Below are 115,343 nucleotides of genomic sequence, written 5' to 3' on the forward strand. Positions count from 1 at the left end.
ACTACGATCCGAACCTGATTCCATGACCAAGACCCTATCCGCAGTCCTCGCCACCCTGCTGGCGCTTGCCGGCGTGTCCGCACCGGCCGCCGCGCAGCAGACGCAGCCGCTGGACCGCATCGCCGCCGTCGTCGACGAGGACGTGATCCTGCAGAGCGAACTGCAGCGCGCGATCAACAACATCAAGGCGCAGTACGCCGGCCGCGAGCACCAGCTGCCGCCGCAGGGCGTGCTTGAACGCCAGGTGCTCGAGCGCCTGGTGCTGGTCAAGCTGCAGGTGGCCCGCGCCGAGAGCAGCGGCATCCGGGTCAGCGGCGAGGAACTGAACCAGGCCATCGCCAGCATCGCCCAGCAGAACGGCACCAACGTGGACGGCCTGCGCCAGCGCCTGGCCCAGGACGGCATCGGCTTCGACGACTTCCGCAGTTCGGTACGCGAGGAAATCATCACCCAGCGCCTGCGCCAGAGCTTCGCGCAGAGCCGCATCAGCGTCAGCGAGGGCGAGGTGGACGCGGCCCTGGCGCAGCAGAACGCCGGCGGCATGCAGTACCACCTGGCGCACATCCTGGTGGCGCTGCCCGACGGCGCCAGCGCCGAGCAGATCGCCACCGGCCAGAGCAAGATCGACGGCATCAAGAACCTGATCGGCAAGGGCGAACTGGACTTCGCCGCCGCCGCGGTGCGCTATTCCGACAGCCCCAACGCGCTGGAAGGCGGCGACCTCGGCTGGCGCAGCCTGGACGAGATCCCCAACGCGTTCTCCGCGCAGATCAAGGCGATGAAGGCCGGCGACGTGATCGGCCCGATCCGCGGCCCCAGCGGCTTCCAGCTGCTGAAGCTGGTGGAAGTGCGCGACAGCGACAATGCCGCCGGCACCCATACCGTCACCGAGTACCACGCCCGCCACATCCTGGTGCGCGTGACCGACCAGGTGGACAACGCCGCGGCCAAGGCGAAGATCGAGACCCTGCGCGCGCGCATCGCCGGCGGCGCCGACTTCCAGACCGTGGCCAAGGAATCGTCCGACGACGCCAACAGCCGCGGCCAGGGCGGCGACCTGGGCTGGTTCCCGGCCGATGCGTTCGGCCCGGACTTCGGCCGCCAGGTCGAGAGCGTGCAGGACGGTGGCGTCACCGCGCCGTTCCGCACCGATGCCGGCTGGCACATCGTGCAGCGCGTGGCCACCCGCCAGACCGACGTGACCGACGACAACAAGCGCGCGCAGATCCGCGACCAGATCGGCCGCCGCAAGCTGGACGACGAGTACAACCGTTTCCTGCAGGAGCTGCGTGGCGACGCCTACGTCAGCTTCCGCACCGGCGACCGCGCCGAGGGCACCGCCGGGCCGGACGCCGGCGCGTCCGAACCGGCCAAGCCCTGATCCCATGGTTCCCCAGCTCGCTCTGGTCCCGGGCGAGCCTTCCGGGGTCGGCCCGGAACTCTGCGTCCGCCTGGCGCAGCAGCCGCGCGTTGATTGCCGGCTGCTGGCATTCGCCGACCCGGACACGCTGCGCGGCGCCGCCGCCGCGCTCGACCTGCCGCTGAACCTGCTGCCCGAGGACGCCGCCGCCACGGTGCCGGGCGACCTGCGCCTGCGCGCGGTGCGCAACGCCGCGCCGTCGCGCTTCGGCCAGCCCGACCCGGCCAACGCCCGTGCGGTGATCGACGCCCTGCTGGGCGCCGGCCAGGCCTGCCTGGCGGGCGAACTCGACGGCGTGGTCACCGGCCCGGTGCACAAGGCGGCGATCAACGACGGCGGCATCGCCTACAGCGGCACCACCGAACTGCTGGCCCAGCAGGCCGGGGTGGAGGTGGTGATGATGCTGGCCAACGCGCACATGCGCGTGGCCCTGGCCACCACCCACCTGCCGCTGCGCGAGGTAGCCGACGCCATCACCGCCGACCGCCTGCGCGCGGTGATCGCCACCACCCACGCCGCGCTGCGCCGCGACTTCGGCCTGGCGCGGCCGCGCATCGCCGTGCTCGGGCTGAATCCGCACGCCGGCGAGGATGGCCATCTTGGCCGCGAGGAACTGGACGTGGTCATCCCGCTGCTGCAACGGCTGCGCGGCGACGGCCTGGACCTGGCCGGGCCGCTGCCCGCCGACACCGCGTTCCTGCCAGCCAGGCTGCGCCGCTTCGACGCGGTGCTGGCGATGTACCACGACCAGGGCCTGCCGGTGCTCAAGTACAGCGGCTTCGAGCAGGCGGTGAACATCACCCTGGGGCTGCCCTACCCGCGCGTGGCCGTCGACCATGGCACCGCGCTCGACCTGGCGGGCAAGGGCACGGCCGATCCCTCCAGCCTGCAGGCCGCCACCGCGCTGTGTGCGCGGCTGGCCGCACACCGTAAAATCACCCGATGAATTCCTCCCACGCCCCGCGCGCCGGCGCCGGTTTCACCGCGCCGGCGAAGAAGCAGCTCGGCCAGCACTTCCTGGCCGACGCGCACTACGTCGAGAAGATCGTGCTGGCGGTCAACCCGCGGCCCGGCGACCGGCTGGTCGAGATCGGCCCCGGCCAGGGCGCCATCACCTTCCCGCTGCTGCGCCGGCATCCGCAGCTGACGGTGATCGAGTTCGACCGCGACCTGATCGCGCCGCTCACCGCCGCGGCCGCGCCGCTGGGCGAACTGACCATCGTCCACCGCGACGTGCTGCAGGTCGATTTCACCGAGCTGGCCGGCGGCGCGCCGATCCGGCTGGTCGGCAACCTGCCCTACAACATCTCCTCGCCGATCCTGTTCCATGCCCTGGAACACGCCGCGGCGATCAGCGACATGACCTTCATGCTGCAGAAGGAAGTGGTGGACCGCATGGCCGCCGCGCCCGGCAGCAAGGTCTATGGCCGCCTGAGCGTGATGCTGCAGGCCTGGTGCCAGGTCACCTCGCTGTTCGTGGTGCCGCCGGGCGCGTTCCGGCCGCCGCCGAAGGTGGACTCGGCGGTGGTGCGGCTGGTGCCGCGCGATCCGGCCACGGTCGGCATCGCCGATCCGGCGCACTTCGCCCGGCTGGTCAAGGCCGCCTTCGGCCAGCGCCGCAAGACCCTGCGCAACGCGCTGCACGGCCTCGTCGACGAGGCCGGTTTCGCTGCCGCCGGGGTGCGCAGCGACGCGCGCGCCGAGCAGCTGGACGTGGCCGAATTCATCGCCCTGGCCAACGCCACCGCTGCCTGACGTCCGCTCACACCGCTTTTGCTTACACTTGCCCGCATGGATGATTCCCGCCAGTACGCGATCGAGATCGAGGTGTCGCCTCGCTTCATCGACGAGCAGTCGGCGCCCGAGGACGGGCGCTACGCGTTCGCCTATACGATCCGCATCCACAACCGCGGCAGCGTGCCGGCGCGGCTGATCAGCCGCCACTGGCGCATCACCGACGGCAACGGCCGCACCGAGCACGTGGATGGCGACGGCGTGGTCGGCGAGCAGCCGCGGCTGCGCCCGGGCGAGGAATTCCGCTACACCTCCGGGGTCATGCTCGGCACCGAGCGCGGCACCATGCAGGGCCACTACGACATGCTGGCCGACGACGGCACCGAATTCGCCGCGCCGGTCGCGCCGTTCGTACTGTCCATTCCCAGGACCCTGCACTGATGGCGACTTGGGCGATCGGCGACCTGCAGGGCTGCTACGACGTCACCCAGCGGCTGCTGGAGAAGATCAACTTCGACCCAGCCGCCGACCGGCTGTGGTTCTGTGGCGACCTGGTCAACCGCGGCGGGCAGTCGCTGGAGACCCTGCGCCTGGTGCATTCGCTGCGCGAGCACAGCGTGGTGGTGCTGGGCAACCACGACCTGTCGCTGCTGGCCGTGGGCGCGCGCAGCGCCGAGGAGCAGCGCAAGGTCAACCCCGACCTGCAGCGCGTGGTGCTGGCCGAGGACCGCGACGTGCTGCTGGACTGGCTGCGCCAGCAGAAGCTGGTGCACGTGGACCGCGGCCTGGGCTGGATGATGTTCCATGCCGGGCTGGCGCCGAAGTGGACGGTGGCGATGGCCGAGCGGCATGCGCGCGAGGTCGAGCAGCAGCTGCACGGCAACGGCTACCGCAAGCTGCTGCGCAACATGTACGGCGACGGCCCCAGCTGGGCGCCGAACCTCACCGGCTACGACCGTTCGCGCGCGATCATCAACATCTTCACCCGCATGCGCTACTGCACGCCGCGCGCGCGCATCGGCATGGAAGACAAGGGCACGCCGGGCACGCAGCAGTTGGGCATGTACCCGTGGTTCGAAGTCCCGGGCCGGGTCGAGCGCGAACTGAAGATGGTCTGTGGCCACTGGTCGGCGCTGGGCCTGACCATCACCCAGGGCGTGCACGCCATCGACACCGGTGCGGTGTGGGGCGGCAAGCTCACCGCGCTGCAGCTGGACAGCGAGGAACTGCGCGTGGTCCAGGTCCCCGGCCGCGACGTGCCGGCGCCGGTACCCGGCGCGCATCCGCCACGGCGGCCACCGGCCGAGCGCCGGCCCGATGCCGGCGCCGAGGCGCAGGGTGAACGCCGCGAACGGCGCCGGCCACGCCGGCACCGGCCGCACGGCGGCGGCAACAATGGCAACAACAACAGCAGCAACGGCAACCCGACGGGCACGCCGGGCAACCACGGCGGCGCCACGCCCACGCCGTAAGCGCTCAGGCGCCGGGCTGCAGCACCTGGCAGGCCTCCAGGCAGTTGCCGTCGGCATCGTGGAAGCGGAAATACACCACGCCGTCGCCGCGCTCCAGTTCGCCGACACGCACGCCGCGGCGTTTCAACGTCGCGCAGGCCGCCGCCGCATCGGGCGTGGCGAAGATCGGAAACGCCCCCTGCGCGCGCGGATCCGGCGCCGGCCCGCCGGCCTGGCGCTGCCACAGGGTCAGGCTCGCGCCCTGCGCCAACGGCAGCACCGCCAGGCATTCGCCGGCATCCACGTACGTCGCCTGCAGGCCGAGTTTGGCGGCGTACCAGTCAGCGGCGGCCTGGTAATCGGCCACCGGCAGGACGAAGGTGTCGATCCGGTCGAACAGTGCGGTCATGCCCGTCTCCTGGGGTTGGAAGGTAGCTGCATCGGGTCGGCGGAACGGCATCGCTGGCACAACGGCGCAAACGACCGCGCTGCGACTACCCGGAAAGACCGGAGCGGGGCTCGCCCCGCTGGGCTTGTCCGGGGATGCCCCCTGCGGGGCACCCCGCGCCGCTACGCGGAACGCCGCAGGTAATGGGCGAAACGGAAGGCGAACGCATGCCGCGCATCGGCCGGATGCGGCTGGCTGTCCACTTCCCGCCACACGGCGGGGTCGACCTCGGGGAAATGGGTGTCGGCCGCGACCTCGGCATCCACCCAGGTCAGGTGCAGGTCGGTGGCCTGGTCGATCAGCAGCCGGTAGATTTCGCCGCCGCCGATCACGCACAGTTCGTCGGCAGCCTCCCCGGCGGCCATCTCCCGGGCCTGCTCCACCGACGCCACCGCGTGCATCCCGCGAACGGCACCTGCCCGCCACGGGTCAGCACCAGGTTGGTCCGGCCCGGCAGCGCGCGCCCGAGCGACTGCGCGGTCTTGCGCCCCATCAGGATCGGCTTGCCGAGGGTCAGCGCCTTGAAGTGCTTGAAGTCGTCGGGCAGGTGCCAGGGCATGGCGTTGTCGCGGCCGATCCCACGGTTGCGGTCCAGCGCGGCGATGAGCGACAGCTTCATCACACCGCCACCGGCGCCTTGATCGGCGGATGCGGGTCGTAGCCGTCGATGCGGATGTCGTCGTAGCTGAAGCCGAACAGGTCGGTCACTTCCGGGTTCAGCCACAGCGTCGGCAGCGCGCGGGGCGCGCGCGCGAGCTGTTCGCGGGCCTGTTCGAAATGGTTCGAATACAGGTGCGCGTCGCCCAGCGTGTGCACGAAATCGCCCACGCCCAGCCCGGTGGCCTGGGCCACCATGTGGGTCAGCAGCGCATAGCTGGCGATGTTGAACGGCACGCCCAGGAAGATGTCGCCGCTGCGCTGGTACAGCTGGCAGCTGAGCTTGCCGTCGGCCACGTAGAACTGGAACAGGGTGTGGCAGGGCATCAGCGCCATCTGCGGCAGCTCGCCCACGTTCCAGGCGCTGACCACCAGCCGCCGCGAGTCCGGGTTGCGCCGGATCTCGTCCAGCAGCCACTGCATCTGGTCGATCTGGCGGCCGTCGGCGGCGGCCCAGCTGCGCCACTGCCTGCCGTAGACCGGGCCGAGGTCGCCGTTGGCGTCGGCCCATTCGTCCCAGATGCCGACCTTGTTGTCCTTCAGGTAGGCGATGTTGGTGTCGCCCTTCAGGAACCACAGCAGCTCGTGGATGATCGAGCGCAGGTGCAGCTTCTTGGTGGTGACCAGCGGAAAGCCTTCGCCGAGGTTGAAGCGCATCTGCCAGCCGAACACGCTGCGGGTGCCGGTGCCGGTGCGGTCGGCCTTGTCGGTGCCGTGGTCAAGCACGTGCCGCAGCAGGTCCAGGTACTGCTTCATTCTTCGCCTCCGGCTAGTGACTTCATTCTTCGCCTCCGGCGAAAGGCTTCATTTTCCACCTCCGGCGCAGCGCTTCACGCCTTGTCCCCGGCCGGCACCGCCGGCTGCAGCGCAGGCGCACGCCGCGACATGGCCAGCAGCACCAGTCCGAGCACGATCAGCGGCAGGCTCAGCAGCTGGCCGCGGGTGAACCAGCCAAAGGCCAGGTAGACGCCGTTGTCGGGCATGCGCACGAACTCGACCAGGAAGCGGAAGCTGCCGTACATCAGCGCGAACAGGCCGGACACGGCGTAGCGCGGGCGCGGCTTCATCGAATACGCCCACAGCACCACGAACATCACCAGCCCTTCCAGCAGCGCTTCGTACAGCTGCGAGGGATGGCGCGCGTACTGGGTCAGCAGGCCGGCCGCATAGTCCTGGCGGATCTGCGCGGCCGACATCAGCTGCTCCATGGTCGGCAGACCGGCCGGCACGTCCTTGAGCGGCGCGTGCGGGAACACCACGCCCCAGCCGGCGTGGGTGAACTTGCCCCACAACTCGCCGCCGACGAAGTTGCCCAGCCGGCCGAAGCCCAGCCCCAGCGGCACCAGCGGCGCGACGAAATCGATGGTGTCGAAGTAATGCAGCGCGTGTTTGCGGGTCCACCACCAGCCGGCGGCCATGACCCCGAGCAGGCCGCCGTGGAAGCTCATCCCGCCCTCCCAGACGCGCAGCAGCAGCAGCGGGTTGTGCAGGAAATCGGCGGTGGCATAGAACAGCATGTAGCCGATGCGCCCGCCCAGCACCACGCCGAGCATGGCGTAGAACAGCAGGTCGGAAAACGCGTTCATGTCCACGCCCGGCAGGCGCCCGGCGCGGATGCGGATACGCCCCAGCCACCACGCGGCGGCGAAACCGAGCAGGTACATGATGCCGTACCAGTGCACCTTGATCGGCCCCAGGGAGAAGGCGATGGGGTCTATGTCGTGGAGATAGAGCATGCAGGCGGGTCCGGCGGACGAGTCCCTATTCTCGGGGCAGCGCCCGCGGGGCTCAACCGCCGCGTCACCCGAGCAGCCGCGGGCGGTCAGGCAACTCGTTGTCGCGCGGCGCGTCCGGATCGGCCGGAAAATGCTCGGCCAGCATTTCCGAGAGGGTTGCGATGGCCGCCAGTACCGCGGCCTCCAGGTCGCCTTCGCGCCGGCGGCGGCCGAAATCCTCGCAGACCTGGCGCCACCGCGCCGCGTCGATGCGCCCGTGCAGGCCACGGTCGGCCACGATCTCGACGGCGTGGTCGGCCAGCAGCAGGTAGAGCAGCACGCCATTGTTGTCGCGGGTGTCCCAGGTCCGCAGCAGCGCGAAGGCATGTTCGGCGCGTTCGCGCGGCGAGACCCCGCGCCACAATGCCGCCAGCGGCAGGTCGGACTCGACCGCGAACATCAGCTGGGCGGCGTGGCGGCGCTCGCCCTCGGCAATGGCGCGGGCGATGCGGTCCAGGCTGGCGGCGGGAAACCGCGCATGCGCCGACGGCGAAAAGACATGGCGCAACCAGCGCATCACCAGCTCCCCGAGGCGCCACCGCCTCCCGAACGCCCGCCGCCGGACCAGCCGCCACCGCCGAATCCGCCGCCACCGAAGCCACCGAAGCCACCGCCGCCAAAGCCGCCACTGCCAAAGCCGCCACCGCGGGCGAAGCCCCCGGGCGAGAGCCCACCCAGCGACAGGAAGAACGCCACCGCCGCGGCGACGCCGGCGCCGGCCAGCGACAGCAGCAGCCAGCCGGCACCCCCGGCCAGCAGCGCCGCCAGCAGGCCTTTGGCCGGCCGCGAGCGGCGCGCGAACAGCAGCCGCGCCAGCATCGAGGCGATGCCGCCGATGAACAGCGCGACGAAGAAGGTGGCGTCGCTGCCGCCGGGCTCACGGTTGCTGGCCACCGGCGCCGGCAGCGGCTCGCCGTCGATCAGCCGCACCAGCACCGCGGTGGCCTCGGCGATGCCGCCGGCATAGTCGCCGTTGCGGAAGCGCGGCACCAGGTATTCCTGGATCACCCGGTTGGCGATGGCGTCGGGAATCGCGCCCTCCAGGCCATAGCCCGGCTCGATGCGCACGCGGCGGTCGTCCCGGGCCACCACCAGCAGCACGCCGTCGTCCACGCCCTTGCGGCCGATGCCCCACTGCTCGAACACGCGGGTGGTGTACTGGGCGATGTCCTCCGGCCGGGTGCTGGGCACGATCAGGATCTGCAACTGGCTGCCCTTGCGCTGCTGCAGGGCCAGCGCCTGCTCCACCAGCGCCTGGCGCTGCGCCGCGTCCAGGGTGCCGGTGGTGTCGACCACCGGCGAGTCCAGCGGCGGGATCGGCGCCAGTTGCTGCGCCATGGCCGTGCCCGGCCCGGCCAGGCCGAGCAGGAACGCCAGCAGCAACAGGCGCAGCAGGCGGTTCATCGGCTCACTGCGCCGGCGCGGGTGCCGGCGGCGGGGTCTGCGGCTGCGGTTGCGGCCGGGTGCCGAAATCCACCGCCGGCGGCTGTGCGATCTGCGCTTCGTTGTCCACGCTGAAGTTCGGCTTGGCCTGGTAGCCGAACAGCTTGGCGGTGATCACCTGCGGGAACGAGCGGATGTAGGTGTTGTAGTCCTGCACCAGCTGGATATAGCGCCCGCGCGCCACGGTGATGCGGTTCTCGGTGCCTTCCAGCTGCGCCTGCAGGTCGCGGAAGTTCTGGTCGGACTTCAGCGTCGGGTAGTTCTCGCTGACCACCAGCAGCCGCGACAGCGCGCTGCCCAGTTCGCCCTGCGCCTGCTGGAACTGCTGCAGCGAGGCGGCATCGTCGGCGTTGACCTGGATCTGCCCGACCCGGGCGCGCGCATTGGTGACCTCGGTCAGCACCTGTCGCTCCTGCTGGGCATAGCCCTGCACGGTGTTGACCAGGTTGGGGATCAGGTCGGCGCGGCGCTTGTACTGGTTGAGCACCTCGGACCAGCCGGCCTTGACCGCCTCGTCCTTCTGCTGGATGGCGTTGTAACCGCAGCCGGAGATCGAGCCTGCCACGAGGGCAAGCAACACGAGGCGGAGGAAGGGGCGCATGGGCGGGTCCTGGTTGGCCGGAACCGCAAGCATGCCACCACTGCCGTGCAGCGTGTGCATACGACAGGGGCCGACGCGTGCCGGCCCCTGTGGGTAGCGCGCCGCCGGCACCCGGCCGGCGGCGGGCAACGGCTTACCAGTTGTCCGCGCCGGGGATGTGGTGCTGCCTGGCGTTGCGCCGCATCAGCAGGTTCAGCCACTCCACCATCACCGAGAAGCCCATCGCGGCATAGATGTAGGGCTTGGGCACGTGCAGGTCCAGGCCGTCGAGCACCAGCACCGCGCCGACCAGCAGGATGAACGCCAGCGCCAGCAGCTTGACGGTCGGGTTGGCGTCGATGAAACGGCCCAGCGGGTTGGCCGCCAGCAGCATCACCGCCACCGACAGCAGCACCGCGCAGACCATCACCGGGACGTGGTCGGCGATGCCAACGGCGGTGATCACCGAATCCAGCGAGAACACGATGTCGATGATCGCGATCTGCGCGATCACCGTGCCGAATGCGGCCGATGCCTTGGTGGTGGTCGGGTCCTGGTCCTCGCCGCCGCTGACCAGTTCGCGCACTTCCTTGATGCCCTTGTAGAGCAGGAACAGGCCGCCGACGATCAGCACCAGGTCGCGGATCGAGATGCCCATGCCGGCGACGGTGAACAGGTTGCTCTCCATGTGCGCCAGGTAGGCCAGCGACACCAGCAGCATGATGCGGGTGATGCAGGCCACGGCGATGCCGACCCGGCGTGCCAGCGGCCGGCGGTGCTCGGGCAGCCGGCCCACGGCGATGGAGATGAACACCAGGTTGTCGATGCCCAGCACGATTTCCAGCGCACTGAGCATGAACAGGGTGACCCATACGTTGGGGTCGGCAAGGAACTCAAAAGACATGCAGGCAATCCTTCAACAAAGACAATCCGCCGCGGTCGCGCGCGGCGGCGAGGTTCAGAAAATCCGGGGCACCAGGATCAGCCCCCAGCACAGCAGCACATTCATCATCATCACGAACACCGCTGCCGAGCCCATGTCCTTGGCGCGACCGGCCAGCACGTGGAACTCCGGGCCGTAGCGCTCGATCACCGCCTCGATGGCCGAATTGGCCAGCTCCATGGCCAGCACCAGCAGCAACGAGCCGACCAGCAGCACGCGCTCCACCGGGGTCTGCCCCAGCCACACCGCCACCGGGGCGAGCAGCACGAACAGGTACACCTCCAGCCGGAACGAGGATTCGTGCCGCCAGGCCGCGGTCAAACCCTGCCAGGACCAGACCGCCGCCTTGAGCACGCGCGCCGGGCCGCGCGGCAGGTTGCCCATTTCGTCAGCCATGCGCGCGGCCCTCGGTCGAGCCGGCGCGGGTGGCCGGGACGGGGCGGGAACGGGAAATATCCATGCAGGCGGCCGTGGCGATGAACAGCGCAGGATTCTGCCACACGCGCCCTGCCGGCGCCCTGTCGCCCGCTCGCACAGGCTCGCGGAGGCAGCCGTGCGCCGTCACGCCAGGGCGCCGGGGCCGCCACCGGCAGCGGCCGGGTCAGGGGGAGGCGGTGCCGTCCACGCCCTGCTCGGGCTGCGCGGCGTCGCGCGCGAAACGCACCGTCACCGTGGTGCCCCGCCCGGGCTCGCTCTGCAGCTCGATGCGCCAGCCGAAACGCTCGCACAGGCGATGCACGATCGGCATGCCCAGGCCGTGGCCCTGGCGCCGCTCCGGCTCGACCCGGAAGAACGGCTCGAAGATCCGCGCCAGCGCCTCGGGCGACATGCCGATGCCGGTGTCGCGCACCACCACCCGGTCGGCCTCCACGTAGGCATCGACGCGGCCGCGGTCGGTGTAGTTGCAGGCATTGCGCAGCAGGTTGCCGACCACCACGTGCAGGACCTGCGGCGGCACCCGCAGCGGGCTGGCGGCGGCGACATGGACTTCCAGTTCCACCGGCCGCCCGGCCAGGCTGCCTCGGGCATTGGCCGCCTCGTAGCGGACCACGTCGGCCACCTCGACCCACTCGGCCTGCGGCTCGATGTTGGCCTCGCGCGCCAGGATCAGCAGCGCGTCGATCAGCGCCTCCATGTCGCGGCCGGCGCGCTGGATGCGCTGCAGGCTGCGCTGCAGCCCCGGGCTCAGCTCCTGCGCGCCCAGCGCCATGTCGCTGGCCATGCGGATCACGGTCAGCGGCGTGCGCAGCTCGTGGCTGGCATCGCGGGTGAAATTACGCTCGCGCGCGACATGGTCGCCGATGCGCCCGGCCATGGTATGCAGGGCACCGGCCAGCTGCCGTACCTCGCCCTGCACGTCGGCCGGCAACCGCTCCGGCGCCAGTTCGCTCGCGTCCGGGTACAGCGGGTCCCACTGCGACACCCGCCGCGCCAGCCAGGTCACCGGCGACACCACCCGGTGCGAGACGTGGTAGGTCAACCACGATGCGCCATACACCGCCAGCAGGATCAGCAGCACCGGCACCACCCCGAACCAGAACGCCAGGTGCTGCGCCTGCGAGCGCAGGAACACCAGGTACAGGCGCCCGGCGGGCTTGTCGTCCACCAGCACCAGTTCGTCGGCGTCGCCGACCTCGTGGAAGCCCGGCGCCAGCCCGCGCAGGTCGGCGGGCAGGCTCAGCGGCGACTGCCCGGTCTCCAGCAGGTAGCCGCGGACATTGCTGGTGTTGGGCGGCGGCTGCACCGGCGAGGCCTGGTACAGCTCCCAGTAGTGCGCGGCCTCCTGCCTGAGCAGCGCGTTGACCAGGCCGAACTTGACCACCAGCAGCACCAGGTAGCCGCCCAGCAGCACCGCAAGGCCGGCCAGCAGTGCCTGCAGCATGAAAGCGGTCCTGATCTTGCGCGGCAACCCGTGCAGCATTGCGGTCCCGTGGTGGTCCAGTGCGGTTAGGGGAAGAGCACGCCGGCGCGGGCCGTGGTACGGCCCGCCCGGTCGCGATGGATCACGCTTCCCCGCATGCCTCAGCCCATCGGCTGGGCGATATCGGCAATACGGTAGCCCGCGCTCTGCACGGTATGCAGCAACGGCCGGTCGAACGGCTTGTCGATGATCTTGCGCAGGTTGTACAGGTGGCTGCGCAGGGTATCCGAGTCGGGCAGGCCGTTGCCCCAGATCTCGCGCTCGATTTCCTGGCGGGTCACCACCCGCGGCGATTCGCGCATCAGGATGGTCAGCAGGCGCAGGCCGATCGGCGACAACTGCAGCTCGGTGCCGGCGCGGGTGGCGCGCATGCTGACCGGGTCCAGCACCAGGTCGGCGACCTTGAGCACCTCGGCGCCCACCTGGCGGCGTTCGCGGCGGATCAGCGCGCGCAGGCGCGCTTCCAGTTCCTGGATGGCGAAAGGTTTGGTCAGGTAGTCGTCGGCGCCGAACCCCAGCCCGGTCAGCTTGTCGTCCAGGGTGTCGCGCGCGGTGAGCATCAGCACCGGGGTGGACTTGCGCGCCTCGTTGCGCAGGCGGCGGCACACCTCGATGCCGTCCAGCCGCGGCAGCATCAGGTCCAGCACCACCACGTCGTAGCTGTTTTCCGCCGCCAGCCGGTAGCCGTCCAGGCCATCGCAGGCATAGTCCACCTCGAATCCCTTGCTTTCCAGGTATTCGCCGATCATCTCGGAAATGTTGCGGTTGTCCTCGATGACAAGCACCAGTCCGGACGATTCCTTGGTCTGTCGCATGGAGCCTCCTCGTTCTTCAGCTTTGTGAAAGATGCCGTACCCCGAGTGGATCCCATGTGAAGAAACTAGGCCCTGTCGCCCGTGGTTCGCCGGACCGGTGCTGCACCTATGCTATGCGCGCCTTCCCACGGACCCGGACATGCCCGCCCCGCCCTTCACCGCCTATCTGTACCCGGTACTGCTGCTGGTCGCCAGCAACGTATTCATGACCATCGCCTGGTACGGCCATCTGAAGTACCGCTCGGCGCCGCTGCTGACGGTGATCCTGGTCAGCTGGGGCATCGCCTTTTTCGAGTATTGCCTGCAGGTGCCGGGCAACCGCCTGGGCGCGGCGGTCTATTCCGCGCCGCAGCTCAAGGGCATGCAGGAAGTGATCACGCTGGTGGTGTTCGCGGTGTTCTCCGCGGTCTACCTGGGGCAGCCGCTGAAATGGAACCATTGGGCGGCGTTCGCGCTGATCGTGGTCGCCGCGCTGCTGATGTTCAAGGAATGAGCCCGCGCGGCGGCGCCATGCCGCCGCACGGATGCCGCCGCCCCGGCGCTCAGTCCGCGGCCGGTGCCTTTTCAACCCAGGCGGCGAACACCTCGCCGATCCGGCGTTCGTCGACCGCCCGCCCCGCCTGCACGGCTTCGGCCTGGGTGAACAGCGGCACGATCATCGCCATGCCGTCGACCGGCGTCTTCAGCCGCGCGCCCGGCGCCTGGCCGAGGAAGCCGTCCCAGTGCCGGCGCACCCGCGCCCAGTAGCCGGCGGTGGCGTTCCAGTAGGCGCGGGCCGGGCTGAAATCCACGTCCGTGGTGCGCACGTAGTCGTTGAAACCGAACTCGCGCGCGATTTCGTGCTGCCCGCCATCGGCGTCGCGGCGTACCTTGGTGTTGAACTGTTCGTGGGTCCAGCCGTTGGGGGTCAAAGTGTGGCGGTTGACCATGGCCAGCGCGTTGTAGTCGCTGCGGCGGGTGTACTCGCGGCGTGGCAGGGGGCGCCAGCCCGGGTCGCTGGTCCAGCTGGGCACGCCGTTGTCGTAGCGCCAGCGACCGGTGCCGCAGTAGCGCGGCGCGTCGCTGACTTCGTAGACGCATTGGGTCCAGGCACCGCGGGTGAGGTCGGCGGGAAGCGCGCGCACCCGCCAGGTCTGGTCGGCGCTGAACTCGAAGCGCACCGGCGCTTCATAGGTCCAGTCCTGGCGCCAGTGCTTGGTGACGTGGCCGCTGGCCGGATCCACCAGCAGGTGCTGCAGCACGATGCGGGTGGGGGTGTCCTCGACCACGACCACCAGTTCGTTGCCGCCGCTGCGCATTGCCGGGGCGCGTGCGTAACCGGGCTGCAGCAGCACGGTTTCGTCGAAGGCGAAATCCACGGTGTACTCGCCCTGCATGCGCACGATGGTGTCGTGGTCGCGGACGGGGTCGGCGGGCGCGGCGACCGCGCCGGCACTGGCGGCGCAGGCCAGCAGCAGGCTGGCGCAATGCGGTTTCTTCATGGGTTCCTCGGGGCGGTGGGAAGGCCGTCCATGGCCGGGTGACGCTCCATCGGGGGAGGGAAGCAGCGGTTGGCGCCGCTCACCAGGCCAGCGACAGGCTGGCCGATACGGTGCGACCGGGGTTGCTGAAGCGGTCGCTCACGCGGCTGGAAGCGGCCAGGGTGCCGGCCAGGCTGGACCATTCGATGTAGCGGCGGTCGGCCAGGTTGAACACGCCGACCTGGGCGGTGGCGCCCGGCGCGAAGCGCCAGTGCGCCATCAGGTCGAGCACGCCGTAGCCGGCGGGACGGAACGCCTCGGCGCTGGCGACCCGGCCCTTGCGGCGGGCGAAGCTGCCGGCCAGCTCCATGCCCCAGTCGTCGCGGTCGTAGGCCAGCCCGAGGCTGCCGCGCAGCGGGTCCACCGTGTCCAGCGGCACGCCTTCGCTGAGGTTGCGCCCGCGCGACCAGGCCGCCGCGCCGCGCAGCGACCAGCCGGCCAGCCGCGCATCCAACGCGCCCAGCTCCAGCCCCGCCTTCAGTTCGGCGCCATGGATGCGCGCGTCGGCGATGTTCTGCGACTGGAACACCATCAGCCCCTGCGCGTTGGTGCCGACGTAGCGCTGCGATTCAATGAAGTCGCGGTAGTCGTTGTGGTAGCCGCCGAGGCTGGCCCACAGCGCCGGCCCCACGTAGCGCACGCCCAGTTCCAGGCCATGGCTGGTTTCCGGTTTCAGGTCCGGGTTGGGAATGGCGGTGTAACCGAACATGACGTTGGTGAAGCCCAGGTTGACGTCGTTGTACGGCGGCGAGCGGAAGCCGCGCGCGTAGCCGGCGAACAGCGACCAGCGCGGGTCCAGGCGCCAGACCATGCCCAGCTTCGGCGACACGCTGGTCTTGCGCAGCGACGCCAGCGCCACGCCGGGGTTGTCGCCGCTGAAGATCGCGTCGGCCTGCGGCTCGAGCCGGTAGTGGTCCACGCGCACGCCGGGCACCAGCGACAGGCGGCCGCCTGCCAGCCGCACCTCGTCCTGCAGGTACAGGCCCAGCTCGGTGGTGCGGGTGACCGGGAAGTCGCGCACCGGGAACGCGTCGGGCAGGATCGTGCTGCTGGTGCTGCCATTGGCCAGCACCTGGTAGCCGTCGCGCTTCTGCCGGATCCGGCTCCAGGTGCCGTCCAGGCCCCAGGTCAGCGCATGTTCGGCCGCGCCGGTGACCAGGCGTTTGTCGAACTGCGCCTGCGCGCCATGCACCCGCTCGTCGAAGTCGAACACGCGGTGGCGGCGGCTGCGGTTGGCGCGGTCTTCGTCGGTGACCTGGGTGGTCTCGCTGTCCTGGCGGTACAGCTGCCAGCGCAGGCTGTCGGCAAAGGCCGCGTCCAGCGCGTCCATTTCATGCGCGAGCGACACCCGCGCGCGGGTCTGCCTGTCGTGCGCCTTCATGCCGGTGGTGGTGACGTGGTCGATGGCCGACAGCACGTCGGTGTCGGTGACGTCCTCGTTGCCCTCCACGGTCAGGCGCAGGCGCTGGCCGTCATCGGGCGCATAGACCAGCTTGGACAGCACGCTGCGGCCGTCGCGCTGCTGCGGATTGGGTGCGGTGCGGGTGTTGTCGGCGCTGCGCACCCGGCCCTTGTTGCCGGTTTCCTGGCCCTGGCGGTGGTTGACGTTGACCATGCCGCTCCAGCGCGCGCCGCCGAAGGCGGTGGTCACCCCGCCGAGCAGGCCCTGCCAGTCGCCGTCGTAGCCCAGCTTCAGGCCGACGTAGGTGTCCTTGCCGTCGCCCAGGTAATCGGCCGGGTCCTTGGTGACGAAGGCGACCACGCCACCCAGCGCGTCGGAGCCGTACAGCGAACTGGCCGGGCCGCGCACGATTTCCACCCGCTTGAGCGTTTCCAGGTCGGTGAAGTCGCGGTTGGCGCTGGCGAAGCTGCCGATGGCGAAGCTGCGCGGCATGGCGATGCCGTCGGTCTGGATCAGCACGCGGTTGCCGTCCAGCCCGCGGATGCGGAAGCCGCCCAGGCCGAAGCGGGCCACGCTGCGGGTCACCGAGATGCCCGGTTCGTAGCGGACCAGGTCGGCGATGTCGTGGACGAGCTGCCGGTCCAGTTGTTCGCGTTCGATCACGTCGACCGTGGCGGCGACGTCGGCGACCGCGCGGCCGGTGCGGGTGGCGGTGACCTGGACGCGTTCCAGGTCGTGGGCATCGGCCGGCGCGGCTGTGGCCGGGTCGGCATGGGCGGGAAACAGCGTCGCCCACAGGGCGGCGCTCAAGGCGGCGGGACGGATCATGGGTACCTTGAATCGAACGGTTGACCCGCGGCGCAGCGGCCGGCCGCCCTGGCGGCCCGGCCGTGGCCGAGGGGGAGAGAAGATGCGATTCAGGCGGGCATGACGCGCAGCGGCGCGCCGGCTGGCGGCGAATGCGGCCGGAGTTACTTGGTGAGGATCAGCTTGTCGTTGCTGGTATGGCGCAGGCGGTAAACGCGGTCGCCATGGCGGATCAGGATCTCGCGCTGGCCCTTCAGCAGCGCGCCGCTGTCGATCGCGTCATCGACGGCCAGCGCTCGCGGGGCGGGGCGCTGCGGCAGGTGCAGGGTACGGGGACGGAGCAGGACAGGTTGGGCGAACATCGCGGCGGTTCCGTGGCGGGGACGGAATTGATGATAATGATTCTCATCCGCGATGCAAGAGGGGCGCGCCTTCCGCGCCCGGCCGCATTTCTCCCACGCCGGGCAGACGCCACGGCCCGCCCGGCGCGCGTCGCCCGGGTCAAGCGAAGGCGGCTTCCACCCTGCTCCACGCGTCGTCGCCGACACGCTCGAGCAGCTCCAGCGCGCGCAGGTTCTCCTCCAGCTGCGACACCCGGCTGGCGCCCAGGATCACGCTGGACACGCGCGGGTTGCGCAGGCACCAGGCGATGGCCAGCTGCGCCGGCGATTCGCCCAGCTCCGCGGCCACCGCGGTGAAGCGCCGCACCTTGTCCAGCCGCGCATCGGCCGGTTCGCCCAGCACCGCCGACTGCAGCCAGCCCAGCGACGGCTGCGCCAGCCGCGAACCGGCGGCGATGCCGTCGTTGTACTTGCCGGTCAGCAGGCCCGAGGCCAGCGGCGACCAGATGGTGGTGCCGAGCCCGGCGTCGGCGTACAGCGGCGCGTACTCCTGTTCCACCCGGGCGCGGTGCAGCAGGTTGTACTGCGGCTGTTCCATGGTCGGCGCGTGCAGGCCGTTGCCGCGGGCGAACGCCACCGCCTCGGCGATTTGCGCCGCCGACCACTCCGAGGTGCCCCAGTACAGCACCTTGCCCTGGCGGATCAGCACGTCCATCGCCTGCACCGTCTCGGCGATCGGCGCCTCCGGGTCGGGGCGGTGGCAGTAGTACAGGTCCAGGTAGTCCACCCGCAGCCGCTTGAGCGCGGCATGGCAGGCATCGTGCACGTGCTTGCGCGACAGCCCGCGCTGCAGCGGGTTGGGCGCCTCGACCGCGCCGAAGAACACCTTGCTGGACACGCAGTAGCCGTCGCGCGGCAGGCGCAGGTCGGCGATCACGTCGCCCATCACCTGCTCGGCGCGGCCCTGCGCGTAAACCTCGGCGTTGTCGAAGAAGTTGACCCCGTTGTCCCAGGCCGCGGCGATCAGGTTGCGGGCCTCGCCCCGGGCGATCTGGCTGCCGAAGGTGACCCAGGCCCCGAAGGACAGGGCGGAAAGCTGCAGGCCGGACGACCCGAGGCGGCGGTATTGCATGGCTGGCTCCTGGAACGCGGTGCGCGCCGGCGGCGCGGACAGCCGCCAGTGTAACCCCCGCCACCGTACCGATAGCGCCCCGGACCTTGCCGATGCCGGCCTGATCGCCGCCGTTGCCCCCGGCAGGCGTCGGGATTGTTGCCCGCCACTGGCCGCTGCTCTAGGCTTGCCGCTTTTGCGGGCTCGCCCGGGGAATACTCATGGTCGAAGGTTTGGGCAGGATCGGCTTCGGCCTGTTCGGTCTGGCGGTGCTGATCGGCATCACCTGGCTGTTTTCCAACAACAAGAAGGCAGTGGACTGGAAGCTGGTCGCCACCGGCATCAGCCTGCAGATCGCCTTCGCCGCGCTGGTGCTGCTGGTACCGGGCGGGCGCGACGTGTTCGACTGGCTGGGCCAGGGCTTCGTCAAGATCCTCAGCTACGTCAACGAAGGCTCCAGCTTCATTTTCGGCAGCCTGATGGACGTGCCCAAGTACGGCTTCATCTTCGCCTTCCAGGTGCTGCCGACCATCATTTTCTTCTCGGCGCTGATGGGCGTGCTCTACCACGTCGGGGTGATGCAGGCGGTGGTCAAGGTCATGGCCTGGGCGATCACCAAGGTGATGCGGGTGTCCGGCGCGGAAACCACCAGCGTCTGCGCCAGCGTGTTCATCGGCCAGACCGAGGCGCCGCTGACCGTGCGCCCCTACATCCCCAAGATGACCCAGTCCGAGCTGATCACGATGATGATCGGCGGCATGGCGCACATCGCCGGTGGCGTGCTGGCGGCCTACGTGGGCATGCTCGGCGGCGGCGACCCGGTGGCACAGGCGTTCTACGCCAAGCACCTGCTGGCGGCCTCGATCATGGCCGCGCCGGCCACGCTGGTGATCGCCAAGCTGCTGGTGCCCGAGACCGGCACCCCACTGACCCGCGGCACGGTGAAGATGGAAGTGGAGAAGACCTCGTCCAACATCATCGACGCCGCTGCCGCCGGCGCCGGCGACGGCCTCAAGCTGGCGCTGAACATCGGCGCCATGCTGCTGGCCTTCATCGCCCTGATCGCGCTGCTCAACGCGCCGCTGACCTGGCTGGGCGAAGTGACCGGGCTGGCCCAGGCCATCGGCAAGCCGACCAACCTGGCCACCATCTTCGGCTACGTGCTGGCGCCGATCGCATGGGTGATCGGCACGCCGTGGGCCGATGCCACCACCGTGGGTTCGCTGATCGGCCAGAAGGTGGTGATCAACGAATTCGTGGCCTACCTGCAGCTGTCGGAGATCATCAAGGGCAATGTCGCCGGGGTCACCCTCAGCGACGAAGGCCGCCTGATCGCCACCTACGCGCTGTGCGGCTTCGCCAACTTCAGTTCGATCGCCATCCAGATCGGCGGCATCGGCGGGCTGGCCCCGGACCGTCGCCACGACCTGGCCAAGTTCGGCCTGCGCGCGGTGCTGGGCGGCACCATCGCCACGCTGATGACGGCCACCATCGCCGGCGTGCTCAGCCACTTCGGCTGAGCACGCGCGCTCCCCCTTCGGCTCCCCCAAAGCCACCTGAAGAGAAATTGATTCCATGAAGTCTGTTGTTGTTGCCGGTTCCTTCAATGTCGACCACGTCTGGCGCTGCGATGCCCTGCCCGCGCCGGGGGCGACCATTGCCGGGCGCTACAGCACCGGTCCCGGCGGCAAGGGCTTCAACCAGGCGGTGGCCGCGCGCCGTGCCGGCGCCGGCATCACCTTCGTCTGCGCGCTGGGCGATGACGCCGGTGGCGCGCTGGCCCGGCAGCTGGCCGCGGCCGACGGCATCGTGCTGGCCGCCGAGGCCAGCGGCGAACCCACCGGCACCGCCGGCATCTACGTGGACAGCCGCGGCCGCAATTCGATCGTCATCGGCCCCGGCGCCAATGCCTCGCTGAGCACCGGCTTCATGGCCGCCAACGCCGGGCTGATCGGCGCTGCCGGGGTGCTGCTGGCGCAGCTGGAGTCGCCGGTGGAGTCGATCGAGGCGGCGCTGGCCATCGCCCGCGAGGCCGGCGTGCTGACCGTGCTCAACGCCGCCCCGGCCAACGCGCCGTCGAGCATCGGCCTGCTCAAGCTGGCCGACGTGCTGACCCCGAACGAAACCGAGTTCGCCGCCCTGCTCGGCCGCCATGTCGGCGAGCGGGTGGAGGCCGACGACGTGGCGGCGCTGGATGGCGCCAGCCTGCACGCGCTGTGCCGCAAGCTGTCCGGCAACACCGTGGTGGTCACCCTCGGCGCGGTCGGCGTGTTCGTCTCGCATGACGAGGAGCGCCTGCGCGGCGACAGCCAGCCCTACTACCGGGTGGCTGCCGAGCCGGCGCAGGTGGTCGATACCACCGGTGCCGGCGACGCCTTCAACGGCGCCCTGGCGGCCTCGCTGGCACAGGCCCCGGACGCGGCCTTCATCAAGCACGTGCGCTTCGCCAACCAGTACGCCGCCCGCTCCACCGAGAGCGAAGGCGCCGCCGCGGCGATGCCGCGGATGACCCCGGCCGACGCCGCCTGAGCCCGCGCACCGCCGCTGCGCTGGCCGCCCGCGGCGGCACGGCGGGGGCGGGGCACCGCCACCGGCAAACCGGATGAGCGCTGAAGTCACGCCCGCGCGACGGGCCGGCGCCGGCATCGGCGCCGCGCCGGGCACTACAATGCGCCGCATGCAGATCGGCCCCTACACCATCGCACCCAACGTGGTGCTCGCGCCCATGGCCGGCGTCACCGACAAACCGTTCCGGCAGCTGTGCAAGCGGCTCGGCGCGGGCCTGGCCGCCTCGGAGATGACCATCTCCGACCCGCGATTCTGGAATACCCGCAAGTCCATCCACCGCATGGACCATGCCGGCGAGCCGGCACCGATCAGCGTGCAGATCGCCGGCACCGAGCCGCGGCAGCTGGCCGAGGCGGCGCGCTACAACGTCGACCACGGCGCGCAGATCATCGACATCAACATGGGCTGCCCGGCCAAGAAGGTGTGCAATGCCTGGGCCGGCTCGGCGCTGATGCGCGACGAGGCGCTGGTGGCGCGCATCCTGGAGGCGGTGGTGGGTGCGGTGGACGTGCCGGTCACGCTGAAGATCCGCACCGGCTGGTGCGCGCAGGTGCGCAACGCGCCGGCCATCGCCCGCATCGCCCAGGACAGCGGCATCGCCGCGCTGGCGGTGCACGGCCGCACCCGCGACCAGCACTACACCGGCACCGCCGAGTACGACACCATCGCCGCGATCAAGGCCATGCTGGACATCCCGGTGCTGGCCAACGGCGACGTCGATTCCCCGCGCAAGGCCGCGCAGGTGCTGGCGCATACCGGCGCCGACGCGGTGATGGTCGGCCGCGCCGCGCAGGGCCGGCCGTGGATCTTCCGCGAGATCGCCCACTACCTGGCCACCGGCGAGGAGTTGCCGCCGCCGTCGCTGGAAGAGGTGCGCGACATCCTGCTCGGGCACCTGACCGACCTGCACGCGTTCTACGGCGAACCGCAGGGCGTGCGCATCGCCCGCAAGCACCTGGGCTGGTACGCGAAGGACCGGCCCGAACACACCGATGAACAGCGCGCGGCGTTCCGCGCCGTGGTCAACACCGCCGAGAGCGCCGACGCGCAGCTGCGGCTGACCCGCGACTACTTCGACGGGCTGATCGCCGCGCAGCCGCTGGCCGCGGCCTGACGGGCGATCCCCGTAGATGCGGGGCTTGCCCCGCATGCAACCAATCCCGCGGATGCGGTGGCTGGCCGCGCATGCAACCAATCCCGTAGATGCGGGGCTTGCCCCGCATGTGGCGTTCCCGGGAGCCTGCGTGCGGGGCAAGCCCCGCACCTACGGCCTCGATCCGCAACGGAGACCCTCGATCCCTGGCCTGTGCCCGGCACGGCCGCCAACCCGCGGGGCCGCGTTCCGGCAGGCCAAGCCGGAACGGAGCGCGGCCACCGGGCACAACAGAAAGGCCCGCCAGCAGAGCCGGCGGGCCTGGATCGGCGCGGGGGAGGAGCACGCCGGAAGGCTCAGGCGAAGACCTTGAAGCGGGCCTCGTCCTCCATGTAGCTCTTCTCGCCGATGGCGGCTTCGTGGGAGCCGAACGGCATCTGCGCGCGCAGCTGCCAGTTGCCGGCAATGCCCCATTCGCGGTGCACGGCCTCGTCCACCACCGGGTTGTAATGCTGCAGGCTGGCGCCGATGCCGGCCTCGGCCAGCGCCGTCCACACCGCGAACTGGGCGATGCCGTTGGCGTGTTCGGCCCACACCGGGAAGTTGTCGGCGTACAGCGGGAACTGGTCCTGCAGGCCGCGGGTCACGTCCACGTCATTGAAGAACAGCACGGTGCCGGCGCCGGCGGCGAAGCTGTCCAGCTTGCCCTCGGTGGCGGCGAACGCGGCGGCCGGCACGATCGGGCGCAGCGCGTCCTTGACCAGCTCCCAGAACTTCACGCTCTGCGCCCCGTGCAGGATCAGCGCGCGGGTCGGCTGCGAATTGAAGGCCGACGGCGCCTCGCGCACGGCGTGCTTGATCAGGTCGGTGACCTGGTCCTGGCCGATGGGCAGGGTGCGGCCGAGCGCGTACTGGGAACGGCGCTGCTTGTACAGGGCGATGGCTTGGCTGTTCATGGTGACTCCGGAAGGAAGGAAAGCCGGCAAGGCGGCCATTCGTGGAATGGGCGCCAGTGTAATTGCCAACAAATTCAGAACAAACACTATAAAAATCACAATTTGTTCTAAATTTGAAAATAAAGCCCTTTTCCGGAATCTCCCGCCTAGCCGCCCGTCACCTCCGCCGCCGGCATCACGCCCTCATCGTTCCATATACGGTGCCAGACCTGCGCCAGCCGCTGCTCCAGCACCGCGCGCCCACCGGCATCGCGATACACGGGCCGCAGCTGCCGCGGCGGGATCGCCTCCCAGCGCCCGCCCTGCCCGCGGGCCACGGCGAAGCTGAAGTTGTAGTCCGGCTCCAGGCCCATGCGCAGGTCGCTGAGCACCAGTTCGCCATCGCGCACCTGCGCGCGCATGAAACCGCGGTTGAACCAGTGCAGCCGCGCCACCGCCGGGATCGACTGCGCCTGGCGCAGCGCCTGCACATTGGACGGGTAACCGCTGAAGCGCATGGGCCCGTGGTCGGCCCACAGCGAGCGGTCGCCGACCACGTAGCCCTGCGGGGTCATCGCCACCACCCGCCACAGCAGCGTGTTGAACGGCATCGGTACCGAGAACCGCGGCGCGCCGGCCAGCCCCATCGCCGCCAGCGCGCGGTCGGCATCGCGCTCGACCAGATGCTTGGCCAGCAGCGACCAGCCCAGGTACCCGCAGCTGAGCACCAGCCCGGCGACCAGCGCGCGCTGCGCCAGCGGCCGCGCCCGCGCGAACCACGCCACCACGCAGGCCAGCGCCAGCCACACGGTATACAGCGGGTCGATGATGAACACGCTCGACCACATCGTCGGGTGCGGCATCAGCGGCCACCACAGCTGCGTGCCGTAGACGGTGAACGCGTCCAGCAGCGGATGGGTGACCAGCGCCAGCACCATCGCCCACCACCAGCGCGCGGGCGCCTGCGCCACCCGGCCATGGCCGAAGCGCCGGTACAGCCACCAGATCAGCGTGCCCAGCAGCGGCAGCACGAACAGCGAATGGCTGAAACTGCGGTGCACCGTCATCAGGCTCACCGGGTCGCGGGTGAAGGCGATGATCAGCAGCCCGTCGAGATCGGGCAGCGTGCCCAGCGCGGCACCGGCGAGCAGCGCCGCGCGGCGGTGGCCGGCCGGGGCGATGGCGGCGGCGATGGCGCCGCCGAGGACGATCTGGCTGAGGGAATCCATCGCCGCATTATGCCGGGCCCTGCCGTGGATGCAGGGCTTGCCCTGCAGGGCGCATCCGCGGCCGCCCCCGGTGCCGGGCGGGCCCGGCAGCTACCCCGGACGGTGGCGTGGCGGCCGCGCGCGCAGCCGCCACGCCGCCAGCGCAGCGTACAGCAGCGCCAGCAACAGCAGGTTGAGCAGTTCGCCGCCGACCTCGGGCACCCGCGCGCCCATCTGCTGGGTGCGCACGATGGCGTTGATGCCCGCGGTAGTCGGCAACAGCTTGGCCAGCGCCACCAGTGCCGCTGGCGACGCCACCGCCGGCCACGACAGGTTGGACAGGAAGAACAGCGGGATCGAAACCCCGGTGACGTACTGGAAGGCGCGCTCGCGGGTACTGAAGAAGCTGCCGACGAACAGACCGAACGCCACCGACGCCAGCGCGAACAGCAGCACCGCCAGCAACAGGCCGGGCACGTTGCCGCCACGCGGGTAGTCCTGCACCCAGGCGTTGAAGCCGGCGTAGTAGAGCAGCCCGGCCACCGCCACCAGGGTGAAGGCCGCGGCCATGCCCAGCAGCGCCGGCGCCGCCACCTGCAGGCGCTGCCCCGACTGCGCGCGACGGGTACCCAGCAGCACGCCGATGCCCAGCAGCAGGGTCTGGTGCACGATCAGCTCGGCCACGCCCGGCACCACGCTGCTGCCGTAGCCCTCGCGGGTGTTGTACAGCGGCCGCTGCACCAGTTCGAGCGGTGCCGCCAGCGGCGGCCCCATGAAGCCGGCCTGGCGCACCGCCTGGTCGCGGCCGAAGGCGCCGATGCCCTCGGCCAGCCCGCCCAGGATGGCGCTGGCGCGGCCCAGGTAGGCGCCATTGCCCAGCAACACCAGCTGGCCGCTGCCACCGCGCAGGATGTCGCGCTCCAGCCGCGCCGGGATCAGCACGATGCCGTCGACCTGGCCGGCTTCCAGCTGCGCGCGCGCCTGCGCCAGGTCGCGCGGCTGGGTCGCCACCCGCACCGCGCGCAGCGCGTCGACATGCCGGACCAGCGCGCGGCTGGTGGCGCTGCGGTCGGCGTCGACCACCGCCAGCGGCAGGTCGCTGGCGACCTGGTGACGGTAGGCCGCCGGGTAGAAGAACGAATACAACAGCACCGCGCCGATCATCACCGTGCGCGCGGCCGAGTCGGCGAACACCGCCTGCAGCGTCGCGCGGAAGCTGGCGGCGACCCGGCTCATGCCGGCACCGGCACCGGCGGCGCGGCGCGGCGCGCGGCCCGGGCCAGCAGCAGCGCACCACCGGCACCGGCCACCGCCGCCATCAGCGCCAGCACGCCCAGCGGACGCAGCGACACCGTCCACGGCGAGCCCATGAACAGCTGCTGCATCTGCAGCTGGACATACGCGGTGAGCGGCAGCAGCGCATTCCACACGCGGGTGAACAGCGGCGCCGCCACCACCGGGAAGGTGGCGCCGGAGAACGCCAGCGCGGTGCCGATGCTCAGCCCGACCAGCGACAGCCCGGTGCACATGTCGCGGGTGAGGGCGATGAACAGCAGCGCGAAGCAGCAGCACGCCAGGTAGAACAGCGGCTGGGCCAGCAACAGCAGCCACACGCTGCCGGCCACGCCGTCGCCACGCACGTAGGCCACGTACAGCACGCCGAAAGCGCCGTACAGCGAGAACACCGCCACGTAGGGCAGCAGCTTGCCGGCGATGGCGGCCCAAGGCCGCCGCCCCAGCCAGGTGGCCAGCAGGCCGTCGCGGCGCTCGCGGCCGAAGGCGCCGCCGGCCGCCAGTGCCGCGAGCAGCGACAGCACCGCCGGGAAGATCAGCGGCAGCAGGAACAGTTCGTAGCTGCGCGCCGGGTTGTACAGCACCGTGGCCTGCACCGTCACCGGCGCGGCGCGCAGGCGCGCCGGCCCGGCCTGCAGGCCGATCCGTTCCTTCAGCATGCGCGCGTTGTACGCGGCCACCGCGTCGGCGATGTCGCGCGCGGCCGATTGCCCGGTGGCCAGGTAGGTGGCGTTGTAGAACGCGTAGACCGGTGCCGGTTCGCCGCGCAGCGCGCGCCGGCTCATGTCGGCCGGCAGCAGCACGATGGCGAACACCTCCAGCGCGCGCAGCTGCGCCTGTGCCTGTTGCAGTGACGCCGGCTGGGCGACCAGCGCCACCCCGGGGCTGGCATCGATGGCGCGCGCCAGCGCGCGGCTGTCGGCGCTGCCGTCCAGGTCCACCAGCGCCACCGGCAGCTGGCGCAGCACCGCGCCGGAGAACAGCGCCATCATCAGCAGCATGAGCAGCAGCGGCACCAGCGTGACCAGTGCCAGTTCCCAGCGGTCCTCGCGCCAGTGGCGCAGTTCGCGCCGCAGCGACGCGGCGAACGCGGCGCCGCTGCCCGGCGTCAGCCCTGCGGCCATGCGAACAGCACGCTCATGCCCGGGCGGAACCCGTCGACCGGCTGCCGTGGACGCACCCGCACCTCGAAGCTGCGCACGTCGTAGCCGGATGACTGCCGGGTGCTGCGCCAGGTGGCGTAGTCGCCGGCCGGGCTGATGAAATAGACCTCGAACGCGGCGCTGCGCCCGCCCAGGGCCGGGATCGTGCCGTGCAGCACCGCCCCCGGCCTGAGCCCGTGCAGCTGGTCCTCGCGCAGGGTCAGCGCCACCCACATGTGGTCGATGTCGACCAGGGTGAACACCGGGTAGCCGGCCGGCACCAGTTCGCCGATGTCGGCCATGCGCTTGCTCACCTCGCCGGCCAGCGGCGCGTGGCCGCGGGTTTCCTGGCGCGCGGCGTCGACTTCGGCCTTGGCGCCTTCGGCCTGCCGCACCTGCGCCAGCGCGGCGGCCTTGTCCTGGCGGCGCGCGCCGGCCAGTGCCTGGTCGTACTGCGCCCGCGCCGCCCGCGCCAGCTCCTCCGCGCTGCGTGCCTGCGCCTGCGCCTCGTCGCGCTTCTGCCGGGTGACCACGCCCTCGTTGAACAGGGTGTCCAGCCGCCGGAACGTGGCCGTGGCCAGTTCGGCACCGGCCCGGGCACGCTGCCAGTTGGCCTCGGCGGCACGGATGTCCTCGCTGCGCGCGCCCTCCTCGGCCTTGTCCGCCATCGCCTGTGCGGCCGCGACCACCGCCGCGGCCTGGCGCTCTTTGGCCGCGACTTCCGGGCTGTCCAGCTCGAACAGCAGCTGCCCGGCCGCGACCCGCTGGCCCTCGCGCACGTGCAGCGCGTGCAGCCGCGCGGTCACCTTGGCGGCGACGTTGACGCTGTCGGCGTCGGCCATGCCCTGCACCTGGTCGGCCGGGGTACGCAGGCCAAGCCACAGCCCCAGCGCCACCAGCGCCAGCAACAACACGCCGGCGATGGCAAAAACGCGGCGCCGCCGCGGTCCCGTGTCGTGTCCCGCCGTCTGGCTCATTCCAGCACCTTGTCCGCCCGCCGGCGGTAGTCGTCGAACCGTTGCATCTGCCCGCTCACTTCCAGCAGCTGCGCCAGCGCCACATCGAACTGGTAGGCCGCCTGCGCCCGCTCCACCCGCGCCGCGCCCAGCGCCAGGCGCGCGTCGATCACGTCCAGCGAGGTCGCCTGCCCTTCGCGGAAGGACAGCTCCTGCAGGCGCAGGTTCTCCTCGGCCTGGGCGATGCTGCTGTCCAGCAGCCGGAACTGGCTGCGCGCGGTGTCCAGTTCGTTCCAGGCCTTGCCCACGCCCAGCCGCACCTGGTTCTCCGCCTCGCCCAGCCCGGCGCGCGCCTGTTCCAGCTGCGCGCGCGCGGCGCTGACCTGCAGCGGCCGCGCGCTCGGCGACAGGAAGGTGTAGCGCAGGCCGATGCCGAACGCCCAGTCGGCATCGGTGAGCAGGGCGTCGCGGCGGTGCAGGTCGTACTGGCCGAACAGGTAGACCTGTGGCTTGAGTCTGGCCTGCTGCACGCGCACGCCCTGTTCGGCCTGCTGGCCCAGCGCGCGCAGGCGCTCGAGCTGCGGATGGCGCTGCAGCGCGCTGCGCTCGAACGCCTCGCGGGGCTCCAGCGGCGCGTCGATCACGAACAGCGGCGAAGTGGTGCCGACGTTGCCGCCGCTGCGCAGCAGCGTGGCCAGCGCCTGCTGCAGGGTGGCCAGGTCGTTGCGCGCCTTCTGGTACTCACGCTCGGCCTTGTCGCGGGCGACGCTGGCCTGCAGGCGCTGGGCGCGGCTGGCGAAGCCTTCGCGTTCGAGCTTGAGCGCGTCGTCCAGGTGCCGCTGCAGGCCATCGCGGACCTCGCGCCGTACCTGCACCGCGCGTTCGGCCAGCTGCTGGCCGAAATAGGCCTGCACCAGCTGCAGCGCCAGTGACTGGCGCTGCGCCTCGCGCTCGGCCTCGGCCTGGGCGGTGGCTGCCTGCGCCGCCTGCTGCGCCGCCGGGATCAGCCCACCGCTGTACAGCGGCACGCTGGCGGTGACGATCGGGCGGGTGCGCCAGTCGCGCTCGGCGAAACGCAGCGGCGATTCGATGCCGAACGCCTCGGCCACCGGTGCCAGCGAACCCAGTGGCAGCTCCAGCGATTTCTGGAACTGCATGCGGCGTATGTCGCCGGTGATTTCCGGCAGCCGCAGGTAGCGGGTGGCGTCCTGCAGGTCCTGCTTGCCGCGCACCCCGGCGTCGGCCGCGGCCAGCGCGTCGGAGACCTGTTCCAGGCGCGCGCGCGCCTGTTCGAAGCTCAACGCCGGCGGCGCGTCGACGCTGGCGGCAGCGGTGCCGGTGGCGGCCAGCAGAAGCCAGGCCGCGAACAACACCGCCCTTGCCCGGGTCGTCGACTGCGTGTGTGCCACCGCGGATGCTCCTTTCCCCAGCCCGCGGCGAGCATAGCGCCGCCACCGTGAGGACGCAGCATGCAGGCCAGCTCAGGCGGCCCGCGCCTGTGGCGCGCGTGGCGGCAGCCACGCCAGGCTGCGCCCGGCAGGGTCGAGCAGGCGCAGGCTGCCGTCGTGATCCTCGGCCAGGGCGGTGAGGCTTTCGACCCAGTCGCCGTCGTTGGCATAGACCAGGCCATCGCGCTCGACCAGCGCGGCCCGGTGGATGTGGCCGCAGACGATGCCGTCCAGGCCACGGCGGCGCGCGTCGTCCAGCCCGGCCTGCACGAAACGCTCGATGTAGCGCTCGGCCGCGGCGCTGCGCCGCTTGAGGAACTCGGCCAGCGACCAGTAGCGCAGTCCGACCCGCTGGCGCAGCGCGTTGAGCAGGCGGTTGCCGGTGAGGATGCGGTAGTAGAGCCAGTCGCCCACGCCGTACTGCAGATGGCTGAGAACCAGACGCCAGCCGCCTTGGGTCGAGGGGGCGACCGCATCGCCGGCATCGGGCGATGCGATGGGGGAAGTCGCCGCACGCGCCGCGCGCGTCGGCATCGGCAGATGCCAGCGCGTCGCGCCGTCGTAGTCGTCGCCGTGCACCACCAGCAGGCGGCGGCCATCGGCGGTGACGTGGATGGCACGCCGCCGCACCTGCATCGCCGGCAGCATCAGCCCGCAGGTCCGGCGCAGCGGGGCGTCGTGGTTGCCGGGGATGTAGATGATCGCGGTGCCGGCGCGGCGCAGCCCGTGCAGCGCCTCGACCACGGCGTTGTGCGCCGCGTTCCAGCTGGCGCGCCGCTGCGCCAGCCACCACAGGTCGACGATGTCGCCGACCAGGTACAGGCGTTCGCAGCGCAGCGTGGACAGGAACCGCGCCAGCTCGGCCGCATGGCAATGGCGCGCGCCCAGGTGGGTGTCGGAGATGAACACCGCGCGCCGGTGCGGCAGCAGCGGGGTCGGCGCGCTCATGCCGGCACCCCGGCGTCGCGCAGGTAACGCCGGCGCTTGTGCGGGCGGATCGCCTGCAGGTCCACTTCGATCAGGCCGTCGATGGAATCGCTGAAGTCCGGGTCCACGCCGAACGCCAGGAAGCGCGCGCCGCCCGGCTCGCACAGATCGGTGTACTGGCGGTAGAGCGTGGGCACGCTGGTGCCCAGCGCAGCCAGGTTGGCCTTGAGCACCTCGAACGCGGCATCGGCATCCATGTCGCCGAAGCACGGCGGCGCGGCGAAGTACTGGAACGGCCGGGTCGACTCGACCAGGCCATGGCCGCCGCCGTAGTAGCGCTGGTAGTACGCGACCAGCTGTTCGCGCGCCTCGCGCGGCAACGCCGCGCTGATCGATACCGCGCCGAACAGGTAGCGCACGCCCGGCTGGCTGCGCAGGTAGGCGCCGATGCCCTGCCACAGGTAATCCAGGCTGCGGCTGCCCCAGTAGTCGGGCACCACGAAGCTGCGGCCCAGCTCCATGCCCTCGGCGATGCGCGGGATGGCATCGTCGGCATAGCGGAACAGCGCCGCGGTATAGAGCCCGGCCAGGCCGCTGCGCGCCAGCGCCTGGGCGCCGCGCATGATGCGGTAGGCGCCGGCGATGCGCTGCTGCGCCGCATCCCAGACCACGATGTGCTGGTACAGCAGGTCGAAGTCGTCCAGGTCGCGGCTGCGCCCGGTGCCCTCCCCGACCCGGCGGAAGGTCAGCTCGCGCAACCGCCCCAGTTCCAGCAGCAGCGGCGAGCCGGCGGCGCAGCGTGCCAGCCGGATCTGCTTGCCGTCGCCGGTCTGGCCGAGCAGGTCGGCGGCCTCGATCTCCGCCGCGACCCGCTCGGCGGCGATCGCCGCGGCCAGCGGTTCGGGCCCGTCGACGGCAGCGCCCGCCGGCGCGTCGTCGGCACCGAGCGCATACAGCGCGCGCCGTACCGCCTGCAGCTGCAGCGCCGGGTCCAGCGCGGGGTCCAGGTGCAGGGCCTGCCCCACCCTCAGCCGCAGCGGGCGCCCGCGGCGGGCGAACATCTCGCGCGCCAGCAGCGCGGTGCCGGCCGGCTTGAACAGCGCCGAGGCGCCGTAGAACAACGCCGAGTTGCGCGCCTGCACCCGCACCGGCAGCACCGGCGTGCCGGTGGCGTTGGCGAAGCGCACGAAGCCGCGGTTCCAGCGGCCGTCGCGGATGCCACGCAGCGACAGCCGCGACACTTCGCCGGCCGGGAACACGATCACGCACTGCTCGGCCGCCAGCGCCTGCTCCACCGCGCGCAGGCTGTCACGGCGCGCGCGGCCGCCGAGGATCCGTACCGACAGCAGCAGCTCGCGCAGCGGCTCCAGGTCGGCCAGCAGGTCGTTGGCGATGATGCGCACGTCGCGCCGCACCTGGCCCACCGCGTCCAGCAGCGCCAGCGCGTCGAGCGCGCCGGAGGGGTGGTTGGCGACCACCAGCAGCCGCCCGCGGGCGGGGATCCGTTCCAGCGCGCCACGGTCCAGCTGGTAGCGGCTGCCCAGGAAGTCCAGCGCGGCCTGGACAAAGGCGAAGCCGCGGCGCTCGCCGTTGTGGCGCAGGAACGCCTGCACCTGGTCCAGCCGCGACCAGCGCCCCACGCTGCGCAGCAGCGGCCGCGCCAAGTGCCCGCGCGGGCCATGGAACCACTCGGGATAGCGCTGCTGCAGGCGTTGCTCGATCTGGTGCATGGCGGTGGTCCGACGGCCCGGTTGGCCGGCAGCCTGCGCCCGCCAGGCGGCAGCGCGGTTGCGGTTTTGCGGCAGTTCGGTGACGCCCGGCCGCGGGCGGCGGGCTGGGTGAACCGGTTTATTAACCGGATGGCAACAACCGGCCCTGCACTATTCCCGGGGTGCCCCGGCCGTGTATCATGCGCGGCTATCTTTTCATCCGCATACAGGGATACAAGCTCATGTCCAGCTATCTCTTCACTTCCGAGTCGGTCTCCGAAGGCCATCCGGACAAGATCGCCGACCAGATTTCCGATGCGGTGCTGGACGCGATCCTGACCCAGGACAAGCGCGCCCGCGTCGCCTGCGAAACCCTGGTCAAGACCGGTGCGGCGATCGTCGCCGGCGAGGTCACCACCTCGGCCTGGGTCGACATCGAAGAGCTGACCCGCAACGTCATCAACGCGATCGGCTACGACAACTCCAACGTCGGCTTCGACGGCCACACCTGCGCCATCATCAACATGCTGGGCAAGCAGTCGCCGGACATCGCCGCCGGCGTCGACGGCACCGACAAGAAGGCCAAGAAGCCGGAAGAACAGGGCGCGGGCGACCAGGGCCTGATGTTCGGCTACGCCTGCAACGAAGCCCCGGAATTCATGCCGGCGCCGATCTACTACTCGCACCGCCTGGTCGAGCAGCAGGCCAAGGTCCGCAAGAAGAAGAACTCGCCGCTGCCGTGGCTGCGCCCGGACGCCAAGAGCCAGGTCACCCTGCGCTACGGCCAGGATGGCAAGATCGAGGGCGTGGACGCGGTGGTGCTGTCGACCCAGCATGACCCGGGCGTGAAGCAGAAGGACCTGATCGAGGCCGTGCGCGAGCACATCCTCAAGCCGGTCCTGCCGAAGGCGTGGCTGGACGCGCTGCCGAAGAACAAGGTGCACATCAACCCGACCGGCATCTTCGTGATCGGCGGCCCGGTGGGCGACTGCGGCCTGACCGGCCGCAAGATCATCGTCGACACCTACGGCGGCATGGCCCGCCACGGTGGCGGCGCGTTCTCCGGCAAGGATCCGTCCAAGGTCGACCGCTCGGCCGCCTACGCCGCCCGCTACGTGGCCAAGAACGTGGTCGCCGCCGGCCTGGCCGACAAGTGCGAAGTGCAGGTCTCCTACGCCATCGGCGTGGCCGAGCCGACCTCGATCTCGGTCACCACCTTCGGCACCGGCAAGATCGCCGACGCGCAGATCGAGAAGCTGATCCGCGCGCACTTCGACCTGCGCCCGTACGGCATCATCAAGATGCTCGATCTGATCCACCCGATGTACCAGCAGACCGCCGCCTACGGCCACTTCGGCCGCAAGCCGAAGGAATTCTCGTACGTCGACGGCGACGGCAAGACCCAGAACGCCACCGCGTTCTCCTGGGAGAAGACCGACCGCGCCGAAGCGCTGCGCAAGGCCGCCAAGCTCAAGTAAGCCCGGCCCGGCAAGCGTTGACCGGAAAGGCCGCCCGCAGGGGCGGCCTTTCCGTTTGCGGGCAGCGGCCGGGGGTGCATCCGGCCACCGCGCCGGGTTAGCCTGCGGCTCCCCCTTCGCGCCAATGCCCATGTCCGAGCCCACGTCCCACCAGTTGTCGATGACCGTGCTGATGACCCCGGACATGGCCAATTTCTCCGGCAAGGTGCATGGCGGCGCGGTACTGCGCCTGCTCGACCAGGTGGCCTACGCCTGCGCCAGCCGCTACGCCGGCAATTACGTGGTCACCCTGTCGGTGGACCAGGTGATGTTCCGCCAGCCGATCGCGGTGGGCGAGCTGGTCACCTTCCTCGCGTCGGTGAACTACACCGGCACCTCATCGATGGAAGTGGGCATCAAGGTGGTGGCCGAGGACATCCGCCAGGGCAGCGTGCGCCACGCCAACAGCTGCTTTTTCACCATGGTCGCGGTGGACGACGACGGCAGGCCCACGCCGGTGCCGCCGCTGCAGCCGGCGACCGGCGACGAAAAGCGCCGCTATGCCGCCGCGCAGATCCGCCGCCAGCTGCGCCAGGACATGGAGCAGCGCCACCGCGAGCTGCTCGGCAGCAGCGCCACCACGCCGGCACCGTAGCACCGCGGCGGCCGCGCCCACGGGCGGGCGCCGCCAACCGGAGCGCGGCGGGGCGTACGCCGCCTGCCGCTGCGGGTCAGCGGCCGCCGGCCGCGGCGATCACCTCGCGGGCCTGCTCGCGGACCGAACGCATCCCGGCATCCAGCTGCGCGGGGTCACGCTTCAGCAGCGGGTCCAGGTAGCGGGTGCGCAGCGCGGTCGCATCGTCCACCCGTTGCATGCGCTGCAGCAGCCGGTACAGGCGCGCGGCGGTTTCGATCGTGGGCGACGCCTCGGCGCCGAGTTTGCGCGCGCGCAGCTCCAATGCCGTCGCGTAGGCCGCGCGCGCCGGCTCCAGCCGGCCCAGGGCCAGCAGGATGTCGGCATTCAGGCTCCAGGTGCCGGCGATGATCGGGTGGTCCGGGGCGAGCGTGCGGCGCTGGCCCTCGAGGCAGCGCTGCGCATGCGGCAGCGCCTGCGCATGGCGCCCCTGCCGGTGCAGCAGGCTCGCCAGGCTGCCCTGCGCCAGCAGGGTATTGGGATGGTCCGGACCGCGGTGGCGCAGGTGCGAATCCAGCACCGCCTGCTGCACCCGCAGCGCCTGCGCCATGAATCCGGCGCGCGCGGCCGGGTCGTCGGCCAGCATGGCACGCTTGTTCAGCACGCCGACCAGGCCGGTCATCGGCGAGACGGCCTGGGCGCTGTCTTCGCCCTGTTGCTGGCGCCGGTAGTCGATGACCCGTTCGATCTCGGCCTGGACCCTGGCCAGCGCCGCGTCGTCGCCGGCCAGCGCGAAGCCGTTGGTCGCCACCAGGTAGCGCGCCGACACCGTGTCCGGATGGTCTTCGCCGTAACGCCGCGCCAGCACGTCGGCCACGTTGCGGGCCACGGCCTGCGACTGTTCGAACTGCTTCTGCTCGCGCAGCAGCTTGGCCTGCACCAATGCCACGTACAGCGTGTCGCGATGCGTCGCCCCCAGCGCACGCTGGTACAGCGGCAGCAGCGCTTCGACCTCCGGCCCGGCCTCGTCGCGCCGGCCGGCCTGGATCAACGCATCGATGCGGTAACGACGCAGGCGCAGCAGGCGCTCGTCGCTTTCCGGCAGCGCGCTGCCGACACCCGCGCGGATCGCGTCGTAGGCGGCGATGGCGTCGTCGAAGCGGCCCTGGATGATCATCAGGATGGCGCGCCCCAGTTCGGCCTCCAGCCGCTGCGGATCGCTCATCGGCCGTGCCGCGGTGGCGGCGTGCACCTGCGTGTACAGGCGCTGCGCCTCGTCCGCGCGCCCGAGGGTGACCAGCACCCCTGCCAGCGCCAGTTCCGTTGACAGCCGCTCCGGGCTGTCCGCTGCCAGCGCCTGCCGCTGCTCCAGCACCTGCCGCAACTGCGCCTCGGCGCTGACGTTGCTGCCGATGGCGTGCAGCACGCCGGCCAGCGATTGCCGCAACTCCGCCGCCAGCGCGGCGTCGTCGCTCACCTCGTTGCCGATCCGGTCCAGCGCGTGCGCCACCACGTAGGTCTCCAGCGCATCGCGGGCCAGATCGGTGGCGCCACGCGCGGCCGCGGCATCCACCAGCTGCAGCACCTGCGGCGAGGCCAGTTGCCCACCGGCGGCGGCGTCGGCCTTGAGCAGCATGTCCTTCTGCGCCGCGGCCAGCGAGCGCCCCATTGCCTGGATGTCGACGCTTTCCAGGGTGCCGCGCTGGAAATCGACGATCCGCTGCAGCTCCCGCCCGCGGCGTTCGGCCAGCGCCTGCTGCGCTTTGGCCTCGCGCAGGGCCAGCACCGAGGCCAGCAGCCCGCCCAGCACCGACACCAGCACCAGCGCCGCGGCGGCCAGCGGCCAGGCGTTGCGCCGCAGCAGGCGCCGCATGCGATACCCGCGTTCGCCGGCGCGGGCGCTGACCGGGCGGTGCTCCAGGTACCGGCGCAGGTCCTCGGCCAGCGCCGCGACCGAGGGGTAACGGCGGTCGGGCTCCTTGCGCAGCGCCTTGAGCACGATGGCGTCGATGTCGGCCGGCACCGCGCGCCCGCGCCGCCGTGGCGCACCGTCGGCGCGCAGCCGCCGGCTTGGCGGCGGCACGTCGGTATTGGCGATGGCGTTGTACAGGCCGGCCGGGTTGTCGATGTCGGCGAACGGCAGCTGCCCGCAGACCAGCTGGTACAGCACCGCGCCCAGCGAGTAGACGTCGGTGGCGGTGGTCAGCGGCTGGCAGGCGAGCTGCTCGGGGCTGGCATAAGCCAGGGTGAGGGCATGCTGGCCGGTACGCGTATCGCCGGCCGCCGCGCTGTCCTCGTCGATCAGGCGGGCGATGCCGAAGTCCAGCAAGCGCGGCTGGCCGCGCGCGTCGACCAGGATGTTGGCCGGCTTGAGATCACGGTGGATGACCAGGCAGCGGTGCGCCTCGGCCACCGCTTCGCAGATCCTGACGAACAGCGCGATGCGCTCGTCCAGCGGCAGCCGCGCGGCGTGGACGTCCACGCGCTCGCCCTCGACGTATTCCATGGCCAGGAACGGGCGGCCATCGGCGAGAATGCCGCCGTCGAGCAGGCGCGCGATGCCCGGGTGGTCCAGCCGCGCCAGCAGTTCACGCTCGCGGGCGAAGCGCGCGCGCAGTTCCTGCGACGCCTCGGCCACCGGGTTGAGCAGCTTCAGCGCGACCTTCTGCACGAAGCCGCCGTGGCTGCGTTCGGCCAGGTACACCACGCCCATGCCGCCGGCGCCCAGGCGCTGCAGCAGGCGGTATTCGCGGCTGGCGTCGGCCGATGCCTCCTGGCCGCTGAGGTCCTGCCCCGGGTCGGGCGGCGGCAGCCCCGGCGAACGGCACGACACCACCAGCGTCTGGTCGGCCTCCATGCCGGCGAGCAGCGCCCGCACCTCCTCGGCCAGCGCTGCATCGCCGGCCGCCTCGCGTTCGATCAGCGCCTCGCGGGCGCTGCCCTGCAGGTCCAGCGCCTGCAGCACGATCTGCTTGACCCGGTGGTAACGCGTCGCGTCGCCACTGCTCCCCTCGCCTTCGCGCATCGTCCCCATTCCCCGTTCACCTCCCCGTGCGACGGATCCCCTCAGCCGGTATTCTGCACCCCCTGCGATACCCCGTTCACGCAGGCCACCAGCGCGCGCAGCAGCGCGTCGTCCTCGCGGCCACTGTGACGCCAACGTTGCAGCAGGTCCACCTGCAGGGTGCTGATCGGGTCGATGTAGGGGTTGCGCAGGCGGATGGACAACGCCAGCCGCGGATCGTGCGCCAGCAGTTCCTGCTGCCCGCCCAGGCGCTTGACCCAATGCCCGGTCAGCGCCAGTTCTTCGCGGATCACCGGGAAGAAGCGGTCATGCAGCGGCCCGGCCAGGCGCGAGAACTGCTCGGCGATGTGGATGTCGCCCTTGCTCAGCACCATCGCCATGTCGTCGAGGAAGGTGGCGAAGAACGGCCAGTCGTGCGCCATCTCGCGCAGCCGCTCCTCGTGCCCGGCGTCGGCGGCCGCCTGCAGGCCGCTGCCGACGCCGAACCAGCCGGGAATCACCGCCCGCGCCTGGCTCCAGGCGAACACCCACGGGATCGCGCGCAGGTTGGACAGCGCCGCGTCCTGGCCGAGCCGGCGCGACGGCCGCGAGCCCAGGGTCATGCGCTCGATCACGTCGATCGGGGTGGCGGTGCGGAAGTACGCCATGAACTGCGCATCGCCGACCAGATCGCGGTAGCGGCGCGCACTCGCGGCCGCGACGATGTCCATCACCGGCGTCCACTGCGCTTCGCGCGGTTCGGCCGGGCGTGGCCGCAGGCTCGCGCGCAGCACCGCGCCGGCCGCCTGCTCCAGCGAGCGCAGCGCCAGCGCACGGATGCCGTACTTGCGGTGGATCACCTCGCCCTGCTCGGTCACCCGCAGGCGGCCGTCGATGCTGCCCGGCGGCGAGGCGTCGACCGCGTGCGTGGTCTTGGTGCCGCCGCGGCTGATCGAACCGCCGCGGCCGTGGAAGAAGGTCAGGCGCACGCCATGCGCGGCCGCCACCGCCAACAGCTCCACCTGCGCCTGCTGCAGGCCCCAGCGCGAGGCGGCGATGCCGCCGTCCTTGCCGCTGTCCGAGTAGCCGAGCATCACCATCTGCACGTCGCCGCGCGCGGCCAGGTGCGCGCGGTACACCGGGTCGCCCAGCAGGTCGCCCAGGGTCGCGGTGCCATGGCGCAGGTCGTCGACCGTCTCGAACAGCGGCGCGATGTCCAGCGGCACCGCGCCGCGGTCGTCGACCAGGCCGCCGCGGCGCGCCAGCGCCAGCACCGCGAGCACGTCGCCGCGGTCGTGGGCCATGGAGATGATGTAGCTGCCCAGCGCGTCGGCGCCGTGCCGGGCGCGCGCGTCGGCCAGCGCCGCGAACACCTTGTCCAGCCGCTGCCCGGCCTCGTCGTCGCCGCGCGGCAACACCGCCTCGCCGGCGGCATAGGGCGACAGCAGCCGCGCCCGCACCGCGGCGTCCAGTGCCTCGAATGCCGCCTGCCCGCCCAGCACCTCGGCCAGCGCGCGCGCGTGCACGCTCGATTCCTGGCGCACGTCCAGCCGCGCCAGGTGGAAGCCGAAGGTGCGCACCCGCCACAGCAGGCGCCGCACCGAGAACCAGCCGGCGTGGCGGCCCTTGTTCGCATCCAGGCTGTCGAGGATCAGCTGGATGTCGTCGATCAGTTCATCCGGCGATGCATAGCCGCCCACGGCGTCGTCGAGCGTGGCCTGCAGGCGCGCGCGCATGCGGTCGTTGAGCAGGCGGTAGGGCATGTCGGCGTGGCGCGGGCGCGACTGCACCTGCGGCAGCAGCGCGCGGTACGCGTCCACCCGCGCACGCACCGCCTCGCTCACCCCGACCAGCTCGGTGGACTGGCTGAGCAGGCTGGCGAGCTTGAGCAGGTCCTTCTGGTAAAGCTCCAGGACCGCGGCGCGCTGCGCATCCAGCGTGGCGGCGATGGTGGTCGCGTCGACGTTGGGATTGCCGTCCATGTCGCCGCCCACCCAGGTACCGAAGCGCACCAGCCGCGGCAGCGGCAGGCTGCGGCCCCAGGTGGCGAGCAGCGCCTGTTCCAGCGATTCGTAGAACACCGGCATCACCCGGTACAGCACCCGGGTGAGGTAGAAGCCGACGTGCTCGCGTTCGTCCTCGACGCTGGGCCGCACCGGCGAGGAATCGGCGGTCTGCCACGAGGCGGTCAGCGCCATGCGCAGGCGCGCGGTGTCGGCGGCCTGTTCGCCCGGGGTGCGCTGGCCGTCGAGGTTGTCCACCAGGCTGGCCACCATCAGCTGCTCTTTTTCCAGCAGCGCGCGGCGCACCGCTTCGGTGGGGTGGGCGGTGAACACCGGTTCGATGTCGATGCGCGGCAACCACTGCGCCAGCTCTTCCAGGGTCACGCCCTGCGCCTTGAGCTGCTGCAGGGCGTCCTGCAGGCCTTCGGGCTGCGGACGCTTGGTGCCGGCGCGCTGGTAATCGCGGCGGCGGCGGATGCGGTGCACGCGCTCGGCGATGTTCACCACCTGGAAATAGGTGCTGAAGGCGCGTACCAGCGCCTCGGCCTGGCGCGGCGTGCGCCCGGCCAGCTGCGCGCTGAGCGTGGCCAGCGGTGCCTGGCTCTCGCGGCGCGCGATCGCGGCGGTGCGCACGTCCTCCACCTCATCGAGGAACGCGGGCGAGACCTGTTCGGAAAGGAGGTCGCCGACCATCGCGCCGAGGCGACGGACGTCGTCGCGCAGGGGCAGGTCGGGGGTGGCGAAGACGACGCTGCTGCGGTACTCGTTCATCCAGGAACCGGAACCTCGGAAGCGGGAACGGTCCCAAGCCTAACTGAAAAAACCCACGCTTTTTGCAGTGCATCAATGGCGAAAATGGTTGCATCTGCATGTTGTCCGGCGGCTGTCGCGGCGGACATCCAGCAGGCACCGCGAGCGTCCGGCCAGGGACAGCAGATGACGTGCGCCACGACCCAGCCGCAAGCAGGAACGCACCGCTGCAGGCGCCACCGTCGGCGGAACAGTGCCGCGCGCCAGCGGCGCGGGCGCGGCGCAGGGCAAGCCGGGAGCAGGCCCATGCAGCACGCCGCGGGACATGCGGCGACCCCGCGCATCGCGGGCGGGTACCGGCCAGCTGCCGGCACGCCACGCTGGGCCGCGGAAACCGCCCCCGGGCAAAGGGGTGCGCGAAGGCGCGGCATCCCGCCCCACGGCCCGGACCGCGGCCGTGGGGCGTGTGCGCCAGGCGCGGGCGCGTGCCGGCCTGCGCCCGCGCTTAGCGCTTGCCGCCCTTGGCCGGGGCCGCCAGCCAGCGGTCCAGCCAGTCCTCGCTCTCGGCCAGCATGGTCATGATCGACTCGCGCGCACGGTAGGCGTGCGATTCGTTGGGCAGCATCACCAGCCGCGCGTTGCCGCCCAGGCCCTTGACCGCGGCGAACATGCGTTCGCTCTGCATCGGGAAGGTGCCGGAGTTGTTGTCGTCCACGCCATGGATGAACAGGATCGCGTCCTTGATGTCGCCGGCGTAATTGAACGGCGACATCTTCAGGTAGGTGTCCTGCGCCTGCCAGTAGTTGCGCTCCTCGGCCTGGAAACCGAACGGGGTCAGCGTGCGGTTGTAGGCGCCCGAGCGGGCGATGCCGGCCTTGAACAGGCGCGTGTGCGCGAGCAGGTTGGCGGTCATGAACGCACCATAGGAGTGGCCGCCGACGGCGATCCGGTCGCGGTCGGCCACGCCGCGGCGCACCACCTCGTCCACCGCCGCCTGCGCACTGGCCACCAGCTGCTGCACGTAGGTGTCGTTGGGCTCGGCATCGCCCTCGCCGACGATCGGCATGGTCGGGTTGTTGAGCACCACGTAGCCCTTGGCCAGGAACGCCTGCGGGCCCCAGTAGCTGATCGCGTTGAACCGGTGCGGGGAACCGGTGACCTGGCTGGCGTCGCCAGCGGATTTGAACTCGGCCGGGTAGGCCCACATCAGCAGCGGGCGCGGGCCGTCCTTCTTCGGGTCGTAGCCGGGCGGCAGCAGCAGGTCGGCGGTGAGCGCGACGCCGTCGTTGCGGGTGTAGCGGATCTGCTCCTTCTTCACCCCGCGCAGCTGCGGCAGCGGGTGCGCGTTGCGGGTCAGCGCGACCGGCGCGGCATCGCTGCCGAGGGCGCGGCTGTACAGGTTGGACGGTTCGTCGTTGGACTCGCGGCTGAACAGCACCCGCGGCGCATCGCCGTCGATCACCGCCACCGGCGCCTCGTAGTACGGCGCCTGCGAATGGAACAGGCGTTCGGCCTTGCCGCTGTCCAGGTCGATGCGGTCCAGGAACGGGCGGTCGCCCTGCGCCGAGGCACCGTCGCCGACGCGATAGTAGCCGCGGCCATCGGCGGTGAACTGCAGGCGCGCGCGGCCGCTGTCGTCGGGCTGCAGCAGCGGCTCGCCCGGGTCGGCATAGCGGTCGTCGCCGGAGCGTTCGGACAGCAGCTGCGGCGCCTGTTGCGGCTGGTCCGGGGCGATCTTCCACTCGCGGACCTGGCGCGTCTTCCACCAGTACTCGCTGAGCAGGGCGACGTCGCCACGCCCCCAGGTGATGCCGGCATAGCGCGCGGCCAGCCGCGCCAGCGTCACCGGCGGCCGGTCGAACGGCGCGGCCTGCACCAGCACCGCGTCGCGGATCGCCGCGTCGCGCGCCGGGTCGCCGCCGTCCTGCGCCTCGGCCCAGACCAGGGTGGCCGGGGCGTCGGCGCGCCAGGCGATCGAGCGCACCCCGGTCGGCACCGCGTCGTTGCCGGTCGGCAGGCCTTCGACCAGCGGCAGCTTCGCCACCGTGTGCGCGACCCGGCCCTGCGCGTCCAGCACCTCGATGCGCCGCGGGAAACTGCCGACCGGCACCGCATAGGAGAACGGCCGCTCCACCCGCTGGCTGAGCAGGTAGTTGCCGTCGGGCGACGACGACAGCCCCAGGTACAGCCCCGGCATGCCCAGCGGGCGGCTTTCGCCGTTGATCGCCACCCGCACCGGCTGCGCCTGCAGGTAGTACTCGAACAGGCGCGCGTCGTGTTCGTTCTTCAGCAGGTCCTGGTAGGTGCGCACCGAGCGCACGCCCCGGCCCGCCTCGGTCTGCTGCACCGCCGGTCCGCTCGGGATGCCGTCGCCCACCGGCGCGGCGCCCTGCCCGGCCGGGCGCTGCATCACCAGCAGCGCGTTACCGCCCGGCAGCCACGCATAGCCGTTGCCGACCACCGAGTTCAGCCGCTCGGCCACGCGCCGTGCGCTGCCCGCGGCCACGTCCACCAGCCACAGCTCGTTGCTGCCGCTGGCCGGGTCCACCTGGTTGAACGCCAGGTACTTCTGGTCCGGCGACCAGGCCAGCGAGGCCACCGACAGCGGCTGCGGCAGGCCGCTGATCTGGCGCTGCGCGCCGTCGGCGGTGGAGATCAGCCACAGCTGGCTGCCGAACGAGAAGCGGCTGTCGGAAAAGGTCTTCGGGTTGATCCGCAGGCCGGCCAGCTTCAGCTCCGGCTGCGCCACCTGGGCGATGGACGGCAGCGGCGGGGTCTGCAGCATGGCCGCCAGGTCGCGGCGCGGCGACAGCCGCAGGCTCGGCGCGCGCGGGGCGTCCACCACCGCCTGCAGCGCCGCCGACGGCAGGCGGTAGCCGGTGGCATCACTGGCGGCGGTGCTGGCGGCCGGGGCGGCCGCCAGCAGCGGCGGCACGGCCAGCAGCAGGCCGGCGCACAGCACCAGCGCCGCGGACGCGCGGCGGCTGCGGCGGGAAGCGAACATCGTCATGGCAATCCTCTCTGGGCGGTTTCAACCGCACACGTTAACAATCCCCGGCCGCCGGCTCCCCTGCCTTTGGTTGGTCAGGGTCCCCGCGCGATATAATCGGCGCCCCCGTCCGAGGGGCGCTGCGACCGCCGTGTGGAGTCCCCCGCAAGGGCCGGACCGGCACGGCGGCCAGGCTCGGACGGCATGGCATGCAACAACGGCGCCCGGCGAACGCGAGCCTGCTCGCACCACACCGGAGCCTTACATGAACGCTGTTGCAAAGACCTTCTCCCAGGAAGGCGACTACAAGGTCGCCGACATCTCGCTGGCCGACTGGGGCCGCAAGGAAATCGACATCGCCGAGCACGAGATGCCCGGGCTGATGGCGATCCGCCGCAAGCATGCCGCCGCGCAGCCGCTCAAGGGCGTGCGCGTGACCGGCTCGCTGCACATGACCATCCAGACCGCGGTGCTGATCGAAACGCTGAAGGACATCGGCGGCGACGTGCGCTGGGCCTCGTGCAACATCTTCTCCACCCAGGACCAGGCTGCCGCCGCCATCGCCGCCACCGGCACCCCGGTGTTCGCGTGGAAGGGCGAGACCCTGGAGGAGTACTGGGACTGCACCCTGGAAGCGCTGACCTTCAAGGCCGCCGACGGCACCCTGCTGGGGCCGGAGCTGGTGGTCGACGATGGCGGCGACGTCACCCTGCTGATCCACAAGGGCTACGAGCTGGAGAACGGCAGCGACTGGGTGAACACCCCGTCCGGCTCGCACGAGGAACAGGTCATCAAGAACCTGCTCAAGCGCGTGCACGCCGAGCGCCCGGGCTACTGGACCCGCGTGGTCAAGGACTGGAAGGGCGTCTCCGAGGAGACCACCACCGGCGTGCACCGCCTGTACCAGCTGGCCGAAGCCGGCACCCTGCTGGTCCCGGCGATCAACGTCAACGACTCGGTCACCAAGAGCAAGTTCGACAACCTGTACGGCTGCCGCGAGTCGCTGGCCGACGGCCTGAAGCGCGCGATGGACGTGATGCTGGCCGGCAAGGTCGCGGTGGTCTGCGGCTATGGCGACGTCGGCAAGGGCTCGGCGCACTCGCTGCGTGCCTACGGCGCGCGCGTGATCGTCACCGAGATCGATCCGATCTGCGCGCTGCAGGCGGCGATGGAGGGCTTCGAGGTCAACACCCTGGAGTCCACCCTGGGCCGCGCCGACATCTACGTGACCACCACCGGCAACAAGGACATCATCCGCATCGAACACCTGAGCGCGATGAAGGACCAGGCCATCGTCTGCAACATCGGCCACTTCGACAACGAGATCCAGGTCGACGCGCTGAACGGCTACGCCGGGGTGAAGAAGATCAACATCAAGCCGCAGGTGGACAAGTACGTGTTCCCGAACGGCAACGCGATCTTCCTGCTGGCCGAGGGCCGCCTGGTGAACCTGGGCTGCGCCACCGGCCACCCGAGCTTCGTGATGTCCAACAGCTTCGCCAACCAGACCCTGGCGCAGATCGACCTGTGGGCCAACAGGGACAGCTACAAGGCCGACGTCTACCGCCTGCCGAAGAAGCTGGACGAGGAAGTCGCGCGCCTGCACCTGGAGAAGATCGGCGTCAAGCTGACCACCCTGACCCAGGAACAGGCCGACTACCTGGGCGTGCCGGTCGACGGCCCGTTCAAGCCGGAGCACTACCGCTACTGACCGGTGCGCCGGTCATGGCGGGGAGCACCACGACGGGCGCCGCGAGGCGCCCGTCGTGCTTGCGCCGGACGTCAGGGACCCCGGCCTTGTTCTCGCCGGCCACGCACGCTTGCTACGCTGCGCGACCCGATCCCGACGCCGCGCACCGACATGACGATGAAATCAATGCTTCCCGCCATCGCGGCACTGCTGATGGCGGCGCTGCCGGGCATCCCGCGCGCACAGCCGGCGCCCCCACCGCATGACAGCTTCGTCATCCAGTCGCAGCGGCTGCAGGAGGCGCGCACCATCAACGTCTACCGGCCGCCCGCCGACGCGGCGGTGGCGCATCCGGTGCTGTACATGCCCGACGGCGGCGTCGCCGAGGATTTCCCGCACGTGGCCGCCACGGTCGATGCCGGCATCCGCGCCGGCCGGATCGCGCCGCTGCTGGTGGTCGGCATCGAGAACACCCAGCGCCGCCGCGACATGACCGGTCCGACCCAGGTCGACGGCGACCGCCGCATCGCGCCGGTGGTCGGCGGCTCGGCCGCGTTCCGCGCGTTCATCGCCGAGGAACTGGTGCCCGAGATCGACCGCCGCTACCGCACCACCGGCGCGCGCGGCATCATCGGCGAGTCGCTGGCCGGGCTGTTCATCGTCGAAACCCTGTTCGAGCAGCCGGCGCTGTTCGACACCTGGATCGCCTTCAGCCCCAGCCTGTGGTGGAACGACGCGGCGCTCACCCGCAGCGCCGACGCGCGGCTGCAGCGCATGCCCGGACTGCAGGGCCGGATGCTGCTGGCCTGGGGTGACGAGGACAACATCGGTCCGCACGCGCAGGCCCTCTCGGACACGGTAAGGCGCGCCGGCCCGGCGCACCTGCAATGGCAGGCGCTGCCACGCCCTGACCTGCGCCACGACACGATCTATACCGCGCTGGAGGCGATGGCGATCGAACGCATGTACCCCGCCACCCCCGGCACCGGCGAGGGCAAGCGCTGAGCCTTCGCCGGATGCGACCATGCCCAGGGCCGCAACCGCGGCCGGGGTCGATGTCCGGCAGCGAATCCAGCTCCGCCCCTGGCTTGTCCTGACTTCGGTTTACCCATGTCTCTTTCGATCCACGAAATACCGCCGGCCGACGCGCCGCTGGCGCTGCTCCTGCTGGCCGACCCCTCGGAACGCAAGGTACGCGCCTACCTGCCGGGCGCACGCTGCTTCGCCGCCCGCATGGACGGCGCCATCGCCGGCATCTGCGCGGTCGTGCCGCTCGCGCAGGGCAGCCACGAGCTGATGAACATCGCCGTCGATCCGGCACGCCAGCAGCGCGGCATCGGCACGCGGTTGCTGGCCCACGTGATCGACACGTACCGGCGCGAAGGCGCGCAGCGGCTTGAAGTCGGCACCGGCACCTTCGGCTACCCGCTCGCGTTCTACCAGCGGCAAGGCTTCCGCGTGTTCCAGGTGGACCGCGACTTCTTCCTGCGCAACTACGACGAAGCAATCGTCGAGGACGGCATCCAGCATCGCGACATGCTGCGCCTGGCGCTCGACTATCGCCCGGCGTACTGAGCGCGCTCAGCGCCAGTTCGCGTTCGCCTCCCAGAACTCGACCGCACGCCGGTACGCCTCGCGGTCGATGGGCACGCCCGAGCCGCCCTCTTCCACGCCCAGCGCGTTGCGCATCATGGTGATCGGCGCCATCGGGATTTCCGCTGGCTCGGCGGTGTACAGGCAGCCGACCACGCCCCAGTCGGCGTCGATCGGCGCGCCTTCCTTGGCCAGCTGTTCGCGGCTGTAGAGGATGACGACCAGGTACTCGGCCACCGGCGGCTCCACGCCCTCGAACCAGCGCACCAGCACCGGCAGTTCCTCGCGTGTGCGCGCCTCGTAGGCCGAGCGCAGCAGGTGGCGGTTGGCGTCGGTGACCGGCACCGTCAGGCAGCGGGTGGAGGTCCAGTTGCGGTGCACGTGCAGCTTGCAGAACGGCGCGTAACCGTCGAGCACCTGCAGCGGCGGATGCGCGTTGAGATGGCGCTCGAACTGCTCGGGCGTGCAGTCGCGGATCGTGTTCGGGCGCGGCGTGCGCGGGAACAGGCGGGTACGGGCGAAGGGGGTGAGGAAGATCGACATGGCCGGGACGTTCGGAAAACCCGGCCATTGTCGGCCATCGCGCCACGGCCGCGCACGCCGGCGCACGCGCGGGTGCGGGTGCGGGATGCGCGGGCTGATCGACGCAGGGCGCACACACCCGCGAGCGCGGACGCCATCCCGATCAGGCCCCCGCGCGCCCGGGTTGCGACGGAAGGCGGCGGACGCCGTGATGGGCACTGGCGCCCGGCATGCCGGCGATCGGTGGGAGCCGGAGGACGCCGCGTTCCACCGTCCGCGCAGGCCATGGCAGGCAGCAACGTGGACCGAGCTGCGCGGGCGGCGTTCCCGGGCACGGCCCGCCCTTTGCCTGGCCGGGGTTGCCAGCACATTGGCGCACCGCGCGCGCCGGCCCGGTCGATGCCGTCCGCGATGACGGCGGGGGCCGCCTGCGCCGCCGATGACCGCGGCAATCCAGCCGGCTGCGCGTCGCCGCACGGCAGGAACGGGCTTCCGACAGGCCTCCGACCCCGGCCCGCGCATCGTCGCATTGCCGCCTTGCCACCGGACCACCGCCATGCGCAGCCACGCCGCTCCAGGCGACAGCAAGGTTCCCGAGGTCACCCTCGCCTTCTGGATCACCAAGATCCTCGCCACCATGCTGGGCGAGGTGGGCGGCGACGCGGTCACGATGTCGATGGGCCTGGGCTACCTGGCCGGCACCGAGCTGTTCGCCACGGTGTTCGCCATCGCCGTGGCCGCGCAGATCCGCACCAGCGGCTTCCGTCCCTGGCTGTACTGGGCGGCGATCATCGCCAGCACCACCGTGGGGACCACCCTGGCCGACTACCTGGACCGCTCGCTCGGCATTGGTTACGGCGGCGGCAGCAGCGTGCTGCTGGCACTGCTGCTGGGCACCCTGTTCTGCTGGCAGCGCAGTACCGGCAGCGTCTCGGTGGCCGACATCGGCTCGCGCCGCAGCGAGTTGTTCTACTGGCTGACCATCACTTTCTCGCAGACCCTGGGCACCGCGCTGGGCGACTGGGCGGCCGATACCCAGGGCCTGGGCTATGCCGGCGGCATGCTCCTGTTCGGCGGCCTGCTGGCGCTGGCCGCGGCGCTGCACCTGGCGACCCGCCTGCCCAGGACCCTGCTGTTCTGGGCCGCCTTCATCCTCACCCGGCCACTGGGCGCGGTGGTCGGCGACTTCCTCGACAAGCCGCCCGATCACGGAGGGCTGGCGCTGAGCCGCTATGCCGCCTCGCTGGTGCTGCTGATGGCGATCGTGGCCTGTATCGCGCTGTCGCCGCAGCGCGCCGCATGGCGGGCCCACTGAACCCACGCACGGGCGCCCGGTGACAACAGAAACAATTGCACATCCATCTTGATGGAGAGATATAATTCCGGCAAGACCCACTCACCGCCCCGCCATGACCGCGCTCAGCTTCGAGTTCTATCCGCCCAAGACCGATGACCAGCGCGCGCAGCTGGACCGCACCGCGAGCAGGCTCAAGGTGCATGCCCCCGAGTACGTGTCCTGCACCTTCGGCGCCGGCGGCTCGACCCTGAGCTATACCTCCGAGACGGTGCGCCACCTCAACCAGCACCATGGCCTGCAGGCGGCGCCGCACCTGTCCTGCGTGGGCGGCACCCGCGAGGAGATCCGCGAGCTGCTCAAGCTGTACCGCGCCATCGGCGTGCGCCGCATCGTCGCCCTGCGCGGCGACCTGCCCTCGGGCATGGGCTTTCCCGGCGACCTGCGCTACGCCTCGGAACTGATCGCGTTCATCCGCGCCGAGCACGGCGACGCGTTCCGCATCGAGGTCGGCGCCTATCCGGAAACCCACCCGCAGGCCAGCGACGCGCTGGCCGACCTGCGCCATTTCAAGGCCAAGATCGACGCCGGCGCCGATGCCGCCATCACCCAGTACTTCTACAACGCCGACGCGTACTTCCAGTTCGTCGATGCCACCCGCAGGCTGGGCGTGGACGTGCCGATCATTCCCGGGGTGATGCCGATCTCCAACTTCAGCCAGCTGCGGCGTTTCTCCGAGCAGTGCGGTGCGGAGATCCCGCGCTGGATCGCCAAGCGCATGCAGGCCTACGGCGACGATGTCGATTCGGTGCGCGCGTTCGGCGCCGACGTGGTGGCGGCGCTGTGCGAACGGCTGATCGCCGGCGGCGCGCCGGCGCTGCACTTCTACACGCTCAACCTGGCCAGGCCGACCAACGCGGTGCTGCAGCGGCTCGGCCGCGGCTGACCCGCCAGCGGCTGCACACCCCGTCACGCGTGGCCGGGTTAGGCTTGGCCGATGCGCGCGCTGCCACTCCTGCTGCTCCCTGCCGCCCTGTGGGCGGGCGCCACGCAGGCGCAGCAGGTCAACCGCTGCACCGACCCGCAGGGGCGCACGGTGTACGGCGACAGGCCGTGCGAGGTGATGGGCGCGCGCGCGCGGCTGCTGCCCGAGGCGCGGCCCGCCGGTGCCAGCGGCCTGTACCGCGACAGCTGCGCACGCCGGCTCAGCGAGGTGGTGGCGCAGATCCGCGCGGCGATGGACGCGCGCGACCCGAACCGCCTGTCCGGCATCTATGCCTGGGGCGGGCTGTCCAGCGCCGAGGCCACGCGGGTGATGGACCGCCTGGACGGCATCGTGCAGCGTCCGCTGGTCGACATCGCACCGGTGTTCCCGCGGGACCCGGAGCTGCTGCCGGAAGGCGAAGGCGGCGCGGCCGCCGCCGACGCCCCGCCCATGTTCGCCGAGGTGCCGGCGCGGCGCCCGCGGCCGGTCGCGCTGCGCCTGGAACAGACCCTCGCCGGCGGCACCACGCCTTCGCGCACGCTGCTGAAACTGCGCCGGCAGTACAACTGTTTCTGGATCAGCCTGTAACCGGCTGCGGCCACAGCGCGCGGATCGCGGCCACGCCCTGTGCGCCATGCCGGCGCGCGGTGCCGATGTCCGCGGCGGCCAGGCCGCCGATGGCGTAGATCGGCAGCGACACCTGCTCGCGCAGCTGCTCGAACGCGGCCCACCCCAGCGGCGTCGCCGCCGGATGGCTGGCGGTGGCCTGCACCGGGCCGAGCACGGCGAAATCGCAGCCCAGGCGCTGCGCGGCCTGCAGCTGCGCCAGGTCGTGGCAGGAGGCACCGACCAGGACGCTTTCCGGCAGCGGCCGTTGCTGCAGCTGCTGCAGCTGTTCGCTGCCCAGGTGCACGCCCACGCCCAGCTCCCGGGCCAGCACGATGTCGCGGTTGAGCAGCAGCTCGGCGTGGCGGCCGACGCGGTCCACCGCGTCGCGGGCCAGCGCCGCGCGGTCGCCGGCCTGCGGTGTGCGCAGCTGCAGCCGGCGGATGCCGGCGTCCACCGCGGCCTGCACGCCCTGCAGCCAGGCATCGCCGCCGGCCGAGGGCTCCGGCGTGACCAGGTAACGATCGGCCTGGCGCAGCGCGGCCACCACCGGCAGGTCCGCCGGCGGCATCGAGTAGCGCCCAAGCCGGTCGGGCGCCACCCAGGTGATGGCCTGCCCCTCGCGCCCGCGGGCGTTGCCCTTCCAGCGCTGCACCTGCCGCACTTCCAGGCGCAGGCGCTTGTCCGGGTAGAGCTGCGGCACGTCCATCAGCCAGTCGCCGACCTCGGCCTCGATGCCCAGCTCCTCGTGCAGTTCGCGCGCCAGCGCCTGCTCGGAGGTCTCGCCCGGCTCGCGCTTGCCGCCCGGGAATTCCCACAGCCCGGCCATGTCGCTGGTGCCGTTGCGGCGGTTGAGCAGGATGCGGCCACGCGCGTCGGTGATGACGGCGGCCACGACATGGATCGAGCGCAGGGAGGAAGTCATGCGCCGAGCATGCCGAAAACCCCGAGCCGGGCGCAATCGCCTGCCTGCGTGCAGTTCCGGCCTGGGCGCCCGTCGGGAAGGCCCCGTGCGGGGCGAGCCCCGCACCAGCGTTCCAGAGGTGTACGCCCCTATCGATTGACTGCCGGCGCCCATCGGGATCGCGCCTGCAGGCGGCTCCCTGGGTCGGCGACGCTACCGCGCGAAGCGCGACCGGCGACGCCGGCCCGAAAAGCGGGCCGCATGCGGGGACGGGTCAAGGTGCGAGGGAGAGCGTGGCCTGCCTATTCGGCACCGCAATGCAGGCCAGCCGGACGCCTGGTGCGCCGCCCTGATCCGGAGAAGAAGAAAAGAACGGGGCCATGCCTTGCGGCGCAACATGGAGCAACCGCGCGCAGCGATGGTGTGTCGCGGCCAATGGCCGGCATTGCGGGTATCCACCCGATGAGGAGCCCCCCTTGGTAAGGGGGGCGCGCCGAAGGCGCGGGGATCGGGGATAAGGACCGTGTACCCATGATCCGTGCAACGGATCATGGGTGTGTAGCCCGCTGCGCGGGCTACACCACGGTCAACTCAACTTTCAGTTGAGCTGACCGTGGCAGTGCTTGTACTTCTTGCCGCTGCCGCAGGGGCACGGATCGTTGCGCCCGACCTTGGGCTCGGCGAGCGCGGCCTGCACGTCGGCCGCTTCCTCGTCGGCGCTGTAGCCGCCGTTGTCCTGGTGCTGGAACTGCGACATCTGCAGGCGCGCTTCGGCCTGCTGGCGCTCCAGCGCCTCCATCGCCGCCACTTCCTCCTCGCTGCGGATGCGCACGCGCGAGAGCAGCTGGATCACCTCGCGCTTGACGTTCTCCAGCATCTCGGAGAACAGCTCGAAGGCTTCCTTCTTGTATTCCTGCTTGGGCTGCTTCTGCGCGTAACCGCGCAGGTAGATGCCCTGGCGCAGGTAGTCCATGCGCGCCAGGTGCTCCTTCCAGCTCTGGTCGAGCACGGTCAGCATCACGTGCTTCTCCAGCGCGCGCATGGTTTCGGCGCCGACCGCCGCTTCCTTCTGCTCGAAGTGCTGCTCGATGTGGGCGGCCACGGCCTGGGCGATGCCCTCGGCGTCCAGTTCCTCGTGCTGCCTGAACAGCCCCACCAGGTCCATCTGCACGCCCAGGTCCGACTCCAGCGTGGCCTGCAGGCCCGGCAGGTCCCACTGCTCGTCCACCGAATTCGGCGGCACGAAGCGGGCCACCAGGTCATAGATCACGTCGCCGCGGATGCCGTCGATGTTGTCCTTGACCGACTCGGCGTCGAGCAGCTCGTCGCGCTGGGCGTAGATCACCTTGCGCTGGTCGTTGTTGACGTCGTCGAAGTCCAGCAGGTTCTTGCGGATGTCGAAGTTGTGCGCCTCGACCTTGCGCTGCGCCTTCTCGATCTGGCGGCTGACCAGGCGGTCCTCGATGACGTCGTCTTCCTTCATGCCCATCAGGCGCATGGCCTTCTGCACCCAGTCGGACGCGAAGATGCGCATCAGGTTGTCTTCCAGCGACAGGTAGAAGCGCGAGGAACCCGGGTCGCCCTGGCGGCCGGAGCGGCCACGCAGCTGGTTGTCGATGCGGCGCGATTCATGCCGTTCGGTGCCGACGATGTGCAGGCCGCCGGCGGCCTTGACCGCGTCGTGGCGTTCCTGCCAGGCGGCCTTGACCGCGGCCTTCTGCTCGGCGCTGGCGTCCTCGCCCAGCTCCTGCAGCTCGGTCTCCAGCGAACCGCCGAGCACGATGTCGGTGCCGCGGCCGGCCATGTTGGTTGCGATGGTCACCGAGCCCGGGCGGCCGGCGTTGGCGACGATGGTCGCTTCGCGGTCGTGCTGCTTGGCGTTGAGCACTTCGTGCTTCACGCCCGCCTTGCGCAGGTGCTCGGACAGCATCTCCGAGGTTTCGATCGAGGTGGTGCCGACCAGCACCGGCTGGCCGCGCTTGGCGCATTCCTCGATGTCGGCCAGCACCGCGTTGAACTTGCCCTTGCGGTTGAGGAACACCTGGTCCGGGTGGTCCTTGCGGATGGTCGGCTTGTTGGTCGGGATCACCACCACTTCCAGGCCGTAGATGCTCTGGAATTCGTAGGCTTCGGTGTCGGCCGTACCGGTCATGCCGGACAGCTTCTTGTACATGCGGAACAGGTTCTGGAAGGTGATGCTGGCCAGCGTCTGGTTCTCGCGCTGCACCGGCACCCCTTCCTTGGCTTCCACCGCCTGGTGCAGGCCGTCGGACCAGCGGCGGCCGGCCAGGGTGCGGCCGGTGAACTCGTCGACGATCACCACCTCGCCGTCGCGCACGATGTAGTCCACGTCGCGCTGGTAGATCGCGTGCGCGCGCAGCGCGGCATTGAGGTGGTGGACCACCGTCAGGTTCTGCGCGGCGTACAGGCCGCCGTCGTTGTCGGCGTCGATGATGCCGGCCTGCCGCAGCAGTTCCTCGGCATGCTCCATGCCCGCTTCGGACAGGTGCACCTGCTTGCCCTTCTCGTCGACCCAGTAGTCGCCCTCGCCCTCTTCGGTCTCCTGCTTGACCAGCTGCGGCACCACGCGGTTGACGCGGATGTACAGCTCCGGCGAATCGTCGGCCGGGCCGGAGATGATCAGCGGGGTACGCGCTTCGTCGATCAGGATCGAGTCGACTTCGTCGACGATCGCGTAGTGCAGGCCGCGCTGGTAGCGGTCGGCGCGGGTCAGCGCCATGTTGTCGCGCAGGTAGTCGAAGCCGAACTCGTTGTTGGTGCCGTAGGTGATGTCGGCGGCGTAGGCCTCGCGCTTGTCGCCATGCGGCATGCCCGGGTAGACCACGCCCACGCTCAGCCCCAGCCAGTTGTACAGCTTGCCCATCTGCGCGGCGTCGCGGCGGGCCAGGTAGTCGTTGACGGTGACCACGTGCACGCCCTTGCCTTCCAGCGCGTTGAGGTAGACCGGCAGGGTGGCGACCAGGGTCTTGCCTTCACCGGTGCGCATTTCGGCGATCTTGCCCAGGTGCAGCACCATGCCGCCGATCAGCTGCACGTCGTAATGGCGCATGCCAAGCACCCGCAGCGAGGCCTCGCGACAGACCGCGAAGGCTTCCGGCAGCACCTTGTCCAGCGCTTCGCCGGCGGCGATGCGCTCGCGGAACTCGGGGTCTTGGCCTTCAGCTGGTCGTCGGAAAGCTTCTGGATTTCCGGCTCCAAGGCATTGATCTTGGCGACGATACGGTTGAGCTGGCGGAGCTGGCGCTCGTTGCGGCTGCCAAAAACGCGGGTAAGCAGGCTGTTGATCATTGAAGGAACCGGTTTGAATGGAATGCCGTGCGCGGACCCCACCCCAAGCGGGACCAGCCGGGCACAAACGAAACAGGGCGCAATGCGCCCTGTCGATGGCAACGCCTATTGTAGCTTGGGGCGGGCGCCTGGCGATTCAAGCGCCCGCAGGCGCCCCTCAGCCACGCCGGACGCGGCCCACCGGGGTGGTGCTGCCGTCGCCCAGGAACTTGCGCGGGTTGACCACGCGCCCGTCCTGCCACACCTCGAAGTGCACGTGCGCGCCGGTGGAACGCCCGGTGGAGCCGGCCTTGGCCACTTCCTGGCCGACCCGGACCAGATCGCCCTCGCGCACGCTCAGGCGCGAGTTGTGCGCGTACAGGGTCTTGTAGCCATTGCCGTGGTCGACCTCGACCACGTTGCCGTAGCCGCCCTTGACCCCGGAGAAGCTGACCACGCCCTCGGCCACCGCGGTCACCGGGTCGCCGACGCGGGCGTGGAAATCCATGCCCTTGTGGGTGGCGGCACCGCGGCCGAACGGATCGGCACGGGTGCCGAAGCCGGAGGTCACGTAGCTGTTGCGGATCGGCATGCGCGAAGGCACCGCGTTCTGCTCCAGCTGGTGGTCGAACAGCAGCGATTCGAGCACCGACAACTGCCTGCCTGAAGCAGCAAAGCGCTGCTCCAGCACCTGTAAGTCGCTGTTGACCGCGCTCAGCGGGATGTCCTGCGCCGGGCCGGCATCGCCGTCACCCAGGCCGGGCGTCTCGTTGAAATCGAACTCACCGTCCTCGAGCTTGCCCATCTGGGTCAGGCGCTCGCCCAGCGCGTTCAGGCGCGTGGCCTGGGCCTGCAGCTCGCCCAGCCGCGCCGCCAGCGCGTTGACCTGGGTCTGCGCGTCGGCCTGCACCTTGGCAAGTTCGCGCTCCTGGCGTTCGACCTGCGCGCGCAACGCCGCGTCACCGGCCGCGCCGACGCCCAGGGTGAGGCCCACGCCGACCAGGCAACCCAGGCCCATCACGCTGCCCAGCAGGGCCTTTGGCCTATCCTCGAAAAACACCTGCAGGCGCGCCAACGGCGTTTTTGCCTGCTGCCCCCGTGTTTTGATTACGATCTTTTTGAATGCCATCGAAGAATTCTTATGTCTGAGCCGAAATCCAGCGTTCGTTCCCGCAGCGCGCCCAAGCAGGCGCTGGAAGCGGTGATGGCGGACAAAACCGGGAACCCGTTGCGGCGAGCCCTGTGGCTCGATGCGCTGGACCGGCAGTTGCGCCCCCATCTGCCGCCTGCGCTGGGCAACCGTTGCCGGCTGGCCAATGTGGACGGCGAACACCTCGTTTTTCTCGTCGAATCGCCGGTCTGGCACGCCAAGGTCAGGCTTGCCGAAAACCAGTTGCTCGACGCGGCCCGATCCATCGGGCTGAAGGCCACCCGGGTGACCGTCAAGACTGCCACCGCGCCTGCACCCTCCCCGGTGCGAAACGACCAGCGCAGTACTCACGCAGTAACGGCCGCCACGCACAAAGGCCTGCGCGACGCCCTGGCTTGTCTGGCGGATGTGAAGGGCACCCGTTCCTGAATGCGGGTGGCGTTCCTCCACCGCAGGCGGGCATCCCGACGGACCCCCGCACCAAGCCGGCAGGAATCCTAGCCGCGACTTGCAGTGGAGGCGTTAGTGTTTTGTTAATTAATGGTTAAATTCAGGCCGGAATGGCGCCTGGATTCACATTTTGTCCACGCCCGTCGGCGTGCCGCCCATTCAGGCGTAGGCCACCGCCCCGTACACGATCGGGTCGGCGGCGGCCGGCGAATCGAAGCACGCCCACTCCCACGCACTGGCATCGGCCAGCAGGGCACGGACCAGCTTGTTGTTGAGCGCGTGGCCGGATTTGTAGCCTTCGTAGGCGCCCAGCACCGGCCCCCGGCCAGGTACAGGTCGCCGACCGCGTCGAGGATCTTGTGGCGCACGAACTCGTCGGCATAGCGCAGGCCGTCGTCGTTGAGCACGCGGAACTCGTCCAGCACGATGGCGTTGTCCATCGAGCCGCCCAGCCCCAGGTTGCGCTCGCGCATGTACTCCAGGTCGCGCATGAAGCCGAAGGTGCGCGCGCGGGAGATTTCCTTGATGTAGGCGGCGGTGGAGAAATCGATCTCCACCCGCGACTGCCGTGCCGGGATCATCGGGTGGTCGAACTGGATGGTGAAGCCCAGCCGGTAGCCCTCGTGCGGTTCGAAGCGGGCGATCTTGTCGCCGTCGCGCACTTCCACGGTCTTGAGGATGCGCAGGAAGCGCTTGGGCGCCGCCTGCTCGACGATGCCGGCCGACTGAAGCAGGAACACGAACGGGCCCGAGGAACCGTCCATGATCGGCAGCTCGGCCGAGGACAGCTCGACGATGGCATTGTCCACGCCCAGCCCGGCCATGGCCGACATCAGGTGCTCGACGGTCTGGATCTTGGCGCCTTCGCAGGTCAGGCCGGTGCACAGGGTCACTTCGGTGACCAGGTCGGCGCGCGCCGGCACTTCCACCACCGGGTCCAGGTCCACGCGGCGGAACACGATGCCGTGGTCGACCGGTGCCGGGCGCAGGGTCATGTAGACCTTGTCGCCGCTGTGCAGGCCGACGCCGGTGGCGCGGATCGTGTTCTTGAGGGTGCGCTGCTGGATCATCGGGGTACGTTCTGGAGGGACCGCCCGGAGCGCGGCCATAACCAAACAAGAATAACACGCATCAACATCCGTCCCTGGCGCGTGGCCGGCACGCCTCCTCCGGGGAGGCGAAGCTGCCGCCGGGCCGATCCTGGCCCGGCAGCAACGGACATGGATGCTGCCACCGGGGAGGACAACCCCGGCGTCCACGACAACTCACCGCCTGCCGGCCATGCCGCCCGCCGCAGGCGTCCCGTCGGGGACGCCCGGCGCTGGCGACCGGCCGGTCAGTCGGCCTGGCGGCGGAGGAACGCCGGGATGTCCAGGTAGTCGCTGGGCAGTTCCGCCGCGGCCGGTGCGGCCGCCGGGGCCGACGCGGCCACGGTGTCCGAACTCGGGCGACGCAGGCCCATGCCCAGCGAGCTGCCCACGGCCTTGGCCACGGCATCGGCCGGGCTTTCGTAGTCGCCGCCGAACTCGGCCTGGCCGGTGGTGGCATTGCGCACCAGCTTGATCGGTGCACGCTCGCCCGGGCGCTGCGCGCTCTTGGCCACGGCGCGGTTCAGGCCGGTGGCGACCACGGTCACCCGCACTTCGTCCTGCATGTCCGGGTCGAGCACGGTGCCGACCACCACGGTGGCGTCTTCCGAGGCGAAGCCGTCGATGGTGCGGCCGATCTCGTCGAACTCGCTCATGGTGAAGTCCGGGCCGGCGGTGATGTTGACCAGGATGCCGTTGGCGCCGGCCAGGTTCACGTCGTCCAGCAACGGGTTCTGGATGGCGGCCTCGGCGGCGGCCTGGGCGCGGTCGTCGCCGCGGGCGGTGCCGGTGCCCATCATCGCCAGGCCCATTTCCGACATCACGGTGCGCACGTCGGCGAAGTCGACGTTGATCAGGCCCGGGCGCACGATCAGGTCGGCGATGCCCTGCACCGCGCCCTGCAGCACGTCGTTGGCGGCGCGGAAGGCCTGCACCATGGTGGCGTTGCGGCCGAGCACGGTGATCAGCTTCTCGTTGGGGATGGTGATCAGCGAATCGACGTGCTGGCTCAGTTCCTCGATGCCCTTGAGCGCGACCTGCATGCGGCGGCGGCCCTCGAACGGGAACGGCTTGGTGACCACGGCCACGGTCAGGATGCCCATTTCCTTGGCCAGCTGCGCCACCACCGGCGCGGCGCCGGTGCCGGTGCCGCCGCCCATGCCGGCGGTGATGAACACCATGTCCGCGCCCTGCAGCGCGTCCATGATGCGCTCGCGGTCTTCCAGCGCGGCCTGGCGGCCGACTTCCGGGTTGGCGCCGGCGCCCAGGCCCTTGGTGACGTTGGTGCCGAGCTGCAGCTGCAGCTTGGCGCCGCAGTTCTTGATCGCCTGCGAATCGGTGTTGGCGGTGATGAACTCGACGCCGTCCACGCTGGAGTTGACCATGTGCGCCACGGCGTTGCCGCCGCCACCGCCCACGCCCACCACCTTGATCACCGCATTGGGTGCCATCTTCTCGATCAGTTCGAAATGTGCCATGTCCATGTCCTCGTTATAACCGCTTCCGTTGGCGTGGCCCCGCAGGCGTCCTGCCCTTGGTCACCGCGCCGCCATTGCGGCAGTTGTCGTTGGAATCCCGCGTGGCCTGCGCCATTGCGGGGTACCGCCCTGCTTCAATCACCGGCCAGCGGCCGGCGTTACCGCCCGTTCCGCGTCAGAACTCGCCGCGGAACCAGTTCTTCAATTTGTTGAACAGCGTGCCGGCGCGCCCGGTGGGCAGCGACGGACGCCGCGGGTGTTCGATCTGGCTGCCCATCAGCAGCAGGCCCACGCCGGTGGCGTGCACCGGGTTGCCGACCACCTCGCCCAGCCCGGTGACGTGCTGCGGGATGCCCACGCGCACCGGCATCTGCAGCATTTCCTCGGCCAGTTCGACCACCCCTTCCATCTTCGAGGCGCCGCCGGTGAGCACCATGCCGGCGCGCACCATTTCCTCGAAGCCCGAGCGGCGCAGTTCGGCCTGCACCATCTCGAAGATCTCCTCGTAACGGCCCTGCACCGCCTGCGCCAGCGAGGCGCGCGGCATGCGCCGCGGCGGGCGGTCGCCGACCGACGGCACCTGGATGCTCTCCTCGGCGGTGGCCAGCTGCGCCAGCGCGCAGGCGTAGCGCACCTTGATCTGCTCGGCCTCCGGGGTCGGCGTGCGCAGCATGTGCGCGATGTCGTTGGTGACGTGGTCGCCGGCGATCGGCAGCGAGGCGGTGTGGCAGATCGCGCCCTGCACGAACACCGCGATGTCGGTGGTGCCGGCGCCGATGTCCACCATCACCACGCCGAGCTCGCGCTCGTCGGCGGTCAGCACCGCCACGCTGGAGGCCAGCGAGGACAGCACAAGGTCGTCCACCTGCAGGCCGCAGCGCTGCACGCACTTGCTGATGTTGGCCGCGGCCGACTGCGCGCAGACCACCAGGTGCGCGTGCACCTCCAGGCGCACGCCGGTCATGCCGACCGGGTTGCGGATGCCTTCCTGCGAGTCGTCCAGCACGTACTCGCGGGGGATCGCATGCAGGATCTTCTGGTCGGCCGGGATCGCCACCGCCTTGGCCGCCTCCAGCACGCGGTCCAGGTCGCCCCAGGTCACCTCGCCCTCGCGGATCGGGGTGATGCCCTGCGAGTTGCGGCACTGCACATGGTTGCCGGAGATCGAGGCGTAGACCGAGCGGATCTCGCAACCGGCCATCAGTTCGGCCTCCTCGATCGCGCGCTGGATCGACTGCACCGTCGATTCGATGTCGACCACCACGCCGCGCTTGAGCCCGCGCGATTCGTGCGAACCGATGCCGATCACCTCGATCGGGCTGCCCGGCGAGTACTCGCCCACCAGCGCTACCACCTTGGAGGTGCCGATGTCGAGGCCGACGATCAGTGATTTGTCACCCTTGCGATTCATGTCCTGTCCTGCGTCTGCTTTGCTGCCGGCGGCGGAGTTCCCCAGCTCAGCGTGAAACCGTTGGTGTAGCGGAGGTCGGCGCGCACGATCGGCACCTGGGTGCGGGTGAACTGGGGCAGCACGCGCACGAAGCGGCCCAGCCGCGAGCGCGCATCGTCGCGGCCGACGATGACTTCGGTGCCGTTGTCCAGCGCCAGCGACCAGCTGCCGCGCGCGTCCATCGCCACCCGCCGCACGTCGATGCCCACCGGTGCGAACAGCGCGCGCGAGTCGTTGTAGAGCTCGACCACCTCGGCGGTCTTGCTGTCCGGGCCATCGAGCTCGGGCAACGGCGCGTTCTCCAGCCCGTGCGGGGTGGCGAACAGCCGCCCCTGCTCGGACAGCAGCCGGTCCTTGCCCCAGCGCGCGAACGGCTTGTGTTCGACCACGCTCACCTCGAGCACGTCGGGCCACTGCTTGCGCACCTGCGCGCTCTCCACCCAGGGCAGCCGCTCCACCGCGTGCTGCGCATCCTGCAGCTTGACCGCGAAGTAGCCGGCGCGGGCATACGGCAGCAGCGCCTTGCGCAGCTCCTCGCCGGGCACGCGCTTGAACTCGCCGTGCACGCGCAGCCGGGTCAACGGCCAGCGCTCGGCGCCGACCCAGCCGTTGAGCACCGCGACCACCGGCAACGCCACCAGGGCGATGGCCAGCAGCCAGGCGAGGATGCGCAGCAACGCGCTCATGCGCGCCCCCCGCCGGTCCTGGCGGTTCCGCGCGACGGCACCGCGCCGCGGCCGTTGCCGGCCGGAAGCGGGGTGCGCATCAGCGGAAGCAGGCAGGGCTTCATTCGTCCCGCGCCTCCTGGAAACCGCCGCTGGCGATCTGCTGGGCGACGTGGCCGATGTCGCCGGCGCCCATCATCAGCAGCAGGTCGCCGTCGCGCAGCACGTCCGGCAGCACCGACACCAGGTCATGGGCATGTCCGACCACCACCGGCTCGCTGCGGCCGCGGGCGCGGATGGCGCGGGCCAGCGACTTCGAATCGGCACCCGGGATCGGCGCCTCGCCGGCCGGGTAGACCTCGCTCAGCACCAGCGCGTCGACTTCCGACAGCACCGCGGCGAACGCGTCGAACTGGTCGCGGGTACGGCTGTAGCGGTGCGGCTGGAACGCCACCACCAGCCGCTGCGCGGGCCAGCCACCACGGGCGGCGGCGAACACCGCGGCCAGCTCGCGCGGGTGGTGGCCGTAATCGTCGATCAACCGCACCCGGGCGCCCTTGGCGGTGGTGACCACGCCCAGGTCGTTGAAGCGGCGGCCCACGCCCTCGAACTTCTCCAGCGCGGCGGCGATCGTTTCCGGCGCCACCCCCAGCTGCCAGCCGATGGCGGCGGCGGCCAGCGCGTTGAGCACGTTGTGGCGGCCCGGCAGCGCCAGCGTCACCGGCACGCTGCTGCCTTCGGGCAGGCGCAGGGTGAAGCGCATGCGCGCGCCGTCCTGCACCACGTCCTCGGCGCGCACGTCGGCGTTGCCGCTCATGCCGTAGGTCATGACATGGCGCGGGGTCTGCGTGGCCAGTGCGGCCACCTCCGGGTCGTCGATGCACAGCACCGCCAGCCCGTAGAACGGCAGCCGCTGCAGGAACTCGGCGAACGCCGCCTGCACCCGGGCGAAGTCGTTGCCGTAGTTCTCCAGGTGGTCGGCGTCGATGTTGGTGATCACCGCCACCAGCGGGTTCAGCCGCAGGAAGCTGCCGTCGCTCTCGTCGGCCTCGGCCACCAGCCATTGCCCGCCGCCGAGCTTGGCGTTGGCGCCGGCGGCCAGCAGCTGCCCGCCGATCACGAAGGTCGGGTCCAGCCCGCCTTCGCTGAGCACCGCGGCGGTCAGCGAGGTGGTGGTGGTCTTGCCGTGGGTGCCGGCCACGGCGATGCCGCGGCGGAAGCGCATCAGCTCGGCCAGCATCGCCGCGCGCGGCATGATCGGGATGCGCTGGCTGCGCGCCTCCATCAGTTCCGGGTTGTCTTCGCGGATGGCACTGGAGACCACCACGCAGTCGGTGCCGAGCACGTTGGCGGCGGAGTGTCCGCGCATCACCCGCGCGCCCAGCCGCGCCAGGCGGCGGGTGGCGGCGTTGTCGGCATTGTCCGAGCCGGAGACTTCATAGCCCAGGGTCAGCATCACCTCGGCGATGCCGCTCATGCCGGTGCCGCCGATGCCGACGAAATGCACCCGCGGGAACGCCCGGACCAGGTCGGTGGTGTCGTGGAGGCGGCGGATCATGCGCGGCCTCCGGCGAGGCGGGCGCGGGTGCGCGGTGCCGTGTTCATGCTGCTTCCTCGAGGATGATGTCGGCGATGCGTTCGGCCGCATCGGCCTTGGCCAGCGCACGCGCGGCCTGGGCCATCTGCATGCGTCGGGCGGGAGTGGCGGCGAGCGCGCGCAGCACGCCCTCCAGGTGGGTGGCCAGCACGTCGTCCTGCTTCAGCAGTTCGGCGGCGCCGCGCTCGACCAGGTATTCGGCGTTGCGGGTCTGGTGGTCGTCGACCGCCGCGGCGAACGGCACCAGCACGCTGCCGACGCCCACCGCGCACAGTTCGGCCAGGGTCGATGCGCCGGAACGGCACACCACCAGGTCGGCCCAGGCATAGGCCGCGGCCATGTCCTGGATGAAGGCATCGACGCGGCCGTCGACGCCGGCATCGCGGTAGGACCGGCGCGCCTCGTCGAGCAGCTTTTCGCCGCACTGATGCCAGACCTCGATGGCGACGCTGCCGGCCAGCGCGGCCAGCGCCCTGGGCACCGCGTTGTTGAGCGCGCGCGCGCCCTGGCTGCCGCCCAGCACCAGCACCCGCATCGGGCCGCTGCGGCCGGCCAGGCGCTGCTCCGGCGCCGGCAGCGCGGCGATCTCGGCGCGCACCGGGTTGCCGACCACCTCTTCGCCGCTGGCGAAGCTGCCGGGGAAGCCGGTCAGCAGGCGCCGCGCGAAGCGCGACAGGATGCGGTTGGTCATGCCCGGCGCGCGGTTCTGTTCGTGCACCAGCAACGGCAGCCCGTGCAGGCGCGCCGCCATGCCGCCGGGGCCGGAGGCGAAGCCGCCGAACGCCACCACCGCGCGCGGGTTGCGCTCGCGCAGGATGAAGCCGGCGGCGCGGATCGCGCGCAGCACCCGCAGCGGCGCCGCCAGCAGCGCCAGCTTGCCCTTGCCGCGCAGGCCGGAGATCGCCAGCGTGTCGATGGCGATGCCGTGCTGCGGCACCAGCCGGGTTTCCATCGCGCCCTCGGCGCCGAGCCAGGTCACCGGGATGCCGCGCCCGCGCAGCACCCGCGCCACGGCCAGCCCCGGGAAGATGTGCCCGCCGGTGCCACCGGCCATGATCAGCACCGGCCGCGGGGTGCCTTGCGCTGGCGTCGCCACATGCGGCTGCGAAGGATGCTGCGAGGGTTGCGTCATCACGCGATCCTCCCGAAGGTCGGTTCGACCCGCTGCTGCATGCGGCTGGTGCCGCGCGCGGCACCGGCCTGCATGGCCGCGGCGATCGCGCTGGCGGTGGCCGGCTCGGCCGGCTGCGCGGCGGCGTCCGCCGGCACGTCGGCCACGTCGGCGTCATCGCGCACTTCCTGGCGGCGCACCGCGCGGTTGTATTCCCACGACACGCGCAGCAGCACGCCGACCGCCACGCAGGTCATCATCACGCTGGAACCGCCGGAGGAGATCAGCGGCAGGGTCAGGCCCTTGGTCGGCAGCATGCCCAGGTTCACGCCGATCGACACGAAGGTCTGCAGGCCGATCCACAGGCCCACGCCGAAGGCGATGTAGCCGGAGAAGTGGCGGCGCATCTCGATGCAGCGCATGCCCAGCCAGAACGCACGGCCGACCAGCAGCGCGTACAGCGCGATGATCGTGCACACGCCGGCGAAGCCCAGCTCCTCGGCGATCACCGAGAAGATGAAGTCGGTATGCGACTCGGGCAGGTAGTTGAGCTTCTGGATGGACGCGCCCAGGCCCACCCCGGTCCATTCGCCGCGGCCGATCGCCATCAGCGCGTTGGACAGCTGGTAGCCCGAACCCAGCTGGTCTTCCCACGGGTCCATGAACGAGGTCACGCGGCGCATGCGGTACGGCTCGAAGATCACCAGCAGCACCAGCGCCGGCAGCATCAGCAGCACCGGCAGCACGATGCGCTTGAGCTGCGCGCCGCCCAGCACCAGCATGCAGGTGGTGATGCCCAGCAGCAGCATCGACGAACCGAAGTCCGGCTGCAGCAGCAGCAGCACCACCAGCACGCCGACCACGCCCACCGGCTTGAGCATCGCCTGCCAGGTGGCGTTGACCTCGTCGCGGAAGCGCACCAGGTAGCTGGACAGCCAGATGATGTACAGCACCTTGACCGCCTCGACCGTCTGGAACTTGGACACGCCCAGGTTGATCCAGCGGCGCGCGCCGTTGACGGTGCTGCCCAGGCCGGGCACGAACACCACCACCAGCAGCGCGAAGCAGCCCAGCAGCAGCAGGTGGTTGTACTTCTCGACGTCGCGCAGCTCCACCCGCATCGCCACCGCCGCCAGCGCCACGCCGATGCCGATGAACACCAGGTGCCGGGTCAGGTAGTAGAACGGGCTCTGGGTGAGCGCGATGGAGCTGGAGGCGACCATCACGATGCCCAGCGACGCCAGCGCCACGGCCGCGCCCAGCAGCCACTTGTCGTAGTGGCCGCCGATCGCTTCGAGCCGGGTTGCCTGGCGCGCGGTATCGTCCATCAGCGCACCTTCAGCGTCGCCAGGCCGATCAACACCAGCACCACCGAGATGATCCAGAAGCGCACGATCACCCGCGGCTCGGGCCAGCCCTTGAGTTCGAAGTGGTGGTGGATCGGCGCCATCCGGAACACGCGCTTGCCGGTCAGCTTGAAGCTGGCCACCTGGATCATCACCGACAGCGTCTCGATCACGAACACGCCACCCATCACCACCAGCACCAGCTCCTGGCGCACGATCACCGCGATGGTGCCCAGCACCGCGCCCAGCGCCAGCGCGCCGACGTCACCCATGAACACCATGGCCGGGTAGGTGTTGAACCACAGGAAACCGAGCCCGGCGCCGGCGATCGCCGCGCAGATGATGACCAGCTCGCCCGCCCCGGGGATCTGCGGGATCTGCAGGTAGCTGGAGAACACCGCATTGCCCGAGGCGTAGGCGAACACGCCCAGCGCGCAGGCGACCAGCACGGTCGGCATGATCGCCAGCCCGTCCAGGCCGTCGGTCAGGTTGACCGCGTTGGAGAAGCCGACGATCCAGAAGTAGGCGATGGCGACGAAGCTGATACCGGCCAGCGGCAGCGCGATGGCCTTGAACATCGGGATGTACAGGGTCAGCGCCGCCGGCACGTCGGCGGTATGGAACAGGAACAGGCCGGCGCCGAGGCCGAAGATCGACTGCAGCAGGTATTTCCAGCGCGACTTCAGGCCGTTGGGGTCGCGCCTGGCGATCTTGATCCAGTCGTCGTACCAGCCGATGGCGCCGAAACACAGCATCACCGCCATCACCAGCCACACGTAGCGGTTGCGCAGGTCGCCCCACAGCAGCACCGACAGCAGCACCGACAGCAGGATCAGGCCGCCGCCCATGGTCGGGGTACCGGCCTTGGAGAAGTGCGACTGCGGGCCGTCCTTGCGGATCGGCTGCCCGCCCTTGAGCTGCGCCAGGCGGCGGATCGCCGCCGGCCCCAGCCACAGCGACAGGCCGAGCGCGGTCAGCGCGGCGAGGATGCCGCGGAAGGTGAGGTAGTTGAACAACCGGAACAGGTCGTCCAGCTGCTGCAGCCAACGGGCCAGTTCAAGCAACATGCGGTGTGTCCTCGCCACGCTTGAGCAGCGCGGTCACGATCTTGTCCATGGCGCTGCCGCGCGAGCCCTTGACCAGGCACCGCACGCCAGCATGAAGGTCGGTTTCCAGCGCCGCGGCGAGCGCGGCGTGGCTGTCGAAATGGCGCCCGCCCTCGCCGAACGCGGCGGCGGCGGCGGCGCTCAGCGGCCCCAGCGCATACAGCCGCTTGAGCCCGGCTTCGCGCGCGCGGCGGCCGGCCTGCGCATGCAGCGCCTCGGCATCGGGGCCGAGCTCGCGCATGTCGCCCAGCACCAGCCAGGCCTCTTCCTTGCCCGCGGCCAGCGCGGCGATCGCCGCGGCCAGCGAACCCGGGTTGGCGTTGTAGCTGTCGTCGACCAGCACCGCGCCGCCGGGCAGCACATGCGCGACCTGGCGACCGGCCACCGGGCGCGCCTGCGCCAGGCCCTCGGCCACCCGCGGCAGGGCGATGCCGGCAGCCAGCGCCAGCGATGCGGCGGCCAGCGCATTGAGCACGTTGTGCCGGCCCGGCAGTTGCAGCGCCACCTCGGCCTCGCCCTGCGGCGCGTGCAGGCGGAAACGGGAACCGGCTTCGGCCAGCACGATGGCGCTGGCGGTGACGTCGGCGCTGGCTTCCAGGCCGAAGCGGAGCACGCGATGGGCGCCGGCACGCTCGGCGAAGAACGGGGCGAACGCGTCGTCGGCGTTGACCACGGCCACCCCGCCTTCGCGCAGGTCGTCGTAGACCGCCGCCTTGGTGTTGGCGATCTCCAGCAGGCTGCCCATGCGCTCCAGGTGCGCGGGCGCGACGTTGTTGACCAGCGCCACGTCCGGCGCGGCGATGGCGGTCAGGTAGGCGATGTCGCCCGGCTTGCCGGTGCCCATCTCGTAGATCGCGAAATCGGCGTCTTCCGGCGCGTCGATCACCGCCAGCGGCATGCCGATCTCGTTGTTGCGGTTGCCCGGGGTGGCGTAGACCTGGCGGCCCTCGACCATCGCCACGTGCTGCAGGATCGCCAGCAGCAGGGTCTTGACACTGGTCTTGCCGTTGCTGCCGGTGATGGCGAACACGCGGGTGGCGCGGTCGCGCTGCATCGCGGTGGCGATCCGGGCCAGCGCGCGTTCGGCGTCGGCGACCACCACCTGCGGCACGTCCAGCGGCAGCAGCCGCTCGACCAGCAGTGCGCTGGCGCCGTTGTCCACGGCGCTGGCGGCGAAATCGTGGCCGTCGAAGCGCTCGCCGCGCAGGGCCAGGTACAGGCTGCCCGGCGCCAGCGTGCGGCTGTCGTTGCCGATGGCGTCGATGCTCGCATCCTCGCCATGCAGTTCGCCGCCGGCCCAGTGCGCGATCAGCGACAACGGGGTGCGCTTCATCGGGCACGTCCCGCGGTCTGGCCGTCGTTGGAGCCGTGCGTGGCGCGCACGCCCTGGCGGCGGTTGGCCAGCGCGCGCGAGGCGACGTCGGTGTCGTCGAATGGATGCTTGATGCCTGCGATCTCCTGGTAGGGCTCGTGCCCCTTGCCGGCGACCAGCACGATGTCGCCGGGGCCGGCCTGGGCGATGGCCGCGCCGATGGCGCGCGCACGGTCGCGCTGTACGTGTATTTCGGTGGGCCGGCGCGCCGCTTCGGCGGGCGCGGCGAAGCCGGCCATGATGTCGGCGACGATGCCGTCGCCATCCTCGCCGCGCGGGTTGTCGTCGGTGACGAACACCACGTCGGCATGGGCCTGGGCGATGGCCGCCATCTGCGGACGCTTGCCGGTATCGCGCTCGCCACCGCAGCCGAACACGCACAGCAGGCGGCCGTCGAGGTGGCCGTGCAGGCTGCGCAGCGCCTGCTCCAGCGCGTCGGGGGTGTGCGCGTAATCGATGACCACGGTCGGCTCGCCCTGCCCGCCGAGGCGGTTCATGCGGCCGCGGATCGGCTGCAGCCGGCCGAGCACGCCGGCGATGGTCGCCGCCGGCTGGCCCAGCGCGTGCAGCGCGCCGGCCACCGCCAGCAGGTTGTCGACGTTGAAGCGGCCCAGCAGCGGCGAGCGCAGCGGGTGGCGCTCGCCGCCGATCACCAGGTCGAAGCCGATGCCCTGCCCGTCCAGCACCAGGGCCTCGGCACGGACCGTGGCGCCGGCCTGCCCGGTCGAGCTCACGCCGATGGCGCGCACGCCACTGGCGAGCGTGCCGACCAGTTCGCGGCCGAACGCGTCATCCAGGTTGATCACCGCCGCCTTCAGCCCGTCGCGGTGGAACAGCCGCGCCTTGGCCGCGCCGTAGGCGGCCATGTCGCCGTGGTAGTCCAGATGGTCGCGGGTGAGATTGGTGAACACCGCCACGTCGTAATGCACGGCATCGACGCGGCCCTGGTCCAGCGCATGCGAGCTGACTTCCATCGCCACCGCCTGCGCGCCCTGGTCGCGCAGCCGCGCCAGTACTTCATGCATCTGCAGCACCAGCGGCGTGGTGAAGCCGGTCGGCACCACGTCGCCATACAGGCCGACGCCGAGCGTGCCGATGCTGCCGCTGCGGATGCCCAGCAGGTGCCAGGCCTGCGACAGCAGCTGCACGGTCGAGGTCTTGCCGTTGGTGCCGGTCACGCCGACCATGGTCATCGCGCGCGAGGGGTGGCCGTGGAACTGGTCGGCCATCGCGCCCATGCGCCGGCGCAGGCCGGGCACGGCGATGGCATCGGCCGGTGCCGGCAGTTCCGCCGGCGCCGGCGGGTCGAACAGGATGGCGCTGGCGCCGGCGGCCCGGGCCTGCTCGACGAAGCCCAGCCCATGCGCGCCGAAACCGGCGATGGCGACGAAGGCATCGCCGGGGCGCACCTGGCGCGAGTCCAGCACCAGCCCGCCGATCTGCGGATCACGGGCCAGGGCCAGGTCGGGCAGCAGCTGCGAAAGCGGCATCGTGCGGCTCACTGGCGCACCTCCGGCGTGGCCGGCTGCGGCGCGGTGGCGGTGGGAATGGCGGCGTTGAACTCGGCGTCGATGTTGGGCTCGGCCGGGTCCTGCGGCACCGGCAGCATCGCCGGGTTGTGGAGCGGGTTGCCACCGACCTTGCCCGCGGCCTGTGCCGCCAGCCACGACTGGATGTCGTCCGGCGGCACGTCCATCAGCCGCAGGGTGCCCTCCATCACGTGGTGGAACACCGGCGCGGACACCAGGCCGCCGTACTGCAGCCTGCCGCGCGGGTCGTTGACCACGATCACCGCGGCGAAGCGCGGGTTGGTGGCCGGCACCACGCCGGCGAACAGCAGGTTGTAGTGGCCGCGTTCGTAGCCGTTGGGGCCGTTCTTGCGCGCGGTACCGGTCTTGCCGGCAACGTGGTAACCCAGGATCGCCGCCTGCTTGGCACCGCCCTGGGTCACCACCGTCTCCATCATCCGCACCACTTCCTGCGCGACCGCCGGTTCGATCACCTGGCGCGCTTCGTTGTGCTGGCCCTTGACGAAGGTCGGCTGGATCACGCGGCCGCCGTTGGCCAGCGCCGAGTAGGCCTGCGCGATCTGCAGCGGCGTCACCGACAGGCCGTAGCCGTAGGACATGGTGGTCTTGGTGGTGCCGTACCAGCCCGGGCTGCCCGGCGACGGCACCACGCCGGCCGATTCGCCCGGGAAGCCGCTGTGCGGCGCCACGCCGTAACCGAAGGCGCGCACCGCGTCGTAGAAGGTCTGGTCCGGCAGCCGCGCCACGATCTTGGCCGCGCCGATGTTGGAGCTGCGGGTGATCACCCCGGTGACGTTGAGCACGCCGTTGTTGCGCGGCACGTCGCGGATCGTATAGCGCCCCAGCGACAGATAGCCGGGGTTGGTGTCGATGATGGTGTCCGGGGTGACCACGCGGTGCTGCAGCGCGGTGGCGATGGTCAGCGGCTTCATCGTCGAACCCGGCTCGACCAGGTCGGTCACGGCGCGGTTGCGGCGCGCATCCGGGGTCGCCCCGCTGACCGAGTTCGGGTTGTAGGTCGGCAGGTTGGCCATGGCCAGGATCTCGCCGGTGGCCACGTCCATGATCACGATGGAACCGCCGGCGGCTTCATTGGCGGTCACCGCGTTGCGCAGCTCGCGCATGGCCAGGAACTGGATGCGCCGGTCGATGCTGAGGGTCAGGTCCTTGCCGGGCTCGGCGGCGCGCACCAGGTCGATGCTCTCCACGATCGCGCCCTTGCGGTCGCGGATCACCTTCTTGGCGCCAGGCTTGCCGCGCAGCCATTCGTCGAACGCCAGCTCCAGCCCTTCCTGGCCGTGGTCGTCGATGTTGGTGAAGCCCAGCACGTGGGCCATCGCCTCGCCCTGCGGGTAATAGCGGCGGAACTCGCGCTGCGCGAACACGCCGGGAATCTTCAGCGCGACGATCTGCTCGGCCACGTCCGGGTTCATGCGCCGGCGCAGGTACATGAACTCCTTGTCGGCCTTCTGCGTGAGCTTGGCGGTCAGCTCGTCCACCGGCAGCGACAGCGCCTGCGCCAGCTCGGGGATGCGCCCGGGCGCGCGCAGCAGCTCCTGCGGGTTGACCCAGATCGAGGCGACCGGGGTGGACACCGCCACCGGCTCGCCGTTGCGGTCGGTGATCATGCCGCGCGAGGTGGCGATGGGCACTTCGCGCAGGTAACGCGCTTCGCCCTGGCGCTGGTAGAAATCGCTGTTGACCAGCTGCACGTAGGCGGCGCGGCCGACCAGGGTCACCGCGCACAGGCCCAGGCCCGCGCCGACCATCAGCATGCGGCTGCGCAGGTTGAACTGGCTGCGGTTGCGGTTGCGGCGGGGGGCGTTCATCGCGCACCCCTGGCCGCCATGGACGGCGGGAATGCCGGTTCTGCAGGGGCACAAACCAGCCCTGCGCCACCCTGCGGGCGGCGTCGCCATGCGCAACGGGTGTCCTGGCGCGTGCTCATGGCCGCACCACCACGATGTCGCCGGCTTCCGGGAACTTCATGCCCAGGCGCCCGCGCGCCTCCTGGTCCACGCGGGTGGCCTGGGCCAGGGTGGCCTGCTCCAGCTGCAGGCGGCCGAATTCGATATTGAGTTCGTCGCGCGCGTGCTCCAGCCGCGACAGCTCCACGAACAGCTGGCGATGGCGGTGGCGCATGAACACCACGCCGATCGCCGAGGCGATCGTGCAGGCCAGCAGCACCACCAGCAGCAGCCGGCTCATGCGGCGCCTCCGGCGGTGGCCGGCGCGCGCTTTTCCGCCACCCGCAGCACCGCGCTGCGCGCGCGCGGGTTGGCCGCCAGCTCGTCGTCCCCGGCCTTGATGGCGCCGCCGACCAGGTCCAGGGTCGGCACGAACGCCTGCACTTCCGGCAGCCGGCGGTTGCTCGGCGGCGCCTTGGCGTGGCGGTTCATGAACTGCTTGACGATGCGGTCTTCCAGCGAATGGAAGCTGATCACCGCCAGCCGGCCACCGGGCTTGAGCCGCGCCAGCGCCGCGTCCAGCCCGGCCTCCAGGTCGGCCAGCTCGCGGTTGATGTGGATGCGGATGGCCTGGAAGCTGCGCGTGGCCGGGTGGATCTTGTCCTTGCCGCGCGGCATCACCGACGCGATCAGCTCGGCCAGTTCGGCGGTGCGCGAGAACGGCTGCCTGGCGCTGCGGTACTGGACGATGGCGCGGGCGATGCGGCGGCTCTGCCGCTCCTCGCCATAGGTCCACAGCACGTCGGCGATCTCGCGCTCCTCGGCGCGGTTGAGCCACTGCGCCGCGCTTTCGCCCGCGTCCGGGTCCATGCGCATGTCCAGAGGACCGTCCTTGCCGAAACTGAAACCGCGCTCGGCCACGTCCAGCTGCGGCGAAGACACGCCCAGGTCGAACAGCACGCCATCCAGGCCGGCGGCGGTCTCGCTCCAGCCCAGCAGGTCGGCGAAGCTGCCGCGATGGATCGCCACGCGCGGGTCCGGCGCGAAATCACGCTCGGCCACGGCGATGGCTTCCGGATCCTTGTCCATCACCAGCAGGCGGCCATGCGCGCCGAGCTGGCGCAGCACGCCGCCGGCGTGACCGCCACGGCCGAACGTGCCGTCCAGATAGGTACCGTCCTCGATCACCCTCAGGCCCTGCAGGACCTGGGTGTACAGCACCGGCAGGTGAGCCGCCGGCGGCTGCGACACCGGAGGGTGACCGGCCTGCGCTTGACCGCGCACCCGGGCACCCCGGCTCACAACTTCAGATCGAGCAGCCCATCGCCCAGATCCTCGTCAGACAACGTCTGCTGGATCAGTGCGCGATGCGCTTGCTCGCTCCATAGTTCGAATTTGTCGCCCATGCCCATCAGCACCGCCTTCTTCTCGATGCCGACCGCGTTGCGGTGGCTCGACGGCAGGCTGATGCGGCCATTGCCATCCAGTTCCAGATGGGCGGCCGAGCCGACAAGTTTCTGCTGCAGGGTGCGCACCACGCGCTGGGTGTTGGGCTTGGCCATCACGTCGTCGCGCACCCGCTCCCACTCCTGCTCGGCGTACAGCCACAGGCACCCGGCTTCGAACGGGTTGTAGGTCAGCACCAGGCGGTTGCCGCTGGCACGCGCGACCAGGTCGCGGTAGGCGGTGGGCACCGCCATGCGTCCCTTGTCGTCAACCGTGATGGCCGTCTCGCCTTGAAACACGCCGTCTCTACCTTCAGTGCCTGATGTCGCCTGGGCGGTCATTGAACCACGGAAAACCACAAAAAACCTGGTTTTCCCTCGGATGACCACCTTAGCAGCGGGCGAAGGCTTGTCAACAACTTTTAGCGGGCAAAATCGTCATTCGCATCAAGGGCTTGCGCCGATCTTTAGAGACTTGTTCAAACTTTATCCACAAGTTGCTGTTTCGTCTCAAATTTTGAGATTTCAAGGAAATTCAGGCGTGTGGAAGCCGCGTGAAAACGCCGCCCGGGCAGGTCCACCATTCAGCGCGCCGTGGCCGCGGCCCGCGCAGGCAGGCACACTGGCGTCATGTGCCTGGTCGCGCTCGCCTGGAAATCCCACCCCCGCTGGCGCCTGTTCATGGCAGGCAACCGCGACGAGTTCCACGCCCGCCCAACCGCGGCCCTGGCGCGCTGGCCGGCGCCGCACGAGGACGTGGTCGCCGGCCGCGACCTGCGCTCGGGCGGCACCTGGATGGGCATCGGCGGCAACGGCCGCGTGGCGGTGATCACCAATGTGCGCGACCCCGGCGCCGCCAGCGGCGGACCGTCGCGCGGCGCCCTGGTGGCCGACTACCTGGCCGGCGCCGGCCCCTCCGCGGCCGGGCAGGTCGAGCGGCTGGCGGCCCGGGCCGGCGACTACGCACCGTTCAACCTGCTGCTGGCCGACCCCGACGGCTGCCACTACCTGGGCAACCACCCGCCGGCACGGCAGGCCTTGGCACCGGGCGTGCACGGCATGTCCAACGGCGCGCTCGACGCGCCGTGGCCGAAAACCCGGCGCCTGGCGGCCGCGCTGGAGGACTGGCTGCGACGGGACGACCCGCCGCTGGACGACCTGTGGGCCGCGCTCGCCGACGAACGGCGCCCGGACGACGCCGAACTGCCGGCGACCGGCATCGCCCTGCCGCTGGAGCGCCTGCTGTCGGCCGCCTTCATCCGCGGCCAGGACTACGGCACCCGCGCCAGCACCGTGATCGCGATCGACCACGACGGCCACGGCTTCATCGCCGAACGCCGCTTCGGCCCGCAAGGCGTGTTCCTGGGCCACAGCCGGCTGGATATCGCGCCCTGACCACACCGCGGCACGCGTATCGCCCCACGCACCCGCCCCGATGCGAAGCGGGCAAACCATGCCTTCGAAGCAGCGCCCCACATCACGACCAGCGCCAGAATCAGGCCGCTTCAACACCTGCCCGACGCCACGCGAAGCGAGCAAAGCCATGCCACCGGAGCAGCAGCTCCACACCACGGCCAGCGCAGGAATCAAGCCGCTTCTACGCCTGCCCGACGCGACGCGAAGCGAGCAAAGCCATGCCACCGGAGCAGCAGCTCCAGACCACGACCAGCGCAAGGATCAGCCCGCTTCTACGCCGGCCGAACGCGATGCGAAGCGAGCAAAGCCATGCATCCGCAGCAACAACTCCGCACCACGACCAGCGCGAGGATCAGGCCGCTCTTACGCCGGCCGAACGCGATGCGAAGCGAGCAAAGCCATGCAACCGAAGCCACAGCCCCCTTTAGTAAAGGGGGCGCGCCGACAGGCGCGGGGTTGTGGAGGGCAAAGGGCCCGGGGCCCACAGTTTTGTACCGCCTCCGCGGTACAAAACTGTGGGGCTTTTCCCGCCCAGCAGGCGGGAAAAGCGGCGGAGCCGGCCTGTAAGCCGGGTTCTGTCGTGGACAGTCATTCTTCTAGGCGCCACGTCACCGTGACGCTCGAGCAACCTACCCGGACCCGACGCGGGCCACGCCATTAGGTCCCTATTTGGTCTTGCTCCAGGTGGGGTTTGCCGTGCCGGTCCGTTACCGGACTCGCGGTGCGCTCTTACCGCACCATTTCACCCTTACCGGCCTCCCGAAGGAGACGTAGGCGGTATCTTTCTGTTGCACTTTCCGTCGGCTCGCGCCGCCCAGGCGTTACCTGGCACCTTGCCCTGTGGAGCCCGGACTTTCCTCGGCGTTCCCGAAGGAACGACGCGACTGTCCGGCCGACTCCGCCGCGCGCATTGTACGTGCTGGCGGCAGCGCTGCGGGCATTACCGCGAAAGTCCGCCGGACAGACTTCAGGTCCCGGCATGCGCGGCCTGTCGCCGCGGCGACTGCCCCGGCCCCGGGCAGCAGGCGGCGCCCCACCCGCGCCCGGCCATGTCCGCGCCCGTGCCAGGGCGCGGCATCAACCGCCGTACAGCAGCTTGCGCGGCGCGCCGCTCAGTTCGGCGGCGAGCTTGGCCGCGGTGGACGGCGGCAGGTGTTCCTTGAGCCGGGCATGCAGCCGGCGGCCTTCGGCGATCTTCGCCGCTTCGTCGTCGGCCGCGCCCTGCACCATCACCACGAACTCGCCCTTGCGCTGGTTGTCGTCGGCGTCGACCGCCGCGCGCAGCTGCGCCAGGGTGCCGTCGAGCACGGTTTCGAACAGCTTGGTCAGTTCGCGCGCGACCACCGCCGGGCGTTCATCGCCGAACGCGGCGGCCATGTCGGCCAGCGATTCGGCGATGCGGTGCGAGGATTCGTAGAACACCAGGGTGCCGGTTTCACCGGCCAGGCGCTGCAGGCGTTCGCGCCGGGCCGCGGCCTTGGCCGGCAGGAAGCCCTCGAACACGAACCGGTCGCTGGGCAGGCCGGCCACGCTCAAGGCGGCGATCGCCGCGCAGGCGCCGGGCACCGGGCTGACCTTCACCCCGGCCGCACGCGCCGCGCGCACCAGGCGGAAGCCGGGGTCGCTGACCAGCGGGGTACCGGCGTCGCTCACCACCGCCATCGATTCACCGCCGAGCAGGCGCGCCACCACGCGCTCGGCCATCGCCTCCTCGTTGTGGTCGTGCAGCGCCACCAGCGGCCGGCTGATGCCGAAGTGCGAGAGCAGCTGACCGGTATGGCGCGTGTCCTCGGCGCAGATCGCGGCCACCGACCGCAGTACCTCCTGCGCGCGCGGACTCAGGTCGGCAAGGTTGCCGATCGGGGTGGCGACAACGTACAGGGTGGCGGGGGCGGCGGGCATCATCGGCTTTTCCATGGGCAAGGGTAGAATCCTACCGTGTCACCCACCCGGCGCCGCCGCGTGCCGTTGAACGGACCCCGAATGAACAAGCCCGCCGCACGGATCACCGCCCTGTCCCTGTCGCTGCTGCTGTTGGCCGCTTGCGCCACCACCGGCCCGGCACCGACCACCTCGCCGGGGCAGCAGGCCGCCATCGCCCTGCTCGAACAGGGCAAACCGCGCGAAGCCGCGCAGCAGCTGGAAGCCGAAGCCGCGCTGGTCCGCGGCGCCGCAAAGGCACAGTTGCTGGCCGATGCCGCCTTCGCCTGGCACGAGGCCAACGACGATGCGCGCGCGCGCATGCTGCTGCCGCAGGTGCAGGCGCGCCAGCTGAGCGGCGCCAGCCGCCAGCGCCATGCCCTGCTGGGGGCGGAACTGGCGTTGGCCGACAAGCAGCCGGCCGCCGCACTGCAGGCGCTGGGCACGCTGCAGCCCGACCTGTTGCCGGCGGCGCAGCAGGCGCGCTGGCACCTGGCCCGCGGCCAGGCACTGGAAGCCAATGGCGACGCCTTCGCCGCGGCCGCTGCCCGCGCCCGTGCCGGCGTGCTGCTGGCCGGTGCCGCGCGTACCGACAACCAGCGCGCCATCACCCGCCTGCTGGCGGGGCTGGACGACGCCACCCTGGCCAGCCGCAGCGCCGCGCTGGCGGCCGGCGACCCGCTCTACAACCATGCAGGGCGCGCGCTGATCGGCCGCGGCCTGCCGCTGCCGCGTCCGTTCGAGCGCGATGCCGCGTGGCAGCTGGATACCAGCAAGCGCCCGCCGGCCGACGCCGACGGCTATCGCCCGCCGTTGAAGATGGCGGTGCTGCTGCCGCTGTCCGGCACCCTGGCCACGGCCGCCGCGCCAGTGCGCGATGGCCTGCTGGCCGGTTACTACGGCGAGTACCGGCGCCGCCCGCAGGTCGATTTCATCGACACCCGCGGCACGCCGGCCGGCGCCATCGCCGCCTACGACAAGGCGGTGGCCGGCGGCGCCGATTTCGTGGTCGGCCCGCTCGGCCGCGACGAGGTCGACGCGCTGTTCGGCCGCGAGCCGCTGCAGGTGCCGCTGCTGGCGCTCAACCGTGGCAAGGACAGCCCGCCCGCGGGCAGCGCCGGTTTTTCGCTGGCACCGGAGGACGACGGCATCATGGCCGCCGAATACCTGTTGGCGCGCGAGCGCGGCAAGGTGCTGGTGATCGGCAGCAACGACGACAACGGCCGCCGCGCCACCGCCGCCTTCGGCGAGCGCTTTGCCGAGCGCGGCGGCAAGGTTGTCGCCAGCCTCACCGTCGGCGACGCCCCCGGCGACATCGGCGCGCGCCTGCGCCAGGCCGGCGCGGTGGACGCGGTGTTCCTGGCGGTCAAGGGCCCGCAGGCACGGGCGCTGGCACCGCAGCTGGCGCTGGCCGGCATCGGTGGCGCCACCCGCGTGGGCACCTCGCAGCTGGTGTCGGGCACCGGCAAGGCCGAGGAGGACATGGCGCTGGACGGCATCGCGTTCCCGAGCGAGGCATGGACGGTGCGTGGCGCGGCGGGCCTGCCCGCGGCCAGCGAGCTGGCCGCCACCCTGCCGACCGCGCGTGGTGCCGCCGCGCGCCTGTTCGCTTTCGGTTTCGACGCCTGGAAGATCTCCGCCTACCTGGAAAAGCTGGCCAACAGCACCCAGGGCGGCCTGGCCGGCGCCACCGGCACCCTGCACCTGGACGGCTTCGGCAACGTGCTGCGCACCCCGGCGTGGTCCACCTTCAGCGCCGGCCAGCCGGTGCCGATCGGTGATGGCCGCTGACCAGGCCGCACGCGGCGCCGCGGTGGAAGCCGCCGCGCGCCGCCACCTGGAGCAGGCCGGCCTGCGCTGGCTCGCCGGCAACGTCCGCTACCGCGGTGGCGAACTCGACCTGGTGATGGCGGACCCGGCCACCGGCGGCATCGTCTTCGTGGAAGTGCGCTACCGCCGCAGCCGCGCGTTCGGCGGCGGCGCCGCCTCGGTGGATGCCGGCAAGCGCCGGCGCCTGCTGCTGGCCGCACAGCTGTACCTGGGCGCGCACCCCGCCCACGCGCAGGCACCGTGCCGCTTCGACGTGGTCGAAGCCAGTGGCGAGCCGCCGCAGCTGCACTGGCTGCGCGACGCCTTCCGCGCCGACGACAGCTGATGCCCAGCGTGTTCACCCATGCCGCCGTGCCGCTGGCCCTGTACTGCGCCAGCCGGCGCGGCCACATCTCCGCGCGGCTGCTCTGCGTCGGCATCGTCGCCGCGGTGCTGCCCGACGCCGACGTGCTGGCGTTTGCCCTGCATATCCCTTATGCCGATGCCTTCGGCCATCGTGGCGCCAGCCATTCGGTGTTGTTCTGCGCGGTGCTGGCGGCGCTGGCGCTGGCCCTGCACCGGCCGCTGCGCGCGGGGCCGGCGCAGGCGGCGGGCTTCGTCTTCGCCTGCGCGCTGTCGCACCCGCTGCTCGACGCGCTCACTTCCGGCGGCCTCGGCGTCGCGCTGGGGTGGCCGTGGAACGACGCGCGGCTGTTCGCCCCGTGGCGGCCGATCCGCGTTTCGCCCTTCGCCAATGGCTTCTTCAGCGCACGCGGCCTGCAGACCGTGCTGTCCGAACTGCGCTGGGTGTGGCTGCCGCTGGCGCTGGCGGTGCTCGGCTGGCGCCTGATCCACTCCCGTTCCCCTGCCGGTTCCCGCACCCCATGACCGCCCTGCCCGCCGCATTCGACCAGACGCTCTCCGACCTGCTCGGCGCGCACTGGCGCACCGACCCCGCCGCCCTGGCCGCGCACGCGCAGGACAATTCCTGGCGGCACGCGCTGCCGCTGGGCGTGGCGCTGCCGGAGGACCGCGCCCAGGTGCAGGCCATCGTGCGGGCGTGCCGCGCGCACGGCGTGCCGCTGGTCGGGCGCGGCGCCGGCACCGGCACCACCGGCGCCGCGGTGCCGGTCGCAGGCGGCATCGTGCTGTCGTTCGCGCGCATGAACCGCATCCTCGCGCTGCGCCCCGGCGACCGCTGCGCGGTGGTCGAGCCAGGCGTGCTCAACGGCGAGCTGCAGCAGGCGCTGATGCCGCACGGCCTGTTCTGGCCGCCGGACCCGTCCAGCTTCGAGAGCTGCAGCATCGGCGGCAACCTCGCCACCAACGCCGGCGGCCCGCGCGCGGTGAAGTACGGCACCACCCGCGACAACGTGCTCGGGCTGGTGGCGGTGACCGGCGCCGGCGAACTGATCGAATGCGGCGGCCCGTGGACCAAGGACGCCACCGGCTACGACCTCACCCACCTGCTGGTCGGCAGCGAGGGCACGCTGGCGCTGATCGTCGAAGCCACGCTCAGGCTGGCGCCGCGGCCACGCGCGCAGGCCGGGCTGCGCGTGCTCTACCGCGACGCGTCCAGCGCCGCGGCGGCGGTGTCGCGGGTGATGGCACAGCCGGCCACCCCGACCACGCTGGAGTTCATGGACGCGCGCAGCCTGGAACTGCTGCGCGGCAACGGCGCGCAGGTGCCCGATGCCGGCGCGATGCTGCTGATCGACGCCGACGGCGATGACGACACCCTGCCCAACAGCCTGCACGCGCTGGCCCAGGCGGCCGAGGGCGAGGGCCTGCTGGCGCTGGACGTGGCGATGGACGGCAGCGCGCGTGAACGGCTGTGGGCGGCGCGGCGCGCATTGTCGCCGGCGCTGAAGAGCATCGCGCCGGGCAAGATCAACGAGGACGTGGTGGTGCCGGTCTCGCGCATCCCCGAACTGGTGGCCGGGGTGCAGGCACTGTCGGCGCGCTTCGCGCTGCCCATCGTCACCTTCGGCCATGCTGGCAACGGCAACCTGCACGTCAACATCCTCTACCACCCCGATGACCCCGGCGAGAACGCGCGCGCGCACGCCGCGCTGCCGGAGGTGTTCGCACTGGCGCTCGGGCTGGGGGGCACCCTGTCCGGCGAGCACGGCATCGGCCTGGCCAAGCGCGATTTCATGGCGCAGGCCTTCACCCCGGCCACGCTGGCGGCGATGCGCGCGATCAAGCAGGCGCTGGACCCGGACGGCATCCTCAATCCGGGCAAGGTACTGCCCCCCGCGTAGGCCCGTCGCCACCACCACGCGGCGCAATGGACCCTGGACATCGCCCGCGCAGTCCGCCGCGTGCCGGGCCGCGGCATGCAACGCCCACGACGTGGACGCCTGGCCGGCGCGGGTCCACGAAGAAGCGGTGTTCACCGCGCCCTGCGGTCGCCATTTACTCCCGGAAACCAGCGGCGTGCGGCGCGGCAAGGCGGCCATCCGCGCCAGCTGGAACACAGGGCTGGCGCGCATCCCGACCTATGCGTCCAGGCCGATGCGGCATCCGCCGGCGTCGATGCCCGGGGCATCGCCTGCACCTGCATGGCGTTGGAGTGAATGAGGTGCCGCACGTTTCAGGCGGACGGGTGATCCAGGGCGATGGCACCTGCCCGCCCGGCACACCCCGGCCCGTGCGCGCCGAGCGGCACCGCCGCGCACATGCCGGCGCGTCGCGCGACCTACGCCATGAAATGGCGATAGCCCGCGGCACGCTCGCCGCCGGCATCGCCCTCGCAGCGGACGCCGCGCCCCCGGCGATCACGCCGATGCGCGTCAACGGCAGCGCCAGTGTCGATGACAGCGCATGCAGTGCCTGGCGCCGTTCCGGCGCGGCGGTGAAGCACAGTTCGTAGTCGTCGCCGCCGCGCAGCGCGCAGTCGCGCGCGACATCGGTCCCCAGCGTGTCGCACAGGGCGGACGACAACGGCAGCGCATCGGCCTGCACCACCGCGGCCACGCCGCTGCGCGAGGCGATGTGGCCGAGGTCGGCGAGCAGGCCATCGGAGACGTCGGCCGCCGCATGCACCAGTCCACGCAGCGCCAGCCCCAGCGGCAGCCGCGGCATCGGCCGCTGCAGCCGCTGGCGCAGGCGTTCGCAATCGGCGTCGGTCGCGGCGACGCGCACGTCCAGCCGGCCCTGCTGCCACAGCCGCAGCGCGCCGGCGGCGTCGCCCGGATGACCGCTGATCCAGATGTCGTCGCCTACCCGCGCACCGTCACGGCGCAGTGCCTGCGCGGCCGGCAACTGCCCGATCGCAGTGATCGAGATCGACAATGGCCCGCGCGTGGTGTCGCCGCCGACCACGGCGATGCCGCTGGCATCGGCCAGTGCGAACAGCCCGTCGGCGAAGGCATCCAGCCAGTCGCCCTCGGCCTGCGGCAGGGACAGCGACAACGTGCACCAGGCCGGCGTGGCGCCCATCGCCGCCAGGTCGGACAGATTGGTCGCCAGCGCCTTCCAGCCGATGTCGGCCGGCGCGCTCTCGGCCGGGAAGTGCACGCCGGCATTGAGCGTGTCGGCGGTGACCGCCAGCTGCTGCCCCGGCGCCGGCTGCAGCAGCGCCGCGTCGTCGCCGATGCCCAGCACGATGTCGGCGCGCGCCCGGGTGCGGCGCGCGATGCGTTCGATCAGGGCGAACTCGTCAAGGCTCATGGGCAGGCATTCCTGGAACGAAAACGCCGGCGCCGCTGCGGCCGGCCCCGGCGTCGTGCTGGAAGCGGCCGGCGCACCCGGGCACCGGCAGCGGCGTTACTGGCCCGATTCGACCTTGCGCCATTCCACGGCGGCGCGGTCGAGCACGCCATTGACGTAGGTGTGGCCATGCTCGGAGCCGAAACGCTTGGCGGTCTCGATGGCCTCGTTGATCACCACCCGGTACGGCACGTCGACGCGGTGGCGCAGCTCGTAGGCGGCCACGCGCAGCACCGCGCGCTCGATCGCGTCGACCTCTTCGACCGGGCGGTCCACGAACGGCGCCAGCGCCTCGTCCAGCTCGCGGCGGTGGTCGAGCACCCCGCGCAGCAGGTTCTCGAAGTAGGCCAGGTCGGCCACTTCGTGGGCCTGCTCGTGGGCGAACTGGGCCAGCAGCGACTCGGCGTTGCCGCCGGAGATCTGCCACGCGTAGATCGCCTGCAGCGCACGCCGGCGCGCGCGCGAACGCAGCACCGGGTCGACGCCGTCGCGGCGGAAGGGCTTGCCGGCAGGCTTGCCGTGGTTCTTGTTGCTCATGGCAGCTGCTCCAGAAGATTGACCATTTCCAACGCCGCCAGTGCGGCTTCTTCGCCCTTGTTGCCGTGGCTGCCGCCGGCGCGGGCCTCGGCATCCTCCACCCGTTCGACCGCCAGCACGCCATTGAGTACCGGCACGCCGAAATCCAGCTGCGCGCGCATCAGCCCCTCGGCGCAGCGGTCGGCCACGTGCTCGTAGTGGCGGGTGTCGCCGCGGATCACGCAGCCCAGGGTGATGATGGCCGCATGCCGGCCGGCGGCGGCCAGGCGGGTGGCGACCAGCGGGATCTCCCAGGCGCCGGGCACGCGTACCACGTCGATGGCGTCCTCGCCGATGCCGTTGCCGGCCAGGCTCTGCCGCGCGCCGGCCACCAGCACGTCGGTGATGCGCGCGTTCCAGCGGCTGGCGATGATGACGAAACGGGCCGATCCGGCCGGGCGGAGGTCGCCTTCGTAGTGGCTCATGGGGCGGTGCGATGCAAAAGGTGGGTCAGTTTACCGTGTAGGTGCGGGGCGTGCCCCGCACACGACGGCCGCGGGGCGGGACCAGGCCGCCCCGCGGCGCTCAGGGCTGCAGGGTCTCGACGATCTCCAGGCCATACCCGGCCAGGCCGATCTGCCGGCGCGGGGTACCGAGCACGCGCAGCTTGCCCAGGCCCAGGTCGGCCAGGATCTGCGCGCCGGCACCGTTGCGGCGCCACTGGCCCACGTCCTTGTCCTTGCCGGCCGGGCGCACTTCCGGCTCGCGCCGCAGGCGCGCCAGCAGCGCGTCGGAATCGCGCGGCGCCGACAGCACCACCATCACCCCCTGGCCTTCGCCGGCGATGGCGCGCAGCGCGTCGGTGGCGGCCACGCCGAAATCGTCGCGGCGCCAGTGCAGCAGGTCGGCCAACGGGTTCTCGACCTGCACCCGCACCAGGGTCGGGGTGTCCTTGTGCGGCTGGCCCTTGACCAGCGCGAAATGCAGGTCGTGGGCGATGCGGTCGCGGTAGGTGACCAGGGTGAAGGCACCGAACTCGGTGTCGATCTCGCGCTCGTCCACGCGTTCGACGGTGTGCTCGGTGGCCAGGCGGTAGGCGATCAGGTCGGCGATCGAGCCCATCTTCAGCCCGTGCTCGCGCGCGAACACCTCCAGCTCGGGGCGCCGCGCCATGGTGCCGTCGGGGTTGAGGATTTCCACCAGCACGCCGGCCGGCTCCAGCCCGGCCAGCATCGCCAGGTCGACCCCGGCCTCGGTGTGGCCGGCGCGGGTCAGCACGCCGCCGGGCTGGGCGATCAGCGGGAAGATGTGGCCGGGCTGGTGCAGGTCCGACGGCCGCGCATCGGGCCTGACCGCGGTGCGGATGGTGTGGGCGCGGTCGGCGGCGGAGATGCCGGTGGTCACGCCCTCGGCGGCCTCGATGCTGACCGTGAAGTTGGTCTGGAACTGCGCGGTGTTGGCGCGCACCATCGGCGCCAGCCCGAGCTGGCCGGCGCGCTCGCGGGTCAGCGGCAGGCACACCAGGCCACGGCCGTGGGTGACCATGAAATTGATGTCCGACGGCTTGACCAGCTCGGCGGCCATGATCAGGTCGCCTTCGTTCTCGCGGTCCTCGTCGTCGACGATCACCACCATGCGGCCGGCGCGGATCTCTTCCAGCAGTTCGGGGACGGGGGCGAAGTTCATGCGCTGGCTCCCTGGCCTTGTGGATGCCCGCCGTCGGCCGGCATTCCGATCAGCTTTTCCACATAGCGCGCCACCAGGTCGATTTCCAGATTGACGGCGTCGCCGACGCCGGTGTGGGCGAAACGGGTATGGGCGACGGTGTGCGGAATCAGCGCCACCTCGAAACCGGCGTCGTCGGCCTCGTTGACGGTGAGGCTGACGCCATCGACGCAGATCGAGCCCTTCTTGGCGATGTACTTCAGCAGCGGTGCGGGTGCGGCGAAGCGCCAGCGCTGCGCGCGGGCGTCGTCATGGATCGACAGTACCGTGCCGATGCCATCGACGTGGCCGCTGACCAGGTGGCCGCCAAGGCGGTCGCTCGGGCGCATGGCGCGCTCCAGGTTCAACGCCGCGCCGACCGCGAGCCGGCCGAGCGTGGTCAGGCCCAGGGTCTCGGTGGAGGCATCGGCCTGGAACGCGCTGGCGTCGAATGCGATCACGGTCAGGCACACGCCGTTGACCGCGATGCTCTCGCCCAGCCGCACCTGCTCGAACGGCAGGCTGCCGACCTCGAAGGTGAAGCGGACGTCGCCGCCGACGGGCTCATGCGCGGCCAGGCGGCCGACGCCTTCGATGATGCCGGTGAACATCAGCGCACCCCCATGGCCAGCGGCCGGGAGAGCGGATGGAGGATGGAGAGGGTTTTCATGAACGTTTCCCGCGGTTGGAGAGCGAAAAACGCCGCAAGGCATACAGGCACACGCACGGCGGGGCCGCGCGCGGGCCGTCTTCTTTCATCCGGACTCTAGGCGGCACCGCATTCGCGGCATCGCCAACCGTCGGCTCCGGCATCGGACCGGATCTGCTGACCCTCGGCCGTGGAACCCGCATGGTGCGGATTCCCGCGAGCGGACTCGCGTGCCGGCCTCGGCGCTCGCGGGCTCGTGCGCGCTCCCCTCGGGGAACCGCGCACCTACCGCCGGTGGGGAATTACACCCCGCCCTGAAGACGTTCGTGGTTGCCGGCGAACCGGCCGGCGCATTGTACCAGCCCGCCCGCAGCGGACCTGTCCGGCAGATGGATGGCAGTGTTGCAGCGGCAGCGCACCCCCGTAGGTGCCGGGCTTGCCCGGCACGGCTTTCCGCGAACCGTGGCGGGAGCGTGCGGGGCGAGCCCCGCACCTACGGGATGGCGGGGTGCAGCAGCAGGTCCTTGCCGACCCTGTGCGGGGCGGGCTCCGCACCTACCTCCAGCGGCCGCGCACTTTCGCCCGCACGTGCGCTCCTGCACCTCGCGGCGACAGCGCGCCTCCGTAGGTGCCGGGCTTGCCCGGCACGGCTTTCCGCGAATCGTGGCGGAAGCGTGCGGGGCGAGCCCCGCACCTACGGGGTGGCGGGGTGCAGCGGCAGGTCCTTGCCGACCCTGTGCGGGGCGGGCTCCGCACCTACCTCCAGCGGCCGCACATCCTCGCCCGCACATGCACTCCTGCACGTTGCGGCGGCATCGCATCTCCGTAGGTGCCGGGCTTGCCCGGCACGGCTTTTAGCGAACCGTGGCGGGAGCGTGCGGGGCGAGCCCCGCACCTACGGGATGGCGGGGTGCAGCAGCAGGTCCTTGCCGACCCTGTGCGGGGTGAGCCCCGCACCTACCCCCAGCGGCCGCATGCCCTCGCCTGCACGTGCGCTCCTGCACGCTGCAGCGGCAGCCCAACTCCGTAGGTGCCGGGCTTGCCCGGCACGGCTTTCCGCGAACCGTGGCGGGAGCGTGCGGGGCAAGCCCCGCACCTACCGAGCGACGGGGCGCAGTGCGGGCTGATCCCGCACCTACGGGGTGGCGGGGTGCAGCAGCAGGCGCAGGTCCTTGCCGACCATGCGCAGGTCGCCCACCTGCAGCGGCCGTGCCTGCGCCATCGTGTCGATGCCCAGCCCGGCCAGCAACGGACGCGCGCCCTCGCCCATCAGCAACGGCGCCAGGTACAGCAGCAGCTCGTCGACCAGGCCCGCGCGCAGCAACGCCCCGCACAGGGTCGGGCCGGCTTCGACGTGGGCCTCGTTGATGCCGCGCGCGGCCAGCAGCGCCATGACCGCGGCCAGGTCGAAGCGGCCGTCGGCCAGCAACGGCGCGGCGGCGAACTCGGCGCCCTGCAGCGCCGGCGCCGGCAACGCCGGATCGTGCAGGTACAGCGTGGGCGCGCCGCCGTCACGTACCCGCGCGCAGGCCAGCGTGCGCAGCCGCGCGTCGAGCACCACCCGCAGCGGCGGCAGGAACTCGCCGGCCTCCGGGCGCGCGGTCAGCGCCGGGTCGTCGGCCAGCACCGTCGCCGCGCCGGTCAGGATCGCCCCGGCACGCGCACGCCAGCGCTGCACGTCGGCGCGTGCCGCCTCGCCGGTGATCCACTTGGATTCGCCGCCGGCCATGGCGGTGCGCCCGTCCAGGCTGGCGGCCAGCTTCACCCGCACCAGTGGCCGGCCGCGCTCGATGCGCGACAGGAAGCCACGGTTCAACGCGCGCGCCTGCCCGGCCATCAACCCGACCGCCACCTCGATCCCGGCCTGGCGCAACAGCGCGAAGCCGCCGCCATCGACATCCGGGAACGGATCGCCCATCGCCGCGACCACCCGCGCCACGCCCGCCTCGATCAGCGCCAGGGCGCACGGCGGCGTGCGCCCGTAGTGCGCACACGGCTCCAGGGTGACGTAGGCGGTGGCGCCGCGCGCGCGCGCGCCGGCCGCGCGCAGCGCGAACACCTCGGCATGCGGGCCGCCGGCACGCTGGTGGAAGCCCTCGCCGACGACCGCGTCGCCGTGGGCGATGACGCAGCCGACCATCGGATTGGGCCGGGTGGTCCATGCCCCGCGTTCGGCCAGGCGCAGCGCGCGCGCCATCATCTGGTGATCGGTGGCGGTGAACTCATGCATGGGAAACCTCATCGGAAACAGGTGGCGTACCGCCTCGGGGCGGCGCCGGATCGATCCGCATCACGGTGACCGCCAGTGGCCCGAGCTGCAGCCGGGTATGTGGTGCCCAGCCCAGTGCGTGGTACCACGGCACCATCGCCGCCTCGCAGTAAAGATACAGGCGCGGCACGCCCAGCTGCGCGGCCTGCGCCACGCAGTGCCGGACCAGCCGCGCGCCAACGCCGCGGCCACGCGCATCGGGCCGCACGTACAGCGACGCCAGCCACGGCGACCAGCCACGGATCTGCTCGTGGTCGTCATGCAGCAGGCTCACCGAGCCCAGCCAGCCGGCGTCGTCCTCGGCCACCCAGGTACAGGGAATGGTGTCGTCGCGCTGCATGCGCAGCTCGGCCTCGGCCTGTTCGACGGTCCACGCCGGCAGCAGCGTGCCGAAGGCCTGCACATGCGCCCGCGCCAACGCCGGCAGCCACCCGGGCCGCGCCTGCAGACCGACGATGCGCACCGGCGTCAGCGCGATGCCTTGCGCTCGCGGCGTGCGGCGGTGGCGGCGTCCAGCAGCGACAGCTGCTCGTCGCCGGCCGGGTGGTCGCGCTCGAGCTTCTCGATCTCGTCGCGGAAGTCGGCCACGTCCTCGAAGCTGCGGTAGACCGAGGCGAAGCGCACGTAGCCGACATGGTCGAGCTTGCGCAGTTCGTCCATCACGAACTCACCGACGCGGATCGACGGTACCTCGCGCTCGCCGCTCATGCGCAGCTGGTGCACCACCGCGCGCACCGCCGCCTCGATCCGCTCCTCCGCCACCGGCCGCTTCTGCAGCGCGCGGTCGAAGCCGACCCGCAGCTTGCGCGCATCGAACGCCTCGCGCCCGCCATCGCTCTTGACGATGACCGGCAGCTTCAGCTCGATGGTCTCCAGCGTGGAAAAGCGCTCGCCGCAGGCTTCGCAGCCGCGCCGGCGGCGGATGGTCGCCCCATCCTCGGAAACGCGCGAGTCGATCACGCGGGTATCGGTGTGCTGGCAGAAGGGACAGTGCATGGGCTGGAACCAGTGGAGAGGATCAGGACGCGAACACAGGTTACCCGCGATCCGGGCGCAGCGTCCGATGCGTCAACGTTCGCCGTTACCCTGAAACATCGAGTTCCGGTAGCGGGAAACCACCATCGCCACACTGGTGATCGGCTGCGCATTCACCGTCGCCGGCCGGTATCTGGCGCGCATCAGCAGGCGCTTGGTGACAACGTCATAGCCTTCGTCGGTCGCGCAGACCGGCACCACATCCAGTGCTTTTCCCGTGCTGTCCACCAGCACGGCGGTGACTACCAGGCCAGATTGCGGCGGCAACCCACGGGTCAGCGCCGGATTGGACTGGACGGCGAGCACCCGCGCCGCCTCGTGCGCCTGCGGAGAGGCCGGTTCGGGCTGCACAGGCCAGGCATCACCGAACACCTGGCCCAGGGTCCTGCCCGGCACGCGCTCCAGATCACCCTGCTTGCAGGTGATGGGGAGATCGCGGTTGGCATTGAGCGAATGATCCCGCCTCGATGTCAGCTCGGCCTCCTCCGCGCACGCCTGCAGCGACACCATGCAGAACAACAGGGCAAGACCACCACACAGCACTCGCTTCATTCTTCCTCCTGGAACGGCCAGCTTGCCGAAGACCCCATGGCGGGAACGTGCCATGGGGTGTCCTCACTGTCCCCTGTCAGCCGTAGACCGGGAACTGCCGGCACTGCAGGGTCACGTTCTCGCGCACGCCGGCGATGACGTTGTCGTCGTTCGGGTTGTCCAGCACGTCGGCGATCCAGTTGGCCAGCGCCACGCAGTCCGGCTCCTTGTAGCCGCGGGTGGTGATGGCCGGGGTACCCAGGCGCAGGCCCGAGGTGACGAACGGCGAACGCGGGTCGTTCGGCACCGAGTTCTTGTTGACGGTGATGTAGGCCTTGCCCAGCGCCGCTTCCGCGTCCTTGCCGGACACGTCCTTGCCGATCATGTCCACCAGCATCAGGTGGTTCTGGGTGCCGCCGGACACGATCTTGTAGCCGCGCGCGATCAGCGTTTCGGCCATCGCCTGGGCGTTCTTCACCACCTGCTGCTGGTAGGCCTTGAACGCCGGCTCCAGTGCTTCCTTGAAGGCCACCGCCTTGGCCGCGATGACGTGCATCAGCGGGCCGCCCTGGATGCCCGGGAACACGATCGACTGCAGCTTCTTCTCGATCTCCTCGCCGGCGCCCTTGGCGATGATGATGCCGCCGCGCGGGCCGCGCAGGGTCTTGTGGGTGGTCGAAGTGACCACGTGGGCGTGCTCGATCGGGTTCGGGTAGACGCCAGCGGCGACCAGGCCGGCCACGTGCGCCATGTCCACGAACAGGTAGGCGCCGACCTTGTCGGCGATGGCGCGGAAGCGCGCCCAGTCGACGATCTGCGAATAGGCCGAGAACCCGGCCACGACCATCTTCGGCTTGTGCTCCAGCGCCAACCGCTCGACTTCGTCGTAGTCGATCAGGCCCTGCTCGTTCACCCCGTACTGCACGGCATTGAACAGTTTGCCCGAAGCGTTGACCTTGGCGCCGTGGGTCAGGTGGCCACCGTGGGCCAGGCTCATGCCAAGGATGGTGTCGCCCGGCTGCAGCAGCGCGAAGTACACGGCCTGGTTGGCCTGCGAGCCGCTGTGCGGCTGCACGTTGGCATAGTCGGCGCCGAACAGCTGCTTGAGCCGGTCGATGGCCAGCTTCTCGGCGATGTCCACGTACTCGCAGCCGCCGTAGTAGCGCTTGCCCGGGTAACCCTCGGCATACTTGTTGGTCAGCTGGCTGCCCTGGGCTTCCATCACCATCGGGCTGGCGTAGTTCTCGCTGGCGATCAGCTCGACATGGTCTTCCTGGCGCTGGCATTCGGCGGCAATGGCCTTGGCCAACTCGGGGTCGTAGGACTCGATACGGGCGTCACGCGGGAACATCTCGGCTCCTGGGAGGGTGGGCGGGGAGAGCGCCGATTGTAGCGCTTCCCCGGCCCCGCACCGGCCGCCGCCCGCGCCGCGCCCGAAAAGCAAGGGCGCCCCGGGGGCGCCCTGCCGTCACGCGACCGCCGCCGGCTCAGTGGTTGAACACGATGTCGGCGATGATGCCGGTGGCGATGGCCACCATCAGCAGGTTGCCGCGGTCGTCGCGGATCCAGCGGTGGCCGTGCGGCGGCCGGCGCAGGTGGTAACGGTCGTAGTCGTTGACCACGTAGACCGGGCCGCCGTAGTAGTTGCTGTAGCGGTAGCCGCGCTCGAACCCGTAGGGGCGGTAGACCACGCGCGGCGGCGGGGCGTAGTAGCGGCGGTCGTTGTGGCGGGCGTCGCGGTAGCCCTCGCGGTAGCCGGCGTTGTAGTGGCGGCGGTCGTCGCGCCAGTCGCGGCGGTCCTCGCGCCACTCGCGGCGGTCATGGCCGTGGCCGCGGCCGCGGTCGTCCCAGCCGTGGCGGCCGCGATCGTGGTCGCGGTCGCCGGCGGCGAAGGCCGGGGCCGTGGCGCCGAAGGCCAGCAGGGTGGTCATCGCGGCGACTGCAAGTCGGTGCATCTTCATGGTGGCCCTCGCGGTGTTGATGGACGCATTCCATCATGCTCACGCGATCTGAACGGTTTCCGGCTGGAAACGGTTACCGATACCGCCATTCATGGTCCGGCCAGCCGTGCCGCGGCCGCCGGTGCGGGGCGGCTTCCCGCTATAATCGCCCATTCCCTTTTGCCTCGGGCTCGTCCGCCTTACGGACCGGGCGCGGGCGTGCGCTACGGAGACGTCATGTCCTCGCAATACATCTACACCATGAACCGCGTCAGCAAGGTGGTCCCGCCCAAGCGGCAGATCATCAAGGACATCTCGCTGTCGTTCTTCCCGGGCGCCAAGATCGGCCTGTTGGGCCTGAACGGCGCCGGCAAGTCCACCGTGCTCAAGATCATGGCCGGCGTGGACACCGATTTCGAGGGCGAGGCCCGCCCGCAGCCCGGCATCAAGGTCGGTTACCTGGCCCAGGAGCCGGAGCTGAACCCGGAGCACACCGTGCGCCAGGCCGTGGAAGAAGGCGTGGGCGACGTGCTGCAGGCGCAGGCCGCACTGGAAGCCGTGTACGCGGCCTACGCCGAGGAAGGCGCCGATTTCGACGCGCTGGCCAAGGAGCAGGAGCGCCTGGAGGCGATCCTCGCCGCCGGTGACGCGCACACCGTCGAACAGCAGCTGGACGTGGCCGCCGATGCGCTGCGGCTGCCGCCGTGGGACGCGGTGATCGGCAAGCTGTCCGGCGGCGAGAAGCGCCGCGTCGCGCTGTGCCGCCTGCTGCTGCAGAAGCCGGACATGCTGCTGCTCGACGAACCGACCAACCACCTGGACGCCGAGTCGGTGGAGTGGCTGGAGCAGTTCCTGCACCGCTACACCGGCACCGTGGTGGCCGTCACCCATGACCGCTACTTCCTGGACAACGCCGCCGAGTGGATCCTGGAACTGGACCGCGGCCGCGGCATCCCGTGGAAGGGCAACTACACCCAGTGGCTGGAGCAGAAGGAAGAGCGGCTCAAGCAGGAAGAGAACCAGGAAAAGGCCCGCCAGAAGGCGATTGCCAAGGAACTGGAGTGGTCGCGGCAGAACGCCAAGGGTGGCCGCTCCAAGGGCAAGGCGCGCCTGGCCCGCCTGGAAGAGCTGCAGTCGGTCGATTACCAGAAGCGCAACGAGACCAACGAGATCTTCATTCCGCCGGGCGAGCGCCTGGGCAATTCGGTGATGGAGTTCCGGAACGTCTCCAAGAAGTTCGGCGACCGCCTGCTGATCGACAACCTGTCGATGATCATCCCGCCGGGCGCCATCGTCGGCATCATCGGCCCCAACGGCGCCGGCAAGTCGACCCTGTTCAAGATGATCACCGGGCAGGAGAAGCCGGATTCGGGCGAGATCGTGATCGGCCCGACGGTGCAGCTGTCCTACGTGGACCAGAGCCGCGAGAAGCTGGAAGGCAACCACACCGTCTTCCAGGAAATCTCCGGCGGGCTGGACATCCTCAACATCAACGGCGTCGAGATCCAGTCGCGCGCCTACATCGGCCGCTTCAACTTCAAGGGCCAGGACCAGCAGAAGATGGTCGGCTCGCTGTCCGGTGGTGAACGCGGCCGCCTGCACATGGCCAAGACCCTGCTGCAGGGTGGCAACGTGCTGCTGCTCGACGAACCGTCCAACGACCTGGACATCGAAACCCTGCGCGCGCTGGAAGACGCGCTGCTGGAGTTCCCGGGCAACACGTTCGTCATTTCGCACGACCGCTGGTTCCTGGACCGCATCGCCACCCACATCATCGCCTTCGAGGGCGATTCGCACGTGGAGTTCTTCCAGGGCAACTACCGCGAGTATGAAGAGGACAAGAAGCGCCGCCTCGGCGACGACGCCGGTCCCAAGCGCCTGCGGTTCAAGGCACTGAAGTAGGCAGCACCCGGACGGCCGCAGCGATGCGGCCGTCCGCTTTCCAGCCCCCGCCCCGCCCGGACATGGGTGCCGGCCGGCACGGCGCGTGGCGACGCCCCCGTCATGGCCGCGACCGCAGGATGGGCGTGGCGGCCGCCCCCCGCGCTGCCCTTCACCCCAGGGGCAGCGCGTCCTCCCCACCCGGCAGCCCGGATTCCCCCATGCGCCTCCTCGACCGCCTGTTCAAGCTCCGCCAGCACGGCACCGACGTCCGCACCGAAGTGCTGGCCGGGCTGACCACCTTCCTGACGATGTCCTACATCGTGTTCGTCAATCCCGACATCCTCGGCACCACCGGCATGGACCCGGGCGCCGTGTTCGTGGCCACCTGCCTGGCCGCGGCGATCGGCTCGACGGTGATGGCGCTGGCGGCCAACTTCCCGGTCGGCATGGCGCCGGGCATGGGCCTGAACGCGTTCTTCGCCTTCACCGTGGTCGGCGCGGCCGGGCTGCCGTGGCAGCAGGCGCTGGCGGCGGTGTTCATTTCCGGGCTGGTGTTCCTGGTGCTGTCGCTGAGCGGCATCCGCGCGTGGCTGGTGGCCGGTATCCCCGCCTCGCTGCGCGCGTCCATCGTCGCCGGCATCGGCCTGTTCCTGGCGATCATCGCGCTGCAGAAATCCAATGTGATCGTCGCCAACCAGGACACCATGCTGGCGCTGGGCCCGCTGAACACCGTGCCGCCGCTGCTGGCGCTGGGCGGCTTCCTGCTGATCGCCGTGCTCGAGGCGCGGCGCGTGCGCGGCGCCATCCTGATCGGCATCCTCGCGGTCACCGCCGCCGGCTGGCTGGCCGGCGACGTGCAGTACCAGGGCCTGGTATCGCTGCCGCCGAGCCTGGCGCCGACCTTCCTGCAGCTGGACCTGCCCGGGCTGCTGCACCACGACGGCGGCGCGCCGCTGGCGGTGCTGCTGCAGGTGGTGCTGGTGTTCGTGCTGGTGGAGGTGTTCGACGCCACCGGCACGCTGTACGGCGTGGTTGGCCGCGCCGGCCTGCTCGACCTGGCCGATGGCAGGAAGCGCTTCGGCCGCGCGCTGCTGGCCGACAGCAGCGCGATCGTCGCCGGTTCGCTGCTGGGCACCAGTTCCACCACCGCCTTCGCCGAGAGCGCCTCCGGGGTGCAGGCCGGTGGCCGCACCGGGCTGACCGCGCTGGTGGTGGCGGCGCTGTTCTTGGCCGCGCTGCTGTTCTCGCCGCTGGCGGGCATGGTGCCGGCCTATGCGACCGCGCCGGCGCTGCTGTTCGTGGCCGGGCTGATGCTGCGCGAGCTGGTCAACGTCGAATGGGGCGACCTCACCGAATCGGTGCCGGCGGCACTGTGCGCGCTGGCCATGCCCTTCACCTACTCCATCGCCAACGGCCTGGCGTTCGGCTTCATCGCCTATGCCGTGCTCAAGGCCGGCACCGGCCGCTGGCGCGAGGCGCGGCCGGCGTTGTGGCTGGTGGCGGGGCTGTTCGTGCTGCGCTTCGCGCTGGAGTGAAACCGGCACCCGCCGGTTCGCGGCCAGCGCGGCGGCCGCTCACGACGCCAGCATCAGCATGAAGATGGCCATGGCCACGGCCACGGAACTCAGTACCGAGAACACGCCGTAGCCCAGCAGGGCGCGCCATATCGTCGACCAGGCCGGGCGCCCCTCGAAGAACTGCAGCAGCGAGTACACCGCGTAGGCGACGCCGGCCAGCCCCACCCATACCTGGGTACTCGGGATCCAGCGCTCGAACGGGATCAGCACGCTCCAGACCACGAAGACCTGCACCGTCAGCAGGGCGGTGATGACCAGCCACTCCGGATAGTTCAAGCGTCCATAGCGGCCGAACACCAGCCGCAGCACCCAGGCTTCGATCGGCAGCAGCGCCAGCGTGAAGGCGGCGAAATGCGCGTCGATCCAGCCGGCGACCGCCTTGCTCGCGGCGACGTACCGCGCCACCAGCGCCGCGGCACCCGGCTCGAGCCCCTGCGCCATGCCCGCGGGCGCATCCGTCTCCATCACCGTGCCGCCGGCGAACAGCCGGCTGAGCAGCACCACCGCCGCCGCGGTCACCATGACCAGCAGCAGCGGCTTGACGTGGTTGCCGCGGCGCCCGTCGATGTAGTCGCGCATCAACCTGCCCGGGCGCAGCATCAGTTCCCTGAGCGAATACAGGATGCCGCGGTCCATGTGCAGCACGCTGTGCTCCAGCTCGTGGCCGAGGAAATGCCAGTCGATGCGGTGGACCGGCGTGGGCTGGCCGCAGCCGGGGCAGAACTTCTGCTCCGGGCCGGTGACCGCGCGTGCGCAGTTGATGCAGTGGTCGTTGTCGTGCATCCCCATGCCCGCGCCTGTTGGAAGGGACGCATTCTAGCCAGAACGCAGCCGGCGGTTGGCGGGGCGGTCGCCTCAGCGCCAGCGCGGCTGCAACTGCCCGTCGGCGCCGAAACGGTAACGTCCCTCGGCCCAGCCGTCGCCGAACAGGGTCAGCATCTGCGCATAGTAGGCGGGCGCGTCGCTGCGCTGCCGGTCGGGGGTGGGCAGGCTGGCCTGCAGCGACTGCGCCAACCCGCGTTCGCCCTGCGCCAGCAGGTACGGCACCAGCGCGGCGCGGAACCCATAGCCGCCTTCGCCGCTGCCCACGCCGCTGCGGGTGTCGACCTTCTCCCACATCGGGGCGCCGTCGCGCAGCCGCCGCAGCGGTCCGGCCAGCGCCTGCAGCTGCGCCCGGAACAGGCGGTCGCGCGGCGACAGCAGGCCCGCCCACAGGTAGCAGCGGATGGCGTCGTAGCTGCCGTTGGCGCCCCGCACCGGGTCGGCCACGAAGGCGCCGTCGCGCCATGCCGCCCAGTCCGGGGCGAAGCCGTGCGGCGCGGTCTGCCGCAGCAGCTCCAGGGTATTGCCGGCCAGCGCGGACCATGGGCCGTCGCGGTCCACCGCGGCGAAGCGGCGCAGCAGCGGCAGTGGCAGGTAGCTGGGATTGACCCGGGTGGCGCCGTCCTCGACGAAGCCCTGCGGGCCTGGCAGCAGCATCGGCCCCAACCCGGGCAGGTCGACGATCTCGCTGGCGCGCACCTGCGCCAGCATGTCCTGGCCGATGCGCTGCAGCGCCGGGCGATGCCACAGCCGGCCGGCCTCGAGCAGCGCATAGGCCAGCCACAGGTCCGAATCGGCGGCGGGGTTGGCGTCGAGCACGCCCCAGCCGCCCTTGGCATCGCGTCCCCACAACCAGGCCGGCAGGCGCTTGCCCATGTCGCCGGCGGCAAGGTTGTCCACCGTCCACGCCAGGACCCGGTCGAACAGCGCCTGGTCGTTGTCCACCAGCGCGAAGAACAGCGCGTAGGACTGGCCTTCGGAGGTGGTGCGCAGGTCGTCCTGGCTGCGGTCGATCATGCGCCCGTCGGCGCTCAGGCTGCTGTCCACCAGCACCTGCCAGCGCGGCCAGCCGGTAGCCGCGGCGGCGGCCGGCACCAGGCCCAGCAACGGTGCGGCCGCAAGCGCCTGCAACAGCGCGCGGCGCGCGGGGTCAGCGGAGTTCGCCATAGGGCACCAGCGGTGTGACCGGCAGCGGCAGGTTGCCCTGCCAGGGCTTGAGGGTATAGCGCAGATACAGCTGGAACGTGTTCGGCGAGTAATCCTGGCTGCGCTGCACGGTGCCGGCGGCGCCCAGCACCAGGTGGTCGCCGAGCCGGCGCTCCAGCGCCAGGTACAGGCGGTGGCCGGTCCCGGTGCTGCTGGCATCGGCGCTGTACAGCCCGGCCGGGTCCAGGGTGAGCGGGCCATACAGCGGCTGCAGCTGGGCCAGCACCCGGTCGACCAGCGATGCTTCGGGGAAGCGGCTGATCGCGCGGGTGCGCGCACGCGAGACGCTCAGCGAGGCATCGACCCGCAGCGACCAGTCGTCGTTGCGCCAGGCCAGGCTCGCCGGCACGCTCAGCGACGCGTACTGCTGCGGGCTGTAATAGCCGCCCTGCCCCAGCGAATAGCCGCCCAGGTCGCGCGCATAGCGCCAGTACATGCCGGTCAGGCCGACATCCACCCGCAGGTCGGGGCGCTGCACCAGCTTGTGGTACCAGCCGGCCATCGCGCGCGCGCGGTCGTTGTCCATGACGTTGCGGCCGGTCAGGCGATGCCAGCTCCAGTTGGACCACATGCCGTTGCGACCGCCCTGGTCGTAGCCAAGGCTGAAGGTCACGCCGTTGGCGGTCACCCCGCCCCAGGCGACGCCGCTGCGCGGATCCACCGCGCCGGCCTGCGACAGCAGCGAGTTGGTCATCGGCCGCCGCGACAGCGTCGCGCCCCAGCCGAAGCGGCCAAGGTCGCCATTGACGGTGGCGCCGCCGAGCCAGTTGCCGACCACGTAGCCGGCGGGCGTGTGGCCGATGTCGAAACGCCAGCGGTCGTCGCGCGTGCGCCAGCCCAGGGCCAGGCCCGCACCGGAGTTCATGCGCTGGTGCAGGCGGGTGTCGCAGCCCGGTGCCTGCAGGCGGCTGCCGTCCGCACGCAGCAGGTACAGCTGGCAACTGCCGAAGTCCTGGTCGTGGAAACCATTGGCGTCGGTTTCGAAACGACGCGCGTCCAGCCGCACCTGTTCCAGCCGCGCCCAGCCCAGCCCGCCGGCGAACGGCGCGTCGAGGTGGACGATGCGGGTGTCGCGCGCGAGCCTGGAGATGCCCGGGGTGCCGTCGCTGCGGCGGCCCGCGTCCTGCATCAGCGTCAACGTCGGGTTCTGCTCCAGGTACAGGCTTTCCACGTCGCCGCGCAGGCTGCGCCGCAGCCAGTCGTCGCCGGCGGTCTCGCGGCTGGCGCGGGTCAGCGCGCGGTCGTCGCGCGGCTGTGCCTGCCCCGGCGCGATCAGGCCGTTGTCGGCCATCGCACGCGCATACATGTCCAGCGCCTGCTGCGGGTCGCGGCCGCGCAGCAGCCGCGCGGCATCGCGCCAGGACTGCGGGTCGGGGCCGTCGGCGGCCGCCAGCACCCCGCGCAGGACGTCCAGCGCCCGGGCGTCGTCGCCCAGCGCGGACCAGATCGCGGCGAGCTGCCGCTGCTGGCCGATGTCGCCGGGCGCCAGCACCGGCGGCGACGCCATGCGCGCGCGCGCGGCTGCCAGGTCGCCGCGGTCGATCAGTGCCTGCACGCTGCCCAGCTGCGCATCGGCGTTGCCGGGCTGGGCCTGCAGCACCTGCGCGTAAAGCTGCAGTGCCTGGCCGCTGTCGCCGCGCAGCCGCGCCCAGTCGGCCAGCATCAGCACGATGTCCGCGTCCTGCGGCAACTGCCGCAACAGCGCGACGGCCTCGTCCTCGCGACCGGCCGCGCGCAGTTCCCAGGCGCGTGCGGTGGCCTGCTGCCGGCGCAGGCGCGTGGCCAGCGCATGCATGTCGTCGTCCCACTGCGCGGCGGGCAGCGCGTCCAGCGCGGCCAGCGCCGCGGGGATGCGATCAGAACCAGACAGGTACAGCGCCTGCGCGTAACGTGCCGCCGGCGTGCTGCCGGCCCTGGCGGCCATGTCGGCGATCACCGCGTCGGCCTCGTCGACCGCACCGCCGGCGCGCAGCGCGTTGGCCTGCGAGTAGGCCAGCCACGGGTCGTCGGGCAGTTCGCGGCGCAGCTCGCGGCCCAGCACGATGGCCTCGGCCATGTCGCCCGCGGCCAGCGCACGCTCGCGCCGCTCGCGCAACCGCGACAGCTGCAGCGCACGCAGCTCATCGGCATACAGCGCGCGCTGGGTCGCCGGAAGGCTGGCGATGTAGGCCTCCATCCGTTGTGGATCGGTGCGACCGTAGAACTGCACCAGTTTGCGCACCACGTTGGCGTCGTTCGGCGCGATGCGCCGTGCGGCCTGCAGTTCGCGGCTGGCCGCGTCGTCGTCGCCGCGCGCCACCGCCACGTCCACCAGCCCGAGCTGGGCGTTGATCTCGCGCGGCTGCTGGCGGCGCGCCTGCGCGTACAGCGACTGCGCGCGATCGAGCTCGCCGGCTTCCAGCGCGGCATCGGCCTGCTCCATCACCAGCCAGTAGCGGGTGCTGGCGATCAGGTCGCGCCACTTGTCGCTGTTGCTGGTATCGGCCTGCAGCTGCTGCGCCTTCTGGAACTGCGCCAGCGCCGGTTCGCGCTGGCCCTGGCGCATCAGCGCCAGCCCCAGCCCGCCGTGGAAGTCGGCCTCGTCCGGGAAGCCGGCCAGGGCCTGGCGGAACGCGGCCTCGGCCTCCGCGTTGCGGCCGGCGTCGAGCAGCTGCGTGCCGCGCAGCCCGGCCAGCCAGGCCGGGTTGCCCACCCGCCTGCGCTGTTCGTCGTAGAGCGTGCGCGCCTCGTCGATGTTCGCCCAGCCGGGATAGCGGGCGATGAAGGATTGCAGCCGGCGTACGTTGCTGGCGTCGGCCTGGCGCGCGGACAGGTAATCCCATTCGGCGTCGGCGGCATAGGTGAGCGCTTCGGGGTTGTTGCCCATGCGCTGCAGCGCGGCCAGCGCCTCGCCGTCGTGACCGGCGGCGAACAGCAGCTGCGCCAGCGTCTGCAGCAGCGCGGTGTTGCCGGGATAGGCCTCGTCGAGCGCCGCCAGGCGGCGGATCGCCAGCGGCCGGCCGGCCGCCTCGGCGCCGCGCAGGCGCCAGTATTCCAGGCCCAGCTGCATGCCCGGCGGGTCATCGTTGAACAACCGGCGGTAGATCGCCAGCGCCTCGGCGTTGCGCCCGCCGGTGGCGAGCATGCGCGCCTCCTGCAACTGCGCCTGCAGGTCGCCGCGATACGCCGACCACAGGCGTTCGCCGGCCGCCAGCTCGCGGCTCCCCGCGCCCACCTGGCGCAGCCGCGCCAGGGTCGCGGTGGCGTCGTCGATCTTCTGCTGCGACAACTGCACTTCCAGGATCGCCAGCATCGTGGCGCGGTCATCCGGCGCCAGCAGGCGCAGCCGCGCCAGCGCGTCCTCGATCAGCCGCTGGCGCCCGGTGGCCTCGCCGATACGCACCTGCTGCAGCAGCCATTGCCGCTGCGAGGCCAGGCTGCCTCCCGGGGTGGGCGGCAGCGCCTGCGCGCCCGCCTGGCCGACCGCGGCCAGGCCGACCAGCAGCGCCAGCGGCAGCGGAAGCCGGCGGCTCATCCCTGGTCCGCCGCTTCCAGCCGGCGCCGCGACACCCAGCGCAGCGCGCGCCACAGCAGGAACGCCACCATCAGCACCACCACCGTGGCCAGCACCGCCAGCAGCACCGGATGGTCGGCCAGGTGGTACCAGAGCAGCAGCCACCAGGGCAGCGAGCCGACATAGTAATGCTCGCCGACGAACTGGCTGTGGATGCCGGAACTGCGCAGGATCGATACCGAACCGGCAATGGCCTCGCGCTTGCCGATGTCGCTGAGCGCGTCGTCGAGCAATGCGTAGTCCGCGTCCTTGCTGGCGGCCAGCGAGACGATGCTGCGCTGGGCGTGGTGCGGCGACTGCAGGCCGATGATGGCGGCGAACGGCGCGTCGGCGGTGACGCCGACACGGTTGATCGCCGCATCGCTGCCGCTGCTGCCCAGGCGCGCCTCGATCACCGCTTCCTGCGGCGAGCCCACCCGGCCATTGCGCAGCGTGGTGCGCTGGTTGTCGATCATCAGCGACAGCTGGTCGCTGCCGCGCAGTTCCTGCGGCAGTTCGCCCAGCATCAGCACGTCGGCGTCCAGCCGCGCGGCCTGCTTCCAGTCGTCGCTCACGCGCAGGCCATAGGCCGGATAGCCGCTCTGCACGCCCAGCCCGCCGACCAGGTTCAACAGCAGCCCGACCTGCGCCGGGTTGGCGCGCGGCGGCATCAGCACCACCGTCTCGGACAGGTCGGCCATGCGCGTGAACGGGAAGCCGCTGAGCGCGAACGCGGCCAGGTCCGGCAGGCCCATGTAGTGGTGGAAGCCGGAGAAATCGATGGTCGAATCCTCCTCGATCGCGGCCTGCAGGTTGGGCGGCAGCACCGTCTGGCAATGGTCGCGCTGGGCGCTGCCCATGACGCTGGCGAAGTTGAAATCGAAGCGCAGCTGGTTGCGGTCGCCGATCTTCAGCGCCGGGATCAGCAGCTTGCCGTCGCCGGCGCCGGCATCGCCGCTGAGCACCGGCAGCCGGATCTCCTCCAGGCCCTGCTTGCCGGACCGGCGGATCAGCGGGAAGCTGGAAATGAACTGGTCGTTGATGCCCACGCTCAGGCGCGACTCGTCGCTGCTGAACGGCGGCGTATAGCGGTAGCGCAGGTTGAGCGGGATGCCCTGGTTGCGCCAGATGAACAGGTCCGGCGGCAGGTTGAGGTTGAGCACGATCGGCTGCGGCGCGATGCCGCTGGCGCGCAACTGCTGCGGGTAGTCGAGCAGCTCGCCGAAGCGCACGGCGCGGTCGGTGCGCACCCAGTTCGGCGCATCGTAGGGCTTGCGCGGCGCCAGCGGCTTGACCTCGTCCACCTGCACGCGGGTCCCACGGAACAGCACGTTGCCGGCGGCGATGGCCGACACCGCGGTCTGCAGGTCCGCGTCATTGCGGCCCAGCACCAGCAGCAGCTTGCGCTGCGGGTCATCCGGCAGCGACCGCAGTTCGATCACCGGTCCCTGCACCGGCGCATGGTCGGCGATCACCGAAGGGAACCGGCCGTTCACCGCCATCACCACCGCGTGGCCCTGCGCCGGCAGCCGGTCGAAACTGACCGGGAACCGCGCCTGCCGCCACCAGCCGGCCATGCTGCCGAAGTACGACGCCATCAGCGCGGCCGCGCGCTGCTGCGCCACCGACGGCGACCCGGCGAACACCACCGGCAGTTCCAGCCGCGCGCTGTCGCGCGGATCGAAGAACGGCAGCGGGAAGTTGGCCAGGTCGTCCTGCATCGCCAGCGGCTGGCCGCCCAGGCGCAGGGTGCTGTTGCTGGACAGGTTGACCCACAGCGAGCTGTGGGTCGGCTCCTCGCAGATGTCGGTGTAGTGGCCGACGAACTCCAGCCGCACCTGGTTGAAGTCGGCGATCAACCGCGCGTCCAGTGGCACCTTGGCCTGCACCGGCCGGCCGAGCTGGTCGTTGCCGATCGGCACCACGTCCATCAGCGCGTCGTTGAGATAGACCCGCAGGTGCGACAGCGTCGGCAGCAGCGACGGCGACGGGGTGAAGGCCAGGTCGAGTTCGGCCGCGCGCACCAGGCGGTCGCGGCGCACCTGGAACTCGAAGGTGGTGGTGTTGCGGATGCCGGACAGCAGCGTGTCCTGGCGGCGGCCAAGCTGGGCCAGGGTGCTGGCGCGCTGCCACGGCCAGGTGGCGCCGGCCCAGGCCGGCCCCGTTGCGGCCGCCGCCGACGGCGGCGTGATCGCGGCGGCGCCGGGCGCTGGCGTGGCATCGGCGACCGGGGCGGCGGCCGCCGTTGCCGCCTGCGGCGCACTGGAACCATTGGCGACCGGCAGCGCCAACAGCGGCAGCAGCAACCAGCGCAGCGAAGTGGAAATGCTCATGGACGAAGCCCCGGGTCAGCGGCTGGGTCAGCCGGGTAGGAAGGAAGCGGACGTTGCGGCGCGAAACTGGCCACCCAGCGCATTGCGCGGCGGCTCCAGTGCATCGGCCGGTCGAGATCGATCGGCGCGAAATCGCCGATCCGGCGGTAGCCCTGCCAGCCGAGCTTGATCACGCTCCACAGGCTGCGCGGCAGGCTCATCGGCTGGTAGCCGGCGTGCCAGTCCAGCCAGGCATCGGCGCGGGCGAAGGTGCACTGCACGAACTCCACCCGCTGCGATTCGTCGTCGAACCGCAGCAGCAGGCCCAGGCGCGCGCCGACGCTGCGCTGGACCACCGCGGCGAACGCGAACTCGCGGCGGCCGCGGCCGAGTAGCAGGGTCACCGCGGTGCCGGCGGCGAGTTCCTGCGCGGGCGCGCGCGCCAGCTCCAGGCCGACACCGTCGTTGGAATAGTCGTGCATGACCCCGCGCAGGGTGCGCCCGTCGGGCAGGCGCAGCGCCATCGGCAGGCGCTGGCTGACGCGATGGGTACGGCGCACCTGCTGCACTTCGGCGGCCACCGCCAGGGCGCCGCCGACGATGAGCAGGTTGTACAGCACCCACAGCGAACTGACGATCACCGTGCCGCGCTCGTCGGCCGGGCCGTGCAGGAAGCGCCACACCGCGAACCCGAGCCCGGCGACGTTGAGCAGCGCCAGCACCAGGTAGGGCTGGGCCACCTTCCAGTCGAAGCGGTCGCCGGCCTGGGTGCCACCCTTCTCGGTGACGTTGAACTTGCCCTTGGCCGGGCTGAACAGCGCCACCGTGGTCGGCCGCGCGATGTACCAGGCCAGCACGGTCTCGTAGACCTCGCCCCAGAACGGCCGGCGCCACTGCCCCTGGATCCGCGAGTTGGTCAGGTTGGCGTGCGCCATGTGCGGCAGCACGAACAGCAGGATCGCCACCGCCGGCGCGTAGATGATGTAGACGTGCAGCAGCAGGAACGCCAGCGGTGCGGTCAGGAACACCAGCCGCGGGATGCCGGCCAGGAAGTGCAGCATCGCGTTGGCGTAGCAGAAGCGCTGGAACAGGCTCAGGCCCTTGCCCAGCAGCGGGTTGTCGATGCGGAAGATCTGCACCATGCCGCGCGCCCAGCGGATGCGCTGGTTGACGTGGGCGCCAAGGCTGTCGGTGGCCAGGCCCGCGGCCTGCGGAATGCGCAGGTAGGCCGAGTTCCAGCCGTTGCGGTGCAGGCGCAGCGCGGTGTGCGCATCCTCGGTGACGGTTTCGGTGGCGAAGCCGCCGATATCGTCGATCGCCGCGCGCCGCAGCACCGCGCACGAACCGCAGAAGAACGCCGCGTTCCACAGGTCGTTGCCGTCCTGCACCAGGCCGTAGAACAGCTCGCCCTCGTTGGGGTCGCGGCGGAACACACGCAGGTTGCGCTCGAACGGGTCCGGCGAGAAGAAGTGGTGCGGGGTCTGTACCAGCGCCAGCTTCGCATCGCGCAGGAACCAGCCGGTGGTGACCTGCAGGAACGAACGCACCGGCAGGTGGTCGCAGTCGAAGATCGCCACCAGCTCGCCGTCGAGCTGGGTCAGCGCATGGTTGAGGTTGCCGGCCTTGGCGTGGCGGTTGTCGCTGCGGGTGATGTAGTTGACCCCGGCCTGGGCGGCGAACGCGCGGAACTCCGGGCGCCTGCCGTCATCGAGCAGGTGGATGCGCAGCTTGTCCGCCGGCCAGTCCAGGCCCAGCGCCGCATTCACGGTGTGCCGCACCAGCGACAGTTCCTCGTTGTAGGTGGGGATCAGCACGTCCACGGTCGGCCAGTCGCGCGGATCGGCCGGCAGCGCCGAAGGCTTGCGCTGCAGCGGCCACGCCACCTGCACGTAGCCCAGCATCAGCACCAGCCACGAATAGGTCTCGGCCGCGAGCAGGACCACGCCGCAGGCCAGGTCGAAATCGTTGTTCCAGTTGAGCGTGGCGGTGTAGCGCCACCACAGGTAGCGGCACGACACGGTGATCGACAGCACCACCAGGATCAGCGTGGCGTAGCGCCCCGGCATGCGCCGCACCAGCAGCGCGATGCCCCACAGCAGCAGCACGAACACGAACTGCGCGAAATAGCTGAACGGCTGGGTGACGCACAGCAGCGCCAGGCCCAGCGTGGCCACGCCGACGCCGTACGTCAGCCACCGCCGCGTGCGCCTGGACAGCGCGCCCAGGGTCATGCGCGCGCGCTGCCACGCGGCGCTGTTCCAGACCCGTCGCGGCAGGCCACGCATCGTGTCCAGGTACCGCCGCCAGCCGCGGTCGGCGGCGCCGCGCAGGCCGGCGACATGGCGGCGCCGGGCCGCCGCCAGCCGGTGGCGGCGATGCGAGGTCTGCGGGGTGATGCGCACCAGCAGCAGCCAGCCGGCCTGGATCAGCATCCGCAGCGGGTCGCCGAAGCGCCAGCGGCGGTAGACCCGCAGCTGCGGGAAGGCATCGGGCAGGCGCGGCGCCAGTGCCTGCCACGCCGGCCCTTCCAGCCGCAGCAGCGCCCAGCCCATGGCCTGCAGCAGCCACAGCAGCCACAGCGTCGGCAGCGGCGCCCGCGCAGCCTCGCGCAGTTGCGGCCAGCGCAGGTAGCGCATGCGGCGCGGCCTCATGGCGTCCGTCCCGCGCGCGCGCGCAGGCGTCCGCGCTCGGCCAGGCACCACACCGCCAGGCTGGCGACATCGGCCACCGCCTGCGCGCCATCGGGGTCGGCGCCCAGGGGCCGCTTGCGTGCCAGCGCGGCCGCCACGTTGGCGTCCTCGTGCAGCGGTTGCGGCACCAGCGGCGGACCGCCGTCGATCCACAGCTGCATCAGATCGCGCTGCACCGCCAGCGCCGGGTCGTAGCGGTTGCACAGCAGCCGGCGCGCATCGTGTGCGCGCCGCTGCAGCAGCACGTGGCAGCCCGGGTCCACCGTCGCCAGCCGCAGCGGCAGCGCGCAGGCGGCGTGCTGATTGACCGTGTCGACGTGCGCTTGCAGCCGCTGCGGCAGGTCGAACAGGATCCAGTCGAACTGCGCGGCCAGCAGCGGCAGGCGCTCGGCCCAGAACCGCGGCGTACGCCGCAGCCGCTCCTCGATGGTGGCCACCTCGGCGTCGCTGGCGCACCCGTACGGCAGCAGCGCCAGCCCGGGCAGCGCTTCGAACGCCGCCTCGCGCCAGTCGCCATCGTCCAGCCAGGCCCGCGCCCAGCCGCGCGCCTCGGCGGCGGGCAGGCCCAGGTGCAGGCCGAGCAGATGGTCGGGGGTGCACTCGACCAGCAGCACGCGCTCGCCCTGCGCATGCAGGGCATGGCCGAGCGCGGCGATCATCGTCGTCACCCCGACGCCACCGCGCACGCCCTGCAGTGACAGCGTGGTACTCATCGCCGCGGCTCCGCCGCCAGCTCGGCGAACAACGGCCAGCGCGCAAGCGCCTGCGACCGCGCGCGCTGCGCGGAGAAGTCCAGGTACGGCAGCTCCGGCATCTGCAGGTGCGCGCGCAGCACGTCGATGTCGTCCAGTTCCGAGGTCAGGCCCGCCGGCAGCCGGTTGCTGGTCATGGCTTGTCCTCCGGATAAGGGGTCCACGTCGGGCTGCCCTTGAGCTGCAGCCACGGCTTGCCGTCGTACTCCATCACCTTGGCGCCTTCGTTCTCCGACACCGACGGGGTCGTCGGCAGCCCCTGCAGCAGGCCGTCCCAGTTGCGCTCGTCGGCGCTGGCCTGGGCGTTGAGCGCATAGATGCGCGCCACCAGTTCGGACAGCGCCAGGTAGCTGCTCGGGGCGGTGACGTGGCGCGGACCGGCCGCGGCCGGGATGCCCATGCCGACCAGCTTCACCCCCACCGGGACGTGGGTGATGGACGGGCTGGGGATTTCGCGCATGCCCGGGATCTGCATGCGGTCGCCGTGCAGCGCCGCACCGTGCTCGGGCACCACCACCACCATCGCGCGGCGTCCGTTCTTCTCCAGCGCGTCGATGAACCCCTGCAGGTCGCCCAGCACCATCTGCGCGCGCGCCTTGTAGTCGCTGGCCATCGCGCGCCCGTCGGCACCGACGATGCGGTTGCCGTCATGCAGCGAGATCGTGTTGTAGAACAGCGCCACCTGCGCGCTGGAGGCGGCCTGGCGCTGCTTGAGCCAGCCGCCCAGCACGTCGCCGTCACGGCGCAGCGGCGACTTGTCGAAGGCGATCAGCGCGCGCGGATATCCCTCGATCGGCAGCGGCGTGGCCGCCAGCCCGCCGTAGCGGGTGAGGTCGCCGATGAAATCGTCGAAGTGGCCGTCGTGGTTCATCGCCAGCTCGTTCTGGAACCCCAGCGCCTGCAGGTTGGCGAACAGCTGGCACTGCGCCGGTACCGGGTCGAACAGCGCGGTGTGCGAGGTCTGGCCGCAGCTGGCGCGCAGCAGGCGGATAGCCGCCGGGCCGCTGTAGGAGGTGGCCGAGTTGAACGCGTCGAACACCACGTCCATGCCGTCGAACAGCGGGTTCTGGCGCAGCCCCACTTCCTCCAGGTCGCTCCAGGCCAACGAGCAGATGTTGAGCACGATCACGTCGAAGGGGGTGCCGCCGTGGGCCGGCGGGAAGGCGGTCTTCAGCCCGGCCTGCTGCTGGTAGAAGCCGGCCAGGTAGGCGTCCAGGGTCTGGTTGTTGGCCGGGCCGCCGCGCGCGGCCGCACCGGCCCCGCCGGCGCCCTGCGCCGCGCCGGCATCGCCACCGCCGGCGGACTGCAGCCCGGCCGGCAGCGGCAGCGCCATCGCCGCCATGCCCAGCATCCCCAGCACGCTGAGCGTGGTGACCCGCAGCCACGGCTTGAGCAGCAGGTAGCCGCAGACCAGCAGCGCCAGCAGCGCGACCATCTGCCAGTTGATGAAGCGCCCCAGCAGCTCCAGCCAGTACGAGGCGGAGAAATCCAGCACGCCGGGCTGCGCCAGCAGGCGCTCGAACGGCGGCCACCAGGTGTCCTGGTAGTACAGCGCCACCGCCACCGGAACCGCGACCACGGTGCGCGCGATGCGCGCGCCGCGCCACGGCAGCGGCACCAGCAGCGCCGCCAGCAGCAGCAGGTTGGGCAGGATGTGCAGGTCCAGCGCGCCCATCCAGGCGAGGATCACCTTGGACAGGAAGTACAGGTTCCAGCCGCGCAGGTCCGGCCACGCGTGCGGCGTGGCGGTCGCGGCGGCGGCGGTGCGGGCCTCGCTCATGCCGGCCCCCGCGGCGCATCCTGGCGGCGGCGCTCGCCGACCCGCTTGAGGTAGCGCGGTGGCAGGCCGCGGCGCAGGCGCGCGCGCAGCGCGCGCAGGATCGTCCCGAGCATCACGCCCAGCGGAATCATCACCAGCGCACACGCGGCCACCAGGCTCCATACCTGTTGGTCGTTCATCCTTCCCCTCCCAGGCGGATCGGCCGCGGCGCCGTCCATGACGCCGCGGGTGCCGGCGGCACCGGCGGCGCCTGCAGCGGCGGCGGCGCGGCAAGCCCGCCGCCGGCCGCGCTCATGGCGGCGACGTCGTGCCCGGCCTGGCGCTCGTAGCCATCGAACAGTTCCCGCCAGGGCAGCCGGAACAGGTTGCCCAGCGCGCGCTCGATACCGTCGCCGCGGCAGGCGAACAGGAACAGCCACACCTGGCCGGCGTACATGCAGGCGAAATCGCCGCGGCGGCGCATCTGCAGCTGCTGCAGCGCATGCACCGGGCTCAGCCCGGCGACCGGCTGCAGCACCAGCACCGCGCTTTCCACCGCGCCACCGCCCTGCTCGAGCAGTTCGCCGGCCAGCTGCCGGAACTGCGCCGGGGTGACGATGCCACCAACGTCCGGCGGCCGGTGCAGGCGGATCAGCCGTTCCGGATCCTGCGGCAGGCGCCCCTGCCAGAGCTGGCCCTGGATCGTTTCCAGCAGGGTCAGGAAACGCGCCAGCGGCAGGTTGGCCGGCGCCACCAGGCTGGCGCCGGACTCCAGCAGCAGGCGTTCGTCGGCATAGCGCAGGCAGGGCTGCATCTCGCGCACCACCAGCTTCAGGCCGTTGCCGCGCTCGCTGCGCAGCTGGAACACGATGCGCGCCAAGGCATCGACATCGGCGTTCTCGGCGATCGCCAGCACCACCGTGGCCGCCTGCGCCTGCAGCGCCGCGGCGACCAGCGCCGACCAGTTCTCGAACAGGCGCCAGGCGGCGGAGAACGGCGGTGCGCCCTCCAGCGCGTCGGCCTGCGCCAGGTAGAGGAAGCGGTCGCCGCCTTCCTGCGCCAGCGCCGCCGCCATCGCGCCGTCGCCGGCGCCGAGCACGCCGAGCCGGAAGCCCTGCCAGCGGGCCTCGAAATCGCGATGCGCGAACACGCCCTCGGCGTTGCTCCAGTAGTGGACCAGGTATTGCAGCGCGCCGCGGTGCGGGTACAGCTGGGCAACGCCACTGCACAGCGGGTTGAGCGGCAGCAGGCGCGGCGCCAGCGTGGCCACCTCGCCATGGCACAGCAGCAGTACGCAGTGGCTGCCGGCGGCGGCCCAGTCGTGCAGTTGCCTGCACCAGCGCGCGAGGTGCGGGCCGTGCAGGCCCTCGAGCGCGATCGCCGGCACCTTCACCACGCACAGGGTACGGCGTGCGGCGGCGCAGCGCGCCAGCTCGGCCGGCAGTGCGCGGACCGCCGGCGCCAGGTCGGCCACCGCCGCTTCATGCAGGCGGATCCGCGCCGGCCCCTGGTGGACCGCCAGCGGCGCCACCATCGATGCGGGGGAGCGCCCGAGCGCGGCCACCACCGCCAGCGGCACGGCATCCGCGCCGGCCAGGACGCCGGCGGCGAACAGGTCGGCGTGGCCCGCATCGGCGCAGGCGATCCAGTACACCCCACCCGCGCGCAGATGGGTGAGTTCGTGCTGCAGACCGTCGATGGCGAGTGAAATCATCTTCAAATCGTTTCCCAGTCAGCGGCCAGTTTGCAGGTCGCCGCGCCGCGTCCCCCATCCCTCGCGGGAATCCTTGACCGTTGTCACATTAACCCCGTGCGGGCCGCCGGCTCAATGTCACTCGCTCACGGCCCGCCTCACGCGCACCGGCCGCGCATGCCCCCGCAGGGCCGCCGGGCCCCGCGCCGCTGCGGTTCTCAGGGCGCCGGGGCAGGCCGAACACCTGCCGCAGATAGGCCAGGTACCCCGGGTCGTCGCACATGCTTTTGCCCGGCGAATCGCTGAGCTTGGCCACCGGTTGACCGTTGCAGCGGACCATCTTGATGACGATGTTCAGCGGGGTCGGCCCCAGGTCGTTGGTCAGGTGGGTACCCACGCCGAAGGCCACCTGGCAGCGGTCGCGGAAGTAGTCGTACAGCCGCATCACTTTCTCGATGTTCAGGCCATCGCTGAACACCAGGATCTTGCTGGAAGGATCGGCGCGGTTGGCCTTGAAGTGCGCCAGCATGCGGTCGCCCCATGCGAACGGGTCGCCAGAGTCGTGGCGCACGCCGTCGAACAGCTTGCAGAAATACATGTCGAAATCGCGCAGGAAGGCATCCAGCCCGACCACGTCGGACAGCGCGATGCCGAGGTCGCCGCGGTATTCGCGGGCCCACGATTCCAGCGCAGCCACCTGCGAGTCGCGCAGCCGCGGGCCCAGCGCCTGGAACGCCTGCAGGTACTCGTGCGCCATCGTGCCGTGCGGGGTCATGCCGTAGCGGCGGGCGAAATACACGTTGCTGGTGCCCACGTACTGGGCACCCAGCGCATCGCGCAGCAGCGGCAGCATGTGCGCGTGCCAGTCGCGCGAGTACCGGCGGCGGGTACCGTAGTCGGCGATGCGGCAGTTGCCGAAGCCCGGGGTATCGCGCAGCAGCGCGGTCTTGGCGCGCAGGCGGCGCTCGCCCTCGGCGAAATCCGGGGTACTGGTATTGCGGAACCAGACCTCGTTGATGATCGCCAGCAGCGGCACCTCGAACAGGATGGTGTGCAGCCACGGGCCGGTGATGTCCAGCTCGATCTCGCCGGGCACGCTGGCCGAGGCGCGCAGGTCGATGTACTTGCGGTCCAGGTGGAACAGGCCGAGGAAATCGGCGAAATCCGGCTTCACGAAGCGCAGCTGGCGCATGTAGTCCACCTCGTCGGCGGCGAAGCGCAGGCTGCACAGGTGGTCGATCTCGGCGTTGATCTGGTCCAGGTGGCGGGCCAGGTCGATGCCGGGGGTGCGGCACTTGAAACGGTACTGGACGATGGCCCCGGGGTGCTGGTGCAGCACCGCCTGCATCATCGTGAACTTGTAGAGGTCGGTATCGAGCAGGGACTGGATGATCATGCGCGCATTATGCGCCGCCTCCGGTCCCGGCCCGGGGCCGCCGCCGCGGCGGCCTCCCCTGCCCGCGGGCCGCGGGCCCGGCCGGGGCCGGGCACGCGGGCAGCGGTCATTCGTCCGCGGCGTAGGGCGAGCGCAGCGGCTGCGGCTGCCGGCCCAGGCCCGCGCCCAGGCGGTCGAGGAGGAAGCGCAGGTACACGTTGGTGCCGAACTGGCGGTAGTCGCGGGCGTTGTTGAACTCCATGCGCCCGCCCAGGAACAGCTGGGTGGACAACTGCCATTCGGCCGCCGCGCTCAGGTTGTAGGACACCCCGGTCTTGGTCTGGCCGCTGTAGACCGGTTCGACATAGCGCGGGGTCAGGCCCAGCAGCGCGGCCAGCGACGCGGCGTCGTAGGCCGCCTGCTGCATCGCCGGGTCCAGCGGGAAATAGTCCGCCGGATCTTCCTTGAAGCTCTGCACGCCGACGCTGGCGTCGACCTGCCAGGCCAGCCGCTGCGCGGCGCTGCGCCCGTTCCAGTGCAGCGGCACGCCCACGTCCACGTAGCGCTGCGGGCTGAAGTAGCCGCCATGGCCGTAGGTGAAGCCGCTGAGGTTGCGGTCGTACTGCATCGCGGTCAGGTTCAGGCCCGCGGTCAGCGACTGGTTCGCCGTTTCCAGTGCGTGCACGTAGACGCCGGCGCCCAGTTCCTGGCGGTCGTTGCCGGCCACGTGGGTGCCCTGCAGGCGGTGCCACGCCAGGCTGGCGTAGCCGCCGAGCAGGCCGTTGTCCACGGTCGCGGCCATGCGCGCGCCGGTCGCGGTCACCCCGCCCCATTGCAGGCCGTTGCGGGCGTCGCTGACGCCGGCGAAGGACAGCAGGCTGTCGGTCACCGCGCGCCGCGAGGCCTCGCCCGACCAGGTCAGGGTATCGCCGACGCGGCCGCGGTAGCCGACCCCGCCGACGATGCCGGTTTCGCCGAAGCCCAGCGGGGTGGTGCCGACGTCAGCGTGGAAGCCGCCCTGTTCGAAGCCCACCGACAGCCCGGCGCCACTGGCGTCCTGCGAACCCAGCCGGCGCGCGCCGGCGGCGTTGGCCACCATCGCATACAGCGTGTCCTGGAACGCCAGCGGCGTCTGCGCGGCGCTGCTGCCTCCGGCCAGTGCCTTGAGTTGCGCCTGCTCGGCGGCACTGAGCCCGCGCAGCAGCGCGGTGCTGCCCAGCACCTGCCGGGCGATATCGGCGATCGGGGTGTTGCCGAGGTCGCGGCCCAGCATGTAGTCCGGCAGCGGATCGGCGTACAGCAGCTCCAGCGTGGCCTTGCGGCGTTCGGCCGCGGTGAGGGTGGCGTCGGTCTGGTTGAACAGCTCCTGGTAGCGGCCGCTGTCCAGCGCGCGTTCGTAGATCAGGTTGCGGGTCGCGGTGGTGGCGCCGTTGGTCAGCAGCGCCTGGTACAGCGACGAGCCGACCAGGTCGTCGACCGGGGCGCGGTCGGCGGCCAAGGCCCCGGACAACGCCAGCTGCGGACCGGCGCCGAAGCGGCTGGCCGAGGCATAGGCGTCGTCGACCCGGCCGGCGTCCAGCACCGTCGGCGTCACCGCCACCTGCAGCTTGCCGTCGCCGACGCCGAAACGGGCCTGCAGCGGCACCTGCAGGTCGGCCAGCTGGCCCAGCCCGGCTTCGCCGTCACGGTTGCGGTAGGCGGCGCCGGCGGCCAGCGCGCTGCTGCTGTCGGCGCGCAGTTCGCGCAGTTCGTCGATCACCCCGCGGACCGGGGCCGGCGACATGCCGGCCGGTGCGGCCGGCGCCGCGCCACGACGCGGTGCCGGGATGGCCGCGGCGGGCACCGCGGGCATGGCGGACGTTGCCAGCACCGGGGCCGGCAGGCCGTCGGCGTCGACCTGCGCGGGCGGCAGCCTGGCGGTGGCCGGCGGCGTGGCGGCAAGCGCGGCGACGCTGGCCGGCAGCGGCGCCGGATCGGCGCGCAGCGCGGCCGGCCGGGTGTTGCCGCGGGTGATCCCGGCGAAGGGATTGAAGGCACGGCCGGCGCCGGCCAGCGCGGTGCTGGCGTGCGGATAACCGTTGTCCGGCTGCCCCGCGCCGCGCGCGGCGGCGGCGATGGCGGCCTTGAAGTAGCTCTCGGCGCGGCGGTTCTTGCCCGCCGCACGGTAGACCCGCCCGGCCGCGGCCAGCACCTCCGGCGATTGCGGCGCGCGTGCCAGCGCCTGTTCCAGGTAGTGCTCGGCGGTGCCGAGGTCGCGCATTGCCGCGGCACTGCCGGCCGCGGCCAGCATCGCATCGACATCGCCCGGCGCCAGCTGCAGCAACTGCTGGTACAGCGCCAGCGCCTGGCCGTGGTCGTCGGCGGCGGCGTACAGGCGCGCCAGCGCGGCGATGGTCTGCGGATCCTGCGGCTGCTGCGCCAGCACCGGCGCCAGCACGTCGTAGGCGCCCTCCAGGTTGCCGAGCTCGCGCAGCGCATCGACCTGGCGCAGCACGTAGCCGCTGCGCAGGGCCTGCAGGCGCCTGCGTTGCGCCGGGTCCAGGCTGGCATCGCCCAGTTGCCGCAGCAGGGCCGCCAGCTCGGCGTCCTGGCGCGCGCGCAGCAGCACCTCGCCGTACTGCAGGCGGTTGTCCACGTCCGGGTTGCCCTGCATCAGCCGCTGCGCCAGCGCCAGCGCGCGCTGCTGGCTGCCGATGTCGGCGTAGGCGCCGGCCAGGGCGGCGGCGATGCCGGGCTGGTCGATGCGTTCGCCCAGCGCCGACTCGGCGCGGGCCAGCAGCAGCTGCGCCTCGCCGACGCGGTTGCCCTGCATCAGGGTGCGCGCCTGCGCGGCCTGCAGCTGCACCCAGACGGTGTCGTGCAACGCGCGCATCTCGGCATCGCGCGCTGCCGCGGGGATGCGCTCGAGCAGCGCCCAGGCACCATTCCAGTCGTTGCGTTCGCGGGCGAACAACGCCTGCGCGAACAGCGACTGCGGCGCATCCGCGTCCTGCGCGCGCAGGCCGGCCATGATGCCGTCGGCCTGGTCCGGGCGCCCCAGGCGCTGGTAAAGACGCGCCAGTTCCAGCCGCAGCCAGGGATCGCGCGGCTGCTGCAGCACCGCATCCTCCAGTTCGATCTGCGCCATTTCCAGGCTGCCCGACGCGATCGCCTGCTGCGCGCGTGCGCGCGCCAGGGTGGCACGCAGCACCGCGGCGCCGCCGGCACGTTCCTGCTGCTCGGGCGTGAGCCGCTCGAACATTACGGCGGCTTCGTCGGCGCGGCCCAGCCGGCCGAGCAGCGTGCCCAGCCCCTGCAGCGCGCCGGCGTTGCCGGCATCCAGTTCCAGCGCCTTGCGGTAGCTCGTCTCGGCCGCGGCGGCATCACCGGCGCCCAGCAGGTCGCCCAGCAGCACGTACCCGGTGGGTTCGGAAGGCTGCAGCGCGATGGCTTCGCGGACCTTCGCCGCCGCGTCGGTTCCCGGCTGCCGCCGCACTTCCTGCAGGGTCTGCCAGTAGCGGGCGGCGTTGGCCGCACCGCGCCATTTGCCATTGGCCGCGGCCGCCGGGCGCAACAGTTCGGCGGCTTCGCCGAACCGCTCCTGGCGCAGCCGCACCGAGCCCAGCCCGCCCATCGCCTCGGTGTTCTTCGGCTGCGCCCGCAGCACCTGCGCGAAGCGCGCCTCGGCGACGTCAAGGGTGCCGCCCTGCAGGGCGCGGAAACCCTCGCCCAGCAGCCGCTGGTTCGGGTCCGGCGCGGGCTCGGCACGCATCGCCTGGTCGCGCAGCTGGGCCTGGCGCGCGGCGATCTCGCGGTCGTCCGGCTGCAGCTCCAGGAACGCCTGGAACAGCGGCGCGTCGGCCCGGGTGGCGTTGAGCCACAGCAGCGCCTGGCGCCAGGCGCTGCGTGCCGGCCCGGCGGTATCCGGGCGCTGGCTGAGCGTTCTGAGCTGGGCGATGCCCTCGCGCCGGCCCGGCTCGCGGTAGGTCAGCACCTGCGCCAGGGCCAGCGCGGCGGCAGCGTTGTCGGGCTCGGCGGCGACCCGCCGGCGCAGGCCGTCGCGCGCCCGCGTCCAGCCGTCCTGGGTGCCGGCCAGCACCTGGTAGTACTCCAGCGCGAGCGTATCCGGCGGCCCACCGGCGCCGAAGGCCTCGTCATAGGCCTTGACCGCTTCGGCATAACGACCGGCCGCCGCCGCGCTGCGCGCCGCCTGCAGCGAACCGCCGGCGGCGCTGCCGCCGCCCGCCAGCGCCGCACGCAGCCGCGCGGTCTGCGCCGCCGACGGATGCCGCGACTGCAGTTGCTGCAGGCGCCGCTGCGCTTCCGCGCGACGTCCCTGGTTGAGGTCGATCAGGCCCAGCCCGAGCAGCGCGTCGGGCTGCGCCGGGTCGGCCGCCAGCAGCTTGCGCCAGGCATCGGCGGCCAGGTCCTCGCGGCCCTGGTCGAGCCAGTAGTTGCCCTGGTTGACCAGCTGCCGGGTGGAGGCGGCGTTCTGGCTCCAGGCCGGCGCGGTCAATACGCACAGGCCGAGCAGGTACAGCGGTTTCAGGTTTTTGCGGAACATGTCGTACTCCACGCGGGCATCAGGCGCCCGTCGGCAGCGAAACGGAAACGGCGGTCCATCCAGCCGCGCCCGAACAACACCAGGGCGCGGTCGTAGTAGCCAAGGGCGTCGGCGGCGGGGCCTGGCGCGGGAATGCGGCTGGCCTGCGCATTCGCCATGGCGCTCTGGCCCAGCGCCGACAGGTACGGCAGCAGCGCGGCGCAGAAGCCGGCCGGCGCGGCGCCGTCGGCGGAACCGCTGCGGGTCTGGATCTTCTCGGCGAAGCCGCCGCGCGCGCGCAGCAGCCGGGCCGGCCCCGGCAGGGCGTCGAGCAGGCGCCGCCGCAGCGGTTCGCCGGGGTCGGTCATGCCGGCCCACAGGTAACAGCGGATGGCGTCGTAGCTGCCGACCGCGCCCTTGCCCGGGTCGGTCACGAACGCGGTGCCGTTCCAGGCGATCCAGTCCGGCGCGAAGCCGACCGGCGCTGCCGCGCGCAGCAGCGCCACGCTGCGCTCGGCCAGCCGCGCCCACGGGCCGCGCGGGTCGACCATCGCGAACCGGCGCAGCACGAACAGCGGCAGGTAGCTGGGATTGAGCAGCCAGCGGTCGCGCTGCACGAAGCCGCGGTTGCCGGGCAGCAGCATCGGCCCGAAGCCCGGCAGCTCGACCACCTCGGCCGTGCGCATCAGCGCCAGCACCTGGCGGCCGGCCTGGGCCAGCCCGGGGCGGTTCCACAGGCGCCCGGCCTCGAGCAGCGCATAGGCGATCCACAGCTCGCCATCGGACGCGGTATTGGCGTCGAGCACGCGCCACTGCCCGTCAGCGGCGCGCCCCCACAGCCACGCCGGCAGGTTGAGGTCCGGGCGTCCGCCGCACAGGTGGCGGCGGGTCCACGCCAGGATGCGGTCGAACAACACCGGGTTGTTGTCCACCAGCGCGAAGAACAGCGCATAGGACTGCGACTCGGAGGTGCTGCGCTGGTCCGGGTGTGAGAAATCGATGATCCGCCCGTCGTCCTGCAGGTGCCGCTGCACGAAGCCCTGCCAGTCGCGCCACGCCACGCCGCAGGCGGTCGCCGCCCGCAGCGGGCAGGCCGCGACCGCCGCGGCCGCGGCGATCAGCCCGAGCAGGTCGCGCCGGGACAGCATGCGCGCGGCAGCCGGCGCCATGCTCAGCCCGCCACCTTCAGGCGCGCACGCGCATGGCGCCGCAGCAGCCAGGCGGCCAGCATCGCCAACAGCAGGCACACCAGGCCCACGCCCAGCGCCATCCACAGCGGGTGATGGGCGAAGAACCAGCGCAGCGCCAGCAGCGGCGGCAGCTCGCCGACGTAGTAGGTCTGGTTGCCGGCCAGGCTGCGCACCTTGTCGCCCTGCAGCAGCACCACGCTGCCCTGGAACTGGCGCAGGCGCTCGGGATCGAACCAGGCCTCGAACAGGCGGTTGACGTGGGCCGGTTCGTCGGCCATCAACGCCACCACGCTGCGGCCCTTGCGCAGCGGCGATTCGAAGCCCTGCAGCAGCACGTCGCCCGGCGCCGGGCGCACGCCGACCTCGGCCACGGTCGGCAGGTCGGTACGCCGCGCGTCGGGCGACAGGAACGCCGGCAGCTTGTCGAACAGCCAGTCGGACAGGCCGAAGCGGCGGGCCTGCGCGGCGTCGCCGACCGGCATCGCCGCGGCCCAGCGCGCGAACAGCGGCTGGTTGCGGCGCGAACCGAGCACCAGCAGATCCTGGTCGGCGTGTTCGTCGACCTGGCGCGCCTGGATGACGCGCGTGCGCAGCGCCGGATAGCCGGTCGAGGCACCCATGCGGCCGAGCAGCGCCAGCGCGTTGGCCACGTCGTCACCGCTGGCGTTGTCCGGCATCACCAGCGCGCTGTCAGCCAGGTCGGCCATGCGCGTGAACGGGAAGCCGGCGTTGCCGAAGGCGGCCAGGTTGGGCATCGCCATGTAGTGCGCGAAACCGCTGAGGTCGATGGTGGACGCGTCGTCGATCGCGGCCGACACGTCCGGGAAGGTGTTCTTGCATTCCTCCGCGCGCGGGCGGTCGAAGAAGAAATGGAAGCGCAGCTGGCTGCTGGCCGACAACGGCCCGGTCGGCAGCAGCAGCGGCTGCCGGATCGGCATCGCGCCGCGCGCACCCAGCTTCTGCCACATCTGCCGCGGTACCGAGGTCGCCAGCGGGCGGCCGTTGAGCGGCAGGGTGGTGACGAAGGCATCGTTGATGCTGATGTTGAGCGCGGACTTGTCCGCGCCTTCGGGCAGGGTGTAGCGGTAGCGCAGGTCCACCGGGATGCCGTCCTTGCGCCACACGAACAGGTCCGGCGGCAACTGCAGGCCGATGCGGATCAGGTCCGGGTTGTAACCGACCACGTTGAGCTCGCTGGTGCTGCGGACCAGTTCGGAGAACCGCACGGGGCGGTCGCTGGGCACCCAGTTGGGCGCGTCGTAGGGCTTGCGCGGCGTGGCGTCCTTGACCTCGCGCAGGGTCGCGCTGGCGCCGGACAGCGGTGCGCCCAGCGCCAGCGCGGTGGCCGCCGCGCGCAGTTCGGCATCGTCGCGGCCCAGCACCAGCAGCAGCTTGCCGGCGGCATCGTTGGGGTTGCTGGCCACCGCCAGCGTCGGACCGGACACTTCGACCGGCGCCACCCCGGC

At 71.3% G+C, this 115,343-nt stretch carries 90 protein-coding genes, 1 other RNA gene, 6 pseudogenes and 1 riboswitch (2 of these 98 only partly in view); of the genes and pseudogenes, 26 read left to right on the forward strand and 71 right to left on the reverse strand.

The window, feature by feature from the left end; translation table 11 throughout:
• The 6 genes in view from B1L07_12945 to B1L07_12970 are tightly spaced (at most 36 nt apart) and all read left to right on the forward strand, a layout consistent with a single transcriptional unit that may run on beyond the window.
• Positions 1-26, forward strand: the 3' portion of a protein-coding gene (locus tag B1L07_12945; protein AUZ55835.1) for an organic solvent tolerance protein. 2,407 nt of this gene lie to the left of the window's left edge; the window shows 26 of its 2,433 coding nt (coding positions 2,408-2,433); the start codon falls outside the window, past its left edge; its stop codon occupies positions 24-26.
• Positions 23-1,381 (forward strand): molecular chaperone SurA, encoded by a 1,359-nt coding sequence (locus B1L07_12950; GenBank protein ID AUZ55836.1) that lies wholly within the window; start codon positions 23-25, stop codon positions 1,379-1,381. The genes B1L07_12945 and B1L07_12950 overlap by 4 nt, the downstream gene beginning before the upstream one ends.
• A gap of 4 nt (positions 1,382-1,385) precedes the next feature.
• Positions 1,386-2,366, forward strand: coding sequence for a 4-hydroxythreonine-4-phosphate dehydrogenase PdxA (locus B1L07_12955; protein ID AUZ55837.1), 981 nt, complete (start codon positions 1,386-1,388; stop codon positions 2,364-2,366).
• Entirely contained in the window at positions 2,363-3,175 is an 813-nt protein-coding gene (locus B1L07_12960; protein ID AUZ55838.1) for a 16S rRNA (adenine(1518)-N(6)/adenine(1519)-N(6))-dimethyltransferase, read from the forward strand. Before B1L07_12955 ends, B1L07_12960 begins: the two co-directional genes overlap by 4 nt.
• A gap of 36 nt (positions 3,176-3,211) precedes the next feature.
• Positions 3,212-3,595: a Co2+/Mg2+ efflux protein ApaG gene (locus tag B1L07_12965; GenBank protein AUZ55839.1), complete on the forward strand. Its 384-nt coding sequence runs from the start codon at positions 3,212-3,214 to the stop codon at positions 3,593-3,595.
• A complete protein-coding gene (locus tag B1L07_12970) occupies positions 3,595-4,626 on the forward strand; it encodes a bis(5'-nucleosyl)-tetraphosphatase (symmetrical) (GenBank protein ID AUZ55840.1) in 1,032 nt (343 codons plus the stop codon). Before B1L07_12965 ends, B1L07_12970 begins: the two co-directional genes overlap by 1 nt.
• A 4-nt stretch (positions 4,627-4,630) precedes the next feature.
• Here the strand turns inward: B1L07_12970 and B1L07_12975 are convergent, their stop codons facing one another.
• The 11 genes and pseudogenes from B1L07_12975 to B1L07_13025 all read right to left on the reverse strand — a co-directional run bounded on the left by B1L07_12975 (position 4,631) and on the right by B1L07_13025 (position 13,187).
• A complete protein-coding gene (locus B1L07_12975; GenBank protein ID AUZ55841.1) occupies positions 4,631-5,014 on the reverse strand; it encodes a hypothetical protein in 384 nt (127 codons plus the stop codon).
• 161 nt (positions 5,015-5,175) lie between these two features.
• Positions 5,176-5,672: pseudogene (locus tag B1L07_12980) on the reverse strand (diacylglycerol kinase).
• On the reverse strand, positions 5,672-6,466 hold the full coding sequence (locus B1L07_12985) for a thymidylate synthase (GenBank protein AUZ55842.1): 795 nt from the start codon (positions 6,464-6,466) through the stop codon (positions 5,672-5,674). Before B1L07_12985 ends, B1L07_12980 begins: the two are co-directional and overlap by 1 nt.
• 74 nt (positions 6,467-6,540) lie before the next feature.
• On the reverse strand, positions 6,541-7,446 hold the full coding sequence (locus tag B1L07_12990; protein AUZ55843.1) for a prolipoprotein diacylglyceryl transferase: 906 nt from the start codon (positions 7,444-7,446) through the stop codon (positions 6,541-6,543).
• Positions 7,447-7,510: 64 nt separating this feature from the next.
• Positions 7,511-8,002: a hypothetical protein gene (locus B1L07_12995; protein ID AUZ55844.1), complete on the reverse strand. Its 492-nt coding sequence runs from the start codon at positions 8,000-8,002 to the stop codon at positions 7,511-7,513.
• Positions 8,002-8,889, reverse strand: coding sequence for a dehydrogenase (locus B1L07_13000; protein ID AUZ55845.1), 888 nt, complete (start codon positions 8,887-8,889; stop codon positions 8,002-8,004). Before B1L07_13000 ends, B1L07_12995 begins: the two co-directional genes overlap by 1 nt.
• A 4-nt stretch (positions 8,890-8,893) precedes the next feature.
• A complete protein-coding gene (locus B1L07_13005) occupies positions 8,894-9,529 on the reverse strand; it encodes a LemA family protein (GenBank protein ID AUZ56601.1) in 636 nt (211 codons plus the stop codon).
• A 133-nt stretch (positions 9,530-9,662) separates the two neighbouring features.
• Positions 9,663-10,412 carry a hypothetical protein gene (locus B1L07_13010; protein ID AUZ55846.1) on the reverse strand — a complete coding sequence of 250 codons (750 nt, stop codon included), beginning with the start codon at positions 10,410-10,412 and terminating at the stop codon, positions 9,663-9,665.
• Between the two features lie 54 nt (positions 10,413-10,466).
• Positions 10,467-10,847, reverse strand: a complete 381-nt coding sequence (locus tag B1L07_13015) for a diacylglycerol kinase (protein ID AUZ55847.1) — start codon at positions 10,845-10,847, stop codon at positions 10,467-10,469.
• A gap of 205 nt (positions 10,848-11,052) precedes the next feature.
• A complete protein-coding gene (locus B1L07_13020) occupies positions 11,053-12,372 on the reverse strand; it encodes a two-component sensor histidine kinase (GenBank protein AUZ55848.1) in 1,320 nt (439 codons plus the stop codon).
• A 101-nt stretch (positions 12,373-12,473) separates the two neighbouring features.
• On the reverse strand, positions 12,474-13,187 hold the full coding sequence (locus tag B1L07_13025; GenBank protein ID AUZ55849.1) for a DNA-binding response regulator: 714 nt from the start codon (positions 13,185-13,187) through the stop codon (positions 12,474-12,476).
• A gap of 139 nt (positions 13,188-13,326) precedes the next feature.
• Here B1L07_13025 and B1L07_13030 point away from each other — a divergent pair, with 139 nt between their 5' ends.
• Positions 13,327-13,680, forward strand: a complete 354-nt coding sequence (locus B1L07_13030) for a hypothetical protein (GenBank protein AUZ55850.1) — start codon at positions 13,327-13,329, stop codon at positions 13,678-13,680.
• Between the two features lie 49 nt (positions 13,681-13,729).
• On the opposite strand, the gene B1L07_13035 is transcribed toward B1L07_13030, so the two are convergent.
• The 4 genes from B1L07_13035 to B1L07_13050 form a co-directional block, all read right to left on the reverse strand.
• Positions 13,730-14,668, reverse strand: coding sequence for a hypothetical protein (locus B1L07_13035; protein AUZ55851.1), 939 nt, complete (start codon positions 14,666-14,668; stop codon positions 13,730-13,732).
• 79 nt (positions 14,669-14,747) lie between these two features.
• Complete coding sequence (locus B1L07_13040; GenBank protein ID AUZ55852.1) at positions 14,748-16,937, reverse strand: sugar transporter; 2,190 nt, start codon at positions 16,935-16,937, stop codon at positions 14,748-14,750.
• A gap of 143 nt (positions 16,938-17,080) precedes the next feature.
• A complete protein-coding gene (locus B1L07_13045; GenBank protein ID AUZ55853.1) occupies positions 17,081-17,278 on the reverse strand; it encodes a hemin transporter HemP in 198 nt (65 codons plus the stop codon).
• 139 nt (positions 17,279-17,417) lie between these two features.
• Entirely contained in the window at positions 17,418-18,389 is a 972-nt protein-coding gene (locus tag B1L07_13050) for an alcohol dehydrogenase (protein ID AUZ55854.1), read from the reverse strand.
• 200 nt (positions 18,390-18,589) lie between these two features.
• On the opposite strand from B1L07_13050, the gene B1L07_13055 reads away from it, so the two are divergent.
• The 3 genes from B1L07_13055 to B1L07_13065 all read left to right on the forward strand — a co-directional run bounded on the left by B1L07_13055 (position 18,590) and on the right by B1L07_13065 (position 22,050).
• Positions 18,590-19,888 (forward strand): Na+ dependent nucleoside transporter domain-containing protein, encoded by a 1,299-nt coding sequence (locus B1L07_13055; protein AUZ55855.1) that lies wholly within the window; start codon positions 18,590-18,592, stop codon positions 19,886-19,888.
• A 55-nt stretch (positions 19,889-19,943) separates the two neighbouring features.
• Positions 19,944-20,897: a ribokinase gene (locus tag B1L07_13060; protein ID AUZ55856.1), complete on the forward strand. Its 954-nt coding sequence runs from the start codon at positions 19,944-19,946 to the stop codon at positions 20,895-20,897.
• Positions 20,898-21,045: 148 nt separating this feature from the next.
• Positions 21,046-22,050, forward strand: a complete 1,005-nt coding sequence (locus B1L07_13065) for a tRNA dihydrouridine synthase DusB (protein ID AUZ56602.1) — start codon at positions 21,046-21,048, stop codon at positions 22,048-22,050.
• 335 nt (positions 22,051-22,385) lie between these two features.
• Here B1L07_13065 and B1L07_13070 read toward each other — a convergent pair whose 3' ends face one another.
• The 8 genes from B1L07_13070 to B1L07_13105 all read right to left on the reverse strand — a co-directional run bounded on the left by B1L07_13070 (position 22,386) and on the right by B1L07_13105 (position 31,668).
• Entirely contained in the window at positions 22,386-22,985 is a 600-nt protein-coding gene (locus tag B1L07_13070; GenBank protein ID AUZ55857.1) for a nitroreductase, read from the reverse strand.
• Between the two features lie 146 nt (positions 22,986-23,131).
• The gene (locus tag B1L07_13075; GenBank protein ID AUZ55858.1) at positions 23,132-24,193 is read right to left on the reverse strand and encodes a hypothetical protein; all 1,062 of its coding nucleotides are present in this window, start codon (positions 24,191-24,193) and stop codon (positions 23,132-23,134) included.
• 90 nt (positions 24,194-24,283) lie between these two features.
• Positions 24,284-25,408 (reverse strand): hypothetical protein, encoded by a 1,125-nt coding sequence (locus B1L07_13080; protein AUZ55859.1) that lies wholly within the window; start codon positions 25,406-25,408, stop codon positions 24,284-24,286.
• On the reverse strand, positions 25,405-26,589 hold the full coding sequence (locus B1L07_13085) for an ABC transporter permease (GenBank protein ID AUZ55860.1): 1,185 nt from the start codon (positions 26,587-26,589) through the stop codon (positions 25,405-25,407). Before B1L07_13085 ends, B1L07_13080 begins: the two co-directional genes overlap by 4 nt.
• Complete coding sequence (locus tag B1L07_13090) at positions 26,574-27,584, reverse strand: hemolysin secretion protein D (protein ID AUZ55861.1); 1,011 nt, start codon at positions 27,582-27,584, stop codon at positions 26,574-26,576. The genes B1L07_13085 and B1L07_13090 overlap by 16 nt, the downstream gene beginning before the upstream one ends.
• Positions 27,581-28,936, reverse strand: coding sequence for a transporter (locus B1L07_13095; GenBank protein ID AUZ55862.1), 1,356 nt, complete (start codon positions 28,934-28,936; stop codon positions 27,581-27,583). The genes B1L07_13090 and B1L07_13095 overlap by 4 nt, the downstream gene beginning before the upstream one ends.
• Before the next feature lie 108 nt (positions 28,937-29,044).
• Positions 29,045-29,959 (reverse strand): UDP-2,3-diacylglucosamine hydrolase, encoded by a 915-nt coding sequence (locus B1L07_13100; protein AUZ55863.1) that lies wholly within the window; start codon positions 29,957-29,959, stop codon positions 29,045-29,047.
• Complete coding sequence (locus B1L07_13105; protein ID AUZ55864.1) at positions 29,956-31,668, reverse strand: GNAT family N-acetyltransferase; 1,713 nt, start codon at positions 31,666-31,668, stop codon at positions 29,956-29,958. The genes B1L07_13100 and B1L07_13105 overlap by 4 nt, the downstream gene beginning before the upstream one ends.
• Before the next feature lie 221 nt (positions 31,669-31,889).
• Between B1L07_13105 and B1L07_13110 the strand changes: the two genes are divergently transcribed.
• Positions 31,890-33,125, forward strand: a complete 1,236-nt coding sequence (locus B1L07_13110) for a methionine adenosyltransferase (GenBank protein AUZ56603.1) — start codon at positions 31,890-31,892, stop codon at positions 33,123-33,125.
• A 130-nt stretch (positions 33,126-33,255) separates the two neighbouring features.
• Positions 33,256-33,759, forward strand: a complete 504-nt coding sequence (locus B1L07_13115) for an acyl-CoA thioesterase (protein AUZ55865.1) — start codon at positions 33,256-33,258, stop codon at positions 33,757-33,759.
• A gap of 76 nt (positions 33,760-33,835) precedes the next feature.
• On the opposite strand, the gene B1L07_13120 is transcribed toward B1L07_13115, so the two are convergent.
• The 3 genes from B1L07_13120 to B1L07_13130 form a co-directional block, all read right to left on the reverse strand.
• Positions 33,836-36,763: a hypothetical protein gene (locus B1L07_13120; GenBank protein ID AUZ55866.1), complete on the reverse strand. Its 2,928-nt coding sequence runs from the start codon at positions 36,761-36,763 to the stop codon at positions 33,836-33,838.
• Positions 36,764-36,804: 41 nt separating this feature from the next.
• A complete protein-coding gene (locus B1L07_13125; GenBank protein ID AUZ55867.1) occupies positions 36,805-39,516 on the reverse strand; it encodes a phosphoenolpyruvate carboxylase in 2,712 nt (903 codons plus the stop codon).
• 484 nt (positions 39,517-40,000) lie between these two features.
• Positions 40,001-42,505, reverse strand: a complete 2,505-nt coding sequence (locus B1L07_13130) for a S9 family peptidase (GenBank protein AUZ55868.1) — start codon at positions 42,503-42,505, stop codon at positions 40,001-40,003.
• Between the two features lie 105 nt (positions 42,506-42,610).
• A riboswitch (S-adenosyl-L-homocysteine riboswitch) is annotated at positions 42,611-42,717 on the forward strand.
• A gap of 32 nt (positions 42,718-42,749) precedes the next feature.
• Here B1L07_13130 and B1L07_13135 point away from each other — a divergent pair.
• From B1L07_13135 to B1L07_13145, 3 genes are all read left to right on the forward strand, one after another.
• A complete protein-coding gene (locus B1L07_13135) occupies positions 42,750-44,195 on the forward strand; it encodes an adenosylhomocysteinase (protein ID AUZ55869.1) in 1,446 nt (481 codons plus the stop codon).
• 156 nt (positions 44,196-44,351) lie between these two features.
• The gene (locus B1L07_13140; GenBank protein ID AUZ56604.1) at positions 44,352-45,179 is read left to right on the forward strand and encodes an esterase; all 828 of its coding nucleotides are present in this window, start codon (positions 44,352-44,354) and stop codon (positions 45,177-45,179) included.
• Positions 45,180-45,284: 105 nt separating this feature from the next.
• On the forward strand, positions 45,285-45,749 hold the full coding sequence (locus B1L07_13145; protein AUZ55870.1) for a GNAT family N-acetyltransferase: 465 nt from the start codon (positions 45,285-45,287) through the stop codon (positions 45,747-45,749).
• Positions 45,750-45,755: 6 nt separating this feature from the next.
• On the opposite strand, the gene B1L07_13150 is transcribed toward B1L07_13145, so the two are convergent.
• Positions 45,756-46,310, reverse strand: coding sequence for a hypothetical protein (locus B1L07_13150; protein ID AUZ55871.1), 555 nt, complete (start codon positions 46,308-46,310; stop codon positions 45,756-45,758).
• Between the two features lie 535 nt (positions 46,311-46,845).
• Between B1L07_13150 and B1L07_13155 the strand changes: the two genes are divergently transcribed.
• From B1L07_13155 to B1L07_13165, 3 genes are all read left to right on the forward strand, one after another.
• Positions 46,846-47,604, forward strand: a complete 759-nt coding sequence (locus B1L07_13155) for a hypothetical protein (GenBank protein ID AUZ55872.1) — start codon at positions 46,846-46,848, stop codon at positions 47,602-47,604.
• 94 nt (positions 47,605-47,698) lie between these two features.
• Positions 47,699-48,529, forward strand: coding sequence for a methylenetetrahydrofolate reductase [NAD(P)H] (locus B1L07_13160; GenBank protein ID AUZ55873.1), 831 nt, complete (start codon positions 47,699-47,701; stop codon positions 48,527-48,529).
• A 51-nt stretch (positions 48,530-48,580) separates the two neighbouring features.
• The gene (locus tag B1L07_13165) at positions 48,581-49,156 is read left to right on the forward strand and encodes a hypothetical protein (GenBank protein ID AUZ55874.1); all 576 of its coding nucleotides are present in this window, start codon (positions 48,581-48,583) and stop codon (positions 49,154-49,156) included.
• Here B1L07_13165 and B1L07_13170 read toward each other — a convergent pair.
• From B1L07_13170 to B1L07_13180, 3 genes and pseudogenes are all read right to left on the reverse strand, one after another.
• The gene (locus B1L07_13170) at positions 49,146-50,099 is read right to left on the reverse strand and encodes a DNA mismatch repair protein MutT (protein AUZ55875.1); all 954 of its coding nucleotides are present in this window, start codon (positions 50,097-50,099) and stop codon (positions 49,146-49,148) included. The genes B1L07_13165 and B1L07_13170 overlap by 11 nt on opposite strands.
• A 577-nt stretch (positions 50,100-50,676) precedes the next feature.
• A pseudogene (locus B1L07_13175) lies at positions 50,677-53,387 on the reverse strand (preprotein translocase subunit SecA).
• A gap of 157 nt (positions 53,388-53,544) precedes the next feature.
• Positions 53,545-54,495, reverse strand: coding sequence for a hypothetical protein (locus B1L07_13180; protein ID AUZ55876.1), 951 nt, complete (start codon positions 54,493-54,495; stop codon positions 53,545-53,547).
• 12 nt (positions 54,496-54,507) lie between these two features.
• Here B1L07_13180 and B1L07_13185 point away from each other — a divergent pair, with 12 nt between their 5' ends.
• Complete coding sequence (locus tag B1L07_13185) at positions 54,508-54,945, forward strand: hypothetical protein (GenBank protein AUZ55877.1); 438 nt, start codon at positions 54,508-54,510, stop codon at positions 54,943-54,945.
• 180 nt (positions 54,946-55,125) lie between these two features.
• Here B1L07_13185 and B1L07_13190 read toward each other — a convergent pair.
• From B1L07_13190 to B1L07_13255, 14 genes and pseudogenes are all read right to left on the reverse strand, one after another.
• Positions 55,126-56,036 (reverse strand): annotated as a pseudogene (locus tag B1L07_13190) (UDP-3-O-[3-hydroxymyristoyl] N-acetylglucosamine deacetylase).
• 266 nt (positions 56,037-56,302) lie between these two features.
• A complete protein-coding gene (locus tag B1L07_13195; protein AUZ55878.1) occupies positions 56,303-57,532 on the reverse strand; it encodes a cell division protein FtsZ in 1,230 nt (409 codons plus the stop codon).
• 175 nt (positions 57,533-57,707) lie between these two features.
• Positions 57,708-58,943, reverse strand: a complete 1,236-nt coding sequence (locus B1L07_13200) for a cell division protein FtsA (protein AUZ55879.1) — start codon at positions 58,941-58,943, stop codon at positions 57,708-57,710.
• A complete protein-coding gene (locus tag B1L07_13205; protein ID AUZ55880.1) occupies positions 58,940-59,668 on the reverse strand; it encodes a cell division protein FtsQ in 729 nt (242 codons plus the stop codon). The genes B1L07_13200 and B1L07_13205 overlap by 4 nt, the downstream gene beginning before the upstream one ends.
• Before the next feature lie 100 nt (positions 59,669-59,768).
• Complete coding sequence (locus B1L07_13210) at positions 59,769-61,205, reverse strand: UDP-N-acetylmuramate--L-alanine ligase (protein AUZ55881.1); 1,437 nt, start codon at positions 61,203-61,205, stop codon at positions 59,769-59,771.
• 43 nt (positions 61,206-61,248) lie between these two features.
• Positions 61,249-62,376: an undecaprenyldiphospho-muramoylpentapeptide beta-N-acetylglucosaminyltransferase gene (locus tag B1L07_13215; GenBank protein ID AUZ55882.1), complete on the reverse strand. Its 1,128-nt coding sequence runs from the start codon at positions 62,374-62,376 to the stop codon at positions 61,249-61,251.
• Positions 62,376-63,683 carry a putative lipid II flippase FtsW gene (locus B1L07_13220; protein AUZ55883.1) on the reverse strand — a complete coding sequence of 436 codons (1,308 nt, stop codon included), beginning with the start codon at positions 63,681-63,683 and terminating at the stop codon, positions 62,376-62,378. Before B1L07_13220 ends, B1L07_13215 begins: the two co-directional genes overlap by 1 nt.
• Positions 63,683-64,768 carry a phospho-N-acetylmuramoyl-pentapeptide-transferase gene (locus tag B1L07_13225; GenBank protein ID AUZ55884.1) on the reverse strand — a complete coding sequence of 362 codons (1,086 nt, stop codon included), beginning with the start codon at positions 64,766-64,768 and terminating at the stop codon, positions 63,683-63,685. The genes B1L07_13220 and B1L07_13225 overlap by 1 nt, the downstream gene beginning before the upstream one ends.
• A complete protein-coding gene (locus B1L07_13230; protein AUZ55885.1) occupies positions 64,758-66,140 on the reverse strand; it encodes a UDP-N-acetylmuramoylalanyl-D-glutamyl-2, 6-diaminopimelate--D-alanyl-D-alanine ligase in 1,383 nt (460 codons plus the stop codon). Before B1L07_13230 ends, B1L07_13225 begins: the two co-directional genes overlap by 11 nt.
• A 68-nt stretch (positions 66,141-66,208) precedes the next feature.
• Positions 66,209-67,681, reverse strand: a pseudogene (locus B1L07_13235) (UDP-N-acetylmuramoyl-L-alanyl-D-glutamate--2,6-diaminopimelate ligase).
• Positions 67,678-69,537 (reverse strand): cell division protein, encoded by a 1,860-nt coding sequence (locus tag B1L07_13240; protein ID AUZ55886.1) that lies wholly within the window; start codon positions 69,535-69,537, stop codon positions 67,678-67,680. The pseudogene B1L07_13235 and the gene B1L07_13240 overlap by 4 nt, the downstream one beginning before the upstream one ends.
• 115 nt (positions 69,538-69,652) lie before the next feature.
• The gene (locus B1L07_13245) at positions 69,653-69,916 is read right to left on the reverse strand and encodes a cell division protein FtsL (GenBank protein ID AUZ55887.1); all 264 of its coding nucleotides are present in this window, start codon (positions 69,914-69,916) and stop codon (positions 69,653-69,655) included.
• Positions 69,913-70,899 carry a 16S rRNA (cytosine(1402)-N(4))-methyltransferase gene (locus tag B1L07_13250; protein AUZ55888.1) on the reverse strand — a complete coding sequence of 329 codons (987 nt, stop codon included), beginning with the start codon at positions 70,897-70,899 and terminating at the stop codon, positions 69,913-69,915. The genes B1L07_13245 and B1L07_13250 overlap by 4 nt, the downstream gene beginning before the upstream one ends.
• A 14-nt stretch (positions 70,900-70,913) precedes the next feature.
• Positions 70,914-71,360 carry a cell division/cell wall cluster transcriptional repressor MraZ gene (locus B1L07_13255; protein ID AUZ55889.1) on the reverse strand — a complete coding sequence of 149 codons (447 nt, stop codon included), beginning with the start codon at positions 71,358-71,360 and terminating at the stop codon, positions 70,914-70,916.
• Between the two features lie 330 nt (positions 71,361-71,690).
• Between B1L07_13255 and B1L07_13260 the strand changes: the two genes are divergently transcribed.
• Positions 71,691-72,455: a hypothetical protein gene (locus tag B1L07_13260; protein ID AUZ55890.1), complete on the forward strand. Its 765-nt coding sequence runs from the start codon at positions 71,691-71,693 to the stop codon at positions 72,453-72,455.
• Positions 72,456-73,024: 569 nt separating this feature from the next.
• Here B1L07_13260 and rnpB read toward each other — a convergent pair.
• Together rnpB and B1L07_13270 are read right to left on the reverse strand one after the other, a co-directional pair.
• Positions 73,025-73,376, reverse strand: an RNA gene (rnpB, locus tag B1L07_13265) — RNase P RNA component class A.
• A gap of 177 nt (positions 73,377-73,553) precedes the next feature.
• Entirely contained in the window at positions 73,554-74,378 is an 825-nt protein-coding gene (locus B1L07_13270; GenBank protein ID AUZ56605.1) for a 16S rRNA (cytidine(1402)-2'-O)-methyltransferase, read from the reverse strand.
• 81 nt (positions 74,379-74,459) lie between these two features.
• On the opposite strand from B1L07_13270, the gene B1L07_13275 reads away from it, so the two are divergent.
• From B1L07_13275 to B1L07_13290, 4 genes are read left to right on the forward strand one after another with little or no spacing between them, the layout of a single operon-like run.
• Positions 74,460-76,187, forward strand: coding sequence for an LppC family lipoprotein (locus B1L07_13275; GenBank protein ID AUZ55891.1), 1,728 nt, complete (start codon positions 74,460-74,462; stop codon positions 76,185-76,187).
• Entirely contained in the window at positions 76,177-76,551 is a 375-nt protein-coding gene (locus tag B1L07_13280; protein AUZ55892.1) for a YraN family protein, read from the forward strand. The genes B1L07_13275 and B1L07_13280 overlap by 11 nt, the downstream gene beginning before the upstream one ends.
• Entirely contained in the window at positions 76,551-77,093 is a 543-nt protein-coding gene (locus B1L07_13285; protein AUZ55893.1) for a hypothetical protein, read from the forward strand. Before B1L07_13280 ends, B1L07_13285 begins: the two co-directional genes overlap by 1 nt.
• The gene (locus tag B1L07_13290) at positions 77,090-78,469 is read left to right on the forward strand and encodes an FAD-binding oxidoreductase (GenBank protein AUZ55894.1); all 1,380 of its coding nucleotides are present in this window, start codon (positions 77,090-77,092) and stop codon (positions 78,467-78,469) included. The genes B1L07_13285 and B1L07_13290 overlap by 4 nt, the downstream gene beginning before the upstream one ends.
• Positions 78,470-78,906: 437 nt before the next feature.
• Here the strand turns inward: B1L07_13290 and B1L07_13295 are convergent.
• The 11 genes and pseudogenes from B1L07_13295 to B1L07_13345 form a co-directional block, all read right to left on the reverse strand.
• Positions 78,907-79,880: pseudogene (locus tag B1L07_13295) on the reverse strand (thiamine-phosphate kinase).
• A 96-nt stretch (positions 79,881-79,976) separates the two neighbouring features.
• Complete coding sequence (locus B1L07_13300; protein ID AUZ55895.1) at positions 79,977-80,456, reverse strand: N utilization substance protein B; 480 nt, start codon at positions 80,454-80,456, stop codon at positions 79,977-79,979.
• A complete protein-coding gene (locus B1L07_13305; GenBank protein AUZ55896.1) occupies positions 80,453-80,920 on the reverse strand; it encodes a 6,7-dimethyl-8-ribityllumazine synthase in 468 nt (155 codons plus the stop codon). The genes B1L07_13300 and B1L07_13305 overlap by 4 nt, the downstream gene beginning before the upstream one ends.
• Before the next feature lie 100 nt (positions 80,921-81,020).
• Positions 81,021-82,121, reverse strand: coding sequence for a 3,4-dihydroxy-2-butanone-4-phosphate synthase (locus B1L07_13310; GenBank protein AUZ55897.1), 1,101 nt, complete (start codon positions 82,119-82,121; stop codon positions 81,021-81,023).
• The gene (locus B1L07_13315; GenBank protein ID AUZ55898.1) at positions 82,118-82,750 is read right to left on the reverse strand and encodes a riboflavin synthase; all 633 of its coding nucleotides are present in this window, start codon (positions 82,748-82,750) and stop codon (positions 82,118-82,120) included. The genes B1L07_13310 and B1L07_13315 overlap by 4 nt, the downstream gene beginning before the upstream one ends.
• Before the next feature lie 1,173 nt (positions 82,751-83,923).
• Entirely contained in the window at positions 83,924-85,030 is a 1,107-nt protein-coding gene (locus B1L07_13320) for a riboflavin biosynthesis protein RibD (protein ID AUZ55899.1), read from the reverse strand.
• Positions 85,011-85,529, reverse strand: a complete 519-nt coding sequence (locus B1L07_13325) for a GNAT family N-acetyltransferase (protein AUZ55900.1) — start codon at positions 85,527-85,529, stop codon at positions 85,011-85,013. The genes B1L07_13320 and B1L07_13325 overlap by 20 nt, the downstream gene beginning before the upstream one ends.
• Complete coding sequence (locus B1L07_13330) at positions 85,526-86,053, reverse strand: transcriptional regulator NrdR (protein AUZ55901.1); 528 nt, start codon at positions 86,051-86,053, stop codon at positions 85,526-85,528. Before B1L07_13330 ends, B1L07_13325 begins: the two co-directional genes overlap by 4 nt.
• A 72-nt stretch (positions 86,054-86,125) precedes the next feature.
• Positions 86,126-86,602 (reverse strand): hypothetical protein, encoded by a 477-nt coding sequence (locus tag B1L07_13335; protein AUZ55902.1) that lies wholly within the window; start codon positions 86,600-86,602, stop codon positions 86,126-86,128.
• Between the two features lie 118 nt (positions 86,603-86,720).
• Positions 86,721-87,974, reverse strand: a complete 1,254-nt coding sequence (gene glyA / locus B1L07_13340; protein ID AUZ55903.1) for a serine hydroxymethyltransferase — start codon at positions 87,972-87,974, stop codon at positions 86,721-86,723.
• 136 nt (positions 87,975-88,110) lie between these two features.
• On the reverse strand, positions 88,111-88,584 hold the full coding sequence (locus tag B1L07_13345) for a hypothetical protein (GenBank protein AUZ55904.1): 474 nt from the start codon (positions 88,582-88,584) through the stop codon (positions 88,111-88,113).
• Between the two features lie 216 nt (positions 88,585-88,800).
• Here B1L07_13345 and B1L07_13350 point away from each other — a divergent pair, with 216 nt between their 5' ends.
• Both B1L07_13350 and B1L07_13355 read left to right on the forward strand, forming a co-directional pair.
• Complete coding sequence (locus tag B1L07_13350) at positions 88,801-90,465, forward strand: energy-dependent translational throttle protein EttA (GenBank protein ID AUZ55905.1); 1,665 nt, start codon at positions 88,801-88,803, stop codon at positions 90,463-90,465.
• 200 nt (positions 90,466-90,665) lie between these two features.
• Complete coding sequence (locus B1L07_13355) at positions 90,666-91,982, forward strand: guanine permease (GenBank protein AUZ55906.1); 1,317 nt, start codon at positions 90,666-90,668, stop codon at positions 91,980-91,982.
• A 39-nt stretch (positions 91,983-92,021) separates the two neighbouring features.
• On the opposite strand, the gene B1L07_13360 is transcribed toward B1L07_13355, so the two are convergent.
• The 14 genes and pseudogenes from B1L07_13360 to B1L07_13425 form a co-directional block, all read right to left on the reverse strand.
• Complete coding sequence (locus B1L07_13360) at positions 92,022-92,807, reverse strand: hypothetical protein (GenBank protein ID AUZ55907.1); 786 nt, start codon at positions 92,805-92,807, stop codon at positions 92,022-92,024.
• A gap of 72 nt (positions 92,808-92,879) precedes the next feature.
• Positions 92,880-94,013: an endo-1,4-D-glucanase gene (locus B1L07_13365; protein ID AUZ55908.1), complete on the reverse strand. Its 1,134-nt coding sequence runs from the start codon at positions 94,011-94,013 to the stop codon at positions 92,880-92,882.
• Positions 93,997-97,566: a cellulose biosynthesis protein BcsC gene (locus tag B1L07_13370; protein ID AUZ55909.1), complete on the reverse strand. Its 3,570-nt coding sequence runs from the start codon at positions 97,564-97,566 to the stop codon at positions 93,997-93,999. The genes B1L07_13365 and B1L07_13370 overlap by 17 nt, the downstream gene beginning before the upstream one ends.
• Positions 97,563-99,917, reverse strand: coding sequence for a cellulose synthase regulator BcsB (locus tag B1L07_13375; GenBank protein ID AUZ55910.1), 2,355 nt, complete (start codon positions 99,915-99,917; stop codon positions 97,563-97,565). The genes B1L07_13370 and B1L07_13375 overlap by 4 nt, the downstream gene beginning before the upstream one ends.
• Positions 99,914-102,532: a UDP-forming cellulose synthase catalytic subunit gene (gene bcsA / locus B1L07_13380; GenBank protein ID AUZ55911.1), complete on the reverse strand. Its 2,619-nt coding sequence runs from the start codon at positions 102,530-102,532 to the stop codon at positions 99,914-99,916. The genes B1L07_13375 and bcsA overlap by 4 nt, the downstream gene beginning before the upstream one ends.
• Before the next feature lie 11 nt (positions 102,533-102,543).
• Complete coding sequence (locus tag B1L07_13385; GenBank protein AUZ55912.1) at positions 102,544-103,299, reverse strand: cellulose synthase operon protein YhjQ; 756 nt, start codon at positions 103,297-103,299, stop codon at positions 102,544-102,546.
• Complete coding sequence (locus B1L07_13390) at positions 103,296-103,475, reverse strand: hypothetical protein (protein AUZ55913.1); 180 nt, start codon at positions 103,473-103,475, stop codon at positions 103,296-103,298. The genes B1L07_13385 and B1L07_13390 overlap by 4 nt, the downstream gene beginning before the upstream one ends.
• Complete coding sequence (locus B1L07_13395; protein ID AUZ55914.1) at positions 103,472-105,118, reverse strand: cellulose synthase; 1,647 nt, start codon at positions 105,116-105,118, stop codon at positions 103,472-103,474. Before B1L07_13395 ends, B1L07_13390 begins: the two co-directional genes overlap by 4 nt.
• Positions 105,115-105,297 carry a hypothetical protein gene (locus tag B1L07_13400; GenBank protein AUZ55915.1) on the reverse strand — a complete coding sequence of 61 codons (183 nt, stop codon included), beginning with the start codon at positions 105,295-105,297 and terminating at the stop codon, positions 105,115-105,117. The genes B1L07_13395 and B1L07_13400 overlap by 4 nt, the downstream gene beginning before the upstream one ends.
• The gene (locus B1L07_13405) at positions 105,294-106,811 is read right to left on the reverse strand and encodes a hypothetical protein (GenBank protein ID AUZ55916.1); all 1,518 of its coding nucleotides are present in this window, start codon (positions 106,809-106,811) and stop codon (positions 105,294-105,296) included. Before B1L07_13405 ends, B1L07_13400 begins: the two co-directional genes overlap by 4 nt.
• Before the next feature lie 196 nt (positions 106,812-107,007).
• Positions 107,008-108,186, reverse strand: a pseudogene (locus B1L07_13410) (nicotinate phosphoribosyltransferase).
• Positions 108,187-108,292: 106 nt separating this feature from the next.
• Positions 108,293-112,708 (reverse strand): cellulose synthase, encoded by a 4,416-nt coding sequence (locus B1L07_13415; protein AUZ56607.1) that lies wholly within the window; start codon positions 112,706-112,708, stop codon positions 108,293-108,295.
• Positions 112,690-113,835, reverse strand: coding sequence for an endo-1,4-D-glucanase (locus B1L07_13420; GenBank protein AUZ56606.1), 1,146 nt, complete (start codon positions 113,833-113,835; stop codon positions 112,690-112,692). The genes B1L07_13415 and B1L07_13420 overlap by 19 nt, the downstream gene beginning before the upstream one ends.
• Before the next feature lie 23 nt (positions 113,836-113,858).
• Positions 113,859-115,343, reverse strand: the 3' portion of a protein-coding gene (locus B1L07_13425) for a cellulose synthase regulator BcsB (GenBank protein AUZ55917.1). Its footprint extends 831 nt past the window's final position; 1,485 of the gene's 2,316 nt are visible here — the last part of the coding sequence; its start codon lies off the right edge, out of view; the stop codon is at positions 113,859-113,861.

It is taken from the genome of Stenotrophomonas acidaminiphila, assembly GCA_002951995.1.
Lineage (GTDB): Bacteria > Pseudomonadota > Gammaproteobacteria > Xanthomonadales > Xanthomonadaceae > Stenotrophomonas > Stenotrophomonas acidaminiphila_A.

Bases quoted from the DNA above. Each gene is read 5' to 3' on its own strand.
- B1L07_12950 (AUZ55836.1), top strand. From the start codon at position 23: ATGACCAAGACCCTATCCGCAGTCCTCGCCACCCTGCTGGCGCTTGCC.
- B1L07_12955 (AUZ55837.1), top strand. From the start codon at position 1,386: ATGGTTCCCCAGCTCGCTCTGGTCCCGGGCGAGCCTTCCGGGGTCGGC.
- B1L07_12960 (AUZ55838.1), top strand. From the start codon at position 2,363: ATGAATTCCTCCCACGCCCCGCGCGCCGGCGCCGGTTTCACCGCGCCG.
- B1L07_12965 (AUZ55839.1), top strand. From the start codon at position 3,212: ATGGATGATTCCCGCCAGTACGCGATCGAGATCGAGGTGTCGCCTCGC.
- B1L07_12970 (AUZ55840.1), top strand. From the start codon at position 3,595: ATGGCGACTTGGGCGATCGGCGACCTGCAGGGCTGCTACGACGTCACC.
- B1L07_12975 (AUZ55841.1), bottom strand. From the start codon at position 5,014: ATGACCGCACTGTTCGACCGGATCGACACCTTCGTCCTGCCGGTGGCC.
- B1L07_12985 (AUZ55842.1), bottom strand. From the start codon at position 6,466: ATGAAGCAGTACCTGGACCTGCTGCGGCACGTGCTTGACCACGGCACC.
- B1L07_12990 (AUZ55843.1), bottom strand. From the start codon at position 7,446: ATGCTCTATCTCCACGACATAGACCCCATCGCCTTCTCCCTGGGGCCG.
- B1L07_12995 (AUZ55844.1), bottom strand. From the start codon at position 8,002: ATGCGCTGGTTGCGCCATGTCTTTTCGCCGTCGGCGCATGCGCGGTTT.
- B1L07_13000 (AUZ55845.1), bottom strand. From the start codon at position 8,889: ATGAACCGCCTGCTGCGCCTGTTGCTGCTGGCGTTCCTGCTCGGCCTG.
- B1L07_13005 (AUZ56601.1), bottom strand. From the start codon at position 9,529: ATGCGCCCCTTCCTCCGCCTCGTGTTGCTTGCCCTCGTGGCAGGCTCG.
- B1L07_13010 (AUZ55846.1), bottom strand. From the start codon at position 10,412: ATGTCTTTTGAGTTCCTTGCCGACCCCAACGTATGGGTCACCCTGTTC.
- B1L07_13015 (AUZ55847.1), bottom strand. From the start codon at position 10,847: ATGGCTGACGAAATGGGCAACCTGCCGCGCGGCCCGGCGCGCGTGCTC.
- B1L07_13020 (AUZ55848.1), bottom strand. From the start codon at position 12,372: ATGCTGCACGGGTTGCCGCGCAAGATCAGGACCGCTTTCATGCTGCAG.
- B1L07_13025 (AUZ55849.1), bottom strand. From the start codon at position 13,187: ATGCGACAGACCAAGGAATCGTCCGGACTGGTGCTTGTCATCGAGGAC.
- B1L07_13030 (AUZ55850.1), top strand. From the start codon at position 13,327: ATGCCCGCCCCGCCCTTCACCGCCTATCTGTACCCGGTACTGCTGCTG.
- B1L07_13035 (AUZ55851.1), bottom strand. From the start codon at position 14,668: ATGAAGAAACCGCATTGCGCCAGCCTGCTGCTGGCCTGCGCCGCCAGT.
- B1L07_13040 (AUZ55852.1), bottom strand. From the start codon at position 16,937: ATGATCCGTCCCGCCGCCTTGAGCGCCGCCCTGTGGGCGACGCTGTTT.
- B1L07_13045 (AUZ55853.1), bottom strand. From the start codon at position 17,278: ATGTTCGCCCAACCTGTCCTGCTCCGTCCCCGTACCCTGCACCTGCCG.
- B1L07_13050 (AUZ55854.1), bottom strand. From the start codon at position 18,389: ATGCAATACCGCCGCCTCGGGTCGTCCGGCCTGCAGCTTTCCGCCCTG.
- B1L07_13055 (AUZ55855.1), top strand. From the start codon at position 18,590: ATGGTCGAAGGTTTGGGCAGGATCGGCTTCGGCCTGTTCGGTCTGGCG.
- B1L07_13060 (AUZ55856.1), top strand. From the start codon at position 19,944: ATGAAGTCTGTTGTTGTTGCCGGTTCCTTCAATGTCGACCACGTCTGG.
- B1L07_13065 (AUZ56602.1), top strand. From the start codon at position 21,046: ATGCAGATCGGCCCCTACACCATCGCACCCAACGTGGTGCTCGCGCCC.
- B1L07_13070 (AUZ55857.1), bottom strand. From the start codon at position 22,985: ATGAACAGCCAAGCCATCGCCCTGTACAAGCAGCGCCGTTCCCAGTAC.
- B1L07_13075 (AUZ55858.1), bottom strand. From the start codon at position 24,193: ATGGATTCCCTCAGCCAGATCGTCCTCGGCGGCGCCATCGCCGCCGCC.
- B1L07_13080 (AUZ55859.1), bottom strand. From the start codon at position 25,408: ATGAGCCGGGTCGCCGCCAGCTTCCGCGCGACGCTGCAGGCGGTGTTC.
- B1L07_13085 (AUZ55860.1), bottom strand. From the start codon at position 26,589: ATGGCCGCAGGGCTGACGCCGGGCAGCGGCGCCGCGTTCGCCGCGTCG.
- B1L07_13090 (AUZ55861.1), bottom strand. From the start codon at position 27,584: ATGAGCCAGACGGCGGGACACGACACGGGACCGCGGCGGCGCCGCGTT.
- B1L07_13100 (AUZ55863.1), bottom strand. From the start codon at position 29,959: ATGAGCGCGCCGACCCCGCTGCTGCCGCACCGGCGCGCGGTGTTCATC.
- B1L07_13105 (AUZ55864.1), bottom strand. From the start codon at position 31,668: ATGCACCAGATCGAGCAACGCCTGCAGCAGCGCTATCCCGAGTGGTTC.
- B1L07_13110 (AUZ56603.1), top strand. From the start codon at position 31,890: ATGTCCAGCTATCTCTTCACTTCCGAGTCGGTCTCCGAAGGCCATCCG.
- B1L07_13115 (AUZ55865.1), top strand. From the start codon at position 33,256: ATGTCCGAGCCCACGTCCCACCAGTTGTCGATGACCGTGCTGATGACC.
- B1L07_13120 (AUZ55866.1), bottom strand. From the start codon at position 36,763: ATGCGCGAAGGCGAGGGGAGCAGTGGCGACGCGACGCGTTACCACCGG.
- B1L07_13125 (AUZ55867.1), bottom strand. From the start codon at position 39,516: ATGAACGAGTACCGCAGCAGCGTCGTCTTCGCCACCCCCGACCTGCCC.
- B1L07_13130 (AUZ55868.1), bottom strand. From the start codon at position 42,505: ATGACGATGTTCGCTTCCCGCCGCAGCCGCCGCGCGTCCGCGGCGCTG.
- B1L07_13135 (AUZ55869.1), top strand. From the start codon at position 42,750: ATGAACGCTGTTGCAAAGACCTTCTCCCAGGAAGGCGACTACAAGGTC.
- B1L07_13140 (AUZ56604.1), top strand. From the start codon at position 44,352: ATGAAATCAATGCTTCCCGCCATCGCGGCACTGCTGATGGCGGCGCTG.
- B1L07_13145 (AUZ55870.1), top strand. From the start codon at position 45,285: ATGTCTCTTTCGATCCACGAAATACCGCCGGCCGACGCGCCGCTGGCG.
- B1L07_13150 (AUZ55871.1), bottom strand. From the start codon at position 46,310: ATGTCGATCTTCCTCACCCCCTTCGCCCGTACCCGCCTGTTCCCGCGC.
- B1L07_13155 (AUZ55872.1), top strand. From the start codon at position 46,846: ATGCGCAGCCACGCCGCTCCAGGCGACAGCAAGGTTCCCGAGGTCACC.
- B1L07_13160 (AUZ55873.1), top strand. From the start codon at position 47,699: ATGACCGCGCTCAGCTTCGAGTTCTATCCGCCCAAGACCGATGACCAG.
- B1L07_13165 (AUZ55874.1), top strand. From the start codon at position 48,581: ATGCGCGCGCTGCCACTCCTGCTGCTCCCTGCCGCCCTGTGGGCGGGC.
- B1L07_13170 (AUZ55875.1), bottom strand. From the start codon at position 50,099: ATGACTTCCTCCCTGCGCTCGATCCATGTCGTGGCCGCCGTCATCACC.
- B1L07_13180 (AUZ55876.1), bottom strand. From the start codon at position 54,495: ATGGCATTCAAAAAGATCGTAATCAAAACACGGGGGCAGCAGGCAAAA.
- B1L07_13185 (AUZ55877.1), top strand. From the start codon at position 54,508: ATGTCTGAGCCGAAATCCAGCGTTCGTTCCCGCAGCGCGCCCAAGCAG.
- B1L07_13195 (AUZ55878.1), bottom strand. From the start codon at position 57,532: ATGGCACATTTCGAACTGATCGAGAAGATGGCACCCAATGCGGTGATC.
- B1L07_13200 (AUZ55879.1), bottom strand. From the start codon at position 58,943: ATGAATCGCAAGGGTGACAAATCACTGATCGTCGGCCTCGACATCGGC.
- B1L07_13205 (AUZ55880.1), bottom strand. From the start codon at position 59,668: ATGAGCGCGTTGCTGCGCATCCTCGCCTGGCTGCTGGCCATCGCCCTG.
- B1L07_13210 (AUZ55881.1), bottom strand. From the start codon at position 61,205: ATGATCCGCCGCCTCCACGACACCACCGACCTGGTCCGGGCGTTCCCG.
- B1L07_13215 (AUZ55882.1), bottom strand. From the start codon at position 62,376: ATGACGCAACCCTCGCAGCATCCTTCGCAGCCGCATGTGGCGACGCCA.
- B1L07_13220 (AUZ55883.1), bottom strand. From the start codon at position 63,683: ATGGACGATACCGCGCGCCAGGCAACCCGGCTCGAAGCGATCGGCGGC.
- B1L07_13225 (AUZ55884.1), bottom strand. From the start codon at position 64,768: ATGTTGCTTGAACTGGCCCGTTGGCTGCAGCAGCTGGACGACCTGTTC.
- B1L07_13230 (AUZ55885.1), bottom strand. From the start codon at position 66,140: ATGAAGCGCACCCCGTTGTCGCTGATCGCGCACTGGGCCGGCGGCGAA.
- B1L07_13240 (AUZ55886.1), bottom strand. From the start codon at position 69,537: ATGAACGCCCCCCGCCGCAACCGCAACCGCAGCCAGTTCAACCTGCGC.
- B1L07_13245 (AUZ55887.1), bottom strand. From the start codon at position 69,916: ATGAGCCGGCTGCTGCTGGTGGTGCTGCTGGCCTGCACGATCGCCTCG.
- B1L07_13260 (AUZ55890.1), top strand. From the start codon at position 71,691: ATGTGCCTGGTCGCGCTCGCCTGGAAATCCCACCCCCGCTGGCGCCTG.
- B1L07_13270 (AUZ56605.1), bottom strand. From the start codon at position 74,378: ATGCCCGCCGCCCCCGCCACCCTGTACGTTGTCGCCACCCCGATCGGC.
- B1L07_13275 (AUZ55891.1), top strand. From the start codon at position 74,460: ATGAACAAGCCCGCCGCACGGATCACCGCCCTGTCCCTGTCGCTGCTG.
- B1L07_13280 (AUZ55892.1), top strand. From the start codon at position 76,177: ATGGCCGCTGACCAGGCCGCACGCGGCGCCGCGGTGGAAGCCGCCGCG.
- B1L07_13285 (AUZ55893.1), top strand. From the start codon at position 76,551: ATGCCCAGCGTGTTCACCCATGCCGCCGTGCCGCTGGCCCTGTACTGC.
- B1L07_13290 (AUZ55894.1), top strand. From the start codon at position 77,090: ATGACCGCCCTGCCCGCCGCATTCGACCAGACGCTCTCCGACCTGCTC.
- B1L07_13300 (AUZ55895.1), bottom strand. From the start codon at position 80,456: ATGAGCAACAAGAACCACGGCAAGCCTGCCGGCAAGCCCTTCCGCCGC.
- B1L07_13305 (AUZ55896.1), bottom strand. From the start codon at position 80,920: ATGAGCCACTACGAAGGCGACCTCCGCCCGGCCGGATCGGCCCGTTTC.
- B1L07_13310 (AUZ55897.1), bottom strand. From the start codon at position 82,121: ATGAACTTCGCCCCCGTCCCCGAACTGCTGGAAGAGATCCGCGCCGGC.
- B1L07_13315 (AUZ55898.1), bottom strand. From the start codon at position 82,750: ATGTTCACCGGCATCATCGAAGGCGTCGGCCGCCTGGCCGCGCATGAG.
- B1L07_13320 (AUZ55899.1), bottom strand. From the start codon at position 85,030: ATGAGGTTTCCCATGCATGAGTTCACCGCCACCGATCACCAGATGATG.
- B1L07_13330 (AUZ55901.1), bottom strand. From the start codon at position 86,053: ATGCACTGTCCCTTCTGCCAGCACACCGATACCCGCGTGATCGACTCG.
- B1L07_13335 (AUZ55902.1), bottom strand. From the start codon at position 86,602: ATGGTGTCGCTGCAGGCGTGCGCGGAGGAGGCCGAGCTGACATCGAGG.
- glyA (AUZ55903.1), bottom strand. From the start codon at position 87,974: ATGTTCCCGCGTGACGCCCGTATCGAGTCCTACGACCCCGAGTTGGCC.
- B1L07_13345 (AUZ55904.1), bottom strand. From the start codon at position 88,584: ATGAAGATGCACCGACTTGCAGTCGCCGCGATGACCACCCTGCTGGCC.
- B1L07_13350 (AUZ55905.1), top strand. From the start codon at position 88,801: ATGTCCTCGCAATACATCTACACCATGAACCGCGTCAGCAAGGTGGTC.
- B1L07_13355 (AUZ55906.1), top strand. From the start codon at position 90,666: ATGCGCCTCCTCGACCGCCTGTTCAAGCTCCGCCAGCACGGCACCGAC.
- B1L07_13360 (AUZ55907.1), bottom strand. From the start codon at position 92,807: ATGCACGACAACGACCACTGCATCAACTGCGCACGCGCGGTCACCGGC.
- B1L07_13365 (AUZ55908.1), bottom strand. From the start codon at position 94,013: ATGGCGAACTCCGCTGACCCCGCGCGCCGCGCGCTGTTGCAGGCGCTT.
- B1L07_13370 (AUZ55909.1), bottom strand. From the start codon at position 97,566: ATGAGCCGCCGGCTTCCGCTGCCGCTGGCGCTGCTGGTCGGCCTGGCC.
- B1L07_13375 (AUZ55910.1), bottom strand. From the start codon at position 99,917: ATGAGCATTTCCACTTCGCTGCGCTGGTTGCTGCTGCCGCTGTTGGCG.
- bcsA (AUZ55911.1), bottom strand. From the start codon at position 102,532: ATGCGCTACCTGCGCTGGCCGCAACTGCGCGAGGCTGCGCGGGCGCCG.
- B1L07_13385 (AUZ55912.1), bottom strand. From the start codon at position 103,299: ATGAGTACCACGCTGTCACTGCAGGGCGTGCGCGGTGGCGTCGGGGTG.
- B1L07_13390 (AUZ55913.1), bottom strand. From the start codon at position 103,475: ATGACCAGCAACCGGCTGCCGGCGGGCCTGACCTCGGAACTGGACGAC.
- B1L07_13395 (AUZ55914.1), bottom strand. From the start codon at position 105,118: ATGAGCGAGGCCCGCACCGCCGCCGCCGCGACCGCCACGCCGCACGCG.
- B1L07_13400 (AUZ55915.1), bottom strand. From the start codon at position 105,297: ATGAACGACCAACAGGTATGGAGCCTGGTGGCCGCGTGTGCGCTGGTG.
- B1L07_13405 (AUZ55916.1), bottom strand. From the start codon at position 106,811: ATGATTTCACTCGCCATCGACGGTCTGCAGCACGAACTCACCCATCTG.
- B1L07_13415 (AUZ56607.1), bottom strand. From the start codon at position 112,708: ATGTTCCGCAAAAACCTGAAACCGCTGTACCTGCTCGGCCTGTGCGTA.
- B1L07_13420 (AUZ56606.1), bottom strand. From the start codon at position 113,835: ATGCTGTCCCGGCGCGACCTGCTCGGGCTGATCGCCGCGGCCGCGGCG.